This is a genomic window from Streptomyces plumbidurans (assembly GCF_019857225.1).
GTDB lineage: Bacteria > Actinomycetota > Actinomycetes > Streptomycetales > Streptomycetaceae > Streptomyces > Streptomyces plumbidurans.
In genome coordinates this window covers 1-112,758 of record NZ_JAFJSY010000009.1, presented here as the reverse complement: position 1 = coordinate 112,758, position 112,758 = coordinate 1, and the positions used below count along the sequence as shown (strand labels likewise).

The following is a 112,758-nucleotide window of genomic DNA, read 5'->3' as shown; positions in this document are numbered from 1 at the left end:
GCGGCGGCCCAAGGGGCGGCTCTAGACGGCGGGTTGGGCGTCCTCGCCGGCCAGTTGGCTCTCCTGAGCGGCCTGTTGGCTGTCCTGCCCGCCCGGTTCGCGCCCCTCGCGCGGCAGTTCGTAGGCCAGCCCCTCTTCCTCCTCGCCCACCTGCCGGAAGCCCGCGCGGGTGACCACCGCCTGGGAGGGGAGGTTGTCGCGCGCGATGGTCGCGAAGAGGGTGTGTACGTCGTCGCGGGCGAAGGCCCAGTCGGACAGGGCGCGCAGTGCCTCGGTGGCGTAGCCGTTGCCGCGGGCGCCCTCGGCGAGGTCGTAGCCGATCTCGACGCGGCCGTCCTCGTCCGGGACGCCGTGGAAGCCCATGCCGCCGACCGCGCGGCCGTCCTCGCGCCGCACCAGCGCGAACACCCCGAACTCCGGCCGGTGCACGCCCCCTTCGTACGCCTTCAGCATGAAGCCGGCGGCCTCGCGGGTGCCCTCGAAGGGGCCGCCCTCGATCCACTCGAAGCCGCCGTCGCCGCCCATGCCCAGGTCGTGCGCGGCCGCGGGCGTGATGCCCTGCAGGGTGAGGCGCTCGGCCGGGATGACGAGGTTGTTGTGCCAGCGCCACTCGGTGACCGGGGCGCGGCCGGGCAGGTCGCCGCGGCCGGTGGCCCACAGGAAGGTGCGCCAGTGGTCGGGGCCCGGCTGCACGTGCGGGAAGATGTGGGTGAGGACGAACTCGGGCAGTGCGGCGGGCGGTTCGTACGTGAGGCCCAGGCCCTCGGCGACGTCGTGCGTGTGGGCGAGGACCTCGGCGATGCCCATGGCGGCGAAGCCCTCGCGGTTCGCGCTGCGGAACGGGTACGGGTGGAAGGCCCGCACCTCGCGCGGAGTGGTGCGGATGGTGGCGGCGAGCAGGGCGCCGGTGCTCTCGATCACCTGCAGCAGGCCCGTGTTGTCGGTGCCCTCGTCGAGGGTGATCTCGAAGGGGACGTAGTCGTCCTGGGCGCGGCCCGCGAGGTTCGCGGCGTATGCGACGAGGTCCTCGGCGATGTGGAACGCCGTCGTGTGGCAGCTCCACTCCAGCCGGCCGGCCGGCACCTCCGTCCAGTCCCGGTCGACCGCCGTCCGCAGCACGGCCACGCAGCCCTCGACGGCTTCCTGCACCCTTGTTCCACCCCATGCACGCATACGCCGCAGACTAGGGCGCCGGGTCCTGGGGAAGCGACAGGATTTCCAGCTCCGAGGCGAGGTTCCAGCGCGCCGTCGCCTCCCACTCCGCCTGTCCGTACGGCGTCCTGAACAGCCGTGGAAGATCGAGGAGTTGACGCAGGATCGCGGCGCGACCCGCGCGGAAGGCGTCGCTCGGCACGAAGTGGTACTCCTCGCGGACGGCGGCCGTGTAGGCGGCGTAGGCCGACGGGGGCGCGGCGAGGATCGCGAGGTCGGCGTCGCACAGCACCTGGCCGTCGCGGTCGTCGTCGGCCGGGTCGTGGGTGACGGTGAGCCGGACCAGACGGGCCACCTCGGCCGTCTTCGCCTCCGGCACCCCCGCCTCGGGCAACGCGCGCTCGGCGAGACGGGCCGAGCGCTCCTCGTTCTCGGAGCGCTCGGGCAGATAGACCGCGTCGTGGAACCAGGCGGCGAGCCGTACGACGTCCGGGTCGGCCGCGTACTTCTCCAGTACGTCGACGTGGTCCAGGACCGCGGTGAGGTGCGCGAGCGTGTGGTAGCGCCGCTGCGGCTCCTGCCAACGGGCCAGCAGGTTGTCGGCGTACGGGACCGGATCGGGGGCGGTTTCGGGAGCGGCACCGTCGGCGCGGGCCCCTTCCAGCGCACGGGTCCAGCGCAGACGCAGGGCGTCGAGATCGGCCATGCGCCCATTCTCCCGCTGATCAACCGGGGCCTCTAGCGTGGTGGTCATGACTACTGCCGAGGTACGTGACCCCGAACTGCCCGGGCGGCTGCTGATCACCGAGCGGGATGCGCTGGTGCCCCTGCTGCGGGCGCGGCCGGACGACGACTTCGCGCTGGCGACCGCCGCGTGTCCCGGCTGGACGGTGCGGGACGTGCTCGCGCACTGCTCGTCCGCGCTGATGCGGGTGGTGGAGAGCCGGTACGAGAAGGGGGTGTTCTCACCAGAGGCGAACGACCGCGACATCGCCGAGCGCGCCGACTGGACGAACACGCAGGTCGTGGACGAGCTGGAGCGCGGGATGACCGAGGCCGGGCCGGTGATCGCCAAGGCGGGCGGGAAGCTGGACCTGGTCGCGCTGGGGGAGTGGGTGCACGCGGGCGACGTGCGCGACACCTTCGGGGAGCCCGGGGCGTACGCGGGCCCCGGCCTGCCCGACGCGCTCACCCTGCTGGTGCGGATCACCCAGGAGAAGGCGCATGTCCCGCTGCACGCGGACCTCGACGACGTGGACGAGCCGCAGCGCCTGGGCGACCCGGCCGCCGCACGGCCCCCGGCCCGCTACATCGGCGGCGCCGCCACCCTCGTACGGCTGTATTCCGGGCGGCCGGTGGAAGGGACGGACTTCGAGCTGGTGGGGGTCGAGCCGCGGGAGCTGAACCTCTTCCGATGACCTCGGTTCGGATGACTCGTGGACATCCGACGAGTGAGGGGCATCGTGGGCCGGCGGGGGTACGGGCTAGGCTGTGAATTGGACTAGACCTGTAACGCCCGCCGAGTCGACGAATGAGGTCCCATGAGCAAGCGTGCAGTCCTGGAGGTGATCGCCCTCGGGGCCGAGGACGCGGTCGCCGCCCAGGCCGGAGGCGCGGACCGCCTTGAGCTGGTCACCGACATGGCCGCCGACGGGCTGACCCCGCCGGTCGAGACCTTCGCCCGGATCCGCGCCGCCGTGGACATCTCGCTGCGGGTGATGCTGCGGTTGACGGACGGGTTCGCGGCCGGGGACCTCGGACGGCTGGTGGGGATCGCGGGGGAGATGCGGGCCGCCGGGGCCGAGGAGTTCGTGCTCGGGTTCCTTGACGCGGACGGCGGGGTGGACCTGGCGGCCGTGGAGCGGCTTGTGGGTGTGCTGGACGGGTGCGCGTGGACGTTCCATCGGGCCGTTGACCGGGCGGCTGACCGTGATGCTCTGCGCAAGCAGCTGGACGGGTTGCCGGGGCTGGATGCGTATCTCACCGCGGGGTCGGCTGCCGGGGTGGATGACGGGTTGCCCGTGCTGCTCGCGGAGGTCGCTCGGCAGGGTGAGCCCGGCTACGAGCCGGAGATCATGGTCGGTGGGGGGCTTCGCTTGGAGCATGTTCCGCGGCTGCGGGCTGCGGGGGTGCGGGCGTTCCATATCGGCGGGGCTGCGCGGCCGGGGGGATGGAGCGCGCCGGTTTCTGTGGGGGCGGTGCGGGAGTGGCGGGGGGTGCTGGACGGGCGCTGAGTCGGCGGGGCGGGCGCGGGTCCAAGCGGGGGTGCGCAACCCGGCGCTAGCGAGGTGCCGCCTGCGCCCACCCGTGCCGCCCTAGGCGGCACGATTGCCCGCAGGCTACGCCGGATCCAGCTGAGCCGGCAGGGGTGCCTGGTGCGTCACGATCAGGCCCGATACCGCTCGGGTCAGCGCAACGTACAGGCGGCGCAGACCCGTTCGTTCGTCTGGTTCCCCGTTCACCACCGCCCGGGGTTCGTCCAGGACCACGTAGTCGTACTCCAGGCCCTTGGCGAGGGAAGCCGGGACCAGGGTGAGGCGGGTTTCGGTCGTTGTCTCCTCGCCGGGGGAGAGGTAACCGATGCCGGCCGCCGTCAGGGCGGCCGCCAGCTCCGGGATGCGGGCGTCCGCCGCGATCAGGCCCGTCGAGCCCTCGTTGCGAAGCAACTCCTCGCAGGCGGCGACCACTTCGGCCGTGCCGGTGATCGCGCGGAGGTCGAAGAAGCCCGGGTTCTCGCGGACCGAGGCGACCGGGGCGAGGCCGGGCGCGATGTGGGGGAGCAGCCGGGAGGCGTAGGCGATGACGTCCGTCGGGACGCGGAACCCGGCGGTCAGCTCCTCGACCACACCGTCCGTCTTGCCCAGGTGCGTCAGCGCCTCGTCCCAACTCCTCGTCGCCCACGGCGTGGTCCCCTGCGCCAGGTCGCCGAGGACCGTCGCGGATCCGGTGGTGCAGCGGCGGCCGACCGCGCGGTACTGCATCGGTGAGAGGTCCTGCGCCTCGTCCAGGACCACATGGCCGAGCGAGTGCGTGCGCTGCACGAGGTCGGTCGCCTCGTCGATCAACACCGCGTCCGCGGACGACCACTTGGCGGACTTCACCGACCGCACCGGCTTCGCCCACAGGATCGTCCGCTGCTCCTCCTCGGAGAGAACCCCCTCCGCGTGCGCGGCGAGGAACTCCGCGTCCGTCAGCAGCCGCAGCACCAGCTTCGCCGGATCGACCGGCGGCCAGATCTGCTTGACGGCCGCCTTCACCGCCGCGTTGCGGGCCACCGCGTCCTGCACCCGGTCGTCGGGCGCCTCACCGGAGCGCTCCATCTGCACCAGCACGGCGTGCGCGATGCGCTGCGGAAGGGCCTCGCGGGCGGCGCCGTAGCGGATGCCGCGCTCCAGCAACTCCCGCACGATGTCCTCGAGTTCATAGGCGGGCACGCGCCAGCGGCGGGAGCCGCGCACCACCACGACCGGCTCGGTCGGCATCGTCACGTGCGACTGGACCGCCCTGCGCAGCACCTCCGCCATCCGTGCGTCGCCCTTGACGATCGCGGCGGGCGCGTCGTCGGCGCCCCGCACCTCGATCCCGGTCGACACCAGGTCGTCCACGGTGGCCTGCTGCACGGTCAACTCGCCCAGCGCGGGCAGCACTTGCTCGATGTAGTGCAGGAAGGAGCGGTTCGGTCCGATGACGAGGGTGCCGGTGCGGGCCAGCCGGTCCCGGTGGGCGTAGAGGAGGTAGGCGACCCGGTGCAGGCCCACGGCCGTCTTCCCGGTGCCGGGACCGCCCTGCACGCACACCGTTCCGCCGAGACCGCTGCGTACGATCTCGTCCTGCTCGGGCTGGATCGTCGCGACGATGTCGCGCATCGGGCCCACGCGCGGGCGCTCGATCTCCTGCTGGAGCAGCTTGCTGGTGCGGGCGGCCTCGGCCGGGTCGGAGAGGTGCTCGTCCTCGTACGCCGTGATCTCGCCGCGTGTGTAGCCGAAGCGGCGGCGCAGCGCGACATCCATCGGGTCCTTCTTCGAGGCCCGGTAGAACGGCTGCGAGACCGGTGCGCGCCAGTCGATGACCATGGGGTCGCCGTCGTGGTCGTGCACATGGCGGCGCCCGATGTAGAAGCGCTCGCCCTCGGCTCCCTCGGCCTGGTCGGCGCCAGGGGAGTGCAGATAGTCGAGGCGGCCGAAGAACAGCGGGGTGTCGCTGAGGTCGGCCAGCGCCTTGATGCGTTCGTCGATCTGGCGGGCCAGGACCTCGGCGTTGACCCAGTTCGCGGTGACGTCGCTGATGTCGAGGGACTCGACGTCCTCGCGCATGGCGCGCAGGGCGGCACGGGAGACGGCGAGATGGGAGCGCTCTCGTTCGAGCGGATCGAGGGCGTCGTCGACGGGCGTGGACAAGGCGGTGCCTCCGGGGCCTACGAGCAGGTGGCTTGAGAGAGCCGGCCGGTTTCCGTCCGGGCGGCAGCGCTCCACGGGGGAGGCGGGCAAGAGCGGAGATTCTAGACGGGCGGCCGAGGCGAGTGCCAACGGTTTTTTTGCCCCTGTGCCTCCCCCTATCTCCTCCCCCCATCTCCTCCCCCTGTTTCCTCCCCCTAGGGGACGCCCCTGTCGTACCCCGGAGGGAGAGACCTGCCCGGAGTCGTACGTCGGGGCGCGGCAGGTTGGGACCGAAGGCCGATGTCCTCCTTATGCCGGGAGGCAGACCATGGAGACATGAGTGCAGCAACCTTCACCCCAGCCCCCGGTCGTCCGCCCGGTGCGACACCCGTCGTCGGCAGCCACCGTCACCTCCTCGGTGACGCGTTGCGTGCGCTGAAGGTGTTCGCGGGCGCCGCGTTCGACGTCGTGATCCTCGGCGAGTACAGCGAGGAAGCGGGCGTACGCCGTAGGTGACGGCGGCCCCCGTTCCTCAGCTCTCGCTCTCGCCCGACAGGATCTCGTCCGCGTCCACGATCCGGTACGCATACCCCTGCTCCGCCAGGAAGCGCTGGCGGTGGGCGGCGAAGTCCTGGTCGAGGGTGTCGCGGGCGACCACCGAGTAGAAGTGGGCCTGATGGCCGTCGGCCTTCGGGCGCAGTACCCGGCCCAGTCGCTGGGCCTCCTCCTGACGTGAGCCGAAGGTGCCCGACACCTGGACGGCGACCGTGGCCTCCGGCAGGTCGATCGAGAAGTTCGCGACCTTGGACACCACCAGCACGCTGATCTCGCCCTCCCGGAAGGCGCCGAAGAGCTTCTCGCGCTGCGCGTTGGACGTCTCGCCCTTGATGACCGGAGCGTTCAAGTGCTCGCCCAGCTCGTCGAGTTGGTCGATGTACTGCCCGATGACGAGGATCTGCTGCCCGGCGAACTTGCGGACGATCGCCTCCGTGACCTTGCGCTTGGTCTCCGTCGTCGCGCAGTAGCGGTACTTCTCCTCGGTCTCGGCGGTGGCGTAGGCGAGCCGCTCGGCGTCGGTGAGGTTGACGCGGACCTCCACGCAGTCGGCGGGCGCGATGTACCCCTGCGCCTCGATCTCCTTCCACGGCGCGTCGAACCGCTTGGGGCCGATGAGGGAGAAGACGTCCGACTCGCGGCCGTCCTCGCGCACCAGCGTCGCCGTCAGCCCGAGCCGGCGCCGGGCCTGAAGGTCCGCGGTGAACTTGAAGACGGGCGCGGGCAGCAGATGCACCTCGTCGTAGACGATGAGTCCCCAGTCGCGGGAGTCGAAGAGCTCCAGGTGCGGGTAGACGCCCTTACGGCGGGTGGTCAGCACCTGATACGTGGCGATGGTGACCGGGCGGATCTCCTTGCGCGTCCCGCTGTACTCGCCGATCTCCTCCTCGGTGAGACTCGTGCGCTTGACCAGCTCGTGCTTCCACTGCCGCGCCGAGACGGTGTTCGTGACGAGGATCAGGGTCGTCGACTTGGCCTGGGCCATCGACCCGGCGCCCACGAGCGTCTTCCCGGCCCCGCAGGGCAGCACCACGACCCCGGAGCCGCCGTGCCAGAAGTTCTCCACGGCCTGCTTCTGGTACGGGCGCAGCGCCCACCCGTCCTCGTGCAGCTCGATCGGGTGCGCCTCGCCGTCGACGTAGCCCGCGAGGTCCTCGGCGGGCCAGCCCAGCTTCAGCAGCGTCTGCTTGATCTGGCCGCGCTCGGAGGGGTGCACGGCGACGGTGTCGGGGTCGATGCGGGCGCCCACCAGCGGGGCGACGCGCTTGGAGCGCAGGATCTCCTCCAGCACCGGCCGGTCGGTGGTGGTCAGGACCAGCCCGTGCGTGGGGTGCTTGGAGAGCGTGAGGCGGCCGTAGCGGTCCATCGTGTCGGCGATGTCGACCAGCAGGGCGTGCGGCACGGGGTAGCGGCTGTAGGTCACCAGCGCGTCCACGACCTGCTCGGCGTCATGGCCGGCCGCGCGCGCGTTCCACAGCCCCAGCGGGGTGACCCGGTAGGTGTGGATGTGCTCGGGGGCCCGCTCCAGCTCCGCGAAGACCGCGATGGCGCGACGGCACGCGCCGGCCTGCTCGTGGTCGACCTCGAGCAGCAGCGTCTTGTCGGACTGGACGATGAGTGGACCGTTCACGCGAAGGCACCCTTTCTTCCGGCCGGAGGTGAGGCCAAACGTCCAGTGTGCCCTATGCGCCGCCGATCCCCGGAGGCCGTGACCTGTCCGGGATCGGTCCGGGATCAGTCCTCCGCGAGTTCCGCCACGCCCGTCACCCGGTGCAGCGGATACGTCCGTACCTCGTCGGCCGTGTGGTCGTACGCCGTCACGAAGCCGCCCTCGACCCGGATGGGCGCGATGACGCGCTGGCTGGCGGAGCCCTCGGCGTTGACGTAGCCGATCCAGACGGCCTCGCCGGTGAGGGCGGCGGCGTGCAGGGGGCGAGGGGTCTCGGCCGATATGCCCTGTGCGCCGCCGATCCCCGGGGGCCGTGACCTGTCCGGGATCGGTCCGGGATCAGTCCTCCGCTAGTTCCGCCACGCCCGTCACCCGGTGCAGCGGATACGTCCGTACCTCGTCGGCCGTGTGGTCGTACGCCGTCACGAAGCCGCCCTCGACCCGGATGGGCGCGATGACGCGCTGGCTGGCGGAGCCCTCGGCGTTGACGTAGCCGATCCAGACGGCCTCGCCGGTCAGGGCGGCGGCCTGCATGGTGGCGAGGGTCTCGGCGGAGCTGGTGCGCGGGAGGTCGCCGCCCGCCGACGGGGGCTGCTTGCGCGGGGTCGTGGAGGCGCGGTCGCCGGCCCGGATCGCCCGGATCGCGGCGGCGAGCAGCGTGGCGTCGGGGGTCGGCGGGCCGTCCGGGACCGGTTCGGGGGCGGAGCGCGGCGGGGTGCGGTGGGCGTCGGCGCGGGTGATCAGGACGTCGCCCTCGGCGGACTCGGCGGCCGGGGCGTAGCCCATCGCGCGCAGCCCGTCGAGCAGGGTCGCCGGGTCGGCCTGGGTGGCCAGGACGGTGGGGGCGAGGCGGCGCAGGCGCAGGCCCGCCGAGCGCTTGTCGGCCATGATCTCGTTCAGCAGCGCGTCGTCGTCGCAGCGCACATACGCCGAGGCCGCCCCGACCCGCAGATGCCCGTGCCTGCGGGCCACGTCGTCGATCAGATACGTCAGCGGCTGCGGAACCGGGGTGCGGGAGTGCTCGGCCAGGAACGCGTGCAGGTCGGACGCCGCCCGCCCGGCGTCCAGGGCCCGGCGCACCGAACCCGGCGTGAAGCGGTAGACCGTCGCCCCACCCTTCGACTCCACGTCCGCCAGCACCCCCAGCATGTCCGCCAGCGGCCGCCGCAGCGGACCGGGCGCCACCGCCGTCAGGTCGGCCTGCAGCAGGACGTGGTCAAGGGGCTCGGGCAGCAGCGGGGCGAGGAGGCGGGCGGCCGCGGCGCAGGCCGTGGCCTGTTCGGCGGGGGTGAGGGGTTCCAGCGGGAGCGGTACGTGGTGATGGACCGGGAGCTTGTCGCCGGGACCCTGCCCGCCCGCACCGGACGCCTCCTCGGCGGACCGGGGCGAGGGCGCGGGCGCGGGTGCGCCCAGCAGCGCCCGCCCGTGCTCCGACAGCGCGCCCCGCCCGGTCACGCCCAGCATCTCGGCCTCCGACAGCGTCCAGGTGGCGAGCCGTCCGCGCAGGTCGTCGTCCTGCTGCGGACCGCGCAGCGGCCGCTCCCAGCGCAGCCGGGCCAGCACGGAGTCCGTGGACGGCACCGCCCCCTGCGGCAGCCCCGCCAGCAGGCTCAGCACCCGGTGCCGCACCTCCGGCGCGGCGCTGCGGTCGAGCCCCGGGCCGAGCGCCGACAACGTACGGTCCTTCGCGTCCCGCCCCCCGACGACCCCCGCCGTGCGGGTCGCCGTCAGCCAGGCCCTGGCCAGCTGCGCCCAGCGCTCGGCGGGCGGCAGCTCCAGCCACTCGTCGTGCGCGGGGGTGGCCGCGTACCGCTCGTCGGCCTCCCCGTCGGAGGCCAGCAGCCCGGCGGCGTAGGCGAGTTCGACCCAGAAGGCGGCGACGGGTTCGGAGACGTCCAGCGCCACGGCGGTGCGCTTGAGGTCGCGCACGCTCAGGCCCCCGGCCCGCAGCACCGCGGGCCCGCCCTCGTCCCAGTCCTTCAGCAGCTCCTCCACCGTCGCCAGCGCCGTGTACGCCTGCCCGGCCGCCGTCGCGTCCACAACCTGTGGACGGTGCGTGCCGGTCACCTCCAGGGCGGGCGGCAGCGGCTCGGTGCGGCGATGCGCCCGGCCGCCGCGCAGCCGCAGCGCCACCTCACGGGGGAGTACGACCGTGCCGGGCGCCGTCGGCAGCAGCAGCCCGCGGTCCAGCAGCCAGCGCAGCCGGGGCGCCGGATCGGCGGTGACCTGGCCGTACGGCGGTCCCCACACCAGCCGCTCCAGCACCTCCCGCGACTCGGCGGGCGCCCCGGCCAGCAGCGCCGCCATCCGGTCCCGGTCCCCGAACAGCGAGGTCAACGCGGCGATCGCGGAGACCGAGTCGTGCGTCGAGGGCAGCCCTGCGGCGGCGACGATCTCCTGGATCCGCCCCGGCGAGATGCCGGCCGCCGCCTCCTGCACGGTCGGCCCGAGCCCCGTCGGCGAGGGGTGCTGCGGCGACGGGGCGAGCAGCTCGCGGGCCGTGCGCACCAGCCGCAGCCGGTCGTCGTCGCCCCACACCAGAGCCTGCTCGCGCAGGGTGGCGACGGCGCGGGGCAGCGCCGCCTCGACCGCCGGATCGCCCTCGTCGCCGCTCATCAGCCCGAGCAGCACGTCGTATCCGGCCGGGTCCGGCGCCACCGCCAGCGCCTGCGCCGTCTGCAGCGCGAACTGGTCGAGCCGTTCCAGGGCCCGTACGACCGAGGCGCGCGTACCGGCCCGCGTGGCCAGTTGGGTCAGGTCGGTCGGAACGGGCGTGATGAGGTCGGGACGGGCGCGCAGCAGAGCGGCCAGGGACGCGTCGTCCCTGGCGCGGAGCGCCTCCGCGAGGGACCGGGGCGGTGTGGCCGGGGTGCTCATCCGCCCCACGGTAGCGGGTGCCCCGCCTCCCGAGCGGGCGGCCGACGGGAGAACGGGATGCCGCCCGCACCGACCGCGGGTCGTCGGCCCACTCCGTGCGCCGCGGCCTGCGCTACCGTCGTCACCACGGGACATCCAACCCAGCCGCCCCGGAGGGGACTTCGTGGGTATCGAGAGCGACAAGGTCGTCTACGAGTACCTGAGCCGCGTCGGCGACGTGGCGCAGCAGCGGCAGTTGCCGTCGTCGGTGCGTATGCGCCTGGTGTCGGAGCTGCGGGGCGAGATCGACCGGCGCCGTGCGAGGACCACCGTCGACTCCCCGGCCGCGGTGCGCCGCATCCTCTCCCGGCTCGGCAGCCCCGACGAGGTCGTCGCCGCCGCCGGAGCCACCGGTTCCGCGCCCGAGGCGACCCCCACCCATGTGCCCGTACAGCGGGACGACGAGGCGGAGCCGGAGGGCAGGCGGCTGCCGAAGAGCCTGCGCCGGGTGCCGCGGCCGCGCCCCGCCGAACCCGAGACGCCCGCCGCCTCCGAGCGGCCCACACCGCCGCACCTGGCGAGCGACCAGGAACTCGGCGGCAGCGCGACCCGGCCCGACTGGTGGCGGGTGGAGGCGACCCCGTTCGGCGAGTCCGTGCCCGGGTTCACCGGAGGCGTGGAGATCCCGGAACTGCTCAGGCCGCCACGGCCGCAGCAGCCGGAGAAGGAGCCCGAACCGGCCACCGCGAGGCCCGTGGAGGCCGAAGAGGTGGAGGTCGTACCGGAGACGACGGTGGGCCGTCGCCGTCGCTTCCTGCTGCCCGTCGGCGGCTGGAGCAACCCGCTGCTGCTGATCGCCGCCGGACTGCTGGTGGCCGGCGCGATCCTCGGCAACTGGATCGCCCTGCTGCTGGGCTGGCTGATCGCCTACGCCTCGCGCCGGCTGACCCCGAACGAGTCGAAGTGGGCCGTCGTCGGCATGCCGGGCCTCGCCCTCGCCGGCGGGCTGGTCTGGCTGTGGGGCAGGAACGACGGCCGCTGGGGCGACCCCATCGCCCAGGGCCACATGAACGACGCGATCTCCCAGACCTGGCCCTGGGTGGTGCGCGGCGCGGCGGTGCTGTCCGCGCTGTTCGTGGTGTGGCGCTCGCAGCGCAGGCTGTAACCCGGGCGCGGAGGTGGCGGCAGTCCGGCTGCGGAGGACGGTTGTGGTCTGGCCGCGGAGGTGGCGGCAGCGCGGCTGCGGAGGACGGTTGTGGTCTGGCCGCGGAGGTGGCGGCAGCGCGGCTGCGGAGGACGGTTGTGGTCTGGCCGCGGAGGTGGCGGCAGCGCGGCTGCGGAGGACGGTTGTGGTCTGGCCGCGGAGGTGGCGGCAGTCCGGCTGCGGAGGACGGTCGTGGTCTGGCCGCGGAGGCGGCGGCAGTCCGGCCACGGAAGACGGCCGTAGCCCTGGCAGGGAAGACGTAGGTCACACCGGCCGGACGCCTTTTGGCCAGGTCGCCTGGGCACAATGGCCCATATGGCCCTTACGACTGCTCCCGCCCCGACCGTCGGCTTCGACCTCGACATGACCCTGATCGACTCCCGCCCCGGCATCCGCGCCTGCTACCAGGCGCTGGCGGAGCGGACGGGGACCTACATCGACGCCGATCTGGCGGTCACCCGGCTCGGGCCGCCGCTCGCCGAGGAGCTGATCAACTGGTTCCCCGAGGACCGGGTGGCGGAGATGACCGAGCTGTACCGGTCGATGTACCCGGCGTTCGCCATCGACGCGACGCTGGAGATGCCCGGTGCGCGCGAGGCCGTGGACGCGGTCAGGGCGGCCGGGGGACGCGCGATCGTCGTGACCGCCAAGTACGAGCCCAACGCCAAGCTGCACCTGGAGCATCTGGGCATCCACCCGGACGAGGTGGTCGGCAACCTGTGGGCCGAGCAGAAGGCGGAGGCGCTGCGCGAGCACGGCGCGAGCATCTACGTCGGCGACCACATCGGCGACGTGCGCGGCGCGCGCAAGGCCGACGCGCTGGCCCTCGCGGTGGCCACCGGGCCGTGCAGCGCCGAGGAGTTGAGCGCGGCCGGGGCGGACGTCGTGCTCGACGACCTCACGCAGTTCCCCGGCTGGCTCGCCGACTACCGTCCGGCGCGGGCCTGACGGCGGCCGGCCGAAATCGACCGGAGCAGGCCGGCTGCCGTCATCAGGAAGCCGATCCCCATGAGCATGCTCAATCCATACATGTAGGTGGGAAATGGCGTCGTGTGCAGGAGGAGCGGAGCCACTGTGACGAGAGTGGCCACCGCACCGAGGAAGAACACGATGGCGCCGGCACGGATCAGTCGGTCACCGGGCTCGGCGGAATTCGTTTGGGTTTTGTCACGCACCGGACCAGGGTAGTTCCCTGCGCGAAGGAACAACCCGGCGACGTCTTGTCACCGGCCTGAAGAGCATTAGCCTTGGTACCGGCGGGTCCGAGACGGCCCGCCCGACCGCTATCCAGAGCAGTTTCCGAAGCAGTTTTCCGACGAGTACGAGGACGAGGACAGTCGTGCCGACTGGCAAGGTCAAGTGGTTCAACAGTGAGAAGGGCTTCGGCTTTCTCTCCCGTGACGACGGCGGTGACGTCTTCGTGCATTCCTCGGTCCTCCCCGCCGGAGTGGATGCGCTCAAGCCCGGCCAGCGCGTGGAGTTCGGTGTGGTCGCCGGCCAGCGCGGTGACCAGGCGCTCTCGGTCACCGTCCTGGATCCGACCCCCTCGGTCGCGGCCGCCACTCGCAAGAAGCCCGACGAACTCGCCTCAATCGTCCAGGATTTGACGACCCTTCTGGAGAACATCACCCCGATGCTCGAGAAGGGCCGCTACCCCGACAAGGCCTCAGGCAAGAAGATCGCGGGCCTGCTCCGCGCGGTCGCGGACCAACTCGACGTATAGGGCTCAGGGAATTCCAGCGCGTCGGGCCGGAGGGGAAGACCCGAGGGGAAGAACAGCCCCTCGGGCTGCCACTCACGGGAACGACAGGGCGTCCGGGCCGAGGGCCGGGACGAGTCCTTCGGCTGCTGCGCGGGTGAGCAGGCCGCGGATGGCTGCGTAGCCGTCGGTGCCGAGGTCGGCGGTGAACTCGTTGACGTACAGGCCGATGTGCTGGTCGGCGACGGACGGGTCCATTTCCTGGGCGTGTTCCATGACGTACGGGCGGGAGGCCTCGGGGTCGTCCCAGGCGGCCTGTACGGAGGTGCGGATCGCGTCGGCGAGGGCCGTCAGGGCGGGCGCGCCAAGGGAGCGCTTCGCGACGATCGCGCCCAGCGGGATCGGCAGCCCGGTGGTGTTCTCCCAGTGCTCGCCCATGTCGGCGAGCTTGTGCAGCCCGTAGTTCTGGTACGTGAAGCGCGCCTCGTGGATGACGAGTCCCGCGTCGACCTTCCCGTCCCGCACCGCCGGCATGATCTCGTGGAAGGGCATGACCACGATCTCGCCGACCCCGCCGGGCACCGTGTCCGCGGCCCACAACCGGAACAGCAGATACGCCGTCGACCGCTCGCTGGGCACGGCGACCGTACGGCCCGTCAGATCGGCCCCGGGCTCACGGGTGAGGACCAGCGGCCCGCAGCCCCGCCCCAGCGCACCTCCGCAGGGCAGCAGCGCGTACTCGTCGAGGACGTACGGCAGCACGGCGTACGACACCTTCAGCACGTCGAACTCGCCGCGTTCGGCCATGCCGTTGGTGATGTCGATGTCCGCGAAGGTCACGTCGAGCGCGGGCGCGCCCGGCACCCGGCCGTGCGCGAGGGCGTCGAAGACGAAGGTGTCGTTCGGGCAGGGCGAGTAGGCGATCTGCAGGGGCTGCTCACTGGTCATACGGGTTCCAACTCTCCAGGACGGGCACGATCTTCCCGAACGCCTCGGTCAGCGCGGCGAGGGCGTCACCGATGCGCCAGGCGGCCCGGTCGCGCGGGCCGACGGGGTTGGACACCGCGCGGATCTCCAGCACCGGCAGACCGTGCGCCACGGCCGCCTCGGCCACCCCGAAGCCCTCCATGGCCTCGGCGAGCGCGCGCGGATGGCGGGCGTGCAGGGCTGCGGCGCGCGAGGCGGTGCCGGTCACCGTGGAGACCGTGAGTACGGCCCCGGTGCGGGCACCGGTCGCCGCCGCGAGATCTCGTACGAGTGCTTTCGGCGGACGGTGGGTGACGGTGCCGAAGCCCAGTTCGGTGACCGGTACGAACCCCTCGGAGGTCTCGGCACCGAGATCGGCCGCGGTGATCTCGTCGGCGACGACGAGCGAGCCGACGGGGGCCTCGGGCGCGAATCCGCCGGCGATCCCCGCGGACACCACGAGGCCGTAGGGCGTACCGCGCAGGGCGGCGGTGGTCAGGGCGGTGGCGGTGGCCGCGGCGGCGAGGGCCGGGCCCACCCCGGCGGCGATCACGGTCCTGCCGTCCCCCGCGAACGCCCGGTCCACCGCGTCCCGTTCGGCGGGGACGGCGGTGGCCACGAGGACGCGTACGGGGGCCATGGGGGACGTGGTCAGTCGTCCTTCTTGAGCTTGAAGGACCACAGACCGGTGGCCGCGGTGGCGTTCTTCTTGCCGTTGCCCGCCTTGATGGTGACCAGCGTCGAGTTGCCGGTGGCGCCGTACTGCTGGTTGAAGAAGACGCTGCCCGGGACGGTGCGGTAGGTCTTGTTGCTGTCCTCGGTCAGCGGCTGACCGTTCATCAGGATCGTCCACCGCTTGTCGGCGATGTCGGGGTCCACGCCGAAGCGGACGGTCTCGTCGGGGTCGACCTTGATGGACTTGATGTCCTTGGCCTTCAGGCACTCGGACAGGTCGGCGGTCTGCAGGGTCTTGCCCTCGCCCCCGCAGGTGGCCTCCGAGCTGACGGAGGAGCGGCCGACGGTGATCGTGGACAGCGGGGTCGGCTTGTCGCACGCCGACAGCACGAGCAGTCCGGCGGAAACGGCGCCGACGGCGGCGACGGCGCGACGGCGTCGCGCGGCGGCGGTGACATCTGCGGCTCCGCCGCGTGGCATCGAGGTCATGACGGCAGGCTATAGGGCGCCTTCGGCGGCTCCTTTACCTGGGGTGCGGCGTGGCCCTGTGTTACGCCACGCGGGGTCGTGCGGCGCCGCCGCGCCGGGCCGAGCTGAGCAGCCCGCGCAGCGTGGTGAAAAGCCCCAGGGCGATCACCGCGGCGGCCAGGCACAGGCCCGCGGTGCCGTTGAGCGGCATCACGATTCCGATCGCGCCGCCCAGCACCCACGCCATCTGCAGCATGGTCTCCGAGCGGGCGAACGCCGAGGTGCGCACCAGCTCGGGCACGTCCCGCTGGATCAGCGCGTCCAGCGACAGCTTGGCCAGCGCCTGCGAGAACCCGGCGACCGCGGCCATACAGGCCACCAGGAGCGCGCCGAAGAAGATCGCCGCGACGATCGCCGCGCCCAGCACGATCGCGACGACGGTCACGATGATGATCTCCGGCGCCCGCTGTTTCAGCCAGGAGCCGACCGCCGTGCCCAGCGCGTTCCCGGCGCCCGCCGCGACGGCCACCATGCCCAGGGACACGGCCGCGCTGGAGCCGGTCAGCGGGTGCTCCCGCAGCAGGAAGGCGAGGAAGAAGGTCAGGAAGCCGGACAGCCAGCGCAGGGTGGCGTTGGCGCCGATCGCGTGGGTGACGGCGAGGCCGACCGTCCTCAGGCCCGGCCGCTTGAGGGGTCTGCGGTGCGGTCCGTGCAGATGCTGCTCGTCGGCGGCGAGCAGGGCGATGTCCTCGCCCTTGGCAGAGTCGACCTTCGGGGCCAGCGAGAAGGACAGGAACATGCCCCAGATGTAGATCACGAAGGCGCCGTAGAGCGGCCAGCGCGGTCCTATGGCGTGCAGCCCGGCGCCGATCGGGGCGGCGACACCGGTGGCGAGCAGCCCGCCGAGCGTGACCCGGGAGTTGGCCTTGACCAGGGAGAAGCGGGGCGGCAGCAGCCGCGGCACCACGGCGCTGCGCACCACGCCGTAGGCCTTGGAGGCGACCAGCACGCCGAGCGCGGCCGGATACAGCTGCAGACTTCCGCTGGAGACGGCGCTCGCGATGATCAGCGCGAGCAGGGCACGGGCCAGCATCGAGCCGGCCATCGCGGCCCGGCGGCCGTGCGGCAGCCGGTCCAGGAGCGGGCCGACCACCGGGGCCAGGACCGTGAACGGGGCCATGGTGATCGCGAGATAGAGCGCGACGCGCCCGCGTGCCTCGTCGGTCGGCACGGAGAAGAAGACGGTGGAGGCGAGAGCGACGGTGATCATGACGTCGCCGGCGCCGTTGACCGCGTGCAGCTCGATCAGTTTGCCGAGGCCCGACTCGCCCGCGCCGTGCGCGTGGGTCGCCTTCCTGATCCCGCGGGCGGTTCCGGTCACCGGGAAGTGCAGGGCACGGCCGATGGTGCGGACGGACCCGCCGAACCGGCCCGCACCGCCACGACGACTGCTGCCCTTGACCCCGCCGACTCCGGCGGTGCCCTGGGGCGTCCTTGCGGCTGCCACCCCGTCATAGTGCCCCGAGAAGGCTGTGTGTAGTGCGGTTACCGCGCGTATGGGCGCGTACTTGGCGAGTTGATCGGTCCGCGGGCGGAGCCCGACGGGGGGAAACGTCCCGTCGGTGTAGGCCGAGCGGTCGCGAGAAGGTAGCGTGCGTAGCGCGTCGTGGCGAACGTTCTCGGCCGCGCGCCTTACGGACATCCCGCAGAATGGATGTACGAGGTGCGCCCGAGTGCGATCGGGCGCGGGCGTCGACGCGGTCCTTCGGTCCGCTCCGTCCGCTCCCACCGCCTTCAGGCCGGCGCACCCGAGTGACGGCGTAGGAGAGAAGCGATACCTGTGAGCGCAGCGACAACGCGAAGCCGCACCCCCGACCGCTTGTGCGCCGAGGCCGTCGACCTCGCCCGCGCCGCAGCCGAGGAGGCCGCGGCGCCCGGGGTGGTGGGCGAGCACGCGGGCCTTGAGTCGGAGGGCGACCGCGTTGTCACGCACTTCTTCGAGTGCAAGGAGCTCGGGTACCGGGGCTGGCGCTGGGCGGTGACGGTGGCGCGCGCCTCCCGCGCCAAGTTCGTCACGTTGGACGAGGTCGTGCTGCTGCCCGGCCCGGACGCGCTGCTCGCCCCGGAGTGGGTGCCGTGGAGCGAGCGGCTGCGGCCCGGCGACATGGGCCCCGGCGACCTGCTGCCCACCGACGCGGAGGACCTGCGCCTGGAGCCCGGGTTCTCGGGCGAGGACGAGCCGGCCCCGGACTCCGCCGTGTCGACGCAGATGGCGGAGCTGGTGGAGGCGGAGGACGCGGAGGTCACCGCGGGCGCGCCCGCGACCCTGCCCGTCGCGCCGGCCCGTGGCTCGATCGCGGCGGTCGCCGCGGAGCTGGGCATGGGCCGGGCCCGGGTGCTCTCGCGCTACGGACTGCATGTGGCCGCGGACCGCTGGGAGGAGTCGTACGGCGCGAAGACGCCGATGGCCCAGGCGGCCCCCGCCTCCTGCGTCAGCTGCGGCTTCCTCCAGCCGATCGGCGGCACGCTCGGCCAGGCCTTCGGCGTCTGCGCCAACGAGTTCTCGCCCGCCGACGGCCGGGTGGTCTCCCTCGCGTACGGCTGCGGCGGGCACTCCGAGGCGGCCGTCATGCCCAAGCCGCCGCAGCCCGCCCCGCCGGTGATCGACGAGACGAGGGTGGATCCGTTCCCGCTGCGGCCCGCGGCGGATTCCGGTTCCGTATCGGTTGTCTCGGACGACTCCGCCGCGGAGTTGGGCCACTCGTAGGCCCGCGCCCGCGCCTGCCGGGACCGGCGCCCCGGGCGCCCGGGCAGCAGGTTGCGGACGCCGGATCAGCGCGGGCCCCTGTCGGCGGGCGTGCGGCGTGACTCGCGGTACCTTCGACCTCACGCCGACGAGGGCCGATGAGGAGAGTCACCGTGAGCAAGTTCGTGCGGCCGGCAGCCGAGGGTGCGGACGCCTTCGGGACCGCCCGGCTCAGGCGGGGGGTGCTCGACGCCTGGGCCACCAGCCCGGCCCGGTTCCGTGAGGACGCCAACGCCGAGGAGGACCTCGTCCTCGGCGGCTACCGCGACCGGCTCGTCGTCGAGCTCGCCCAGAACGCCGCCGACGCCGCGGCCCGCGCCCACAGGGAAGGCCGCCTGCGGCTCACCCTGCGCGACGGTGTCCTCGTCGCCGCCAACACCGGTGCCCCGCTGGACGCGACGGGCGTCGAGTCGCTGGCCACGCTGCGGGCCTCCGCCAAGCGGGACGCCGAGGAGAGCACCGTCGGCCGCTTCGGTGTCGGCTTCGCCGCCGTGCTCGCCGTCACCGACGAGCCCGCGGTCGTCGGCCGCCACGGCGGTGTGCGCTGGTCCCTGGCCGAGGCGCGGGAGCTGGCCGCCGAGACGGCCGGGCACAGCCCCGGGCTCGGCGACGAGATCCGCCGCCGCGACGGGCACGTACCGCTGCTGCGCCTGCCCTTCGCCGCCGAGGGCACCGCCCCCGACCCCTACGACACGGCCGTCATCCTCCCGCTGCGCGACACGGCCGCCGCCGACCTCGCCGAACGCCTGCTGGCCGCCGTCGACGACGCCCTCCTGCTCGCCCTGCCCGGCCTGGCGGAAGTCGTGATCGAGATCGGCGATCACGCTCCCCGCACGCTGCGCCGCAGCGCCGACGGGCCCTTCACCGTCGTCGAGGACTCCGCGCACGGCACCACCCGCTGGCGCACCGTCTCCGAACACGGCCGGCTCGCCCCTGACCTGCTGGTCGACCGGCCCGTCGAGGAGCGGCTGCGCCCGTACTGGTCGGTGACCTGGGCCGTGCCCGCCGACGCCGACGGCAGCCCCGGCCGCCCGCGCACCAGCCCCGTCGTGCACGCCCCGACGCCGAGCGACGAACCGCTGGGCGTGCCCGCCCTGCTCATCGCCTCCTTCCCGCTCGACACCACGCGCCGGCACGCGGCCCCCGGCCCCGTCACCGACTTCCTCGTGCAGCGCGCCGCCGACTCCTACGCCGAACTCCTCGCCGGCTGGCGCCCGGTGGGCGAGGGCATCATCGCCCTGGTGCCCGGCCCGCTGGGCAAGGGCGAGCTGGACGGGGCGCTGCGGCAGGCGATCCTGGAGCGGCTGCCGCGCCACGAGTTCCTCCCGCCCGCGCTCCCCGCCGCCTCCCCGTCCGCCGCCCCCGTCGCCGCCGGGCCCGCCGCGCAGGACCTGGACTCCGAGCTGCCCGAGGCGCTGCGCCCCCGGGACGCCGAGATCGTCGAGGGCGCGGGCGCCGAGACCGTGCGGGTCCTCGCCGAGGTGCTGCCGACCCTGCTGCCCGCCGGGCTCGAACGGCGCGTGGAGCTGCGGACCCTGGGCGTCGCCCGGATCCCGCTCACCGACGCCGTCGACCGGCTGGCCGGGCTGGAGAAGGAGCCCGGCTGGTGGCGGCGGCTCTACGACAGCCTCGCCGGGGTCGACCCCGACCGGCTCTCCGGGCTGCCCGTGCCGCTGGCCGACGGGCGGACCACCATCGGGCCCCGGCAGGTGCTGCTGCCCACCCCGGACGCCGCGCACGTCGACCCGGAACTGCTCGCCCGGCTCGGCCTGAAGGTCGCCCACCCGGACGCGACCCACCCCCTGCTGGAGAAGCTCGGCGCGCTGCCCGCCACCGCCCGCGCCGTGCTCACCACGCCGCAGGTGCGCGCCGCCGTCGCCGCCTCGCTCGACGACGACGGCGCACTGGACTGGGAGCAGGACACCCCGGACGCCGAGGAACTGGCCGACACCGTCCTCGCGCTGGTGCGGGACGCGGGCCTCGACCCCGGCGACGAGCCGTGGCTGGGCGCCCTCGCGCTGCCCGACGAGGACGGTGAACTGGCCCCCGCCGGTGAGCTGGTCTTCCCCGGCAGCCCCTTCCACCAGGTCATGCGGGAGGACGAACTCGCCACCGTAGACGCGGAGTTGGCTGACAAGTGGGGACAACAGCCGCTGGCCGCCTGCGGGGTGCTCGCGGGCTTCGCGCTCGTACGGGCCACCGATGTCGTCCTCGACCCGGACGAACTGGAGCCCCGCGAGGGCGACTTCGCCGAGCCCGACGACCCCGGGCTGCTGGACGCCGTCGACGTCTGGTGCGAGGACGTCCTGGACCGCTTCCCGGACACGCCGGTGCCGCCCGTCGCGACCGAGCTGATCGCCGTACGGGACCTGGATCTCGTCGATGACGACAAGTGGCCGCAGGCGCTGGCCCTGCTCGCGCGGCCGCCGCTGCGCGACGCCCTCACCCAGCAGGTGCGGATCCTGCTGCCGGACGGCACGCACGAGGCCGTACGCCCGTACACCGCCTGGTGGTTGCGCGGGCACCCGGTGATCGACGGACGGCGGCCCGGCGGGCTGCTCGCCGCCGGTGGCGACCCGCTGCTGCGCGGTCTCTACGACGAGGCCGACGCGACCGGGTTCGAGGACGAGCAGGTGCTGCGGGCGCTCGGCGTGCGCACCTCGGTGGCCTCGCTGCTGGACGAGCCGGGCGGCGCCGCCGAGCTGCTCGACCGCCTCGCCGACCCCGACCGCACCGTCACCGGGGCCCAACTGCACGCCCTGTACGGCGCCTTGGCCGACCTGGACCCCGAGCAGGTGACCCTGCCGGACGAGCTGCGCGCCGTTGTCGACGGCCGGGTCGAGGTGGTGGACGCGGCCCGTGCCGTGGTCGTCGACTCGCCCGACCTGCTGCCCTTCACCGAGGGCGTCCCGCTGCTGCCGGTACGGCCCGCGCGGGCCGCCGAGCTGGCCGAGCTGTTCCAGGTGCGGCGGCTGAGCGAGTCCGTCACCGGCGAGGTGAACTCCGAGGGCGCCGAGCACGACGTACCGGAGCCGGTGCGGGTGCTGCTCGGGGCGCGGACCCCCGCGACCTATGTCGAGCACGAGGAACTCGTCGTAGACGGGGTGGAGCTGGACTGGCGTCTGACCGCGGACGGGGTGCTGCACGCCGCGACCCTGGAGGGCGTCGCCGCGGGTCTGGCCTGGGCGGCGGGGCAGTGGCCGCGGCGCTTCGAGGTGGCGGCGCTGCTTGAAGACCCGTCACGTACCGAGGAGTTGGCGCGGGACCGCTGGTTCGACTGACGCCGTGCGGCTGACGTCCGGCCGGCGTTCGCCCGACGTCCGTCCGGACGGTTTCAAATCCCGCACAAATTTTTCACCGGCCGTACAACCATTCGTCTTTGGCGCGCATCTGATGGGTGAGCCAAGAGGCTCACCCATCACTTTCTCCACTTGAGGAAGCACATGCGCATTCGTGCCACTGTGGCCGCCGTCTCCGGCGCCCTGGCTCTCTCCGCCCTGGCCGTGCCGGCCGCGCAGGCCGCCGGTCCGGCGCCGTCGTTCCGGGCCGAGGCCGCGAAGATCCTCGCCGGGCACACCGGCAGGACCGCGTTCAGCACCGCCGACGCCGCGGACCTCGGCGTCACCTTCTCCAACCTCAAGATCGCCTCTGCGGTCAAGGTGGGTACCACCAACCACGTCACCAGCACGATCAGCTACACGCTGACCCACGGTGCGAACTACGACGTCAACTCCGACGACTTCGACAGCGGCCCGGTCATCTACAAGGGCTCGATCGACAACCCGGAAGTCCTGATCGGCGGCGAGGCCCCGGCGAGCTGCTCGGTCACCTCGGCCACCACCGCCAAGTGCACCGGCAAGATCGACATCTACCCGGCCGCGGGCGACCTGATCAACTCCGATGCCGGCAAGTGGTCGGCGGGCGCGATCGCGCTGCAGTACAGCTCCGACGACTTCTCGCTGCAGGGCGGCCTCGGCTCGACCCTCGTCCAGCGCTACTCGAAGCTGACGGTCAACGCCGCCCCGGAGCCGGTGAAGAAGGGCAAGACGGTCACCGTCACCGGCAAGCTCTCCCGGGCCAACTGGGAGGACAACGAGTACCACGGTTACGCCACCCAGTCGGTGAAGCTGCAGTTCCGCAAGAAGAGCTCCAGCACGTACACCACGCTGAAGACCATCAAGACCAGCTCGACCGGCACGCTGAAGACGACGACCACGGCGACGGTCGACGGCTACTTCCGCTACAGCTTCGCGGGGACGAGCACGACCCCGGCCGTGAGCGCGGCGGGCGACTACGTCGACGTTCAGTAAACCCCGCTCCCCGAAGGGGAGTCAGGCGGGAAAGCGGCGGTCGACCAGTCTCCACAGGACTTCCAGGACGGCCGCCGCCACCGCCGCGATGCCGACCGCGAGCCACGGCATCGTGACGCCGACCAGCTTCAGGGCGAAGAAGTGCTGGAGCCACGGCACGGCCAGCACGAACAGGAACGCCACGCCCATCGCGGCGACGAGGGCGAGCCGCCACCAGGTGTAGGGGCGGGCGACGATCGCCAGGACCCACATCGAGATCAGGAACAGCGTCAGGGTCGCCGCGCTGGTCTCCGCGTCCAGCTGGCCCGGTCCGCTGTAGTGGTGACGGGCGATCAGATACGTCACGAAGGTCGCCGTACCGGCCACCACTCCGCCCGGGATCGCGTACCGCATGACCTGCCGTACGAAGTGGGGCCTGGCCCGTTCGTTGTTGGGGGCCAGGGCGAGGAAGAAGGCCGGGACGCCGATCGTCAGGGTCGACAGCAGCGTCAGGTGGCGGGGCAGGAACGGGTACTCCACCTGCCAGCACACCACCAGCAGCGCCATCAGCACCGAGTAGACCGTCTTCACCAGGAACAGGGTGGCGACGCGGGTGATGTTGCCGATGACCCGCCGGCCCTCCGCGACCACCGAGGGCAGGGTCGCGAAGCTGTTGTCGAGCAGCACGATCTGCGCGACCGCCCGGGTGGCCTCCGAGCCCGAGCCCATGGACACGCCGATGTCGGCGTCCTTGAGGGCGAGGACGTCGTTGACCCCGTCACCGGTCATCGCGACCGTGTGCCCGCGCGACTGCAGCGCGCCCACCATGTCCCGCTTCTGCTGTGGGGTCACCCGCCCGAACACCGTGCCCTCCTCCAGCGCCCGCGCCATCGGGTCGGGCTCCTCGGGAAGCCGGCGGGCGTCGATGGTCGTGCCGGTCAGGCCCAGCTTCGCGGCCACCGCGCCCACGGACACCGCGTTGTCGCCGGAGATGACCTTGGCGCTCACGTCCTGCTCGGCGAAGTAGCGCAGGGTGTCGGCGGCGTCGGGCCGCAGCCGCTGTTCGAGGACGACGAGCGCCGTGGGCCGGGCGCCGCGGGTGGGCTCGGGGTCGTCGAGGTCGCGCTGGGCGCGGGCGAGCAGCAGCACGCGCAGGCCCTGTTCGTTCAGGCGCGCGGTCTCCGTGACGGCCGGGTCGTCCTCGGCCAGCAGCACATCGGGCGCCCCCAGCAGCCAGGTGCCGGACTCGCCGTCGCCCTCGCTGAGGGTGGCGCCGCTGTACTTGCGCGCCGAGGAGAAGGGCAGCGACTCGGTGCAGCGCCAGTCCTCGACGTCCGGGTAGGCGTCGATGATCGCCTGGAGCGAGGCGTTGGGCCGCGGGTCGGACTCGCCGAGGGCGCCGAGGACCTTGCGTACGTACGACTCGTCGGCGCCCTGCAGCGGCCTGAGCTCGGTGACGTCCATGCCGCCCTCGGTGAGGGTGCCGGTCTTGTCCAGGCAGACGGTGTCGATGCGGGCGAGGCCCTCGATGGCGGGGAGTTCCTGCACCAGGCACTGTTTGCGGCCGAGCCGGATCACGCCTATCGCGAAGGCGACCGACGTCAGCAGCACCAGCCCCTCGGGGACCATCGGCACGATCCCGCCGACCGTGCGCGCGACCGAGTCCTTGAACCCGTGCTCCTTGACGACCAGTTGGCTGATGACCAGGCCGATCGCGGTCGGGACCATCATCCAGGTCACGTACTTGAGGATGGTCGAGATGCCGGAGCGCAGCTCGGAGTGGACGAGGGTGAAGCGGGATGCCTCCTCGGCCAGTTGGGCGGCGTAGGCCTCGCGGCCCACCCGGGTGGCCTTGAAGGCGCCGCCGCCCGCGACGACGAAGCTGCCCGACATGACGGGGTCGCCGGGCCGTTTGACGACCGGATCGGCCTCGCCGGTGAGCAGCGACTCGTCGATCTCCAGCCCGTCGGTCTCGACGCACACGCCGTCGACCACGGCCTTGTCGCCGGGCCCGATCTCGATCAGATCGTCCAGCACGATCTGCGCGGTGCCGACCTCGGCGGCCACCCCGTCGCGCCGCACGGTGGGCCGCGCCTCCCCGATCACGGCAAGGGAGTCCAGGGTCTTCTTCGCCCGCCACTCCTGGATGATGCCGATGCCGGTGTTGGCGAGGATGACGTAGCCGAAGAGGCTGTCCTGGAACGGCGCGACGAAGAGCATGATCAGCCACAGCAGACCGATGATCGCGTTGAACCGGGTGAGGACGTTCGCCCGGACGATCTCGCCCATCGACCGGCTGCTGCGCACCGGAACGTCGTTGACCTGGCCGCGCGCGACCCGTTCGGCGACCTCGGCCGCGGTCAGTCCGCGCGCCGGGACCGGGAGGGGTACGGGGTGCACAGGGTCGAGCTCGGCGCCCGCGTCGATGTGCGTCATGCATTCGACGGTACGTGCGGATTTGCGGCTTCACCCGCCGAGTGCCCGGAAGATCCGACCTGCGGAGGAGCCCTGTCGTGCGGTGGTAGTACGGGCTACTCGGCCGACCCCGACGCTGCCCCCGACCTCAGTGCCGCGTCCCGCTTGATCGCCGCGTCCCGCTTCCTGACGAACCAGACGCCGTACAGCCCCAGCACGCCGCCGGCCAGGCAGGTCCACAGCCACCAGGTGTGCCCGTGGTCGTCGAACCAGCCGTAGAACGGCAGCTGCACCAGGAAGAGGACGAACCAGACGATCGTGCCGCCGGTGATGGTGGCGACGACGGGCCCTTCGAGGGGCTCCGGTGCCTCGTGCTTCGGTGTCCACTTCGCCATGGGGGACAGCTTACGAGGTGATCAGGTCTACGCGCGGAGATAGCGTCCATGAGACTCATATGTTCATACTGAAACCGTTTGCGTCTGACCCTGTCTGAATCTCCTCGTAGGAACATCCAATGCCCACCTCGGCTCCCGCCAAGGTCCCCGCTCCCGGACAGCCGGGGCAGGCGCCCGCACACGGCGTACTCGACCGCTACTTCAAGATCTCCGAGCGGGGCAGCACACTGTCCCGCGAGGTCCGCGGCGGTTTCGCCACCTTCTTCGCGATGGCCTACATCATCGTGCTGAACCCGATCATCCTGGGCAGCGCGAAGGACATGTACGGGCATCATCTGGACAACGGCCAGCTGGTGACCGCGACCGCGGTGACGGCCGCCTTCACCACGCTGCTCATGGGCGTCGTCGGCAATGTGCCGATCGCGCTGGCCGCCGGGCTCGGGGTGAACTCGGTGGTCGCGCTGCAGCTCGCGCCCCGGATGTCCTGGCCGGACGCGATGGGCATGGTCGTCCTGGCCGGCCTCGTCGTGATGCTGCTGGTGGCCACCGGACTGCGCGAGCGCGTGATGAACGCCGTGCCCTACGGCCTGCGCAAGGCGATCGCCATCGGGATCGGCCTGTTCATCATGCTGATCGGCCTGGTGGACTCCGGCTTCGTCTCCCGTATCCCGGACGCCGCCCAGACCACCGTGCCGCTCCAGCTGGGCGGCGACGGGCATCTCAACGGCTGGCCGGTCCTGGTCTTCATCCTGGGCGCCCTGCTCACCCTCGCGCTGATCGTCCGCAAGGTCCCCGGCGCGATCCTGATCTCGATCGTCGCCATGACGGTCCTCGCGATGATCATCGACGCCGTCGCCACGGTCCCGTCCTGGGGCCTGACCACGCCCAAGTGGCCCGGCAACCCCGTCGCCAACCCGGACTTCGGCCTGATCGGGAACGTCAGCCTCTTCGGCGGGTTCTCCCATGTCGGCGTACTGACCGGCATCCTGTTCGTCTTCACCGTGCTGCTGTCGTGCTTCTTCGACGCGATGGGCACGATCATGGGCGTCAGCGACGAGGCCAAGCTCACCGACGCACAGGGTCAGATGCCCGGCATCAACAGGGTCCTGTTCGTGGACGGCATCGCGGTCGCCGTGGGCGGCGCCAGTTCCTCCTCGGCCACCACCTGCTTCGTGGAGTCGACGGCCGGGGTCGGCGAAGGTGCGCGCACCGGCTTCGCGAACGTCGTCACCGGCGCGCTCTTCGCCGTGGCGCTGTTCCTGACCCCGGTCGCCACGATGGTCCCGTCCCAGGCGGCCACCCCGGCCCTGCTCGCGGTGGGCTTCCTGATCCTGGCCGGCTCGGTCAAGGAGATCGACTGGGCCGACCACACCATCGCGATCCCGGCCTTCGTGACGATGGTGATGATGCCGTTCACCTACTCGATCACCAACGGCATCGGCATGGGCTTCATCACCTTCGTGGTGCTGCGGCTCGTGGCCGGGCGGGCCCGGGAGATCCCGGTGGCGATGTACGTCGTCTCGGCGGTCTTCGCCTTCTACTACCTGATGCCGGCCCTCGGCCTCACGTGAGCCGGGCGCTCACGTGACCCCGTAGAACCGTTCCGTCTCCTCGACGGCGGACTGGAACCGCTCGTCGAAGTCGTCTCGAACGAGCGTCCGGATCACATAGTCCTGGACGCTCATTCCCCTTTTCGAGGCGTGGTCCCGGAGCCGGTCGAGCAGCTCCCCGTCTATCCGCAGGCTGAGCACGCTGGTCCCCATGCACACGAGGGTCGCTGGCGGACTCGGTTCGACGTTCGTTTTCCGTGCTCCACTCACTCGTACGGGTGAAGTCGCGGTTTCAGTGGCCGGAGTCACGGGAATCCACGTGCGCGCCAGCTTGTTTAGAGAGGGTAATGAGTTACTCTAAGTACATGTCGGACCTCACCCATGGCGACGACGCTGCCGCCGTGAACTCCCTACGCTCCGCCGTGATGCGGCTGTCCCGCCGGCTCAAGCACCAGCGGGTCGACGAGTCGCTGAGCCCCACCGAGATGTCGGTGCTGGGCACCCTGGCCCGCTTCGGCACGGCCACCCCGGGCGAACTCGCCCGCAAGGAGCATGTGCAGCCCCCGTCGATGACCCGCATCGTCGCGCTGCTGGAGGCGAAGGGACTGGTCCGGCTGGAGCCGCACCCCGAGGACCGGCGCCAGAAGGTGGTCACCCAGACCGAGCAGGCCGAGGCCATGCTCGCGGAGAGCCGCGCCAAGCGGAACGCCTTCCTGGCGCACCTGGTCGAGGGGCTGGACGAGGACGAGTGGGCGAAACTGCGCGCCGCCGCCCCCGTCCTGGAGAAGCTCGCACATCTGTAACCACACCAAGGAGGCGACCACTTTTGAGTACGGGACCCGGAGCAGACTCCGCCCCCGCACCGACACCTACTACCCCTGACCTTCCCGCCGTTCCCCGCAAGTCCTCGATGTTCTCCTCGCTGAGGATCCGCAACTACCGGCTCTTCTTCGTCGGCCAGGTCGTCTCCAACATCGGCACCTGGATGCAGCGCATCGCCCAGGACTGGCTGGTGCTCAGCCTCACCGGCTCCGCCACCGCCGTCGGCTTCACGACGGCACTGCAGTTCCTGCCGATGCTGCTCTTCGGTCTCTACGGCGGTGTCCTCGTAGACCGGCTGCCCAAGCGCCGGGCGCTGCTGTTCACGCAGGCCGCGATGGGCCTGACCGCGGTCGCGCTCGCGCTGCTGACGCTGACCGGACAGGTCCAGGTCTGGCATGTCTACCTCGCCGCCTTCGCCGTCGGCCTCGCCACGGTCGTGGACAACCCGGCCCGGCAGTCCTTCGTCTCCGAGATGGTCGGCCCGGACCAGCTGCAGAACGCGGTGAGCCTGAACTCCGCCAACTTCCAGTCCGCACGGCTGATCGGCCCCGCCGTCGCGGGCCTGATGATCACCGGTGTGGGCACGGGCTGGGCGTTCCTCTTCAACGGCCTGTCCTTCGTCGCCACCATCGGCGGACTGATGCTGATGCGCTCACGTGAGCTGCATGTCGTCGAGCGCAGGCCGCGCGGCAAGGGCCAGCTTCGGGAGGGCCTGCGGTATGTCGCCGGGCGCTCCGATCTGATCTGGACCATCGTGCTGGTCGGTTTCATCGGGACCTTCGGCTTCAACTTCCCGGTGTATCTCTCCGCCTTCGCCGACGACGTCTTCCATGCCGGCGCCGGGTCCTACAGCCTCTTCAACACGCTGATGGCGGTCGGCTCGCTGGCGGGCGCCCTGCTCGCGGCCCGCCGCGGCACGGCCCGGATGCGGGTGATGATCGCGGCGGCGGTGGCGTTCGGCGGCCTTGAGCTGGTCGCGGCCATGGCGCCGTCGCTGTGGCTGTTCGCCCTGATCATGACGCCGATCGGCATGTTCGGCATGACGGTCAACGTCACCGCCAACACCAGCGTCCAGATGAGCACCGACCCGGCCATGCGCGGCCGCGTGCTGTCCCTCTACATGATGGTGTTCATGGGCGGTACGCCGATCGGCGCGCCGATCGCCGGATGGATCACGGACGCGTACGGCGTCCGCGCGGGCCTTGCCGTGGGCGGCGCGATCTCCCTGGCCGCCGCGGTCGTGGTCGCCCTGGTCCTGGCCCGCGTCGGCAACCTGCGCCTCTCGGTCGGCTGGAACCACGGCCACCCCCACGTCCGCTTCGTCCCGCGGGAGACGCAGGAGCAGCTGGCACCGGCGGCGTGACCGACCGGGGCCGGCCGCGTCGCGCTCAGTCGCGGGGGAAGTCGTCGGTGTGGAGGACGAGGCCGACCGGGGTGCCGGTCAGGTCGATGTCCTCGCCGAAGGGGAAGCGGACCTCGCTGTGGTACTTGCCGTCCTTCGGGAGGGTGTGCAGGTGCCACTCGCCGGTGTACGGGTCCACGATCAAGTAGACCGGTACACCGGCCGCTGCGTAGACGTCCTTCTTCGGGCCGTAGTCGTTGTCCGCCGTGTCCCTTGAAATGACCTCGGTCACGAATTCGATGTCCTGATAGCGCCAGCGGCCCTTGCTGTCCTTGACCGACCTTTCGGCCATCGCCGCGAGGTCGCAGGCGAAGCCGTTCAGATGGCCGGGGAAGTCGATCCGGACGTCCGATGCCAGGCGCTTGCGGGAGTACTTGCCGAGCAACTGCTCGACGAAGGCGACGATGATCTCCCAGTGGCTCTGGCGCTGCGGCGACATGAAGATGTTCCCCCCGACGATCTCGATCTTCGTACCCTCGGGGATGGGCAATTTCTCGAGCCACTCGAACAGGACGTCCAGCGTCAGTTCGTCGCACTCCTCGGCCATCTCGATCCTGTCGTCAAGGACGGACATCGTGGCGCTCCTCCCCGGCCGCACCACGGACAGGTGCAGCCGCGCAGTACAACGATACGCACGGTGACCAGGGCACGGGCGGGCGAACATGCGTCCGGGGGCGAGACTGTGGAGCCATGAGACTTTTCGCGGCCGTGCTGCCGCCCGATGACGTGGTGCGTGAACTTGCCGGGGAAGTGGACCGGTTGCGCGGGCTGCCCGGGGCGGATCGGATGCGCTGGACCGGGCGGGCCGGGTGGCACTTCACGCTCGCGTTCTACGGGGAGGTCGACGACGACGTCGTACCGGAGCTGTCGGCGCGGCTGGAGCGGGCCGCGCGGCGTACCGAGCCGTTCGCGCTCGCCGTGCGCGGTGCGGGGCAGTTCGGGCGCGGGCGGGCGCTGTGGGCGGGGGCGCAGGGCGAGCTGCGGACGCTGCGGCTGCTCGCCGAGCGGGCGGAGGCGGCCGGGCGCAAGGCGGGCGTGCCGATGGGCGAGCACCGGCGCTTCAAGGCGCATCTCACGCTGGCCCGCAGCCGCGACGCGGTGGACGTGCGGCCGTACGTGTCCGCGCTGGAGGACTTCACCGGCCGCACCTGGACGGTGGCCGAGCTGGCGCTCGTACGCAGCAACCTGCCGACGTCGGGTGTCGCGGGGGAGCAGCCGCGCTACGAGGCGGTCGCCCGCTGGGCGCTCGGCGGGGCCGGTTAGGCTCGACCACGTGGACCCGAAGACCCGGAACCGGATCATGGCCGTAGTGCTGGTGCTGTTGTTCGCCGTGGTGGCGTACGCGGCGGCGACGGGAAAGTAGCCGGCCGCCGCCGCGCCGCGCGTCCGCCCGGTCTACCAGGCGAAGGCCTCCGGAGACGGGCCCGGGCCCGGAAAGATCTCCTCCAGACCGGACAGCAGCTCCTCGCTCAGCTCCAGCTCGACCGCGCGCAGGGCGGAGTCGAGCTGCTCGGCGGTGCGCGGGCCGACGATCGGGCCGGTCACCCCCGGCCGGGTCAGCAGCCAGGCCAGAGCGGCCTCACCGGGCTCGATCCCGTGCTTGTCGAGCAGGTCCTCGTACGCCTGGATCTGGGCGCGGATGGTGGTGTTGGCGAGGGCGTCCGCGGCCCGGCCGCTCGCCCGGCGCCCGCCCTCGACCTCCTTCTTGATCACACCGCCCAGCAGCCCGCCGTGCAGCGGCGACCAGGGGATGACCCCGAGCCCGTACTCCTGCGCGGCCGGGATGACCTCCATCTCGGCGCGGCGCTCGGCGAGGTTGTAGAGGCACTGCTCGCTGACGAGGCCGATGGTGCCGCCGCGGCGGGCGGCGATCTCGTTGGCCTGGGCGATCTTGTAGCCGGGGAAGTTGGACGACCCGACGTAGAGGATCTTGCCCTGCTGCACCAGTACGTCGATGGCCTGCCAGATCTCCTCGAAGGGAGTGCTGCGGTCGACGTGGTGGAACTGGTAGACGTCGATGTGGTCGGTCTGCAGCCGCTTGAGGCTGGCGTCGACCGCGCGCCGGATGTTCAGCGCGGAGAGCTTGTCGTGGTTGGGCCAGGCCGCGCCGTCGGCGCCCATGTTGCCGTAGACCTTGGTGGCGAGCACGACCTTGTCGCGCCGGTCACCGCCCTTGGCGAACCAGTTCCCGATGATTTCTTCGGTACGGCCCTTGTTCTCGCCCCAGCCGTACACGTTCGCGGTGTCGAAGAGGTTGATACCGGCGTCCAACGCCGCGTCCATGATCGCGTGGCTGTCGGTCTCGTTCGTCTGCGGCCCGAAGTTCATCGTGCCGAGAACCAGCCGGCCGACCTTGAGTCCCGTGCGTCCCAGTTGCGTGTACTCCATGGTGCACAAGCCAACGTCTTGGAGTGCGCTCTATGCAAGAGGGGTCAGGAGGGGTCAGTCGCGGGGGAAGCCGCTGGTGCTCACGGTCAGGTCGGCCACGGTGCCGGTCAGATCGATGTCGTCGCCGAAGTCCACCCTCGTCCGCGTGACGTAGTCGCCGTTCTTCGGGTCGGTGTAGACGAAGCAGTGGCCCTGGTAGGGGTCGACGATGACATAGAGGGGGAGCTCGGCGGTCGCGTAGGCGGCCTTCTTCGGGCCGTAGTCGTTGGCGGCCGTGCCCTCCGAGATGACCTCGAAGACGAACTGGACGTCCTCGTAGCGCCAGTGGCCCTCGTCGTCCTTCTCGGCGGAGGCGCGGAGTACGGCGACGTCCGGGCAGAGACCGTTCTCATGGCCAGGGAAGTCGATGCGGACGTCCGAGAACACCTTGACGTCCTCCCCGAACCGGGCTTCAACAGCCATTGCGAGCTTGAAGATGATGGCCCAGTGCGTGTCACGCTGCGGTGTCATGAAGACGTTGCCCCCGACGATCTCGACCCTGAATCCTTCGGGGACGGGCATCCGCTCCAGCCGCTCGAACCACTCGTCCAAGCGCTGCGTGTTGACGTCGGCCATGGCGATCCTGTCTTCAAGGACGGTCATCGTGGCGCTACTCCCCGGCCACCCCACGGACGAGTGCAGCCGCGCGGTACAACGATACGCACGGTGACCAGGAGACGCCGCAAATCGGTCAGCTCGATTCAGCCGCGTACGGCTGTCCGACCCCCCACGCCTCCCACATCGCCCCCGCGAACGCCTCCGCGATCTTGTGTTCCCCGCTCGCGTTCGGGTGGGTGCCGTCGTAGGTGTCGAGGTGGATGTCGTACGACGGCGGGGGAGAGGCGAGCAGCAGCGGGGAGCGGGGCTCGTCCAGGTCGGCGAGGGTCTTGGCGAGCAGGACGTTGAAGAGGTCCACCTGGGCGGAGAAGGCCGGGTCGGACGCGGCTCTGACGTTGGGGATCACCGGCAGCACGACCATGCGCACGCGCGGGCGGGCCGCCCTGGCCTCGGCCACGAACCGCCGCACGGTGTCCGCCGTCTGTTCCGCGTTGGTGTAGAAGCCGAGGTCGATCAGGCCCAGCGAGACCATCAGCACGTCGGCGCGGCAGGAGCGCACCGCGTCGCCGATCAGCGGCACCATGTGGTGCCAGCCCTCGCCCCAGCCGGCCAGGTGGCCGCGGGGGAAGTCGGGATCGGCGTACTCGTAGGAGGTCGGCGCGTCCGCCGCCGGGTCGTGCAGCGCCTCCCGCGGGCCGACCAGCGCGAACGGGCCCCCGTAGGTGTCCCGCAGATGGCGCCACATCCGGTAGCGCCAGGTGTGTTCGCCCGCGCTCCCGATCGTCATCGAGTCGCCGACCGGCATGAACCTGAGCATCCGCTCATGATGAACGATCCGCGGGGAATCAATGGGACGGGTGGGGTGTGAGGCCTGCCACGGTGCGGCGCGGCGGGAACCCGGCTCGGTCCGTCAACCGTTCGACGGGATGGCAGGCTTGGGGCATGCGCCGACCCCTCGCTCTTCTCGCCGGAGCCCTGCTCGTGGGCGTGTTCGCCCTGCCCGCCTCCGCCGACGACGGCGACGGCAAGGGGGACCAGGGGTTCAGCATCAAGGACCCCCGCATCACCGAGTCGAGCGGCCTCGCCGCCTCGCACCTGCACCCCGGGATCTACTGGACGCACAACGACAGCGACGACGGCCCGTATCTCTACGCCGTGGACAGCGCGACCGGCAAGACCGTCGCCCGCGTCACCCTCAGCGGCATCGGCTCGCCCCGCGACGTCGAGGCCATCTCCATCGGCCCCGACCACCAGATCTACGTAGGCGACATCGGCGACAACCTCGGCGGCAAGTGGCCGTACGTGTGGATCTACCGGCTGCCCGAGCCGAAGAAGCTCGTCGACCAGACCGTCCGGGCCACGCAGTACGTCGTGAAGTACACCGACGGGGCGCGCAACGCCGAGTCGCTGGTCGTCGACCCGAAGACGGGGCGCGCGTACATCATCGACAAGAACGAGGACGGCGGGCACCTCTACGAAGGCCCCGCCGAGCTCTCCTCCTCGGGCACGAACTACTTCAAGCCCGTCGCCGCCGTCGACCTGTGGGCCACCGACGCCGCGATCTCCCCGGACGGCCGACAGCTCGCCGTCCGGGGCTACTTCGGCGGGATCTACTACGACTGGAACGGCGGGAAGATCAAGCGCAAGGGCCGGCTGAACGTCCCGCTGCAGGGCCAGGGCGAGTCCGTCAGCTATTCCGCCGACGGGACACGCCTCATGTACGGCAGCGAGGGCGACGACAGCCCGGTGCAGGCGGAGGACACGCCGGGCGGCGGGGCCGGAGACGCCAAGTCGCCGTCCGCCGACGGGAGTTCGAGCGCCTCCGACCCCGGCGGCGGCAGCGGGATCGGCCATCTCAAGGTCGGAGCCGTCGCCGTCGCCGTGGCAGCCGCGGTCCTCCTCGGTCTCCGCCGCCTGGTGCGCCGCTCCTAACGTCCGCCGGGCAGCGAGGTGTTGGTGATCGGGAGCTTCTGCTCCGCACCCGCCACGTAGAGGTCCGTCGGGGCCGTGCGCAGGGTGAACGTGTCGTCGTAGCTCGAGACGCGCACGGACAGCACGAAGAAGCCGTCGTCCTCGACGGTCGTCTTCACGTGGGACTCCTGCTCCCAGTAGGTCTGCAGGAAGACCTCGGTGCCCTGCGGCTCGACGCCCTTGGGCAGGGTGACCTTGCCCTGGACGGTGAGGATGTCGCCCGCCTTCACCTTCTTCTTGTTGACCTTGTAACTGACGGAGCTGGACTTGGCGTTCGCGGCCACGGTGGTGTCCGCGAAGTAGCCGTCCTGCGGGGTGTTGAGGTCGCCGTCCTCGTCGTAGAGCGCGGTGATCTGTACGTCGTGCTCGACGTTGAGCAGGCTGCTGCCGGTCACGTGGTCGATGTCGACGTCGGGGATGGTGAACTTCCCGGTGGCGTCGGTGACGGGCTTGCCCAGGTCGCGCGGCTCGTAGTAGTTCGGGTCGATCGGGTCGCCCCACGGGTTCCAGGTGGTGAAGCGGACGACCTCCTGGACGGTGACGGGGATGTTGGGCGCCGGCGTGCCGTCGGCCTTGGTGACGGTGCCGGTGACGTCGACGTGGCGGTTGTCGTAGTCGGTGCTGGTCGGATTGGTGCTCACGGTCAGCACGTAGGCGTCGCCGGGCGCGGCGTCCGAGGACGCCGCCGAGGCGGCAGGCGCGGACAGCGCGCCCGCGGCGAGCAGCAGCGCGGCGGTGGCGGCAACTCGCGCCGACAGGGGCTTGCTGGACATGGGGCAACTCCAACTTCGGTCGGGAGCAAAGGAGTTGCGCCGGACGGCACCGGTTCCGCCACGACGCACCCCGTTCGACCGGCGGTGCGGGGCGGGAGTTGTCCCTTGTGCGTCCGCTGTTACGCGGCTGTGGCGCCCGACCGGTTTGTCCGGGTTGCGGGTTCACCTGGATGTCGGCCGCAGGCCTCCAGGGGGTCTTCTACGACGACAACCGATGGTCTCCTACGACGACGAAAGGGCGCCCAGCGGTTGATCCGCGGGGCGCCCTTTCGTCGTCGTAGCGAAGACTGCTACAGCTTCTCGATCACGTAGTCGACGCACTTCGTCAGGGCCTCGACGTCCGCCGGGTCCACCGCCGGGAACATGGCCACGCGCAGCTGGTTGCGGCCGAGCTTGCGGTAGGGCTCGGTGTCGACGACGCCGTTGGCGCGCAGCACCTTGGCGACGGCGGCCGCGTCCACCTCGTCGCTGAAGTCGATGGTGCCGATGACCTGGGAGCGCTTGGCCGGGTCGGTCACGAACGGCGTCGCGAACTTCACGTCCTCCGCCCAGCCGTACAGCGTGCGCGAGGAGGTCGCCGTGCGGCGCACCGACCAGTCCAGGCCGCCCTGGCCGTTGAGCCACTCCAGCTGCTCGTTGAGCAGGAAGAGGGTGGCGAGGGCAGGGGTGTTGTACGTCTGGTTCTTGCGGGAGTTGTCGATCGCCGTGGGCAGCGAGAAGAACTCCGGGACATGGCGGCCGGAGGCGTGGATCCGCTCGGCGCGCTCGATCGCGGCCGGGGAGAAGACGCCGATCCACAGGCCGCCGTCGGAGGCGAAGGACTTCTGCGGGGCGAAGTAGTAGACGTCCGTCTCGGCGATGTCGACCGGGAGGCCGCCGGCGCCGGAGGTGGCGTCCACGAGGACCAGGGCGCCCTCGTCCGCGCCGGCCACGCGCTTGATCGGCATGGCGACACCGGTCGAGGTCTCGTTGTGCGTGAAGGCGTAGACGTCGACGCCCGCCTCGGCGGCCGGCTCCGGGTGGGTGCCGGGGTCGCTGCTGATGACGGTGGGCTCGGCCAGCCACGGGGCCAGCTTGGATGCCTTGGCGAACTTCGAGCTGAACTCGCCGAAGCTCAGGTGCTGCGACTTGTTCTCGATCAGGCCATGGGTCGCGATGTCCCAGAACGCCGTCGAGCCGCCGTTGCCGAGGATCACCTCGTAGCCCTCGGGCAGCTGGAACAGCTCGGAGATGCCTTCGCGCACCTTGCCGACCAGGTTCTTGACCGGGGCCTGGCGGTGGGACGTGCCGAGGAGGCAGGTACCGGTCGCGGCGAGAGCGTCCAGCGCCTCCGTCCGCACCTTGGAGGGACCCGCGCCGAAACGTCCGTCCGCGGGCTTGATGTCAGCGGGAATCTGAATCTCAGCCACGAGCCGGAGCGTATCCCCTCGGTGAAACCGCACGGAAACGTGTCCGTCCGATGAGACGACTCCTCCGGCCCGTGGACCTGTGCGATCAGACCAGCGGCAACAGCCGCACCGGCAGCTCGAACAGGTCGTTCTGCGTCACCACGGGCTTGTGGCGCAGAGCGGCCGGCGGGACCGCCAGATCGAGCTCCGGGAAGCGGGCGTACAGGGCGGGGAGGGCCACCCCCGCCTCCAGCCGGGACAGCGCGGCGCCGGGGCACACGTGCGGGCCGTGACCGAAGGAGATGTGGCGGTTCTGCGAGGTCCGGGTGATGTCGAAGGCGCCCGCGGTGGGCCCGTGGGCCTGCTCGTCCCGGCCGATCGCGGCGTACGACACGATCAGCGCGTCGCCCGCGGGCAGCACCTTGTTCCCGACCGGGACGTCCTCGGTCGCGAAGCGGATCAGGACGTGCGAGGTGGGGGTGGAGTGGCGCAGGGTCTCCTCGATCACCGCCGACCAGTCCGCCGCGCCGGACAGCACCAGGGCTCGCTGATCCGGGTGACGGGACAGATTGACCACCGCGTTGACGATGAGGGAGATCGTCGTCTCGTGGCCCGCCGCGACCATCAGCTGGAGCGTGGAGACGATCTCCTGGTCGGTGAGGTGGTCGCCGTTCTCCGAGGCCAGGATCAGGGCGGAGGTGAGGTCGTCGCCCGGCTCGGCGCGCTTGGCGGCGACCGTGTCCGCCATGATGCCCGCCAGCTCCGTCAGCGTGGCCAGGACCTCCTCGGGCGGGGTCTGCGTCGAGAAGAACTTCTCGAACAGCTCCTTCAGCCGCGGCAGCCGCGCCTCGTCGATGCCCATCAGGTCGGCGACGACGTACATGGGCAGGGGGTGGGCGAAGGACGCCTTCAAATCCACGACGCCGTCCGCGTCCGCGTCCGCGGGCAGCCGGTCCAGCAGGCTCTCGGTGAACGTGCTGATCCGCTCCCGCATCCGCTCCACCCGGCGCGGGGTGAGCGCCTGCGCGACCAGCGCGCGCAGCCGGCGGTGGTCGGCGCCGTCCACGGTGAGCATGGAGCGGCCCGGGTTGGCGAGCCCGATCAGCGGCCAGTCGGGCGGTATCTCGCCGCGCTGCCAGGCACCCCAGACGTCGATGTCCTTCACCAGGCGCGGATCCGTGAGGAGCTGCTTCGCCTCCGCGTGGTGGGTGACGGCCCAGACGGGGACCCCGCCGGGCAGTTCCACGGCGGCCAGCGGACCCGCGGCGCGCAGCCTCGCGCTCTCGCCGTCCAGGTCGGTGACGAAGGGATCGAGGGCGATACGGGTCTCTTCGGTGCCGGTCGTCGTCATACGGGGATGCCTCCAGGGGGCGTCAGAGCGCGGGGACGGGCGCGAACCGGACGGGCAGCGCGGTCAGACCCCGCAGCCACGGCGAGGGCCGACGCGTCAGGGACTCGGCCGGGACGGCCAGGTCGATGTCGGGCAGGCGGTCCAGTACGACCTCGATGCCGGTGCGCGCGATCACCTCGGCGATCTCCTGCGCGGGGAAGGGACAGCGGTGCTCGCCGTGCCCGAAGGAGAAGTGCGCGCTGTTGCCGCCGGTGAGCGACCCGTCGGTACGCACCTGGGGGTCGGAGTTGGCGCCCTGCAGACCGAGCAGCAACAGATCGCCCGCGCGGATGCGGCGACCGCCGAGCTGGGTGTCGCGGGCGGCCCAGCGGCCGGCCACGTTCTGGGTGGGCGTGTCCTCCCACAGGACCTCGTTCATGGCGTCGGCGACGCTGCTGCGGCCGCCGAACAGGGAGGCCGCGAACCGGTCGTCGGTGAGCATCAGCCGCAGCGAGTTGCCGATCCAGTCGGCGGTGGGCTGGTGGCCCGCCGCCATCATCACCATCAGGTCCTGGGCGATCTCCTCGTCGCTGAAGCCGCCGCGGTCGGCCAGCATCCGCGAGACGACGTCGTCGGCGGGCTCGGCCCTGCGGTCGGCCAGCAACTCGGCCATGGACGTGGCCAGATGGCTCTGCCCGGCGATCGCCCGCTCCCGCCCGTCGATCATGTCGTTCAGGGCGGTCACCAGGCCCGGCCCCTGCTCGTCGGTGAAGCCGTAGAGCCGGGCCAGGACGCGCACGGGCAGCAGCATGGCGTAGTCGGCGATCACGTCCGCCTCGCCGCGGGTGCTGAAGGCGTCGATCAGCTCGTCGGCGAACTTCTCGGCGTGGGCGCGCAGTTCGAAGGGGTTGGCCGCCTCCAGCGCGTCGCTGATCATCGCGGCACGCTCGCGGTGGCGTTCGCCGACCGTGTAGAGGATCGAGGGCTGCTTGCGGCCGATCATCGGCAGCAGCGGCCAGTCGTCGGGGATGCGGTCCCACTGGTTCCACAGGTCGGAATCGCGGCTGAACAGCGCCGGATCGCCGGTGACCTGGTGCAGCTCGCGGTAGCCGAGCACCAGCCAGGCCGGTACGTCGCCGTCGAGCACGACCGGCGTCACGGCACCGTGCTCGCGCCGCATCTCCCGGTACAGCCGCGCCGGATCGGTCTGGAACCGGGGGCCGCCGAGCGGCACCGGCGTGGTGGTGGTCACAGTGCCAACTCCTGTTGTGGGGAAGGGGTCTTGGCCGCGTACTGGTTCCTGACGTGCTCCACCCGGCTGACGTCGTGGACGCCCTCGCCGTTGTCGGCCGAGGCACCCGGCGGGGTGCGCGCGTCAGAGGTTGCGGAGTCCAACGAGCACCTGTGCCAGGACGTCGGGATCGTGGACACCCGAAGCGGGCTTCTTCGGGTGGCGGGCGCTGATGCGACCCGCCGCGAGGAGGTCGGAGAGCAGGATCTTGGTGATGCTCACCGGCAGCCTCAGCTCGGCGGCCAGCTCGACGACCGCGGTGGGCCGCTGGGTCAGCCGGAGGATCGCGGCGTGCTCCGACTGCATGCCGGGCACGGGATCGCACTCGGCGACCACGAGGGTCACCAGGTCGAACGGGCTGTCCGGGGCCGAGCGGGCGCGGCCCCCGGTGAGGGTGTACAGGCGGTCGGGTGAGTCGTCCCTGCCGGGGCGGCTCATGAGGTCCGGGGCCGCGCGGTCAGATGGGCGCCGAGCTGTTCCACCAGCTCGCTCATGTTGTGCCCGACCAGCCCGGCGTCCGCGTCCTCGGTGGTCACCACGGCCAGGTGCGCGCCCTCGCCGGCCTCCACGATGAACAGCACCCCGCCGTAGAACTCGGTCATGGCGGAGCGCACTCCTCCGGTGCCGTCGCCGAACTCCATCGAGGCGCCCTGGGACAGCGACTGGATTCCGGCGGCGATCGCGGCGAGCTGGTCGGCCTGGTCGACGGTGAGCTCCGGCGTCCGGCACAGCTTCAGTCCGTCCCGGGACAGCACGAGCGCGTGCCGTGCGCCGGGCGTGCGCTCCAGGAGGCCCTGGATGAGCCAGGTGAGCTTCTCGTCGGCGGTGGTCGTGCCGGTCATGACGTGGAGTTGCCTTCCGGATCCGGGTGCGGGTGCGGGTGCGGGTGGGAGAGGACGGACGGTTCATCGGACGGTTCAGGGGTGAGCGGGGCGGGGTTCTCGGCCGGTGACGACTCGCCCAGGTCCGAGAGCGAACCGCGCACGGCCCGGCGGAAGCTGCTGAAGCGGGCGGCACGGGCGAGGGGGTCGTCCAGGGGGACGGCTGTGGAGTCGGCGCCGGGGCCGGGGATGGCGCCGTGGATGGGGGATTCGGCGGAGTCGGCGGCACGCGCGCGTGCCCGCTCCCGGTCCCGCTCGGCCTCCGCGAGCGCGCGGCCCCGGCGGCGCTTGGGGAGGACCGGCGAGAGGGCGTCGGGTTCGTGGTTGCCGGGCTCGTGGTGGGCGCGGTGCGGGTCGTGGGCGCGGACCTCGTCGGGACCGGCGCCGGGGGCCTGGTCAGGGGTGGAGTGCGGGGTCTCGTACGACCTCTGCGGGTGCTCGTCGACCGGCTCCGGACGGTGGTCGACGGGCTGCTCCGGACGGTCTGCGTCGGGCTGCTCCGGGCGGTCGTCTGCGGCGTGCTCCGGGCGGTCGCCCGAGCGGCTCGGAACTGTGGCAGCGGGCGCCGGACGCTCGGCCGCCGTCTCCGGGAGGGGAAGCGCGTCCTCGGGGCGCGCGGTGTGCTGCTCGGATACGAGGATGTCCTGCGGGACGAGCACCAGGACGCCGGTGCCGCCGCGTGCGGACGGCCGGAAGGAGATCTTGAGGCCGTACTTGCGGGCGAGCCGGCCGACCACCGTGAGGCCGAGACGCGTGCCGCCGAGGCCGCCCAGGCCGGTGTCGTCGCCGGTGACGGCCCGTTCGGCGCGGCGCAGCTGCACCTCGCCCATGACCAGGCCGCTGTCCTCGACGGACACGATGACGCCGGCCGGCACCTCCTCGACGTAGACATGCACCTCGGCGGTGGGCGGCGAGAAGTTCGCGGCGTTGTCGAGGAGTTCGGCGAGCGCGTGCATCACGCCCTCGGCGGCGTGTCCGGCGACGGCGGCCTCGCTGGCGGAGTGCACCCGCACGCGCTGGTAGCCGCTGATGCGGCCCATCGCGCCGCGCAGGATCGACTCCATGGAGATGGGGCGCGCCCAGCGGCGTCCGGAGCGCGCGCCCGCGAGGACGGCGATCGAGTCGGCGAGGCGGCCCGCCTGCGCGGTGCGGTGGTCGAGGTGGAGGAGGTCGGCGAGTACGTCCTCGTCCTCGTGCCGCTCCTCCATGGCCCGCAGGTCGGCGAGCATGCCGGTGGCCAGGGCCTGCATACGGCCCGCCGCGTTGGCGGTCGCCGAGACCGCGGCGGCACGCTCGTGGTCGGCCTTGCGGGCCCGCTCGGCGAGGCGGGCGTTCTCGGCGGTGAGCCGGGCGCGCTCCTGCTCGAACTCGGCGCTCAGCCGCGCGCGTTCCTGGGCGATCTCCGCGTCCGCCCGGGCCCGCTCGTGGGTCAGCTCCTCGGTCAGGCGGACCCGCTCCTGGTCGAACTGCGCGCTCTGGCGGACCCGGTCCTGCAGCAGCCGCCCCGCGTCCTGGCTGACCGCCTCCAGCCGGCGGCGGGCGATCCGGGCCGTACCGAACGCGTGGGCGGCCACGGCGACGGCGACGCACAGCAGCACGGCGCCCGCTCCCGCACCGAGGCCGAGCGGGACGCGGTCGGACGCGGGGGCCAGGGCGACCGCGCCGGCGACGGCGAGCGCGGCCAGGGCGGCCGTGATCAGGGGTGCGGGCGCGACGGTGCGGGCGGTGGGTCGTTCGCCGGACGCGTGGGGGGCGGTCATGAATCGGGTCCTCGGTCGGGGGGCCTCGGTCGTTCTTGATCGGTTCCGCTGTCGTTCCTGGGCGAGAAGCGACACAGGTTGCTCAACTGATCGTCACTATATGGGAGTTCGTCATCAATTTGGGAAGGTTCCGGATCCGTTCACAAGTTCCGCCGACGGCTCGGACCCGAGCGCGTGTACACGGACCCGGTGCCTGTAAAAACACGGATCCCGTGCCTGTGGACACGGACCCGGTGCCTGTGGACAGAGCTGCTGTGACTGTCGGTGCCCGGATGCATGCTGGGGTCATGACGGATCTCGAAGGCGAACTGCGCAGGGCCGTCCGGGGCGACGTCGGCTTCGACGTCACGTCCCGGGCGCTGACCACCATGGACGCGTCCAACTACCGGCGGGTCCCGCTCGGCGTGGTCGCCCCGCGGGACGCCGACGACGTGGCGGCCGTGCTGGCCGTGTGCCGCGAGCGCGGGGTCCCGGTCGTGGCGCGCGGCGGCGGCACCTCGATCGCCGGGCAGGCCACCGGCACCGGCGTGGTCCTGGACTTCACCCGCCACATGAACCGCCTGGTGTCGCTCGACCCCGGGGCGCGCGAGGCCGTCGTACAGCCCGGCCTCGTCCTCGACCGGCTCCAGGAGGCCGCCGCGCCGCACGGGCTCCGCTTCGGCCCCGACCCCTCCACGCACAGCCGGTGCACGCTCGGCGGGATGATCGGCAACAACTCCTGCGGCTCGCACTCGGTGGCCTGGGGCACCACCGCAGACAGCGTGCGCGAGCTGGACGTGGTCACCGCGCGCGGGGCGCGGCTCAGGCTCGGACAGCAGTGGGCGGGCGCGCCGGAGGGCCTGCGGGCCCTCGCCGAGGGGGAGTTGGCGCGGCTGCGGACGGGTTTTCCCGAGCTGCCGCGCCGTATCTCCGGCTACGCGCTGGACGCGCTGCTGCCGGAGAAGGGCGCCGACGTCGCCCGTTCCTTCTGCGGCAGCGAGGGCACCCTCGGAGTGCTCACGCAGGCCGTCGTACGGCTCGTCGAGGCCCCACGCGCTTGTGCCCTGGCCGTGCTGGCCTACGCCGACGAGGCGGCCGCCGCGCAGGCCGCGGCCGGACTGCTGCCCTACGGGCCGCTCACGGTGGAGGGCATGGCGGCCGACCTGGTGCCGTCCACGGCCGCGCTCCCGCGGGGCGGGGCCTGGCTGTTCGTGGAGACGGGAGGCAAGTCGGAGGGCGAGGCACGCGCGCGTGCGGAGGCGATCGTGCGGGCCGCCGACGTCCTCGACTCGCTGATCGTCACCGACCCCGCCGGACAGCGGACGCTGTGGCGCATCCGCGAGGACGCGAGCGGCACCGCGACCCGAATGCCGGACGGCAGCGAGGCGTGGCCGGGCTGGGAGGACTGCGCGGTGCCGCCCGCGCGGCTCGGCGCGTATCTGCGGGACTTCCGCGCCCTGCTGACCTCCCACGGCCTGAAAGGCACTCCGTACGGCCACTTCGGGGACGGCTGCATCCACGTCCGCATCGACTTCGACCTGCTGACCGAGCCGGGCATCGCCCGCTTCCGCCGCTTCTCCGAGGACCTGGCCGAACTGGTCGTCGCACACGGCGGCTCGCTGTCCGGGGAGCACGGGGACGGACAGGCGCGGGCCGAACTGCTGCCGAAGATGTACGGCACGGAGATGGTCGCCCTCTTCGAGCGCGCCAAGGGCGTCTGGGACCCCGACGACCTCCTCAACCCCGGGATCCTGGTGCGCCCTTCACCCCTCGACGCCGACCTCCGCTTCTCCGTCCTGCCCCGCGAACCGGTCGACGTGGTCTTCGGCTACCCCGCGGACGGCGGCGACTTCTCCGCCGCGGTCCGGCGCTGCGTGGGGGTCGCCAAGTGCCGTACGACCTCGGCGGCTGGCTCCTCCGTGATGTGCCCGTCCTTCCGGGCTACCGGCAAGGAGGAGCACTCCACGCGCGGGCGCGCCCGGCTGCTGCACGAGATGCTCGCCGGGGAGCTGGTGACCGACGGCTGGCGGTCGACCGAGGTGCGCGACGCGCTGGATCTGTGCCTGTCCTGCAAGGGGTGCCGCTCCGACTGCCCGGTCGAGGTCGACATGGCCACGTACAAGGCGGAGTTCCTGCACCACCACTACGAGGGCCGACGCCGCCCGGCCGCCCACTACAGCATGGGACGACTGCCGCTCTGGCTGCGCTGGGTGGAGCGCACGCGCACGGCGCCGCTGGTCAACGCCCTTGCTTCCGTACGGCCGTTGGCCGCGCTCGCCAAGCGACTCGGCGGGATCGCGCCCGAGCGGCGCATCCCTCGGGTGGCGACGCAGACGTTCGGCCGCTGGTGGTCCCGGCGGCCCGCCACGTCATCCTCCGGCGGTGACCTGGTGGTGCTGTGGCCGGACACGTTCACCGAGCACCTCTCCCCGGCCGTGGGGCAGGCGGCCGTACGAGTGCTGGAGGCGGCCGGGCTGCGGGTGGCGCTGCCGCCCACGGTGGTGCTCGCGAAGGCGCCCGTGGGCGACGGCCACACGGTCGCCCTGGACCCGCTGTCGCTGCTGCGGGGACGCGGACGGGTGTGCTGCGGCCTGACGTACGTCTCCACGGGCCAGCTGGACCGCGCCCGCACCGTCCTGCGCCGCACCCTGGACCTGATGGACCCGGTCCTGGACACGGGCGCCCCCGTCGTCGTCCTGGAACCGAGCTGCGCCGCCGCCCTGCGCAGCGACCTGCCCGAACTGCTGGCAGACGACCCGCGCGCGGCCCGCCTCGCCGCCGCGGTCGTGACCTTCGCGGAGGCCCTGGAGAAGTACGCCCCGCATTGGAAACCACCGGCCGTGCACCGCCCGGTGACCGGCCAGACCCACTGCCACCAGCACGCGGTCCTGGGAGACGGCTCCGACCGCAGACTGCGCGAAGCAGCCGGCCTCACCGGCGACCTCGCGGGCGGCTGCTGCGGCCTGGCGGGCAACTTCGGCTTCGAGAAGGGCCACTACGAGGTTTCGGCATCCTGCGCGGAGGACCAGCTGCTGCCGGCGGTGCGGGGGGCAGCGGACGGGGCGGTCGTCCTGGCCGACGGCTTCTCCTGCCGGACCCAGCTGGACCAACTGGCGGGGGTGCGGGGGCGGCATCTGGCGGAGGTGTTGGCGGGGGCGCTGGACGAGGAGGGTTCATGAAGTGAGGGGTTCGCGTCCAGCATCCGGGACAGTGGCAAAACTGGTTCACACGCCTGACCGAGTCCATTACCCTGGACTGGACAGTGCATCGTGATGAACGAACCTCGACCCGAGCACCTGGACCGCCCGTGACCACGCCCAGCAGCACCACCACCTCCTCGCCCACCGCGGTGAACGCTCCCGGTGGCCCGGACCGTCGGAACTCGCTCGGCCCGGTCGGGCTGGTGCTCGGGGCCGGGCTCTCGGTGCAGTTCGGTGCGGCGCTGGCCGTGAGCCTGATGCCGAGGGCCGGGGCGCTCGGCGTCGTCACCCTGCGGCTGATCGCCGCGGCCGTCGTCCTGCTGGTGGTCTGCCGCCCGCGGCTGCGCGGCCACTCGCGCGCCGACTGGGGCACCGTCATCGCCTTCGGCACCGTGATGGGCGCGATGAACGGCCTCTTCTACCAGGCGGTGGACCGCATTCCGCTCGGCGCCGCGGTCACCCTGGAGGTCCTCGGCCCGCTCGCCCTGTCCGTCTTCGCCTCCCGCCGCGCCCTCAACGCCGTATGGGCCGCGCTCGCGCTCGGGGGTGTCTTCCTGCTCAGCGGTGGGGTGGGGGGCTTCGGCGACCTCGACATGGTCGGCGTCGCCTTCGCGCTGGGCGCGGGTGCCATGTGGGCGGCGTACATCATCTTCAGCGCGCGTACGGGACGGCGGTTCCCGCAGGCCGACGGGCTCGCCCTGGCCATGGCGGTCGGGGCGCTGCTGATGCTGCCGCTCGGGATCGCGGAATCGGGCTCCAAGCTCGCCGATCCGACGACGATCGCGCTGGGCTCGTCGGTCGCGGTCCTCTCCTCCGTGCTGCCGTACACCTTCGAGCTCATCGCCCTGCGCCGCCTCCCCGCCTCCACCTTCGCGATCATGATGAGCCTGGAGCCCGCTCTCGCGGCGACAGCGGGCTTCCTGGTCCTGGACCAGGCCCTGTCCGCCGTGCAGGCCGCCGCGATCGTCATGGTCATCGCGGCGAGCATGGGGGCGGTGCGGACGCAGGTGGGGCGGGGGAAGGCTTCGCTGCCGCCAGAGGTGTGACCTGCGGTGCGTCGGCCGGGGTCGGTTGGGGTCAGTCGGCGGGCTTCTCCCAGACCGAGACGTGCTGCCGGCTCTCGCTCGTGAAGGGCTCCCGGGTCCAGCCGTCCCACCGGTTCACCAGCCGCATCCCGGCCAGCCGGGCCATGAGGTCCAGCTCCGAGGGCCATACGTAGCGGAAGGGGAAGGCGAGGTATTCGGCGCGGCCGTCCTTGATCCGTACGTGGTGGGAGGTCATCGACTGGGTCGCCACGTCGTACTCGTCGAAGCCGAGGTGTCCCTCGCTGACGTGGAACGGCACCGCTTTCTGCCCGGGCGGCAGCCTGCGCAGGTCGGGTACGCCGACCTCGACGACGAAGCGGCCGCCGGGCTCCAGGTGGGCGGCGACGTTACGGAAGCAGTCGACCTGGGCGTCCTGCGTGGTGAGGTTCGCGATGGTGTTGAACACCAGGTATGCGAGGGAGAACGTGCCCTGTGCCCTGGCCGTGGCGAAGTCCCCGATCGTCACGCCGACCGCGTCCCCGCCGGGCTTGGCCCGCAGCCGCTCCACCATCGCCCGGGACATGTCGATCCCGTGCACCTCGACTCCGCGAGCCGACAGCGGCAAGGCGACCCGCCCCGTACCGACGCCCAGTTCCAGGGCCCGCCCCCCAGCAGCCAGCTCCGCCAGCAGCTCTACGGCCGGTTCCAGTACGTCCGCCGCGAACATCTCCGCCGACGAGTCGTCGTACCCGGCGGCAACGGATTCTCCGAAGTAACCGTCTTCATCAGGCATCGGGCGACGGTACTGCCGGGCTGATGGATGGCGCACCGTAATATCCGTGAGTGTGCACCACACTGGCTCCTCGGCCGAACGGCCGCTGATCCCAACCCCGGAGCGCACTCCGGGTTCGCTGCGTGCCGCGTGCGCCGTAGTGGCCCCGCAGCTCTTGACCTCGTACGACCAGGCCAAGGACCAAGCACTCGCGAACGCCGTGGAACAAGGCTCACTCGGTCCTGTTCATGCCTACCTTGCCCACTGGGCCGCTCTCCTGGAGATCGAGCGGCATCCTGAGACTGCGCGGGCGTATCACCGGGCCGAGTATCTCGCCCAGGTTGCGTCCGCTCCCGACGAGGCACGGGAGTATCTGGTCGAGGCCGCAGCGATCTATCGAGACGCAGCCCAGGCGGTACGCGCGGCGTGACGTGGCACTGCAAGTACGTTCCCGGCTTCCTCGCCGGGGCCGAAGAAGGCTGACGAACCCGTGCGGGCTACCGCAGCGCTGCACCTGCACGGAGCGGCCTGGCAATCGGCGGATGAGGGTGCCAGGCACGCTTTCGTGGCGGGTGGCCTTTTCGTCTATATGGCCACGCCGGTTCCGCTGCCCTGAGCAATGGCTCGGACCCAGCTGGAAAAGGCACCGGCGGACACGGTGAGGGTGCCTCCGGCGGGGTGCTTGGAGTCACGGATGGCTATGTGCGCCGTGAGGTCGGCGACCTCGACGCAATCACCGCCGGTGCCGCCGCTGTAGGAGGCCTTGCGCCACGTTGCGGTGCCGAGGGGGGCGCACTCGACGCACTGGCCGCCGGTGTCGCCGCTGTACGAAGATTTACGCCATATCGCGCCCGACGGGCCGGGGTTCGTTCCCATAACGCTCCTCCATAACGCGGGCGATAAGAGCCGCGGAATCCTCCACGGAGAGCGCTGCGGCCTGGAGTTGATCGTAACGGACCGCCCCTTCCCGGACAGCGTCCGGATTGGCCGTCATGTGCCCCTGGACGAAGTCCTCGGTGTAGATGATGTCGGGGTCCCCGTCGAAGCGCAGGTGGGCGAACGAGCCCATCATCCCTGTGTGCGCGCCTGCCGCGAACGGCAGAACCTGAACCTTCACCCACGGCCGGTTGCGCATGGTCAACAGGTGGGCGAGTTGATTCCGCATGACTCCCCGACCGCCGACCTCTTGGTGCAGCACTGCCTCGCTGAGCACCACCCACGTCGTCGGGGGACGATCCCGGCCCAACACGCGCTGCCGGTCGATCCGCGCAGCCACCTTCGACTCGAGCTCCGTGTCGTCGCGGACACCCAGGACCGCACGGGCATACCCCTCCGTCTGGAGGAGGCCGTCCACCAACTGCGCCTGAAAGGTGGAGATATACCCCGCCCGCGCCTCCATCTCCGCATAAGGCTGAAACCAACTAGGCAACTGACTCCGCAGCACCAACCCCACCAACCGCGAAAACGTCCCACCCGTCCCCAGCGCAGCATCCACCCGCTCCGAGAACTCCCGCGTAGGCACCCGCCCCGTCGTCTCGATCTGCCCGATCAGGGACCCCGTGCAGAACACGATCGAACCGAGCGCCTGCTGGGTCAGCCCCGCTGCCTCCCGAGTACGCCGTAGCTCGTAGCCGTAGTAGTCCAAGGGCGACCCGCTGGGATCAAGTTCGCGCATGTGCACCGCCACCACCTCCTCTCACTGAGAGTAGCCAAGTGACCGCACACAGATATCCACCTGTGGAAAACAAATTAATACAAGCATGCTTGATTGTTTCTAGCCCCGCTGCCATGCTCGCCCCATGGCTGACCCGACGCCCGTGATCGATGATCTGTGTGCGGAGAGTGAGGAACTCGACCGCATGGTGGCCGAGTTGAGCCCGGAGCAGTGGGCGCTCATGACCCCCGCGCCCGGCTGGACCGTGGCGCACCAGATCGCGCACCTCGCTTGGACCGACCACCACTCCGTGCTGGCCGTGACGGATCGAACCGCCTTCTCCCGTGAGGTCGAGAAGGCGCTCGCCCAGCCCGGGGACTTTGTGGACAACGGGGCCGAGGAGGGCGCCGCCAAGCCGCCCGAGCGGCTGCTCGCGGACTGGCGGGCCGGGCGCAAGGCGTTGGCCGAGGCGCTGCGAGCGGCGCCCGAGGGGGCCCGTTTCCCCTGGTACGGCCCGCCCATGGCCACCGCCTCCATGGCCACCGCCCGCCTCATGGAGACCTGGGCCCACGGCGGGGACGTAGCGGCGGCCCTCGGCGTGGAACGCACCCCCACCGACCGCCTCCGCCACATCGCCCGCCTCGGTGTCCGCACCCGCGACTTCGCGTTCGGCGTGCATGGACTGCCCGTGCCGTTCGAGCAGTTCCGGGTCGAACTCACCGCACCCTCGGGCGAGTTGTGGACCTACGGCCCCGAGGACGCCGACGAGCGCGTCACCGGCCCCGCCCTCGACTTCTGCCTCCTGGTCACCCAGCGCGCCCACCGCGACGACCTCGCCGTCGAGGCCGTAGGCGAGAACGCCGACCGCTGGCTGGACATCGCCCAGGCCTTCGCCGGGCCCCCGGGCAAGGGCCGCCCGCCGAAGGGAGCCGCCCGGTGACGCCACGGCCGCCCCTGCGCATCGGCAACGCCTCCGGCTTCTACGGCGACCGTTTTGACGCCATGCGCGAGATGCTCACCGGCGGCGAACTCGACGTCCTCACCGGCGACTACCTCGCCGAACTCACCATGCTGATCCTCGGCCGGGACCGGCTGAAGGACCCCGCCGCCGGGTATGCCCGCACCTTCCTGCGCCAGTTGGAGGAGTGCCTCGGTATCGCGCACGAGCGCGGGGTCCGCGTCGTCACCAACGCCGGCGGCCTCAACCCGGCCGGACTCGCCGACGCCGTACGGAAGTTGGCCGACCGCCTCGGCATCCCCGTTCGTGTCGCCCACGTCGAGGGCGACGACCTCACCGCCGCCCACCCGGGCAGCCTCGCCGCCCACGCCTACCTCGGCGGCTTCGGGATCGCCGCGTGCCTGCGCGAGGGCGCGGACGTCGTCGTCACCGGCCGGGTCACGGACGCGGCACTGGTCACCGGGCCCGCCGCCGCGCACTTCGGCTGGCAGCCGGGGGAGTACGACCGGCTCGCGGGCGCCGTCGTCGCCGGACACGTCCTGGAGTGCGGGACTCAGGCCACCGGCGGCAACTACGCCTTTTTCAGCGAGGGCGACCACGACCTTCGCCACCCCGGCTTCCCGCTCGCCGAGGTCCACGAGGACGGCAGCTGCGTCATCACCAAGCACCCCGGTACCGGCGGCTTCGTCGACACCGGCACGGTCACCGCGCAGCTCCTGTACGAGACCGGTGGCGCCCGCTACGCCGGTCCCGACGTCACCGCCCGCCTCGACACGATCCGGCTCACCCAGGACGGCCCCGACCGCGTCCGTATCGACGGCGCACGGGGCGAGGCCCCGCCCCCGACCCTCAAGGTCGGCCTCAACCGCCTCGGCGGCTTCCGCAACGAGGTCGCCTTCGTCCTCACCGGCCTCGACATCGAGGCCAAGGCCGCGCTCGTGCGCGAGCAGATGACGGACGCGCTCGCCAAGTCACCGCCGAACGAAGTCCGTTGGGATCTCGTCCGCACCGACAAGGCCGACGCCGCTTCCGAGGAGACCGCGAGCGCCGTGCTCCGGCTGGTCGTGCGGGACCCCGACGAGGCGGTCGTCGGACGGCCGTTGAGCGGCGCCGCCATCGAGCTGGCGCTCGCCAGCTACCCCGGCTTCCATGTGCTCGCACCACCCGGAAAGGGCGCGCCCTACGGGGTCTTCGACGCCGTGTACGTCCCCCAGGGCGACGTCGAGCACATGGCGGTGCTCCACGACGGGCGCCGGATTTCCGTGCCACCGGCCGCCGACAGCCTCGTACTCGAAGACCTGCCGGAGCCCGAGGCTCCCGAGCCGCGGGCCGCATCCCGTGTCCGCCGCGCCCCTCTCGGTGTCGTCGCCGGGGCCCGTAGCGGGGACAAGGGCGGCAACGCCAACGTCGGGGTGTGGGTGCGGTCGGACGCCGCCTGGCGGTGGCTGGTGCACACGCTCACCGTCGAACGGTTCCGTGAACTGCTGCCGGAAACGGCCGACTTGGGCGTCGTACGGCACGTCCTGCCGAATCTGCGCGCGCTCAACTTCGTCGTCGAGGGCATCCTCGGCGCGGGCGTCGCAGCCCAGCACCGCTTCGACCCGCAGGCCAAGGCCCTCGGCGAATGGCTGCGCTCCCGCCACCTGGACATCCCGGAGGACCTGCTGTGACAGTGATCAACTCCGGTCTGGACACGGCCGGTTCCGACTACCGCGAGAACCGCGAGGCCATGCTCGCCAAGCTCGCCGACCTCGACGCCGAGCACGCGAAGGCGCTCGCGGGCGGTGGTGAGAAGTACGTGGAGCGGCACCGCAAGCGCGGCAAGCTGCTCGCCCGGGAGCGCATCGAGCTGCTGCTCGACCCGGACACACCCTTCCTGGAGCTGTCGCCGCTCGCCGCCTGGGGGAGCGACTACGCCGTGGGCGCCTCGCTGGTCACCGGCATCGGCGTCGTCGAGGGCGTGGAGTGCCTGATCACCGCCAACGACCCGACCGTGCGCGGTGGCGCCAGCAACCCCTGGTCGCTGAAGAAGGCCCTGCGCGCCAACGACATCGCGCTCGCCAACCGGCTGCCCTGCATCAGCCTGGTGGAGTCGGGCGGCGCCGATCTGCCGTCGCAGAAGGAGATCTTCATCCCCGGCGGCGCCATCTTCCGCGACCTGACCCGGCTCTCGGCCGCCGGCATCCCCACCGTCGCCGTCGTCTTCGGCAACTCCACCGCCGGAGGTGCGTACATCCCCGGCATGTCCGACCACGTGATCATGGTCAAGGAGCGCGCGAAGGTCTTCCTCGGCGGGCCGCCGCTGGTGAAGATGGCCACCGGTGAGGAGAGCGACGACGAGTCGCTGGGCGGCGCCGAGATGCACGCGCGCGTGTCGGGTCTCGCGGACTACTTCGCCGTCGACGAGCCCGACGCCCTGCGCCAGGCCCGGCGCGTGGTCGCCCGCCTCAACCACCGCAAGGCGTACGAGGATCCGGGACCCGCCGCACCTCCCAAGTACGACGAGGAGGAGCTGCTCGGCATCGTCCCCGGCGACCTCAAGATCCCCTTCGACCCGCGCGAGGTCATCGCCCGGATCGTCGACGCCTCCGACTTCGACGAGTTCAAGCCGCTGTACGGGACCAGCCTGACCACCGGCTGGGCCGCCCTGCACGGCTATCCGGTCGGCATCCTGGCGAACGCCCAGGGAGTGCTCTTCAGCGAGGAGTCGCAGAAGGCCGCCCAGTTCATCCAGCTCGCCAACCAGCGCGACATCCCGCTGCTGTTCCTGCACAACACCACCGGTTACATGGTCGGCAAGGAGTACGAGCAGGGCGGCATCATCAAGCACGGCGCCATGATGATCAACGCGGTCTCCAACTCGAAGGTCCCGCACCTGTCCGTCCTCATGGGCGCCTCCTACGGCGCCGGGCACTACGGCATGTGCGGACGCGCCTACGACCCGCGCTTCCTGTTCGCCTGGCCCAGCGCCAAGTCGGCCGTCATGGGCCCGCAGCAGCTCGCCGGCGTCCTGTCGATCGTCGCCCGCCAGTCGGCGGCCGCGAAGGGTCAGCCCTACGACGACGAGGCGGACGCCGGGCTGCGCGCCATGGTGGAGCAGCAGATCGAGTCCGAGTCGCTGCCGAAGTTCCTGTCCGGGCGGCTGTACGACGACGGCGTCATCGACCCGCGCGACACCCGCACCGTCCTCGGCCTGTGCCTGTCCGCCATCCACACGGCGCCCTACGAGGGCGCACGCGGCGGCTTCGGCGTCTTCCGGATGTGAGGGGTCACATGACGACAACAGGAGCCTCTGTGATCACATCTGCGATCCCTTCCACGATCACCTCGGTGCTCGTCGCCAACCGCGGCGAGATCGCCTGCCGCATCTTCCGGACCTGCCGCGATCTGGGCATTCGTACGGTCGCCGTGCACTCCGACGCCGACGAGAACGCGCTGCACGCGCGCGTGGCCGACACGGCCGTACGGCTGCCGGGCGCGGCGCCCGCCGAGACGTATCTGCGCGGCGACCTGATCGTGAAGGCGGCCGTCGCCTCCGGCGCGGACGCCGTCCACCCCGGCTACGGCTTCCTCTCCGAGAACGCCGACTTCGCGCGCGCCGTCCTCGACGCAGGACTGGTGTGGATCGGGCCGCCGCCCGAGGCGATCGAGGCGATGGCGTCCAAGACCCGGGCCAAGCAGCTGATGGGCATCGAATCCCTGGACCGCGACCGGGTCACCGAGTCCGACCTGCCGGTGCTGGTGAAGGCCGCCGCGGGCGGCGGCGGGCGCGGCATGCGGATCGTGCGCCGCCTGGACGACCTCGACGGTGCCCTGGAGGGCGCCCGCGCCGAGGCCGCGAGCGCCTTCGGCGGCGGCGAGGTCTTCGTCGAGCCGTACGTCGAGGGCGGCCGGCACGTCGAGGTGCAGATCCTCGCCGACACCCACGGCACGGTGTGGGCGCTGGGCACCCGCGACTGCTCCCTGCAACGCCGCCACCAGAAGGTCGTCGAGGAGGCGCCCGCCCCCGGCCTCTCCGAGCAGCTCACGGACGAACTGCACACACTGGCCGTACGCGCCGCACGCGCCGTCTCGTACGTGGGTGCGGGCACGGTCGAGTTCCTCGTCGCCGGCGACCGGGCCCACTTCCTGGAGATGAACACCCGCCTCCAGGTCGAACACCCCGTCACGGAAGCCGTGTTCGGCCTCGACCTGGTCGCCGAGCAGATCCGCGTCGCCGAGGGCCACCCCCTCGAGAACGACCCCCCACGCGCGCGTGGCCACGCCATCGAGGCCCGTCTGTACGCCGAGGACCCGGCGGCCGACTGGGCCCCGCAGACCGGCACCCTGCACCGCCTGGCCGTCCCCGACGGCGTCCGCCTCGACACGGGCTACGGCGACGGCGACGACATCGGCGTCCACTACGACCCCATGCTCGCCAAGGTGATCGCCCACGCCCCCACGCGCGCGGAGGCCGTCCGCAGACTCTCCGCCGTCCTGGAGCGCGCCACCATCCACGGCCCGGTCACCAACCGCGACCTCCTCGTCCGCTCCCTGCGCCACAAGGAGTTCACGAGCGCCGGCATGGACACCGGCTTCTACGACCGCCACCTCACCGACCTGACCACCCCGGCCCCCGACCCGTACGCCCCGCTCGCGGCCGCCCTCGCCGACGCCCGCACCCGCACCTCCCGCTTCGGCGGCTTCCGCAACCTCCCCTCCCAGCCGCAGACCAAGCGGTACGCCATGGCGGGCGAGGAGCACGAGGCCCGCTACCGCCACACCCGCACGGGCCTGGAGGCCGACGGCGTACGCGTCGTGACGGCCACGCCCGACCTCGTGGTCCTCGAAGTGGACGGCGTACAACGCAAGTTCGAGGTGTCCCGCTACGGCACCCGGATCTACGTCAACACCACCCCCCTCACCGCCCTCCCCCGCTTCCCCGACCCCACCGCCCAACACGCCCCCGGCTCCCTCCTCGCCCCCATGCCGGGCACGGTCGTGAAGGTTGCCGAGGGCCTGACCGAGGGGTCCCCCGTAACGGCCGGACAGCCCCTCCTGTGGCTGGAGGCGATGAAGATGCAGCACAAGATCACAGCTCCCACCGCAGGAACGCTGAGCGCTTTGCATGTCGTGTCCGGCCAACAGGTCACAGTCGGTTCACTGCTGGCGGTAGTGCAAGAGACCTAGGGGCGCGGGGCGGTATCGATTTGCGGCTACCGCCGCGCGAGCGCGACCAACCACGGACAACCCGCAGCCCGAAGGAGTCCTGATGACCCTCGTCGAATCCGAAGAACACAAGGCGCTCCGCGCATCAGTAGCCGCCCTGGGCAAACGCCACGGCCGCACCCACGACCGCGACCAACTCTGGTCCGAAGCAGCAAAACTCGGCTACCTGGGCGTCAACCTCCCCGAGGAGTACGGAGGCGGCGGCGGAGGCATCGCAGAACTCTCCATCGTCCTGGAAGAACTCGGCGCCGCCGGCAGCCCCCTGCTCATGATGATCGTCTCCCCGGCGATCTGCGGCACCGTCATCTCCCGCTTCGGCACCGACACCCAGAAACAGAAATGGCTCCCGGGCCTCGCCGACGGCACCCGCACCATGGCCTTCGGCATCACCGAACCCGACGCCGGCTCCAACTCCCACCGCATCACCACCACCGCCCGCCGTGACCCCGACACCGGCGACTGGCTGCTCACCGGCCGCAAGGTCTTCGTCTCCGGCGTCGACATCGCGGACGCGACCCTCATCGTCGGCCGCACCGAGGACGCCCGCACCGGCAACCTCAAGCCCTGCCTGTTCATCGTCCCGCGCGACGCGGAAGGTTTCGAGCGGCGCGCGATCGACATGGAACTCAGCGCGTTCGAGAAGCAGTTCGAGCTGACCCTCGACGACGTACGGCTGCCCGCCGACGCGCTCGTCGGCGACGAGGACGCCGGCCTGCTGCAACTCTTCGCCGGCCTCAACCCCGAGCGCGTCATGACCGCCGCCTTCGCGATCGGCATGGGCCGCTACGCGCTCGCCCGCGCCGTCGAGTACGCCCGCGACCGCCAGGTCTGGAAGACGCCCATCGGCGCCCACCAGGCCATCGCGCACCCCCTCGCCCAGGCGCACATCGACCTCGAACTCGCCCGTCTGATGATGCAGAAGGCCGCTCACCTCTACGACGCCGGGGACGACATCGGCGCAGGTGAGGCCGCCAACATGGCCAAGTACGCGGCGGGGGAGGCGTGCGTGCGGGCGGTCGACCAGTCCGTGCACACCCTCGGCGGCAACGGCCTCACCCGGGAATTCGGGCTCGCCTCATTGATAACCGCCTCGCGGGTGGCTCGTATTGCTCCGGTGAGCCGGGAGATGATTCTCAACTACGTCTCCCACCAGACCCTGGGTCTGCCCAAGTCGTATTAGGCCGTCGCCTTGGAGGAACCGTGTTCCGCAGCGAGTACGCCGACATCCCGCCTCTCGAAGTCCCCATCCACGAGGCCGTGTTGGGCCGGGCCACCGAGTTCGGGGACGCGCCCGCCCTGATCGACGGGACCGACGGCACCACCCTCTCGTACGACCAACTCGACCGCTTCCACCGGCGCGTCGCGGCCGCGCTCGCCGAGGCGGGCGTACGCAAGGGCGATGTGCTGGCCCTGCACAGCCCCAACACCATCGCCTTCCCGACCGCCTTCTACGCCGCCACGCGCGCGGGCGCCTCCGTCACCACCGTGCACCCGCTCGCCACCGCCGAGGAGTTCGGCAAGCAGCTCAAGGACTCGGCGGCCCGGTGGATCGTCACCGTCTCGCCGCTGCTGGAGACGGCACGCCGAGCGGCCGAACTCGCGGGCGGCGTCGAGGAGATCTTCGTCTGCGACAGCGCACCCGGACACCGGTCGCTGATCGACATGCTGGCCTCCACCGCCCCGGAACCGCAGGTCGACATCGACCCCGTCGAGGACATCGCCGTTCTGCCGTACTCCTCGGGGACCACCGGCATCCCCAAGGGCGTGATGCTCACCCACCGCCAGATCGGCACCAACCTCGCCCAGCTCGAACCGCTCATTCCGGCCACCCCCGGCGACCGCATCCTCGCCGTCCTGCCCTTCTTCCACATCTACGGCCTGACGGCCCTGATGAACGCCCCGCTCCGGCAGGGCTCCACGGTGGTCGTCCTGCCCCGCTTCGAGCTGGAGACCTTCCTCGCGGCCATCCAGAACCACCGCATCACCGGCCTGTTCGTGGCCCCGCCCATCGTGCTGGCCCTCGCCAAGCACCCCTTGGTGGCCCAGTACGACCTGTCGTCGCTGAAATACATCATCAGCGCCGCCGCCCCCCTGGACGCCTCACTGGCCGCCGCCTGCTCCCACCGGCTCGGCCTGCCGCCCGTCGGCCAGGCCTACGGCATGACGGAACTGTCGCCCGGAACCCACGTCGTACCGCTCGCCGCCATGCACGACGCACCGCCCGGAACCGTCGGCAAGCTCATCGCCGGCACCGAGATGCGCATCGTCTCCCTCGACGACCCCGACAAGGACCTCCCCGCCGACGAGTCCGGAGAGATCCTCATCCGCGGCCCCCAGGTCATGAAGGGCTACCTCGGCCGCCCCGACGCCACCGCCCAGATGATCGACCCCGACGGCTGGCTGCACACCGGAGACGTGGGCCATGTCGACGAGGACGGCTGGCTGTTCGTCGTCGACCGGGTCAAGGAACTCATCAAGTACAAGGGGTTCCAGGTGGCACCCGCCGAACTCGAGGCCCTCCTGCTGACCCACCCCGGCATCGCCGACGCCGCCGTCATCGGCGTCTACAACGAGGACAACAACGAAGTCCCGCACGCCTACGTGGTGCGCCAGCCGAACGCGTCCGGCCTCTCCGAGGGGGAGGTCATGATGTACGTCGCCGAAAACGTCGCCCCCTACAAGCGCGTCCGGCACGTCACCTTCATCGACGGCGTCCCCCGGGCCGCCTCCGGCAAGATCCTGCGCCGCGAACTGAGGGCGCTGAGGGAGCGCACGTGACCCTGATCGCCCGCACGCGCGCGCGTGGAGTCGAGACTCTCAGCCTCGACTCCACCGCCAACCGCAACGCCCTGTCGGCAGCCCTCGTAGGAGAACTGGCGGACGCGCTGACGGACTGCGCCAAGGACGGCGACGTACGCGCGATCGTCCTCACCCACACCGGCAACACCTTCAGCGCGGGCGCCGACCTGCGCGACCCGCCGCACCCCGATGCCCTGGTGGACCTGCTCCGGCAGATCGTCACCCTGCCCAAACCCGTTGTCGCCCGGGTCACCGGACACGTACGGGCGGGCGGCCTCGGCCTGCTCGCCGCCTGCGACATCACGGCGGCCTCCAGCACGGCGAGCTTCGCCTTCACGGAGGTCCGCATCGGGGTGGCCCCCGCGGTCATCTCCCTGCCCCTGCTGCCCCGCACCGACCCCCGCGCGCTGGCCCGCTACTACCTCACCGGCGAGCGCTTCGACGCCGCCGAAGCCGCCCGCATCGGCCTGCTGACGGTCGCGGGAGACGACGTCGACGAGGCGCTCGCCCCGATCCTCGACGGTCTGCGCAGGTCCGCTCCCCAAGGGCTGGCGGAGACGAAAGCGCTGCTCACGGCTAAGGTGCTCGAGACATTCGACCGTGACGCGGCCGATCTCACCGCACTCTCGGCCCGGCTGTTCGCCTCCCCAGAGGCCCGCGAGGGGATGACGGCCTTCCTCGAACGAAAAGATCCTCCATGGGTGCTGTGAGATGGCTGCCGTGACCTCGGTCGACCGCGACCGTGACCGTGACCGGGTGCCCAAGCAGGACCGCAGCCGGGCCACCCGGCAGCGGCTCCTGGAAGCCGCCGTGGCCTGCCTCGCCGAACACGGCTGGGCGGGCTCCACGGTCGCCGTCGTCGCCGAACGCGCCGGCGTCTCCCGCGGCGCCGCCCAGCACCACTTCCCCACCCGCGAGGACCTCTTCACGGCCGCCGTCGAATACGTCGCCGAGGAACGGTCCACGGCGATCCGCGTCCTGTTCCCCGACGGCACCGCCGGGGACCGCCGAGCCGTGGTGGCCGCACTCGTCGACCTCTTCACCGGCCCGCTGTTCCGGGCCGCCCTCCACCTGTGGGTCGCCGCCAGTGACGAGGAGCAGCTGCGCCCCCGGGTCACAGAACTGGAGGCCCGCGTCGGCCGCGAGACCCACCGTATCGCCGTGGAACTCCTCGGCGCCGACGAGTCCCGCCCCGGCGTACGCGAAACCGTCCAGGGCCTGCTGGACATGGCCCGCGGCCTCGGCCTCGCCAACCTCCTCACCGACGACCGGGCACGACGGGAGCGGGTGGTGGCACAGTGGGCGTTACTGCTGGACGCGGCGCTGGGCTGAGGTCACCGGGCAGCCTGGGCGCGCCGGAAGCTTGGGCACACCGGGAGCTTGAGCGCGCCGGGCAGCCTGAGCGCGCCGGGCAGCCTGAGCGCGCCGGGCGGTCTGGGGTCCGCGGGCGGCCTGGGCACCGCGGGCGGCCTGAATGCCCCGGGCGGCTTGGGCATGCCGGGCGGCCTGGGCAACGCGGGCGGCTTGAGTGCGCCGAGCGGCCTGGGCAGCCTGAGTGCGCGGCGGGGGCGCGGGCGCGCTCGGCGCCTGGGCACCGCGGGTGACCTGAGCGCGCCCGGGCAGCCACGTCACCGCGCCGCCCCGGGTCAGTGCGCGATGTCGCCGTAGCCCTCGATCTCCTGCGGCCCCCGCGCCCCCGGCCCCACGTAACGGGCCGACGGTCGTACCAGGCGGCCCGTTCGCTTCTGTTCCAGGATGTGGGCCGACCAGCCGGCCGTGCGGGCGCAGGTGAACATCGAGGTGAACATGTGTGCCGGGACCTCGGCGAAGTCGAGGACGATCGCCGCCCAGAACTCGACGTTGGTCGCGAGAACCCGGTCCGGGCGGCGCGCGTGCAGCTCCTCCAAGGCGGCCTTCTCCAGCGCCTCGGCCACCTCGAAGCGCGGAGCGCCCAGCTCACGGGCCGTACGGCGCAGCACACGCGCGCGTGGGTCCTCCGCGCGGTACACGCGGTGCCCGAAGCCCATCAGCCGCTCGCCCTTGTCCAGCGCCTGCTTCACATACGCCCCGGCGTCCCCGGTCCGCTCGATCTCCTCGATCATGCCGAGCACCCGCGAGGGCGCACCGCCGTGCAGCGGCCCCGACATCGCCCCTACGGCACCCGACAGCGCCGCCGCCACGTCCGCACCGGTCGACGCGATCACCCGCGCCGTGAACGTGGAGGCGTTCATGCCGTGCTCCGCGGCGGAGGTCCAGTACGCGTCGACGGCCGCCACATGCTTGGGGTCGGGCTCGCCCCGCCAGCGGATCATGAAGCGCTCGGTGATCGAGCGGGCCTTGTCGATCTCCCGCTGCGGCACCATCGGCCGCCCCTGCCCGCGGGCGGACTGGGCGACGTAGGACAGGGCCATCACGGCCGCCCGGGCGAGGTCCGCGCGGGCCTGCTCGGTGTCGATGTCCAGCAGCGGTTTCAGGCCCCACACCGGCGCCAGCATCGCCAGCGCCGACTGCACGTCCACGCGGATGTCACCGGAGTGCACGGGGATCGGGAACGGCTCGGCGGGCGGCAGGCCCGGGTTGAAGGCGCCGTCGACCAGCAGCCCCCAGACATTGCCGAACGAGACATGACCGACCAGGTCCTCGATGTCGACGCCCCGGTAGCGAAGGGCGCCGCCCTCCTTGTCCGGTTCGGCGATCTCCGTCTCGAACGCGACGACTCCCTCGAGTCCGGGTACGAAGTCGGACATCAGGCGGCTCCTCGTGATGTGTACGGCAGATATGTACGACAGATTTGTACGAAGACGTGCACGACATAGGTGGTGGCCCGCCGGCCGGCTCCCCGGTCGCTGCCGCGACTCGAGGTCCTGGGCGGCCCCCCAGGTGATGCCCCGTGCTTCCGGTGCCTCAACCAGAACGGAACCAGCACGATATATCCGAGTGCCAGTTTTGGGGAGCCTTCGCGGCACTCAGTGCCATCTCCCCTTCCTCCATGATGCGGGACACGGCACCGGAGGGCACGCGCGCATACGGCAGGATGACCGCGTGACCGACCGAGACGCCGTCCCCCTCGATCCCTCCGCCATGCGCAAGCAGTATCGGGCCGAAGGGCTCGCCGAGACCGACCTGGCCGCCACCCCGGTGGCACAGTTCGCCCGCTGGTTCGAGCAGGCCGCCACCGAGGCCCACCTCTTCGAGCCGAACGCCATGATCGTCTCCACGGCGAACGCCGAGGGCCACCCCTCCTCACGCACCGTGCTGCTCAAGCACTTCGACGAGCAGGGCTTCGTCTTCTACACCAACTACGGCTCCCGCAAGGCCGCCGACCTCGCGGAGAACCCGTACGTCACGCTGCTCTTCCCCTGGCACCCGATGGCCCGCCAGGTCATCGTCTCGGGCATCGCCCGCCGCACCGGCCGCGACGAGACCGCCGCCTACTTCCGCACCCGCCCACACGGCTCCCAACTCGGCGCCTGGGCCAGCGCCCAGTCCAGCGTGGTCGCCTCCCGCGCCGACCTCGACGCCTCGTACGCCACCCTCGCCGCCCGCTACCCCGAGGGCGAACAGGTCCCGGTCCCCCCGAACTGGGGCGGCTTCCGCGTCGCCCCCCGGACCGTCGAGTTCTGGCAGGGCCGCGAAAACAGGCTGCACGACCGCTTGCGATACGTGGCGGAGGCGGACGGAGGCTGGAGCGTGGAGCGGCTCAGCCCCTGAGGGGCAGAGATCATCCCTGAGGAGCGGGGGAATGCCCCTGAAACGCAGACGACCCGCGAGCTCGGGTCCCCCCGCCTCACGGCGGAGGAGCCGGCCGGACGTACCGGCGAGCTCGCGGGTCGGGTGACTGCTTGGGATTGGGCCGGCTGCACGTCTCTAGCACGCGCTGGTCCGGCACCGCACTTGATGTGGTGGCGAGCCGCTAGCCCGCAGCCACCTCGCGCGTCCGGGTGTCACTCATGTACCCGATCACCTCCTTTCGACGTAGGCCACACACTAGGAACCGGTCGGCCACCGATCAACCGGTTTTCCGGGATATTGACGGCGGGGGTTCCGGGCGGGTGCTGTAGTCGTAGCCGTCGCCCCTCTGCAGTAGCCGCAGATGCCGGTGGGAGACGTTGATGCGGCCTTTGGACGTGCTGAGGCTGTGCTGTCCTCTGGCCCGCACGCAGATGCGGCCGGTCCATGTGCCCGCCCACTTGCCCGTGGGCACGGTGGTCCGTACGAGGTCTCCGGTGACGTATCCGAAGTGCTGCTTGGTGCGGGCGCGCCGGAGCCGCGGAAACCCGAATCGGTCGGGAGTCGTGCGCGCGTAGGAGCCGCGTCCTGTTGCCTTGAGGACGAGAACCTGGGACGGGAAACGAACGATTGCGTCGCCGGACTCGTGGGCCAGGTGTCCGACGGACAGCGCGTCGAGAGTGTGCGACTTGTCCAGCCCCATGGCAGCGCGGTTCCGCTTGGTGAGGCCTCCTGGCCAGCCGAACACCGGTCTGCCGAGGCTCGAGAGCGCTTCCCTCAGTGGCCATCGGGTGGCATTCATTGCGGCGGCGTCATGAAGGGGCGTCTCGCCCTGCTGGAGGATCTTCGCGAGCCGGTCCGGGGACGCGGCGAGGAAGACCTCGACGGGCAGGGTTCCTTTCCGCATGTTGCAGGGGACGCAGGCGAGAACAAGGTTGGAAATGCGGCTCGAGCCGCCTCGGCTTCGGGGGCGGACGTGCTCGATGTTCAGTGGTACGCCGGTGATGCCGCAGTGGCTGCATGAACTGTTCCACCGGGCGTGGAGGTACGCACGGGCGTCAGTACCGGCGAGCGTTCCCTGGGTGTACCCGGCTCCGCGCAGAGGTCTGCCCGTGCTCATCGAGTGCGTGTCGAAGCCACCACTCTCCACGTGGATCTCGGCGACGGGTGCGTAGCGGCACAGGCGTGCGGCCTCGGAGAAGACGGTGTCGACGCGATGGCGCAGCGAAGGCGGCAACCAGCTCCCCGGGCGAGTCCGATTGTCGGAACGGGGCGCGCGGTAGCGGCAGTTGGCCGAGCGGCGCCTGCGCCGATATCCGGCGCGCTGCTGCATGCGTCCACGGATCTGATCGCCGCGGTGCTGGAGTTCGAAGGAGATTAGGCCACGTCGGACGGTGCCGGTGACGCCCTGCTCGTTGATTCCTTTCTTCTCGTCGGTCAGGTGCAGACCGGTGCCCTTGGAACCGGGATCGATGCGCAATTGAACCCCGTCGACTTCAGAGTCGGCGAGTGTCCGGTCCTTCAGCCGGATCGTGAAGGGAACGTACCGGGCGACGACAGCCCGTCCCTTGCCCAGCAGCTCACGGGCGCGAGCGGGGTGGCAGGGCATGAGGGGATCTCCCTCCTTCGAGAGAACAAAGACCCTGCCCGCGCCGACGCCACCCGTGTACACGTGCTCATGTGCAGGAGCGTCACCGCTCCCGGTCTCTGCCTCCTCCGCCGCCGTGGCAGCGTTCTCGACGTGACGCCGACGGGTGCAGGTGCCCAGCCCGTCGGTCTCCCCTCGCCCATGTTTCCCGACGGCGCCTCGTACGGCGACGAGGTGTCCGTGAGCCGTTTCGTCCCTGCTCCCAGGGGTGTCTGCTCCCACGGATTCCAGAGCAGGCTGCTGAGGAAGCACAGCCTGGTGAGTCTGCTCGCCTGCAGGCAACGTAGTCATCGGGACACCTCCCTGATCCTTGGATCGTGATGACTTGGGCTGGTCGCTCGACCGGCCGGGGGCCGGGGGAGCGAGCGACCTCCCTTCTCGTTCTCGATGTACGCGAGTCACGCTAGTGATCAGTCAGCCGAGTCCGAAGCGGAATCGGAGGATGGGGCTCAATCGTGCGCGTGGATTGATCTTCGGCTGGTGTGCGCCGGATCATGGAGGGCAGCGGTGTTGCAACGATTCCTTCAATCTTGGGGAACTCGATGTGTGCTGTGTCACGTTCAGGTTGGATGATTGCTAGTGAGCGAATCGCCGCGCCGTAGGTGCGGACGCAGCTTGGCAGGGGGTCCAGGTGAGTGCTTCCCGGCGTAGTGGGACCACCGACGAGCTGGGGCCGGACGAGCCCGAGCGGGTGGGGCCCGTGGGCCCTGACGGCTCGGATCTGCTGGCCGCCCTGTTGGACGGGATGGACGCGGCGCTGTGCGCCTTCGACGCCGGCGGCGTCGTGACCCACTGGAATCGTGAGGCCGAGCGGATTTTGGGGTGGACGGCCGCCGAGGCGGTCGGGCGGCACGGGTTCGCCGGCTGGGCCGTACGGGAGGCGGACGCCGAGGAGGTCGAGCGGCGGCTGATGTCCGCCATGGAGGCCCCCGGGCGTCAGGTGCACGAGTTCGCGCTGCTGACGAAGGACGGCGGGCGGGTGCTGGTGCGCACGCAGTCCGCCGCCGTACGCGGTCCCGACGGCAAGCCCGCCGGGGTGTACTGCGCCTTCAGCGAGGTGCACACCCAGATCGACCTGGAGCGGTCCATCGCGCTGAGCGAGGCGCTGTTCGAGGACGCGAGCTGGGGCGTCGTCCTGGTCGACGCGGATCTGCGGCCCGCCGTGGTGAACGCCCATGCGGCGCGCGCCCTCGGGATCGGGCGTACGTCCGCGCTGGGCCGCCCGCTCGGCGAGCTGCTCGCGCAGGGCGTGGAGGAGTTGGAGGGCGCGCTGACGCATGTGCTCGCGGAGGGCGCGCCGCCCGCACCGGCCGAGATCTGGGTGGCGGTGCGGACCGCGGAGGGCGAGGAGCGGCGCTGCTGGCGCTGCGGCTTCGTACGGCTGGCGTCGCCGCTCGCGGAGGAGCCGGTGCCGCTCGGGGTGGCCTGGCTGTTCCAGGACGTGACCGAGGGCAAGCACACCGAGCAGGAGGCGGCGCAGCTGCGGTTCCGGGCCAATCAGCTGCATCGTGCGGCTCGTGCGGCGGGGGAGTGCGAGGACCCGCGGGAGGCCGCGACCGTTCATCTCGACTTCGCGCTCGCAGGATTCGCCGACCACGCGCTGATCGACCGGGTGGCGGGCGGTGCCGTCGCCGACGGGGAGGCGGAGGGTCCGGTGCGGCTGGTGCGGGTGGCCACGACGCCCGCCGGGGCGCCCGGGCCGAGCCTGCACACCGGGAAGGCGGGTCTGCCGGTGCGGTACGGCCCGGGGCATCCGGCGCTGCAGTGCGTGGAGCGGACGGGGTCGGTGCGGGCGACGGTGGGCGCGGTGCCGCCGGCGCAGGCGCGGGAGTGGGCGCTGGCCCGGCAGTGGCCCGGTGACACGGTGCACGCGCTGTGCGCGGTGCTGCGCAGCCGGGGGCGGACGCTCGGTGTCGTGACGTTTCTGCGCGGGGGCGGGCGGAGTGCCTTCGAGCGGGTCGACACGGTGTACGCCGAGGACGTGGCCGTACGGATCGCGGCGGCGCTGGATCTGGCGAGCGTGGTGCGGCGCGACGGCTGAGGGCCCCCGGCCCCTCCCGCGCGCGTGTCGTAAGGGCCGCGTGCCGTAGGGGCCGGTACGCGCGTGCCGCTGCGACCCGTACGCGCGCGTGCCGCTACTGCCGTACGCGCGGGTGCCGCTCCTGCCCGCACGCGCGCGTACCCCTCCTGCCCATGCACGCGTGCGTGACGCTACTGCCCATACGCCCGCGTGCCGTTACTGCACGCACGCGTGCGTGGCCGCTCGTGCCCGTAGGCACGCGCGCGGCCGCTCCTGCCCGTGCACGCGTGCGTGGCCGCTCGTGCCCGTAGGCACGCGCGCGGCCGCTCCTGCCCGTGCACGCGTGCGTGGCCGCTCGTGCCCGTAGGCACGCGCGCGGCCGCTCCTGCCCGTGCACGCGTGCGTGCCGCTCCTGCCCGTGCACGCGTGCGTGCCGCTCCCGCCCGTGCACGCGTGCGTGCCGCTCCCGCCCATACACGCGCGCGTGCCGCCCCTGCCGTACGCGTACTGCTACCGCTGGTAGAAGATCCGGTCCCCGTACTGCTGCATCACCCGGCTGTTCCACTCGTGCCCGCCGTCCACGTTGCCCGAGCGCAGCAGCGGGGGTTCGATGCCGCGGTCGGCGAGGGTGCCTGCCGCTGTGGCCATGACGGCCTGCATGATCGCGCTGGTGACGACGGTGGACGCGGGGGCGAAGGGTGCCGGGACGGTGTCGACGGTGAGGGTCGCGTCGCCGATGGCGATCTTGGAGTCCAGGACGACGTCGCAGTGGTCGCGCAGATAGGTGCCCGAGCTGTGCCGGGAGCGGGTCTGTGTCGCGTACGCCACCGACGTCAGGCCGATGACCTTCACGCCGAGCGCGCGGGCCTTCATGGCCATCTCGACGGGGAGGGCGTTGCGGCCGGAGAGGGAGATGATCACCAGGGCGTCTCCGGAGCGCAGGGGCGAGCACTCCAGGACGGTGCTCGCAAGGCCGTCGACGCGTTCCAGGGCGGAGCCGAGCGTGGCGGGCATGACGTCGACGCCGACGACCCCCGGCACGGTGAGCAGGTTCATCAGCGCGAGGCCGCCCGCGCGGTAGACGACGTCCTGTGCGGGCAGGGAGGAGTGCCCGGCGCCGAAGGCGAAGAGCCGTCCGCCGTCCGCGACCGTGTCGGCGAGCAGGGTGCCGGCCGCCCTGATGGACTCCGCCTCCTCGTCACGGACCCGCTGCAGGAGTTCGATCGCGGCGTCGAAGAACTGGTCGGCCAGTTTGCCGTCGCTCATGCGGGTCCTTCCGGGGGCGGGCTCGGCGGTCTGTGTCGCGGATCACCGTGCGGTCTGGACCAGTGCCGTGTCAATACGGCAGTGCGGCCCACCCGGTGGCGGGGCGTGGCCCGCCCGGCCCCTTGCGCGAGGGCCCTGGTCGCAACGGCGCGGCACGGTTGTCAGTGGTATGCGTCAGAATTGGGTGCAGGGCCAGCGCACGCGCCGGGAAGTCGTCGTGCTTCCGGCAGATCTCACCTAGGGGCACGTATGTCCGGACTGATCGACACCACGGAGATGTATCTCCGCACCATCCTCGAACTGGAGGAGGAAGGTGTGGTGCCCATGCGTGCCCGGATCGCCGAGCGGCTGGACCAGAGCGGACCGACCGTCAGCCAGACCGTGGCGCGCATGGAGCGCGACGGCCTGGTGTCCGTCGCCACCGACCGCCACCTGGAGCTCACGGACGAGGGCCGTCGCCTCGCCACGCGCGTGATGCGCAAGCACCGGCTCGCCGAGTGTCTGCTGGTCGACGTGATCGGCCTGGAGTGGGAGCAGGTGCACGCCGAGGCGTGCCGCTGGGAGCACGTGATGAGCGAGGCCGTGGAGCGGCGGGTGCTGGATCTGCTGCGCCACCCGACCGAGTCGCCGTACGGCAACCCGATTCCGGGGCTTGAGGAGCTGGGCGAGAAGGACGGCGCGGACCCCTTCCTGGACGCGGGCATGGTCTCGCTGGCGGACCTCGACCCGGGCACCGACGGCAAGACGGTCGTGGTGCGCCGCATCGGCGAGCCGATCCAGACGGACGCGCAGCTGATGTACACGCTGCGCCGGGCGGGTGTGCAGCCCGGTTCGGTGGTGAGCGTGACGGAGTCGGCGGGTGGGGTGCTGGTGGGCAGCGGCGGCGAGGCGGCCGAGCTTCAGTCGGACGTCGCCTCCCATGTGTTCGTCGCCAAGCGCTGACCACGGGCGGCGGGCCGTGTCCCGCCCCGATGCTCCGACGAGTGTCAACTTCCGGTTCTGCAGGGGTGTTTGAGGCGCCGTTCGGGCCTGTGGGCCGGTTTCCTCGATGTGAAGGTTCGGTGGCCGAAATCGCAAGCGCTCGGACGTTTCGCGTGCGAGGCTGTCGCGAGAGGCATATGACCTGAGGGGGCGGGAGGATGCGCCGCAGATGTGGGGAGAGCCCCGGCGCCTTGCGGCGCCGGGGCCCGTCCTCCCCTGTGCTGACCCGGAGCCCCGAGCTCCCAGGGTCATCCCCCACGGACCGTTTTCCCCGAGCGGTCCGCTTCCCGCTGAAGATCTCCCCTCGGTGGCGGCGATCATTCCTTGCGCGAGGTCACTCGTACGAGGGGTGTTGCCCGCAAATACAGCATCTTCGAACGTGTTTTCGATAGCCTGCGGCTGACGGATCAGGGGGTTCGCGGGAGGAACGGCAAGCGGTACGGCACGGCAGGACGCGGTTCACGGAGCGAGTTCACGGAGCCAGGGGGGTGCCAGGACCATGGCGCGACGCATCGACGTGAGCGGGGCGGGCGGCGTACGCCTTGCGGCCTGGGAGTTCGGCGACCCGCCCAAGACCGACCCGGTGACCGGCTCGACGGGCGAGGACACCCCGGGCGTTCTGTTACTGCACGGTCTGATGGGCCGTGCCTCGCACTGGGCCTCCACCGCCCGCTGGCTCGCCGAACGCCACCGCGCCGTCGCGCTCGACCAACGCGGCCACGGACAGAGCGAGAAGTCCCCGCAGACCTCCTTCACCCGCGAGGCCTACGTCGAGGACGCCGCGGCCGCTCTCGAGCAGCTGGGCCTCGCCCCCGCCGTCCTCATCGGCCATGCCATGGGCGCCCTGACCGCGTGGCAGCTGGCCGCGGCCCGGCCCGATCTGGTGCGCGGCGTGATCATCTGCGACATGCGGGCGTCCGCGCTGGGGGCGGCGTCCCAGCGGGAGTGGGCGGCCTGGTTCAAGGCGTGGCCGGTGCCGTTCGCCACGCTGGCCGACGTACGGAAGTGGTTTGGCGAGGACGACCCCTGGGTGGAGCGGCCCAATCCGGCGCGGGGGGAGTTCTACGCCGAGGTGATGCACGAGTCGGCCGACGGGTGGCGGCCGGTGTTCGAACCCGAGCAGATGCTGCGGTCCCGGGAGACGTGGGTGTACGACGCGCACTGGGAGGAGTTGGCGCAGGTGCGGTGTCCGGCGCTGGTGGTGCGGGGGCTGGACGGGGAGTTGGGGCGGGCGGAGGCGCAGGAGATGGTGCGGGTGTTGCCTCTCGGCGAGTATGCGGAAGTTGCTGATGCCGGGCATCTTGTGCATTACGACCAGCCCGAGGGGTGGCGCGCCGCTATTGAGCCGTTTTTGGAGTCTGTTCGGGGCGTCTGAGTAGGTGCCTAGTGGGGTGGGGGGTTCGGTTCGGGGGCGGGTGCGGGTGCGTTGGGGTTGCTCGCGCAGTTCCCCGCGCCCCTGAAAACCTGCAGTCACCCCAGGTCCCCTGGAACCGGGAGCCGGTCAGCCCTTGCTCACCGCTGTGAGGATTTCCGGTAGGCGGGAGGCTGTGCGGGGGGCTGCCAGGTGGAGGCCGGACCAGGTGAGGGTGGTGCCGTAGGCGGCGCCGAAGGGGAGGAGGAGCCAGCCCCAGTCGTCGCCGTTCGTGGCGATGCCCGCCCAGATCGCCGCGGCGATGACGGGGGAGCAGAGCAGGGCCGCGGAGACCATGCCGCCGAAGATGGAGATCCAGGCCAGGCCGGCCTGGCCCGGGGCGACGTTCTTGTAGCCCTCCTGCGGGATGGAGTACGGGAAGCGGGCGGAGGTCCAGGCGCCGGTGGCCAGCATCGCTCCGAGCAGGGCGAAGGAGAGACCGAGCACCTGGGGCAGCCGGGGCCAGTCGCCGAGCATCGCGGTGGTCAGGACGGTGACGAGGGTGGCGTACGGCAGGGTGATCACCAGCAGGGCCAGCGCCCGCCCGCGCAGATCGACATAGGCGTCGTGCGGGGAGGAGATCGTCGTGGCGACCATCCAGAACGCGGAGGTGTCCTGCCCGAACTGGTTGTACATCTGGATGCCGAGCATCCCCGCCGCGAAGCACGCGAAGTAGATCGAGCCGGTGCCCTGCAGCGCGTTGAACACCGGCACGATGAGGCCGATCGCCAGTGACGTCACCCAGGCGGCCTTGGTCTTGGGGTCGCGCCAGATGTAGCGCAGGCTGCGCTCCATGACCGTGCCGGTGCGGCCGGCCGGCAGCAGCCGGGCGAGACCGCCGGAGGTGCGCTCACGGGCGGTGGGCCGGTCGGCGGCGGCCTGCAGGGTGGAGCCGTCGGGGGCGGTCATCAACTTGGTCAGATGGGCCGACCACACGGCGATCAGCGCGTACAACGCGGCCGCGCTCAGGGCGAGTTGCGCGACGGCGGCGCCGTAGGAGCCCTCGCTCACCGAGTCCACCGCACCGACCGCCGACGCGGGCGGCACCCACTTCAGCACGTCGGCCACCGGGTCCAGCTGCGAGAGACCGGACGAACCCAGGCGCTGCGCACCGAAGTTGACCAGCTGTGCCCCGACCGCGATGACCAGCCCGCTGAGCACCGCCAGGTCGCGGCCCTTGCGGCTGGTCAGCAGGCGGATGTTGGCGGCGGCGACCGCCCGCGCCAGCGCCACGCACACCAGCAGCGCGAGGAGAACGGCCACGACGCCGACCGCGTACGCAGCGCCGCCGTGCGCGACCGCGATCACCGAACCGATCAGCAGCAACAGCGTGAACAGCGGCCCGAAGCCCACCAGCGAGGCCGCGAGCAGCGCCCGCACCAGCGGCCGGGGCCGCAGCGGCAGCATCACCAGCCGCGTCGGGTCGAGCGTCTCGTCGCCGCTGGGGAAGAACAGCGGCATCACCGCCCAGCCCAGCGCCAGCACGGCCACCAGGATCGCGACCACGGACAGGGCGTGGTCGTTGCCGTGCAGCGCGATCAGGCCGAGCAGTTGCAGCGCCCCGAAGAGCACGACGACGACGGCCGACACGATGTAGGCAGCGCGCCGTCCGCCGGACTGCCTGAGCCCGTTGCGCAGCAGCGACAGTTTCAGCCGTACGAATACGGGGGTGAGGTTCGCTTCGGTCGTCATCGTGCGCCGCCGCCCAGCCAGTCGAGGTCGGAGCCCGCGTCGCGGCCGCCGGCGCCGACGAGTTCGAGGAACGCCTGCTGCAGCGAGGCCGCCTCCCCGCGGACCTCGGCCAGCGGGCCGTGGGCGCGGATGCGGCCGGCGGCCATGACGGCCACCCAGTCGCACAGGGACTCCACGAGCTCCATGACGTGGGAGGAGAAGACGACGGTGGCGCCCGAGGCGGTGTAGCGCTCCAGCACCCCGCGGATGGTCTGGGCGGACACCGGGTCGACGCCCTCGAACGGCTCGTCCAGGAAGAGCACTTCGGGGTTGTGCAGCAGCGCGGCGGCGAGCCCGATCTTCTTGCGCATGCCCGTCGAGTAGTCGACGACGAGCTTGTGCTGGGCGCCGGCCAGGTCGAGCACGTCGAGCAGCTGGGTGGCGCGCTTGTCGGTCTCGGCGCCGGGCAGCCCCCGCAACCGCCCGCTGTAGCCGAGCAGTTCGCGCCCCGAGAGGCGCTCGAAGAGCCTGAGCCCCTCCGGCAGCACCCCGATGCGGGCCTTCACCGACGCCGGGTCGCGCCACACGTCCTGCCCGACGACCTCGACGCTCCCCTGATCGGGCCGCAGCAGTCCCGTCACCATGGAGAGAGTGGTGGTCTTGCCCGCTCCGTTGGGCCCGACCAGCCCGATGAACTTGCCCGCGGGCAGGTCGAGATCGATCCCGGCGACGGCGATCTGCTGCCCGAAGCGCTTCCAGAGCCCTCGCACGCGTACGGCGGCAGTGACCTCGTTTCCCTCTGTCATGCGGGAAACCCTAGGGGGTCGCGCCCACCGGGGAGGTCAGCGGTCGCGTCCGCAGGCGTAGGCGAGGGGGGAGATCAGCTCCTCGGCGTCGGGCAGCCAGCGGTTGGCGGGGGTCGGACGGCAGGCCCACTGCACGGCGCCGCGCGAACCGTAACGGGTGGGCGGCGCGGCCACGTACGCCCCCTCGCCGAGCGCGACCAGGTCGAGCGAGGCCGGTGACCAGCCCAGGCCACGCACCAGCTCCGCCATCTTCGCCGTGGCGCCCGGCAGCACGAAGAAGTGCATCCGGCGGTCCGGCGTCAGCGTCACGGGACCGAGCGTCAGCTCCATGCGCTCCATGCGGGCCAGCGCCAGGAACCCGGCGCTCTCCGCCACCTCGATCGCGTCGAACGTACGGCCCGTCGGCAGCAGGATCGACGCCGTCGGCTGCTTCTGCCACATCCGGCGCGCGACGGTCGCACTGCCCGTGGCCTGCGTCGCCCAGTCCTCGCGGGCGGGGTGTGCGCCGGGGGCGGCGCACGCCGCGTCGCCGCAGGAGCAGTGCTGCACCCCGTCGACGGCGTCGAGCCAGGTGCCGGGAAAGACGTCCCAGTGGCGCTCCTCGGCGTAGCGTACGGCGGTCTCCAGCAGCGATTCCCCACGCTGCTTCGGGATCTGAGCGGCTTCCGTGCCCGCGATCGTCTCTTCCACGATGAACTCAACTCCCGCACCCACCTCGGGTTACGGGGGCGGCGCGCGCGGGGGAGGAGCATTGATCCCGTGTCCGGGGCGCATGGATGCATGTGTGGGGGCGCGCGGGAGGAACCCCGATGTGATCTGGGTAGCCACAAGCGGGGTTGGCTTCCGCCTTTACCCCGGCAATCCGCGCAAGCCTCGCATTTTGCGTACGAGATCGGGGCATTGATCTTCACGGCCGGATCTTTTCGCTTCAGGGGTTGTTCCCAGGGGGTACGCCATGGCCGCAAGGCCTCTCGTCGCGCGACAGCCGAACGAACGGCTGCAGGCGCTCATCCAGGAGGCGGGGTGCTCGAACGCCGGGCTCGCCCGCCGGGTCAACATGTGCGGCGCCGAGCACGGCCTCGACCTGCGCTACGACAAGACGTCCGTGGCCCGTTGGCTGCGCGGGCAGCAGCCGCGCGGACGCGCCCCGGCGATCATCGCGGAGGCGCTGGGCCGCAAACTGGGCCGTACGGTCACGATCGACGAGATCGGCATGGCCAACGGCAAGAACCTCGCCTCCGGCGTCGGCCTGCAGTTCTCGCCGACGGTGCTGGGCGCCATCGAGCAGGTCTGCGAGCTGTGGCGCAGCGACGTGGGGCGGCGGGACTTCCTGTCCGGCTCGTCCGTCGCCGCGTCCGCGCTCGTCGAGCCGAGCCGTGACTGGCTGATCTCCGCGCCCGATTCACAGGTCTCGCGCTCGGCGGGACCGCGCGTGGGGCAGTCCGACGTGGCGGCCGTGCGCGCGATGACGCAGGCGCTCACGGACCTGGACCACCAGTACGGCAGCGGGCATGTGCGCCCGGTCGTCGTGCACTACCTCAACAGCGTGGTCTCAGGGCTGCTGGCGGGCTCGTACCGCGAGGCGGTGGGCCGCGACCTGTTCGCGGCGGTGGCCCGACTGACCGAGCTGGCGGGGTACATGGCCGTCGACACCGGTCAACCCGGCCTCGCGCAGCGGTACTACATCCAGGCGCTGCGCCTGGCACAGGCCGCGGGCGACCGCGGATACGGCGGATACGTGCTGGCCGCCTCCATGAGCCATCTCGCCGCGCAGCTCGGAAACCCGCGCGAGATCGCGCAGTTGGCGCGGGCGGCGCAGGAGGGGGCGCGGGGGCGCGTGACCCCGCGCGTCGAGGCGATGTTCCACGCGGCGGAGGCGCGCGGACATGCCCTGATGGGCGATGCGCGGGCGGCGCAGACGGCGTCCGGGCGCGCGGTCACGGCACTGGAGGCGTCCGATGCCGCCTCAGGGGACGACCCGGCGTGGATCACGCACTTCGACGAGGCCTATCTCGCCGACGAGTTGGCGCACTGCCACCGGGACCTCGGCCAGGCCGAGCAGGCCGCACGGCGCGCCGAGGAGGCGCTGGACCGGCTCCCGGAGACCAAGGCGCGCAGGCGGGCCATCGGATATGTGCTGCTGGCCACGGCGCTGGTGCAGCAGCGCGAGATCGAGCAGGCCTGCCACACCGGTCTCAAGGCCGTCGGCCTGCTGGAGAACCTCCGCTCCAACCGGGGCGCCGAGTACCTGGAGGACTTCCAGCAGCGGCTGGAGCCGTACCAGGAGGAGCCGGTGGTAAGGGAGTTCGGGGCGCGCATGGGCCTGCAGGCGGCGGCCTGAGCCCGGACCGGGGCGCGAAAGCTGGACATTTGCAGCGCGGTGTCGACCGGTTTTGTTACTGCGGTCACAGGGAAGGAGGTTAGGTCCTGAGCTGCGTGGCACCCGGCTCGGGGGACCCGGTAGCGTGAGCCGACGGTTCCGAAGGTCCCCCATACGTAGGAGTCCCGGTGACGCAGAGTGGACAGGGCGAGGAGCCCTCGCCGCGCGAAGCGCGCGAAGGCATCGTGCTGCCCTCCGACGGCGGCGAGCCGCTGCTGCCGGGCATGCTGAACGCACAGGCCCCGGTGGGCCCGTACGGCGGTGCCCACAACGGCTCGTACAACGCCCCGCAGACCGGCGGACACAACGGCCCGCAGGCCGCGACCCCGACCGGTGGCCAGGCCTGGGGCACGCCGTGGGGTCCCGACCAGAGCCAGAGCCCGGCTCCGCAGCCGGGCGAGGGCTGGGGAGCGCAGCCCGCCCAGCCGTGGAACGAGCCCGAGCAGCACCAGCCGCCCGCCGACCAGTGGGGTGCGTCCGCCGGGCACGGACAGCCCGCGCCGCTGCCGCCCGCCTACGGCTCTCCGACCGCCCCCGGCCCCTACGGCGGCGCCCTGCCGCCCGCCGCGGACGAGGGCGCCACGCAGTACATCCCGCCGGTCGCCGCGGCGGTGGACGAGGGGGCGACGCAGTACATACCGCCCGTCGCACCCGGAGCCCTGCCGCCCGAGGTGGGCGGGGCCCACGCGGCCTCCTCGGAGGCGACGCAGTTCCTGGGCCGCGGGCAGCAGCCCGGCGCCGGACCGATGCCGCCCGCGGCCGGGCCCGACGCCGAGCCCACGCAGTACATCCCGCCCGTCACGGACCAGGCGCCGTACGGCATGCAGCAGGGCGGCGACCGGCAGCCGCCCGCCGAGTTCGACAACCTCTTCCGCAGCGGGCCGGGCGGCGAGAGCCCGGCCGGGGCCACCCAGCAGATGCCGCGCTTCGAGCAGCCGCCCGCGCAGGCCGGCTACGCCCAGCAGCAGACTTCCTACCCCCCGCCGGAGACCTTGTACAGCCCCACAGGCGGCGACGACGGCCGGGGCGGCCGTGGCGGCCGCAGCCGCTCCCGGACACCCCTGATCGCGGGCATAGGCATCGGCATCGTCGTGCTGGGTGTCGGCGCGGGCGCGCTGCTCGGCGGTGGCGGGGGCGACGACGGCACGGACAAGAACCAGCCCGTGTCCGCAACGGCCCCGGCGACCGACGGCTCGGCCTCGCCCGCGGCCGACCCGGCCAAGCAGCAGGCCGTCGCGCTGGACAAGCTGCTGTCCGACAGCGGCGACAGCCGGGCCTCGGTGATCCAGGCGGTGGCGAATGTGAAGGGGTGCAAGAACCTCTCCCAGGCCGCCTCCGACCTGCGCTCGGCGGCCCAGCAGCGCAACCAGCTGGTGACCCGGCTGGCCGGCCTGTCCGTGGACAAGCTCCCGAACAACGCCGCGCTGACCAGCGCGCTCAACCAGGCCTGGAAGGCGTCCGCGTCGGCCGACAACCACTACGCGGCCTGGGCCGACCAGGTGGGCGGCAAGAAGGGCTGCAAGAAGGGCCAGGCCCGCGCGACCGGGCAGACCGGGGCCGGCAACCGCGCGAGCGGCACCGCCAGCCAGCAGAAGGTGAAGGCGTCCCAGCTGTGGAACGCCATCGCGAAGCAGTACGGACTGACCCAGCGCCAGCCGACCCAGCTCTGAGAGGCGGGACGGCCGGGCGGGTGGGACGGCCGTACGGGCGCCGGGCGCGCGGGGCGTGAACCTCAGTTCACGTCCGCGCCCTCCAGCGTCCTCGTCACATTGACGAACCCCTTGTCCGCCGCGACCAGCCGGCCCTGGCGCACCATCTGAAGCGTCAGGTCGGCGTTGACCAGGCGGGGGAAGCCGATGGCGGCCAGCCGGCTCTCGGTGGCCCAGCTCAGCGTCGGCGTGAGCCCGCCCGTGCTGATCCTCAGCCCGTCGTCGAGGGCCTTGCGCACCGTCTCGGAGGTGACGTCCTGGTCGTCGAGGGACTCCACGGCGGCCTTGAAGACCGTGTACGCGATCCAGGTCGTCTGCACCCCGGCGTCCGCGGGATCGATGCGGTTGTCGCCGAAGGCCTGCTCCTGGATCACCTTCTTCATCGGGTCCCAGCGCGGATCGCCCGTCACCGGGTACCAGCCGCTGACGTACGACCCCTCGTACGGCCCCGACTGTCCGCCGGACTCGTTGATCACCGTCTGGTCGACGCTGTCGAGGGTGGCGGCGGTCTTCACCGCGGGGTAGTCCTCGCGGTCGCGCCGGAAGGAGTCCATGAAGGTGTCGGTGCGGTCCCCGAGCGCGGGGATCACGCACCCCTTCTTCGGCGGGCCCGCCGTCGAGGCCGTCAGCGCCTTGCGCGAGGGCCCCGAGTACTCGGTGGTGTCGTCCGCCGCCCGCTGGTCGACCGCTGGGGCGTGTCCGCCCGCCTTCAGGCCGGAGTCGAGCATGGCGGGCAGTTCGTCGCCCGCGATGCTGTCGGGCCTGATGAGCGCGACCGGGCCGCAGCCGGCGGCCAGTTCCCGGCCGAGCCCGGCCAGGAGGGAGGGCTGGCCGCCGTTGACGGGATACGACAGCGGGCTGGTGAACTCGGCGGTGGTGACGCCGTAGCCGCCTATGTAGGGGATGCCGGCGCTCTCCAGCGTGGGCAGATACGAGTCGCCGTACTGGCTGTAGGAGCCGACGACCGCGACGACGTCGTTCTTGACGGCGGTGGTCGCGCACTTCGCGGCGGCCACGCTGTCGTTGTGGTCGTTGCAGGTCAGGACCTTCAGCTTGTGGCCCTTGATGCCGCCGTGGGCGTTGACCCAGCGGGCGTAGGCCTTGGCGAAGGCGGGCATGCCGGGCTTGTTGGTCGAGCCCGTCTGCTCCGGCGCCCACGTCATGACCGTGATCGGGCCGTCCCCGGAGCCCCCCGTGGCACCGGGGATGGCCCCGCAACCGGCGGCCAGTGACGCGCACGCGGCCAGGGCCGCCGTCGGCAGGACGGTGGCTCTGCGCGGCCGGGTGCGCAGGGGGAGGAAGGTGCTGCGGGTGCGTCGCCAACCGGTCATGGGCACACACGCTTCCGCCACATCGCCAACCCGGGGGTGACCCTCGGTTATCGAACGGTGGCTACGAGGTGAATTACGGGGGTCGCCGAGGCGCCCGGGCGGAAGAACGTACGATCGGTGACCGTGCAAGCTCCGGAGAACTCTTCCCGCCGCGGCCGTCGCTCCCCCACCATGGGCGGCATGCCACTCAACGACATGCCGTGGTGGCGCTGGCGCAGCAATGTGCGCTCCGCGCTGCACATGCTCTCCGACCCCGTCTTCCAGCGAGACGTATGGCTGGCCGGTGTCGACGGGTACGGAGACGTGACCGATGCCGTCTACCGCCTCGTCGAGGACACCTGGCTGGACAACTGGTCCGCCGAGAAGTACGTCGGCACCATATTCCGGGACTCCCAGGAGGCGGCCCTCGTCGACACCGCCGTGCTGCGGGTGCTGCGGATCATGCACCAGGTCGGGCCCGACGCCCCGGTCTCCGCGTATCTGGAGAACGCGGGCTGGCCGGAGGCGGTACGGGCGGCCCGGGACGCGCATGTGCGGATGGCCGTGGCCGACGGCGAGGAGCCGGACTCCCCGCCGCGCACGCTCGAGGTGCTGCGGATCATGACCCGGTCCGCGTGACGGACGCCGACCCGCTCGGGGACGTTCGTGTGGGACCCTGTCCTGCATGAACGAGCAGTCCAGTCGAGCCGCCGCCCCCGGCGAGCAGTACGTCCTCACGCTCTCCTGCCCCGACAAGCAGGGCATCGTGCACGCCGTGTCGAGCTACCTGTTCATGACCGGCTGCAACATCGAGGACAGCCAGCAGTTCGGCGACCGCGACACCGGTCTGTTCTTCATGCGCGTCCACTTCTCGGCCGAGGCTCCGGTGTCGGTGGACAAGCTGCGGGCGAGCTTCGCGGCGATCGGTGACTCCTTCCAGATGGACTGGCAGATCAACCGGGCCGACGAGAAGATGCGCATCGTCCTCATGGTCAGCCGCTTCGGGCACTGCCTGAACGACCTGCTCTTCCGCGCCCGGATCGGTGCGCTGCCGGTGGAGATCGCGGCCGTGGTGTCCAACCACAACGACTTCGCCGAACTCGTCGGCTCGTACAACATCCCCTTCCACCACATCCCGGTGACCCGCGACACCAAGCCCCAGGCCGAGGCGCGGGTCCTGGAGATCGTCCGCGAGAACGACGTCGAACTGGTTGTGCTGGCCCGCTACATGCAGGTGCTCTCCGACGACCTGTGCAAGCAGCTCAGCGGGCGGATCATCAACATCCACCACTCGTTCCTGCCGAGCTTCAAGGGCGCGAAGCCCTATCACCAGGCCCACGACCGCGGGGTCAAGCTCATCGGCGCCACCGCGCACTACGTCACCGCCGACCTCGACGAGGGGCCGATCATCGAGCAGGAGGTCGAGCGCGTGGGGCACGATGTCACGCCGGACCAGCTGGTGGCGGTGGGGCGGGACGTGGAGTGCCAGGCGCTGGCGCGCGCCGTCAAGTGGCATGCGGAGCGGCGAATTCTGCTGAACGGGCGCCGTACGGTGGTGTTCGCCTAGTAGCTCGGGGGGTTCTGTTTCAGCGGCGGGTGCGGGTGAGTGGGGGTTGCTCGCGCAGTTCCCCGCGCCCCCAAGAAAAGCTCGCTTTTAGGGGCGCGGGGAACTGCGCGACCGGCCACAGACAACCCGCACCCCCCGACGAAACAGAACCCCACCCCTACAACCGGCTCAACGAAGCCGCAGCAAACAGCACATCCCTGATCGCCTCCTTGTCCCCCACCTGCCCCACCGCGGCCTCCGCCGGAGGCACATGCCCCGCGGCCAGTCGGCAGAACTCCACCCCGTCCAGGGCGACATGGGCCACCTCGTGCTCGACGGAACCCACCCCCGCGGCCGAGTCGAGGGGAATCACCCACTCACCGCCGCCCGACCCCTCGATCTCCAGGCGCAGACCGCGGCCGGGCCGGTCGGTGGGCGGCTGCTGTGCGGAGTGGCCCGTGCGGCGGCGCTGGTCCAGGGCGGTGGGCAGGACGCGGGCCGCGAGGTCGATCATGCGGTGCAGGTGGCGCGGGGCGGGCGGCTCGTAGGGGTAGTCGACGGCGTCGGCGATGTCCTCGGCGTGCACCCAGCATTCGAAGGCCCGGTCCACCATCGCGTCGTGCAGCGGCAGTTCGAAGTCGCCGTAGGAGACGGCGAGGCGCGCGGAGCCCGAGTCGCCGCCCGCGAAGGACACCGTGCGGACCAGGTCGTGGGTCTGCTCGCGCCAGGGGGTGCGCAGGGAGCGGGAGGGCGGGAGGTGTGCGGTACGCCAGTACGCCTCGGTGCGGGCGCCGGGCGTGGGGGACTCGGCGACGGTGTCGCCCAGCGGGTCGTCCAGGCCGAGCGCGAGCGCTACCAGCCCGTCCACCGACAGCAGATGCGCGATGACTCCGGCGACGGTCGTACGACGGGTCGCCGGGCTCTGGCCGTCGAACCAGCGCAGGTCGACGGGGGTGTGCCACTCGGTGGCGCCGATGTCCTGCAGCAGGGCGTCCAGGCGGGCCGTCTCGGCGTCGTACGGGGCCGCCCACTCGGGCACCGGGATGCGCGGCGGGCGCCGGTCGAGGCAACCGTCCAGGACGCGGGTGCGCAGGGCCGGATCCAGGTCGAGGCTCTCCGGCGGGTGCAGCAGGCCGACGGCGTCACGCAGCCGCAGCGCCTCGTCGGCGCAGCGTCCGCACTCGCCCAGATGCGCCTCCACGGCCTCGGTCTCCTCCGGCGAGCAGGCGGCCAGCGCCCATGCGCCGAGCAGTGACGTCAGGACGCGGTGTTCCAGGTCGAGCGGGGCGGGCGTCGGGCCGCCCAGGTCCGCCGGCGCGGGCAGCGGCCGTCCGCTGTCCTCGACGGAGGCGCGGGGCATGGGTATGCGGGGCGTGCGGTCGGGGTCCTGGACGGTGCCGCCGTTCGCGGGGCCGTCGGGGCCGCCCGGACCGCCGTGGCCCTCCTGTGGCTCGGGCCGGCCGTGTTCCTGCTCCCGCTTGTCGTCCTCGTCCTCGAACTCCCCGTGCTCGAAGCGGTCCGCGCTGCCTGCGTCGCTCACGCCGCACCCCCGTAGCCGGGCGGGGCGCCTGGCGCGCCGGCGTCGTGGGCGGTGGACAGCAGCTGCAGGCCGAGGCGGAGCCGGCGGCGCGCCTCGTCCTCGGTGACGCCCAGGTCGGCGGCGGTCTGGCGGTAGTCGCGGCGCTGGAAGTAGGCGAGCTCCAGGGCGGCGCGCAGCGGGGTGGGCATGGACTGGACGATGTAGTCGGCGCGGGCGGCGACCGAGGCGCGGCGGACCCTGCGCTCCAGCTCCTCGGTGGTGCCGCCGGCGTCCTGGGCCAGGGCCGCGGTCTCGGTGGCGCGCAGCCGCTGCACGGCGAGGCGGTGGGTCAGCGTGGCCACCCAGGAGCGCAGCGGGCCCTGCTTGGGGTCGTAGGACTCGGGGTGCTCCCAGACGTGCGCGAAGACCTCGCGGGTGATGCCGTCGGCGGCGCGCTCGTCGCCGAGGACGCGGTGGGCGAGGCCGTGGACGAGCGAGGCGAACCGGTCGTAGAGCTCGCCGAGGGCGGCCGCCTCACCGCGTGCGAGCCGCTGCTGCATCTTGCGGTCCCAGCGGGGCGGTGCGTCCTTCTTCGCCATACGGCCCCCTCGTGCCCGTGTCGTCCCCGGTCCAGCCTGCGTCCATCGTCTTCTCGAATGTAGTCGGCACGTCCGAGGCCGCACGCCCCTTTATGCCATTGGGCGCCCCCCGGGCGGCCGGAGGTGATAGTGAACCCTCTCCATCGTGGTTCACTCCTGATCGAACAGGATCGAAGGCGACCAAAACAAGCCGTTTCCGTCCCCTTTTCGTTTCTGGTGCCGTGTTTCGGGGAACGGCCGCTGGGCAGCCGCGCTGAAAGGAAGCGAACGAACGGCTTCCGTTTGCGGGGGGTCCGGCGAACGAAAGGCCTGGTGGTGGCGTTCTATGTGATCGGCGGCGAGCAGGGCGACTGGACCGTGCTCAGTGTGTCGGGCGAACTTGACCTGGTGACGTCACCGGTGCTGCGTCAGCGGGTGCACGACGTGGTGGCGGACGGCCGCCACAGCCTCGTCCTCGACCTCTCCGAGGTCTTCTTCTGCGACTCCAGCGGGGTCGGTGTGCTCATCGCCTCCCGCCGTCTGATTCGCTCCTGCCAGGGCAGCCTGCGGCTGATACTCCCGGCGCAGGGCGCGGAGGACGGCTCCCACGTGAACCGCGTACTCGGCGCGCTCGGCGTACGCCGCCTCTTCGACGTGTACGCCGACGTGGAGGACGCCGTCACCGAGCAGGCGGGCCCACTCTCCGCCTAGCGGACGACACGTAGCGGGCGCGCCCCTCGCGTGCGCCCCTAGCAAGCCCCGGGGCCTCTGCCACATCGTTGTCCCAAAATTCCCCCGGTCTTGGCACAAGGGCCGCTGTTGAGCGCCGGGAGGGGCCGCCGCGACGTACGCTCCCGTCGAGATGCACCCGACGTGACGTGAGGCGGCACGAAAAGACATGGTCAGCAGCGAGTACGAGCGCAGGATCGCGGCCCGGTTCGCGGGCTTCGACCAGGACGGCAACGGCTGGATCGACCGTGAGGACTTCAACAAAGCGGCCAAGGCGCTGCTCGCGGAGTTCGGTGTCAGGGCCCGCTCCGACAAGGGGCAGGCGATGTACGCCGGTGCGGAGGCGTTCTGGCAGGGCATGGCGGGCATCGCGGACCGCGACGGCGACCAGCGCATCAGCCGCGAGGAGTTCGTGAACGGCGCGGTCAAGCGGCTGCGCGACAACCCCGAGCGGTTCGCCGAGATCGCCCGGCCCTTCCTGCACGCGGCCCTGGACATCGTCGACACCGACGGTGACGGCGCGGCCACCGTCGAGGACACCGCACGCGTGCTGCGCATCCTGGGAGTCGACGAGGACCTCGCCCGCGCGAGCGCCGCCGCACTCGACACGGACGGCGACGGCAGGATCGGCGAGGCGGAACTCGTCCCGGCGTTCGCCCGCTACTTCACGGTCCCCGAGTGACCGGGACCGACCGACGAGCGCACGCGTGACGAAGGTCCGCCCGAATAACGCTCCCGCAGCTTGTACTTGAGCACCTTGCGCAGGGTCTCGTTGCGGGGAAGGGCGTCCACCACCTCCAGCTGCTCCGGCAGCTTGTGCACCGACAGCCCTTCCGCGCGCAGATACGAGGTCAGGGCGTCCAGGGTCGGGTCCCCGGCCCCCGGCCGCCGTTCCACGACCGCGCACACCCGCTCCCCGCGCTCCGCGTCCGGCAGCCCGATCACGGCGACGTCCCCGACCTCGGGGTGCGCGGCGAGCAGGTCCTCGATCTCCTTGGCGGAGATGTTCTCGCCCTTGCGGATGATCACGTCCTTGAGCCGCCCGGTGAGCACCAGATGCCCGCTCGCGGTCACGTGCCCCAGGTCGCCGGTGCGCAGGAAGCCGTCCGCGTCGAAGGCCTCCGCGGTCTGCGCCGGATCCAGATAGCCGTGGCACACGGCCTCCCCGCGCAGCCGCACCTCCCCGCCGACGACGCGTATCTCCATCCCCTCGGGCGGCCGCCCCTCCGTCGTGGCCAGGTTCTCCGCCGTGTCGTCCGGCGCCCCCATGGTGATCATCGGCACCTCGGTCATGCCGTACCCGTGCGTGAGCTGCACGCCCATCTCGCGTACGACGGCGTGGTACACCTCCGGCGGCTTGGGCGCCCCGCCGCCGGCGAGGAGCCGTAGCGAGGGAATGACCTTCCGGCCCGGCTGCTTGCGCTGCTCGGCGAGGAACATCGAGTAGAACGCCGTCGAGCCGCCCGCGACCGTCACGCCGTGCCTGCGGTAGCCCTCCAGCGCGTCCGGCAGCGCGAACTGCTCGAACATCACCGCGGGGAAGCCGTACAGCAGCAGCATCACCGTGTAGTCGGGCCCGGCGATGTGCGCGTACGGGAAGGCCATCGAGCCCACGTCGTCCTCGGACAGGTGCAGCGCGTGCGCGAGGCAGGAGCCGCCCGCGATCAGCGAACGGTCCGTGTGCAGCACGCCCTTGGGGTCGGAGGTGGTGCCCGAGGTCCAGTAGATCCAGCGCACGGAGGTGCCCTCGGCGGGCGGGGCGGGCAGGACGGACGGGTCCCCTTCGGGCAGTTCGTCGTACGCCTCGAAGATGCCCTTGGCGCCCAGCCGCCGTGCCATCGCGGTGTGGTCGAAGCCGCGCCACGCGCCGGGCACGGCGAAGTACTCGGCCTTCGACTCCCGCAGCGCGAAGGCGACTTCGCGGTCCCGGTAGAAGGGGATGACCGGCGTCTGCACGGCACCGAGGCGGGCCAGCGCGAAGGTCAGCAGCGCCGTCTCGATACGGGTGGGCAGCTGCCAGGCGACCACCGTGCCGGGGCGTACGCCCATGTCGTACAGGCCCGCCGCCACCCGCTCGGCGCGCGTGCGCAGGCCGCCGAAGGTGAGCGAGCGGTCGTCCTGGAGGAGCACGGGGCGGTCGGGGGTGAGCCGGGCACGGCGGTCGGCCAGTTCCCAAAGGGTCCGGGCCGAACTCATTGAGTGCGGGGTGTCGTTCATGTCTGCCCCCTGCCTTGGCTGACGACGCGTCAGGTGACATGCTATCTGACGGGCCATCAGATAAGCACCGTCCGGCGGAGGGGAACCATGACGACCGAACTGCCCCGCATCATCAGCGTCGACGACCATGTGATCGAGCCCGCCCACCTCTTCGACACCTGGCTGCCCGCGAAGTACCGCGACCGGGGCCCGCAGCCCCTGACCGCCGGCATCGGCGAACTCGCCTACGTCGCCGGCAAGTACCGGATCACCATGGACCCGGAGGGCCAGCCGACCGACTGGTGGATCTACGAGGACCTGAAGTTCCCGTACAAGCGCAACATCGCCGCCGTCGGCTTCGACCGCGACGAGATGACCCTGGAGGGCATCACCCGCGAGGAGATGCGCCGCGGCTGCTGGGACCCCAAGGCCCGCCTGGAGGACATGGACCTCAACCATGTCGAGGCCAGCCTCTGCTTCCCGTCCTTCCCGCGCTTCTGCGGCCAGACCTTCGCCGAGGCGCACGACAAGGAGGTCGCGCTGGCCTGTGTGCGCGCCTACAACGACTGGATGGTCGAGGAGTGGTGCGGCGACAGCGGCGGCCGGCTCATCCCGCTGTGCCTGATCCCGCTGTGGGACGTGGAGTTGGCGGTCGCGGAGATCCGGCGCAACGCCGCCCGCGGGGTGAAGGCGGTGACCTTCTCCGAGATCCCCACCTATCTCGGCCTGCCGTCCATCCACTCCGGCTACTGGGACCCCTTCTTCGCGGTCTGCCAGGAGACCGGCACGGTCGTCAACATGCACATCGGCAGCAGCTCCCAGATGCCGGCCGCCTCCCCGGACGCCCCGCCCGCCGTCCAGGCCTCGCTGAGCTTCAACAACGCCATGGCCTCGATGATGGACTACCTCTTCAGCGGGGTGCTGGTGCGGTTCCCGCGCCTCAAACTCGCCTACTCCGAAGGGCAGATGGGCTGGGTCCCGTACGCCCTGGAACGCGCCGACGACGTCTGGGCCGAGCACCGCGCCTGGGGCGGCGTCAGGGACCTGATCCCGGACCCGCCGTCGACGTACTACTACCGGCAGATCTACTGCTGCTTCTTCCGCGACAAGCACGGGGTCGCCTCGATCGACGTCGTCGGCCGGGACAACGCGACCTTCGAGACCGACTACCCGCACGTCGACTCGACCTTCCCGCACACCAAGGAGGTCGCCCTCGACCATGTGAAGGGCCTCGACGACGAGACCGTGTACAAACTCATGCGGGGCAACGCGATCCGCATGCTCGATCTCGACCTGGACCGCTAGTGGACCTGTCGTACACCCCCGAGGAGGAGGAGTTCCGGGCCCGGCTGCGCGAGTGGCTCGGCAAGGTGCTGCCGACGCTCCCGGCCAAGCCGTCCCCGCAGGACTGGCCCGCACGCAGGGCGTACGACCTCGGCTGGCAGCGGATGCTGTACGACGCCGGGTACGGCGACGTGCACTGGGGCGCCTCCCCGACCGTACGGCTGATCTTCCTGGAGGAGACCGAGAAGGCGGGCGCACCCTATGTGGGGGCGAACTTCGTCGGGCTGCTGCACGCCGGGCCCACCATCGCCGCCGAGGGCAGCGAGGAGCAGCGGGCGCGCTGGCTGCCGCCCGTCCTGCGCGGCGAGGAGGTCTGGTGCCAGGGCTTCAGCGAACCGGACGCCGGCAGCGACCTCGCGGCCCTGCGCACCCGCGCCCACCGCGACGGCGACCACTATGTGGTGAACGGCTCCAAGATCTGGACCTCGCACGCCGAAGTGGCCGACTGGTGCGAGCTGTTGGTGCGCACCGACCCGCGGGCGCCCAAGCACCGGGGCATCACCTGGCTCGCCATGCCCATGGACGCCCCGGGGATCACCGTACGGCCGCTGCGGACCCTGGCCGGGTCGGCGGAGTTCGCCGAGGTGTTCCTCGACGACGTGCGCGTGCCGGTCGCGAACCGGGTCGGCGAGGAGAACGACGGCTGGCGCGTGACGATGGTGACGCTGTCGTTCGAGCGCGGCACGGCGTTCGTGGGGGAGGTCGTCGCCTGTCGGCGAGTCCTTGGTGAACTCGCCGCGGAGGCGCGCCGGAACGGGCGGTGGGACGACGCCGTGCTGCGGCGGCGGCTCGGTCGGCTGAACGCGGAGTTCCGGGCGTTGTGGCGGTTGACGCAGTGGAACGTGAGCGAGGCGGAGGCCTCCGGCGGTGTGCCGGGGGTGGGGGGGTCTGTTTTCAAGCTGAGGTACTCGCATGCGCGGCAGGCGCTGTACGACGTCGCGGCAGAGGTTTTGGGGCCGGATTGCTTGGACTTGGAGCGGGGGTGGGTGGTTGATCGGTTGTCGTCGTTGTCGTACACGATCGCTGCCGGGACTTCGCAGATTCAGCGGAACATCGTGGGGGAGCGGGTGCTTGGGCTGCCCAAGGGGAGGTGAACGGTGCGGTTTCAGTTGACGGAGGTGCAGCGGGAGTTGCGCGGTGCGGTGCGGGGGGCTGTCGGTCGGTTGGCGGGTGGCGGTTCGTCGTGGCTTGTCGCGCAGTTTCCCGCGCCCCTGAGCGGTACTGCCGTACCCGGTGCTTTTCGGTTTCGGCTTGATCGGGCTGTGTGGCTGGCTCTTGGTGAGCTTGGGGTTTTTTCGCTGCGGTTGCCAGAGGGTGAGGGTGGGGCCGGGCTTGGGTTGGCTGAGGCTGTGGTGGTGTTCGAGGAGCTGGGGCGGGCGTTGGTGCCGGGGCCGCTCGTTGCTACGCACCTTGCTGCCGGGGAGGTGCCCGGTGCGGCCGGCGGGGAGGTGGTCGTGGCCGCGGCCGACGGGCGGCTCGTGGAGTGGCTGGAGGAGGCGGATGTGGTGCGGCGGGGCGCCGAGGGTGCCGTACCGATGACGTCGGTGGATCCGCTCACGCCGCTGCACCGGGTGCCGGCGCCGGCCCGCTCCGATCCCGTCGCGGAACTGCTGACGGCGGCCGAGCAGCTGGGCACGGCCGTGCGGGTGTGCGAGCTGGCCGCGCAACACGCCCGGACCCGCGAGCAGTTCGGGCAACCGATCGGGGCCTTCCAGGCGGTCAAGCATCTGTGCGCGCAGATGCTGGTGCGCGCCGAGGTGGCCCGCGCCGCCGTCTACGCCGCCGCCGTCACCGGCGACCGCGCCGACATCGCCGCGGCCCGGCTGCTCGCCGACGAGGCCGCCGAACGCGGCGCCCGCGACTGCCTCCAGGTGCACGGCGGCATGGGCTTCACCTGGGAGAGCGAGGTGCATCTGCATCTGAAGCGGGCCTGGGTGCGGGCCCAACGTGGCTGCCCGACTGCGGAGAGTGAGGAGTTGCTCGCGGCCGACCTGGTGGCGTGAGCGGTGTCTGCCTGGGGTGTCGCGGAATCCGGCCCCGCGATTGTCACGGACTGTGGCAGGCGCGAATTACGGAGCGTTGATATCGGGTTGTGTCCGATGCGTGACCCGTCACGTCCCGGAGTCGGCGTCCGGCTCCGGTAGCTTCTGTGTGATGCCAATGGTTCCGAGCGTGAGCCGTGTCGGTGTCGCCCCCGGGGTGATGCCGGAACAGGGCTGTTCGACTCAGCGGAACGTGCGTCGCACAGTATGCCGTACGGGTACTCCTTCGCGCTGGAATATGCCCGAAGCGCTTGTTGGCGTGACTGTACGTCAACCATGCTGTCTTCCAAGGGATTCACGTTCCGTGACCCTTGCTCTGGGCTCTGCACTGGCCTTTGTCCTGGTCATGCAGAAAATGGCTACGATCGTGGCCCTCGTCGCGGCGCGAGCGTGGTGCGAGGTCATGTGTCCGCCGGTTCGGATGGTGTGAGCGGTGCAGGTGCTTCAGGTGCAGCTGGAAGTCCGGCCCGACCCCGCGGAGGTGGGGCGAGCCCGTAAGTGGGCCCGTTCGCGCCTCGCCGGGTCCGGGATAGCGGCCGACGAGCCACTCGCGGAGACGCTGGTCCTGCTCGTCTCCGAGCTGGTCACCAACGCCGTGGTGCACACGGGCCGTCCGGCCGTCCTGCGCCTGTCCCTGCCCGGTACGGCCGGCGAGACGGCCACGGTCCGCCTCGAAGTGGCCGACACCAGCAACCGCGCGCCCGTGCCCCGTTGCGTCGACGGCGAGGCGACCGGCGGCCGCGGCCTCGCCCTCGTGGACGGTCTCGCCGACCGCTGGGGCTGGAGCCCCGAGGGGGCGGGCAAGCGCATCTGGTGCGAACTCGACCGCTGTACGACGTCGCGGGCCGCGCAGAGCTGTATCGGCGGGGCCTCGGCGTACGAGGGGCTGGCGTTCGAGGCGGTGTGACCGGCGCGCGGGTGCCGTGGATCGGTCAGGGTCGGTGCACGCTCGCAGAATCCGCCCTCGCGCCGGATCCGGTGCGGGGCGGTGCGCCGGGATGTGCTTCCGTGCGCGCCCATCGCAAATAGGGCTTAAGTAATAAATCTCCGTACGGCTGTTGACGCACCGTGTCCGTTTGATCACGCTTGTGGTCAGCGATTCGCCGTGAGGGGACGGCGAGGGCTTCGGTGACGGGGGCCCTCGGCGAGAGTGGGTCGTGATGCGGCGTCGGTCGGCGGCGCGAGGTGCCGTGCTCGGGGCGGGAGCACCACGTCGCCGGCCGAAGGCCCTACAGCAGGGCGACCGGAGCCACCGGGGTTCCCGTCGCGCCGACGAAGGGCTCGGGCATCGCCGACAGCAGGAACGCGTACCGGCCGCTTTCTCCACAGGCTGTGGACAACTCTTCGAGATTCCAGTTCTGACCCTGCAGCATCCCCATCTCCACCAGGTCCAGCGCATGCACGGGCAGCCACAGATCCTCGATCTCGGGCGGGAAGATCTCGAAGGTGAGGGTGTCGTTGGCGACGGCGGCGACATCGCGGGCGTGGAACCACTCCGGCGTACGGACCGAGAGACCCGGCGAAGGGTAGCCGTACGCCTCCCGGTTCCCGGCGAGATACACCTGCGCCTGCCCGGTGCGTACGAGCACGATGTCACCGGCACGCACCCGCGTGTCGCCGAACTCCTCGGCGGCCTCCAAATCCTCGGGCGTGACCGCGTGCCCGCCCTCCAGCCGGTCCACGCCACGCGCGCGTGCGACGTCGAGCAGCACCCCGCGCGAGACGATGTGCCGCGCCTTGTCGATGCCGCCGAACTCGGCGCCGCCGTGCGCGGTCACGGTGCCGGCCGGGCGGCCGTTGTAGAGCCTGCCCGAGTGCGAGACGTGCGGCAGCGCGTCCCAGTGGGTGGCCGCCTGCAGCCCCATGGTCACGACGTCGTCGCTGCACGCGACGGTGCCCGGGCCGAACAGCTCCTGGTTGATCTGCACCATCGCGTGCAGCGGATTGACCCGCCCCGGGATCATCCCGCTCTGCACGCCGTCCTGCTTCAGCGGCAGGGCGAGCGGGATACGCCGGCCGGTGCGCACGGTCGCGGCCGCCTCGCGTACGACCTCGTCGGTGATCAGGTTGAGGGTGCCGATCTCGTCGTCGGAGCCCCAACGACCCCAGTTGTTCACGCGCTTGGCGATCTCGTGGAACGCGTCCGGCAACGACATCGGTCCTCCCCGGGGGCTTGTCTCCAGGTATCTGACGGGTCATAAAATCTAACGGTCCGTCAGAAACCGCGGGAAGGGGCCGGGCGTGGGGAACTTCTTGGCAGGCAAGGTCGTCGCCGTGACGGGCGCCGGGCGGGGCATCGGGCGCGCGGTCGCGCTGGCCGCCGCGGCCGAGGGAGCACGGGTCGTGGTCAACGACTACGGCGTCTCCGTCGACGGCGCCTCCCCGACCAGTGAGGTCGCCGAGGCCGTGGTCAAGGAGATCGAGGCCGCCGGGGGTGAGGCCGTCGCCGTGGCCGACGACATCTCCACCATGGCCGGGGGACAGCGCGTCGTTGACGTCGCGGTCTCCTCGTACGGGCGGATCGACGGGGTTGTGTGCGTCGCCGGGATTCTGCGGGAGCGGATGCTGTTCAACATGACCGAGGAGGAGTGGGATCCGGTCGTCGCGACGCATCTGAAGGGGACGTTCACTGTGTTCCGGGCGGCCTCCGCCGTGATGCGGAAGCAGCGGGCGGGGACCTTGATCGGGTTCACCAGCGGCAATCACCAGGGGTCGGTGTCGCAGGCCAACTACAGCGCCGCGAAGGGCGGGATCATCTCGCTGGTGCGCAGCGCCGCGCTGGGGTTGAGCAAGTACGGGGTGACCGCCAACGCGGTGGCGCCGGTCGCGCGTACGCGGATGTCGGCGAACGTTCCGACGGAGCTGACGGAGATCGGGGAGCCGGAGGATGTGGCGGCCCTCGTCGTCTATCTGCTGTCCGACGCGGCCAAGGAGTTGGGGGTGACCGGGCAGGTGTACACGATCGCCGGGGCGAAGTTGGCGGTGTGGGCTCAGCCGCGGGAGTTGCGGTCCGCTTTTGCCTCTGGTCGGTGGACGCCCGAAATGATCGCGGAGTTCTTGCCCGGGTCTGTGGGGGTGGATCCGATGCCCTTGCTTGAGCGGGTGGCCGCTATGGAGAGGGCTGCGGGGAGGGGGGAGCGGCCCAACGCCTGAGGGGGTGGGGGTTTGTTGTTGGTTGGCGTGTGCGGGTTTGGTGTGGCTTGTCGCGCAGTTCCCCGCGCCCCTTTGGGGCGTTGCAGTGACCAGTGACCAGAGGAGTGCCGGTGGATTTCGCGTTTTCGGCTGAGGACGAGGTGTTTCGGGGGGAGGTGCGGGAGTGGCTCGGGGGGCATCTCTCGGGCCCTGGGGATCGGCGGGGGTGGGAGAAGACGCTGGGGCAGGGTGGGTGGATCGGGCTCGGGTGGGGGGAGGCGGGGTACGGGAATCGGACTGCCTCGCTCACTCAGCAGGTCGTGTGGGCGGAGGAGTATGCGCGGTCCGGGGCTCCGCCGCGGTCCGGGCACATCGGGGAGAACTTGCTGGCGCCGACGTTGATCGCGCATGGGTCGGACGAGCAGAAGGCGCGCTTTCTGCCGCCGGTCGCGGCCGGTGAGGAGCTGTGGTGCCAGGGGTACAGCGAGCCCGGAGCGGGGTCCGATCTCGCCGGGGTGCGTACGAAGGCCGAGCTTGCCGCCGATGGGTCGTACCGGATCAGCGGCCAGAAGATCTGGACCTCGCTGGCCCATGAGGCCGACTGGTGCTTCGTGCTGGCCAGGACCGAGCCGGGCTCGACCCGGCATCGCGGGCTGAGCTTTCTGCTCGTCCCGATGGATCAGCCGGGGCGCATCGAGGTGCGGCCGATCCGGCAGCTGACCGGCACCGGCGACTTCAACGAGGTGTTCTTCGACGGGGCCCGCGCGCGAGCCGAGCATGTCGTGGGCGGTGCGGGCAACGGGTGGACGGTCGCGATGAGCCTGCTGGGCTTCGAGCGCGGGGTGTCGACGCTCGCCCAACAGATCGGGTTCGCGGCCGAGTTGGGGCGGGTCGTGGAGGCGGCGGTGCGCTCGGGGGCGGTCGACGATCCCGTCCTGCGCGAGCAACTGGTGCGGCAGTGGGCCGAGCTGCGGGCCATGCGGTGGAACGCCCTGCGCACGCTGGGGCGTTCGGGCGACGCGGGTGCGCCCAGCGTGGCCAAGCTGCTGTGGGGTGGCTGGCATCAGCGGCTGGGGGAGCTGGCGATGCGGGTGCGGGGCGCGGTGGCCGGCGTGGGGCCGCGGGACTGGTCGCCCTCCTCGCCGTACGAACTCGACGCTTTCCAGCACCTGTTCCTCTTCTCCCGGGCCGACACCATCTACGGCGGCTCGGACCAGGTGCAGCGCACGATCCTCGCCGAGCGGGTGCTCGGTCTGCCCAGGGAGCCCAAGGGAGTTGTCTGATGCGCGCAGTGCTGTTCGACGGCAAGCGGGTCGAGGTCGTGGACGACCTGGACGTACGGGATCCGGGGCCGGGGGAGGTGCGGGTCGCGATCGCGGCGGCCGGGCTGTGCCACAGCGATCTGTCCGTGGTGGACGGGACCATCCCCTTCCCCGCACCCGTGGTGCTCGGGCACGAGGGCGCCGGAGTGGTGGAGGCCGTCGGCGCCGGGGTCACCCATGTCGCGCCCGGGGACCATGTCGCGCTGTCCACGCTCGCCAACTGCGGCACGTGCGCGCAGTGCGACCGGGGGCGGCCGACGATGTGCCGGCAGGCCATCGGGCGACCGGGACGGCCGTTCTCGCGGGACGGGCGGCCGGTGTACCAGTTCGCCTCCAACTCCGCGTTCGCCGAGCGGACGGTGGTGAAGGCGGTGCAGGCGGTCCGCATCCCCGACGACATACCGCTGCCCTCCGCCGCCCTGATCGGGTGCGGGGTGCTGACCGGGGTGGGCGCCGTGCTCAACCGGGCCAAGGTCGACCGCGGCGACTCCGTGCTCGTCATCGGCACCGGTGGCGTCGGGCTCAACGTCATCCAGGGCGCCCGTATCGCGGGCGCGCTGCGCATCGTCGCCGTGGACGCGAACCCGGCGAAGGAGGCCGCGGCCCGGCAGTTCGGCGCGACCCACTTCCTGACCTCGACCGAGGGCGTGAAGGAGATCCTGCCGACCGGGGCCGACCACGCCTTCGAGTGCGTGGGGCGCGTGGAGCTGATCCGGCAGGCCGTCGACCTGCTCGACCGGCACGGTCAGGCCGTGCTGCTGGGGGTACCTCCGGCGACCGCCGAGGCGTCCTTCCTCGTCTCCTCCATGTACCTGGACAAGTCGATCCTCGGCTGCCGCTACGGGTCCTCGCGGCCGCAGCGGGACATCGCCCTGTACGCCGAGATGTACCGGGCGGGGCGGCTGCTGCTGGACGAACTGGTGACGGCGACCTACCCGGTCGAGGACTTCGAGAAGGCGAAGGCGGACGCGGAGGCGGGGCGGGTGGCGCGGGGGGTGCTCACGTTCTGACGTCGGTGCGGGTCCGAGGTGTGTCGGTGCGGAAGGTGCGGCGGTAGGCGGTCGGGGTCACGCCGAGGGCCGTCTGCAGATGCTGCCGCATCGACTGCGCCGTACCGAACCCGGCCTGCTGTGCCACCTGGTCCACGGACAGGTCGCTGGACTCCAGCAGACACCGGGCCCGTTCCACCCGCTGTTGGGTCAGCCACTGGCCGGGGCTGACGCCCACCTCCTCGCGGAAACGGCGGGTGAAGGTGCGTACCGACATGGACTCCTGGGCGGCCATGTCGCGCAGCTGGATCGGTTCGTGCAGGCGGCCCAGGGCCCAGGCGCGGGCGCCGGTCGTCGTGGCCGTACCGGGCTCGGGCACCGGGCGTTCGATGTACTGCGCCTGTCCGCCGTCACGGTGCGGCGGCACGACCGTACGGCGGGCCACGTCGTTGGCGACCGTCGTGCCGTGGTCGCGGCGCACCATGTGCAGGCACAGGTCGATGCCGGCGGCGACGCCCGCGGAGGTCAGGACGTCGCCGTCGTCGACGAACAGGACGTCCGGGTCGACGTCGACCTTCGGGAAGAGCCGCTGCAACTGGTCCGTCTCCGCCCAGTGCGTGGTCGCGCGCCGGCCGTCGAGATAGCCCGCGGCGGCGAGCACGAAGACGCCGGTGCAGATCGAGGTGAGGCGGGTGCCGGGGCGGATGTGGGCGAGGGCGGCGGCGAGTTCGTCGGTGAGGACGCCCTCCTCGAAGACCGGGCCGAGTTCGTACGACGCCGGGACGACGACGGTGTCGGCGGTGGCCAGCAGCTCCGGGCCGTGCTCGACCGTGATCGAGAAGTCGGCGTCGGTGCGCACCGGGCCCGGCGGGCGCACCGAGCAGGTCATGACCTCGTAGAGCCGCCGCCCCTGGGCGTCCTTGGGGCGTCCGAAGATGCGGTGCGGGATGCCCAGCTCGAAGGGGAGCAGGCCGTCCATGGCGAGGACGACGACGCGGTGCGGACGGAACGCGGGCTCACCTGGCTGACCACTCATGGCCCGATCCTAACGAATGCTGTCCTTCGGGCCAGTGGATGCACAGGAATCCGGCCGGGATGCTCGATGTCGTGACCCAGACAACCGAACCCGCAGCAGTCGACGCGGCCCGCGAGCCCCGGCGACCCGCTCGTGTCCACCGCGCCTGGTTCGTCGCGGCCGTCACCTTCGTGACGATCATCGGCGCGGCCGCCTTCCGCTCGCTCCCCGGACTGCTCATCGACCCGCTCCACCAGGACTTCGGCTGGTCGCGCGGCACGATCGGCGCCGCGGTCTCCATCAACCTCGCGCTGTACGGGCTGACCGCCCCGTTCGCGGCGGCGCTCATGGACCGCTTCGGCATCCGCAAGGTCGTGGCCGTGGCGCTGACCGTGATCGCACTCGGCTCCGGGCTGACCGTGTGGATGACGGCGGCGTGGCAGCTGCTGCTGTGCTGGGGACTGCTGGTGGGGCTCGGCACCGGTTCCATGGCGCTGGCGTTCGCGGCGACGGTCACCAACCGCTGGTTCACCGCGCGCCGGGGCCTGGTGACGGGCATCCTCACGGCCGCGTCCGCCTCCGGCCAGCTGATCTTCCTGCCGGTGCTGTCCTGGATCGTGGAGAAGCACGACTGGCGGCCGGCCGCCGTCACGGTGGCCCTTGCCGCCCTCGCGGTCGTCCCCTTCGTATGGCTGCTGCTGCGCGACCACCCGGCCGACGTGGGCGTGAAGCCTTACGGCTCCCAGGAGTTCGTGGAGAAGCCGCCGCCCGCGCGCGGCGCCGCCCGCCGCACCCTCACCGTCCTCTCCACGGCCTCCCGCACCGGCACCTTCTGGCTGCTGGCCGGCACCTTCGCGATCTGCGGCGCCTCCACCAACGGCCTGATCCAGACCCACTTCGTGCCTGCGGCCCACGACCACGGCATGCCGGTCACAGCTGCTGCCTCCCTGCTCGCGGTCATCGGTGTCTTCGACGTGGCCGGCACGATCGCCTCCGGCTGGTTCACCGACCGCTTCGAGCCGCGCCGCCTCCTCGCCGTCTACTACGCCCTGCGCGGCATCAGCCTGCTGTTCCTGCCGATGCTCCTGGCCCCGACCGTCCACCCCCCGATGCTCTTCTTCATCGTCTTCTACGGCCTCGACTGGGTCGCCACCGTCCCGCCCACCGTCGCCCTGTGCCGCGAACAGTTCGGCGACGACAGCGCGATCGTCTTCGGCTGGGTCCTCGCCTCCCACCAGGTAGGCGCCGCCCTCGTGGCCTACCTCGGCGGCGTGGCCCGCGACACCTTCGGCTCCTACGACATGGTCTGGTACGCCTCGGGCGCGCTGTGCGCGGCGGCGGCACTGATGGCGTTGGTGATCCGCAGGAGGCCGGTGAGCGCCTTGCCGGCGGTGGCGTGAGTTCCCTCTGGCCGGAAAGAATCAAAGCGTTCTGGGTGCCGTGGCCGGACGCCGGGTGCTTGAACTGGGCTCGGGGAGCGGTAGCAATCTCGCGCACCTCGTGACGCTGGGCGCGACGGGCCTGGGGGTGGACCTGGCTCCCACTCGGGAGCCGGTCGCGCGGGAGCGCTGGGGTCATCTGCCGGGCCTTGAGTTCCGTACGGCGGAGGCGACGGCGTTTCTGAAGGGGACGGGCGAGACCTTCGATGTCGTGCTGTCGATCTTCGGCGCCGTGTGGTTCGTCGATCCGGACACCCTGCTCCCACTGATCCGCTCGCGCATGGCCCCGGGCGGCATCCTGGCATTCTCACATCTGCCCCCGGGCAGCGAGGAACCCAAGCCCGCCAAAGCCGGACTGCGGCACGACCGCACCCCGGACGAGTGGGAGCGCACGTTGATGTGTCACGGCTTCTCTGACGTAGGAGTGTCTCTGATCGATCCACCGGTGGGCCGGGCCGTGGGGACGATGCTGGTCCGGGCCCTGTTGGCCTGAGACTGTCGGGTGCCCAGGACTAGCCCTGGGCACCCGACAGCGTCGTACGACCTGCAGTGCGATGCCTCTACGTCGTCACGCCCGGTCCGCGGCCATCATGTCGACGCATTCGTCGAGTGCCGCGTGCAACGGCGGTACGAGGGTGGCGAGTTCGGCGTCCGATGCCTCGCCGGCCTGGAGTACGGCACCGACGACCGCGGCCAGGGCCGCGGCGCTCTCCAGGGCGTGCGCATCGGCCAACGCCTCGAGGAGACCACCGGGGCGCGCGATCGCGAACGCCTCCTTGCCGGTGGCCGGGTCGACGCCGAGGCTGCGAAGTCGCCGCGCGCTCATACGGCGACCTCCCAGGGGAAGTGGTCCGGGCGCAGGGGCGTCAGGGCAGCCAACCGACGCTGCTCCCGCTCCCGTTCGTCCCGCTCGCGTTCCCATACGACGACGTACGGCCGGACCAGGGGCTGGCCGTCGGCGAAGATGACATCGAGCGGGCGTGGCCTCGGTCGGTGCGCGGGGGCGGGTGGACGGGGGGTGAGGGATGGCGGCGCGTCAGTGCGGTGCGCTCCGCGAGGAGGCAGGAAAGGGCTCAGAATCGCGGCCAGTAGGCTGCGCATAGGTCGACTCCTGGTTAGTCGGCTGAGCCCCGGCACGGAAGCTCTCACCCTTCCCGCCGGGGCGTTTTCATGGCCTCTGCATGGTATCGCCTTGTATCGACTTGTCGCGAGACGTATCTCAAAGAGCGTGCATCAGTCCACTTGCTTAGCGTCGACTCCATGAATCCTGACGCTGAGATCGATCACGGCGCGCCGCTGACTCCGTACCGGCAACTCGCAGAGATTCTGCGTGCGCAGATTCGGCGCGGCGACTGGCAGCCGGGGCGGATGGTGCCGAGCGAAGCGCAGCTCGTGCAGCGGTACGGGATTGCACGGACGACCGTGCGACGGGCGCTCGGCCTACTGGCTGATGAAGGCTGGGTGTATGCCGTACCTCAGCGGGGGTGGTTCGTCTCCGACCCCTTGCCGCCGTCACTTGAAACCCCCGCGCCCTCCGCATAGGCCCGCCGGGCGGTGTCGCCCACCGTCGACTGCCTCAGCTTGCGAGGTCGAGGGGCTCGAATCCGACATGCAGACGCATACCGAGTGCGACGGCGAGCCGTTCCAGCAGAGGCAGGGTGGGCATGGCCCCACCCGCCTCGAACCGCGCCACGGCCGGTTGCCGCATCCCCGCGACCTCCGCGAGCTGATCCTGCGTCATCCCCAGCGCCTCACGTCGCTCGCGCACGGCATGCCCCAACTCGAATCGGATCCGCGCGGCGTCGTACGCCTCCTGGGCTTCTGGCGAGGCGAGAACATCGTCCCGCAGTTCGTCCCACCCTCGGCGCTCACTCATGTCCTACACCTCGTCCGCTGTGTGCTGTTCCTCGGCGCAGCGCACCATGGCCCGTCGGGCGCGGTCGACCTGCGTAGGTGATGCGCACAGCGTCGGTATCGAGGTGGAAGCGCAGCGCGGCATGTGCGGGAGCAGGGCTGGACGCAGGGCGGAGCCGAAACCCAACGGGCGTCGACAGCTCGTACAGTTCCTGTCCGAAATGTCTTAGGACTGTACTCCTAAGGAGTACAGTCCTAACCTCCGCTCCCTGAGGAAGCGCTTCTGATTGCCGGCTACAGAAAGCGCCCCTTGTGGAACAGCAAGGGAGCCTCGCCCCCGGCGCCCGTGCCCAGTGCGTTCACTCGGCCCACCACGATCAGGTGGTCGCCTCCCGTGTGCACCGCGTGGATCGTGCAGTCGATCCAGGCGAGGGTGCCTGTCAGGCGGGGGGAGCCCGAGGTCGGGGATGCGTCGTACGGCACCCCCGCGAACTTGTCCGCGCCGCTGACCGCGAAGGCGCGGCACAGGTCGCCCTGGTCGGTGGCGAGGATGTTGACGCAGAAGGCGCCTGCTCGGGCTATGCGGGGCCAGGTTGTCGAGGTGCGGCCGACCATGAAGGCGATCAGGGGTGGGTCGAGGGAAAGGGAGGAGAAGGACTGGCAGGCGAAGCCGGCGGGGGCTTCCTCGCCGGGGGTGCCCGGGGCCGTGATGACCGTGACGCCTGTGGCGAAACTTCCCAGCACACGGCGGAACTCCGTCTGGTCGACCGGTGCCCGTTCGTCCTCGCCCACGCATCGCAGCTCCGGGCGCGGGAGCGCCTCCACGGGGCTCGGGGTCCCGGTCGACCTGAGGTAGCGGACGGCGGCTGCTGCCGCTCCTGCGTGTCCCATCACGGCATCCATTGAAGCTGACGGCACGTCAGATGGGAAGGGAGGATCGACAGTCAACGGCCTCTGTACTTGGGCGTGGTGCGCCGTACGAAGCTGCGTACGCCCTCCTGTGCGTCCTCCGTCGTCATATTGATCTCCTGCGCTGCTGCCTCCGCGGCGAACGCGGTGGCGCGGTCGGCGTCGAGTGAGGCGTTGACAAGTTGCTTGGTGAGGGCCAGGGCGCGGGTGGGTCCGGCCGCCAGTCGCGCGGCCCATTCGCGGGCCGTCTTGTCCAACTCCCCGTCCGCGACGACCCGGTTGACCAGGCCGAGGCGTTCGGCGTCGACGGCCGGGAGCGCGTCGCCGAAGAACATCAGCTCCTTGGCCTTCTGCGGGCCGACCAAGCGGGGCAGGAGGTAGGCCCCGCCGCCGTCCGGCACCAGACCGCGCCGTACGAACACCTCGATGAAGCGCGCCGACTCCGCGGCCAGTACGAGGTCGCAGGCGAGCGCCAGATGGGCGCCCAGGCCCGCCGCCGTGCCGTTCACGGCGGCCAGTACCGGTTTCTCGCAGTCGAGGACCGCCGCGATCAGGCGTTGCGCGCCGAGGCGCAGGGTGCGGGCCACATCGCCCGCAACCCGCGCACCCTTACTCGAACCACCCCGCAGATCCGCCCCCGCACAGAACCCCCGGCCGGTCCCCGTGAGGACCACCGCCCGTACGTCCGGGTCGGCCGAGGCGGCCGCGAGCAGCTCGATGATGCGATCTCGCTGCCCCGGAGTGAGGGCGTTCAGGGCTTCCGGCCGGTTGAGCGTGATGTACGAGACCTGGCCGGACGTCTCGTGCAGTACCCAGTCGACCCCGTTCTCCTTCATCTCCCCCACCTCCCCCATCAGCGGCACACCGCCAACGCATCCAGCGCCACCGCCCCTTGCCCCTGGGGCAGCACCATCAGCGGGTTGATGTCCAGCTCCGCGAGGTCGTCCCCGAGTTCCACCGCCATCCGCTGCACCCGCAGTACGACCTCGACGAGGGCGTCGAGGTCGGCCGGTGGCCGTCCCCGTACCCCGTCCAGCAGGGCCCGCCCGCGCAGGTCGCCGAGCATGTCCCGGGCCTGTTCCTCGCCGAAGGGTGGTACGCGTACGGCGACGTCGTGCAGCACCTCCACCAGCACCCCGCCGAGTCCGACCGTGACCGTCGGCCCGAACAGGGCGTCGTGCGTCACGCCGACGACCATCTCCACGCCCCGCTCGACCATCTGGCAGACCAGGACGCCGTCCAACGACACCCCTTCGTAGCGGGCGATGTCCGTCAACTCGCGGTAGGCGTCGCGGACCTGGCTCGCGGAGGTGAGGCCGATCTTCACCAGCCCCAGTTCGGTCTTGTGGGCGATCTGCGCGCCGGACGCCTTCATCACCACGGGGTAGCCCACCAGGCTCGCCGCGCGTACGGCCGCGGCGGCGCTGGTGACCAGCTGCTCGCGCGGGACACGGATGCCGTAGGCCCGCAGCAGTTGTTTCGCCGCGTGCTCGCTGAGCTGGCGGCCCGGGCTCATCAGGGCCTGCGCCTTGCGGAAGGAGGGCGAGGTGGTGCGGGGGGCCTCGTCGAAGGGGGAGCGGTAGCCGCTGACGAAGCGGTGGTGGTCGAGGTAGGCGCGGACGGCGGTGATGCAGTTCGCGACCGTGCGGAAGGTGGCCACCCGCGAGGAGCCCAACAGGACGTCGCGGTACGCCGGTTCGGTGCCCACCGGCGATCCCCACACCACGCAGACCAGCTTGTCCGTACGCTCGGCCGCCTCCACCAGGTCCTTGACGAGACGGTCGCTGAGGGGCGGGAAGGGGCCGGTGATCGGGCAGATCAGGACCCCCACCTCGGGGTCGTCGAGGATAGCGTCGATGATCTTCCGGCCGCGCTCGTCGCCCACCGGGTGCCCGCCGTTGTCGACCGGGTTGGCCACGTTCAGGTACTCGGGGATCCACTGGTGCAGCTGAGCCTGCTTCGCCTCGGTCAGCGCGGGCAGCCGCAGCCCCGCCTCGGTCGCGAGGTCGGCGAAGTGCGCGCCCGTGCCGCCCGAGATGGAGTAGACGACGACGCCCTCGGCGCGCGGCGGGCGGGCGCGGGCCAACAGGGCGGCGGTGTCCTGGAGTTCGTCGAGCCCGTCCACCCGGATCACGCCGAACTGCCGCAGCGCCGCGTCCACCACCGTGTCCGCGCCGGTCAACTTCCCGGTGTGCGAGGCGGCCGTGCGGGCGCCGGCCTCGGTGCGGCCCACCTTGACGGCGACTACCGGCACGCCTCGGCGGGCGGCCCGGTCGGCGGCGAGCAGGAACGAGCGGCCGTCCTTGAGCCCCTCGACGTAGCAGGCGATCGCACCGACCTCGGGCTGCTCGGCGAAGTAGGAGATGAAGTCGGCGCTCTCCAGGTCGGCCTCGTTGCCGGTGGGCGCCCAGTGGGAGAGGCGGATGCCGAGTTCCTGGAGGGCGAAGACGGGACGGCCCTGGTGCCCGGACTGGGTGATGAGCGCGATGGCCGGTCCGTCGAGGTCGTCGCGGAAGTGCTCGAAGGCGTTGAGGTTGGTGTTGGGCCCGAGCAGCCGCATCCCGGAGCGGGCCACCGTGGCGGCGAGCCGCGTCTGCGCGACCGCTCCCTCGGCGCCGGTCTCGGCGAAGCCGGACGCGAAGACGACCGCGAACTTCACCTTGGCCTCGGCCAGTTCTTCGAGGACCGGCAGCGGGTCGGCGAGCAGCAGGACGGCGAGGTCGACCTGTTCGGGCAGGTCGGCGACCGTGGGGGAGCAGGGTATGCCGAAGACGGACGGGCGGCTGGGGTGGACCGGGTGCAGCCGCGCCCCGACCCGCTCGGCCCAGGCCACCAGCTGCCGGGTGATACCGGTGTGGGGCCGCCCCTCGGCGTCCGAGGCGCCGATCACGGCGACGGACTCGGGGCGGAAGAAACGGTCCAGGTCGGGTACGCCGGCATACAGCGGCCGGCCGCCGACGTCGAGGTCGTCGACGTCCGCCGGCCTGCCGTGGACGGCGGGCCCGGGTTGCTCGCCGCACGCGATGACCCGGGCCCGGCGGGAGTCGGTGGTGAGGGTGCCGTGGGTTGATCCAAGCATCGGTCCGCCCGCTCCTGTGTGACAGCGAATGACTGACGCGCCAGTAACTGACGCACTGTCAGATTACTGAACTGACGCGATGTCAGGAACTGCTCGGACCTCAAAGCTTGTGGACCGCCACGCCCTACAGCGCCGCCAGCACCTCCTTGGCCACCCGCTCGCCCGAGCGCACGGCTCCGTCCATGAAGCCGTTCCAGTGCGTGGAGGTCTCGGTGCCGGCCCAGTGGATGCCGCCGGCCGGCTCGCGCAGGGCGGCGCCGTACTCGGTCAGGACGCCGGGAGGGGCGTAGGCGACCGGGCCGCCGCGGGAGAAGCCCTCGTTGTCCCAGCGCTGCAGGACGAAGGAGGTGGGGGACTTGGCCTTGTCGCCGAAGTAGTTCGCGTAGTCCTTGAGGACCGCGGCCTTCACCTCGTCGATGCCCGCCGCGTCGTACTCCCGCATCTTGTCCGCCTCGATGAAGCCCATCAGGGCGCCGTAGGAGGCGTCCGGCGGCGAGTTGTCGAAGGTCGAGCGGACCACGCCGGAGTCGCTGACGACCTGGCCGTTGAGGCCGTCGGCGCGCCAGAAGGGGCTGTCGTAGACGGCGATCGCCTTGCCGATCGAGCCCATCGGCAGCCGCTGGCTCAACTGGTCGCGGGCGGCCGGGAGAAGGGGGTCGTAGGTGATCCGGGCCGCGAGCGGCGGCGGTACGGCGACGACGACCTTCCTCGCCTTCACCGTGATGCCGTCGGCCGTCACCACGTAGCCGCTCCCCGACCGCACGATCGACCGCACCGGCGCGCTCAGCACCACGCGGCTGCCGAGCGTGGCGGCCAGCTTGATCGGCACCTGCTGGGAGCCGCCGACGAAGCGGGACTCCTGGGCGCCGTTCGCGGTGTCGGTGAGGCGTTCCAGGGTGCCGACGTTGGACTCGTTGCCCGCGGCGGCGATGTAGAACAGGACGAAGAGCAGGGAGAGTTCGCGGGGCTGGGCCGAGAAGATCGACGTGCAGGCCACGTCCAGCAGGAACTTGGCCGAGGGCACGACCGCGTTGGCGTTCAGCCAGCTCTCGAAGGTCTGCTTGTCCCACTCGGCGGCCTTCGGCGCGGTCCAGGGCGCGTCCAGCGGGATCTGCTTGGCCATGTCGTCGAGGGATGCCTGCACGATCGCCGCGTTGGCGAGACCGGCCGCGTCGATCGGCGGCACCGAGCCGAGGACGCCGTCGGTGGCGTACGGGGTCCTCGTGCCGTCCTTGTAGAGGAGGTTCTTGCCGGTGTTGTACGTCGTGAAGGTGGCCACGCCCAGCGAGTCGGCGAGGGCCTTGATGCGGTCCTGGGTGGGGCCGATGAACTCGCCGCCGCCCTCGGTGACGCCGCCGTTCGCGAGGGGCAGGTTGACGACCCGGCCGCCGACCCGGTCGCGGGCCTCGAGGACGGCGACGGTCTTTCCGCCGGCCACCAGGTCGCGGGCCGCCGTCAGTCCGGCGAGCCCGCCGCCGACGATCGCGACGTCCACGGTCCGTGTGCTCGCCGCGGCGGACGCCGGGGCCGCCGCGGTGCCGGCGAGGGTGACGGCGCCCGCGGTCGCGGCGGCGCCGCCGAGCAGGGAACGCCGGGAGAGGCCAAGGGGGTTGTGCTGTCTTTCGCGTGCCACGTGCATCCTCCGTATGGAGAGAGTGTGGAGCCAGAAAGTGAGCAGTGTTCAGATTCTGGCCCCGAAGGCGGCACGCTTCAACGCTCCCGTCGCATCTGGCCCTTGAGCAACGGGAGTCCTGCTGTGCGGCGTTGAGGGTTTCTCCCTGCGAGCGCGAGGCGTCGAGAGGCTCTACGTCACCCGGGCAGCCGGGACAGAGTGTCGCGGCCGTTCTTCACGACGGACTTCGCGATCTTCTCGGCGTCGATCGCCATCTCGCGGAGATTGCCGCTGATGGGGTTGGTGTAGCCCTGGAAGTACAGGCCGGGGGCGTCCGCCGGGGTGTGGGCGCCCTGGACGACGGGTCTGCCGCGGTCGTCCAGTACGCCGAGATGGCCGACGAGGCCTTCGAGCCCGCGGACGTATCCGGTGGCGGCGATGACGGCGTCCGGCGAGATACGGCTGCTGTCGGCGAGGATCACCTTGCCGTCCTCGAAGCCGTCGACGGCGGCCACGATCTCGATGCGGCCCTCGCGCACGGCGTCGATGAGGCCGACGTCGAGTACCGGGATCGACCCTTGCTTGACCCGGCTGTACAGGCCGGTGTCGGGGCGCGGCAACCCATGGGCCGACAGGTCCGGCACGCTGAGCTTCGCCACGGGCCGGGCGAGCCGGTCGACCAGGTGCACCGGCAGCCGCCGCACCAGGATGCTGGTGCGCTGCGCGGGCCATCCCGCGGTGGACCTGCGCACGATGTGCGGCACCGTCCGCACCGCCAGCCGGACCCGCGAGGCGCCGCCCTCCACCAGGTCGACGGCGATCTCCGCACCGGTGTTGCCGGCGCCGACGACGAGGATGTCGCGACCGGCGTAGGGGGTCGCGTTGCGGTACTGGCCGGCGTGCAGGAACTCGCCGCCGTAGGTGCCCAGGCCGGGCCAGTCCGGGATGTACGGGGTGTGGTTGTGGCCGGTGGCCACGACGACGGCTGCGCCGGTCAGCTCCCGGCCCCCGGTGGCGTGCAGCAGCCAGCCGGGGCCGTCGGGGGTCGGCTCGACGCGCGAGACCTCGACGCCGGTGACGATCTCCAGCTCGTGCACCTCGGCGTACTTCTCCAGGTACCGCACCACGTCGTCCCGGGCCACCCAGCGCCCGAAACGACGCGGCATCGGCAGACCGGGGAGAGCGGACAGGCGGCGGGTCGTGTGCAGGTGAAGGCGGTCGTAGTGCCCCCGCCAGGCCGATCCGACCCGGTCGGCCTTCTCCAGGACGACGGCACGTATGCGCCGGGCCCGCAGCGCCTGCGCGACAGCGAGCCCACCGGGGCCGCCGCCGATGACGTAGACGGGGCGCCCCGAGGGTCTTGCGGACGGTGTGGAGTCGGCCATGTTCGCGAGCGTAATCACGCACCAGGTTGATGGGTCTCGGTCAAGCCCGGAATTGGTTTCGGATTGATCACGTGTGTAGGAGGAGTGGGTGGGGCTTGTGACGTAGGCCACTTGGTTGTGGGGGTCTGGGGGTGGGTGGGTTGTGCGCGGGGGGTGCGGGGGGCCGCGTCCCGGTCATGCCTGGGATTCGCGGTGGGTCGTGCCGTGGGTCGTGGTGGGTTGCGTCCCGGGGGGCGTCGCCTGCACCGCGGGATCGTGGCGCGTCGCGCCTGGGATTTACGGTGAGCCGCGCCCGGGGGCGTGGGGGGCGTGTGTCCGGGCTTCCCGGCGGCCTGCGCCCGGGCTTCCCGGCGGGCCGCACCCGGGTGATCGCGGCGGGCCGCGCCCGGCGGTCACGGTGAGCCGCGCTCGGCGATCGCGGTAGGGCCCGCCGGGGAACCGCTGCAGGCCCCGCGTCCGGGGGCCGGCGTGGATGCCGCGTGGCTCAGCGGCCAGCGAGTCCGTGGGGTTCCGGGATTGTTGGATCTGACGTACCGTCAGATTTATGGACTCGATCTGGCTCAGTGGTGCCGAGTGGGTGGCCGTGCTGCGTATCGGGCTTGGGTTGTGGTGGCTGGAGAGCTGGCGGCACAAGGATCGCAAGGCGTGGTTCGAGCGGGGGACCGGGATCGTGTGGGCGGCGTCGGTCGCGGCGAAGCACCGGTGGAACGCCGTGCGGTCCGGCTTCGAGGTCGTGGTGGCGCCGCGGCCGCGCACGATGGCGTATGTCGTGGTCTACGCGGAGCTGGCGATCGGGCTCGGGCTGGTCGCCGGGTTCCTGACGCCGGTCGCGCTGGTGGGCGGACTGCTGCTGAACGTCCTGTACTTCACGCTCATGATCCACGAGGTGGCCGAGCAGGGGCAGAACTCGATGATGGCGCTGATGTCGCTGGTCGGGCTGTTCGGGATGTCGTGGCAGAGCTGGTCGCTGGACGGTGCGCTGGGGTGGTTCGGATGAGCGCTCCCCGGTTCGACCTGCCGGAGGCGGACGACTTCACGCGGACGTACTGGGACGCGGCGGCCGGGGGCCGACTGCTGATCCGCCGGTGCGGGGCGTGCGGGCGGGCCCATCACTACCCGCGGGAGTTCTGCCCGTACTGCTGGAGCGAGGACGTCGCGTGGGAGCCGGCGAGCGGCCGGGCCGTGCTCTACACCTGGTCCGTGGTCCACCGCAACGATCTGCCGCCCTTCGGGGAGCGGACGCCGTACGTCGCCGCCGTGGTCGACCTCGCGGAGGGGCCGCGGATGATGACGGAGATCGTGCAGACAAAGGGAAGCGGCCTGCAGGGCGGGATGGAGCTGGAGGTCGCGTTCCGGGACGGGGTGCCGGTGTTCCGGCCCCGTGAGTGACGCGCGCGGACGTACGGGCTTGAATGGGGCGATGGCCTCCACCGACGAACAGCACCTCACCACCCCCGTTCCCGAACTGCACGGCGACGGCATCCGCCTGCGCCTGTGGGAACCGGACTCGGACGCCGACGTCGCGGCCTGGCTGCGCGGGGTCACGGACCCGGAGTTCCAGCGCTGGAACACCCCGCTCAAACCGGTCACCGACCTCGACAGCGCCCGGGAGTCCCTGCGCAGGAAGGGGCGGGAGGCCGTGGAGGGGACCTCGGTCACGTACTGCGTCGTCGACGCCACGAGCGGGGCGGTGCTGGGCAGCGTCGGCCTGCAGGCCGTCGAACCGGTGCTGAGCGTCGCCCGCGTCGGGTACTGGGTGCTGCCCGAGGCCCGCGGCCGCCGCATCGCCGCTCGCGCCCTGAACCTGGCTTCCCGCTGGGCCCTGACCGAACTGGGCCTGCACCGCCTGGAACTCGGCCACGCCATCGGCCACGAGGCCTCGTGCCGCGTCGCCGAACGGTGCGGATACCGCTACGAAGGCACCCTGCGCGGCGCGATGTTCGAGGCGGGACGTCGCGACGCCTTCCGCGACGTCCACCTGCACGGCCGCCTGGCCACGGATCCGGAGCCGTCGTAGCGGAGGCGTCCAGGGCGAGTTGACCCGTTACTACGGCCACAGCAGCTCGCGCGTCCAACCACCCTCCGTACGCCGGTAGTTCAGCCGTACGTGCCGTCGGCTCCCGTCGCCCTGGAAGAACTCCACGGCGTCCGGGCGCAGGTGGTACAGGGTCCAGCTCGGCACCGGGGCGTCCGGTTCCGCGCGGGCGCGGTCCCAGGCCGCCCGGGACTCCCGTTCCAACTCCTCGACCGAGCCGAGGACTTGGCTCTGGCGGCCGGTCAGCGCGGCGGCCAGCGCGCCGGTGGAGCGGGCGTGCAGATCGCCCTGGGACTCCTCCGCCGGCGCGGCGGCGACCGGGCCGCGCACCCGGACCTGGCGGCCCAGCACCGGCCAGTAGAAGGCGAGCGCGGCATACGGGCGGGCCGCCAGCTGCTCGCCCTTGCGGCTGTTGGCATGGGTGGCGAACGACCAGCCGTCCGCGTCCGCGCCGTGCAGCATCACGATCCGCACGTCCGGCAGCCCCGCCTCGTCCGACGTCGCCAGCGACATGGTGTGCGGCTCGCTCTGCCCGGCCGCCACCGCCTCGGCGAACCAGGTGGTGAAGAGGTCGAGAGGTTCGGCGGGGGCGGTCGCCGGGTCGAACGGCGGCAACGCCGTCACCTCCGGGTCCCACACCCGCAGTGACCTCAGCAGCTCGTGCAGATCCGTTCCCATGCCCCGATTGTCCCGTGTGCCGCGGCTCAGACCGTGCCGAGGTCGGACGACAGCCACCGCTCGGGCCGCATCCGCACCACGACCTGCTCGCCGTGGTTCTTCCAGGCGAAGTCCACATAGCCGTCGACCTTGTCGGCCGGGAGGTAGCGCGCCGAGATCTCCCGCAGCTGCTCGATCGTGGCGGGCTCGGTCCCGGTCACCGGGCCCTCCACGGACACGTAGCGAATGGTGGGTTCGAGCCGCTCCACCATGAGGGAGAACCGGCCCGCCGCGCCGATCAGCACGTTCTTGCGGGAGTTCTTGCCCGTCAGGATCCACACGGTGCCGTCGGACTCGTACTGGTACCAGATCGGCACGGTGAGCGGCGCGCGTCCCTCCTCCGCGGCCACCGCCAGTGCGGCGATGTGCGGCTCGGCGAGAAACGCCGCGCGTTCTTCGCGGTTCAGGGCCATGTCGGTTCCTCCATACGCCGAAGGTGTGTTCGCAGTACGTTGACCCCCGGATCACCTGGATACGTCGACGGAGAGGCGGGGGGCAACTGGTGCGGCGCCGACGGCATGTCACGCGCGTGGCCCTCGCCGGAGCGCTGCTGCTCGCTGCCCTCACCGCGTGCACCGGCGACGAGAAGGCGTACTCCCTCTCCGCGCCTGAGATCTTCTACGTTCCGGCGAACGGCGGCAAGAAGGTCTTCCCCCTGCGTGTCGACGGCCCCGGCCCCTACACGCCGCGCGCCCGGCGGCTGACCGTGGACGTCGAGGCGGGCTCGGAGGGCGCCGTGCGGCTGCGCGACGACAGTACGAACTGCCGGGGCAGCGCCACCCATGTCGTCTGCGAGGGCCCGGCCGCGAGCCTTCTCGGCCTCACCACGGACGCGTTCGCCCCGCTCGCGGCGAAGGGCAGCAGGCCCGGTGACAGCGGGTACCTGCGCCTGACGTACGCCATGACGGACGGCGGGAAGCTCACCGCGCGCACCCGGGTGGTCGTCGGCGAGCCGGTGCTGGAGCTGCTGACACCCGCGCCCGGCCAGGGAGTTCACCCCGGCGCCGAAGTGACGTATCCGACGGTCGTCCGCAACGCCGGCGACGTGCCCGTGCGCGGGCTGGCGCTCGTCGTCAACGCCGGAGATCTTCAGTTCGTGCAGCGCTACGCCAACTGCCGGTATCCGGATCTGCAGCACGGCAGCCAGGCGGTGTGCAGTTTCCCCGGCGTGCGGATCGCGCCGGGAAAGAGCGTCACCGTCCGGCCCGCGCTGCGCCTGCGCGCCTCCCGGACGACGATGTACGGCTCCTTCGGGCGCATGGTCTGGCCGCTCAAGGCGGGACCGGGTCCGAACCAGACCGTCTCCGAGGGCGGCGCGCACGGCGACGGGCCCGTCCTGCGCGCCGAGGCCGTGCGCACGCCCCACGGCAGGTTCACCAAGGCGGGCGACCACGTCGACGTCCTGCTCGCCACCGGCGCCGACTACGCGGTCTCCGGCGCCGACCTGCGCGGCGACCCCGGCGACACCCGCAAGGTCCGCCTCACCGTCCGCAACAACGGCCCCGGCAACCCCGGCTACTCCACCCGGCTCGTCTTCACCCCGCCGCCCGGCACCGACGTCCTCAAGGAGCCCATGACGGAGATCGACGAGGACGAGTACGAGCCCTACTGCGACAACGACGGCTCCACGTACACCTGCGACGTCGAGGGCCTGGAACCGGGCAAGGCACGCACCTTCGAGTTCACCCTGCGGCTCGGGGAACCCGCCACCGGCAGTGTGCGCCTGGAGGGCCAGGGGTCCGGCCCCTCCGGTTCGCCCGCCCCGGACGACAGGTCGGGGCGCCATGATCCCGACCCGGGCAACGACGAGGCGGCCGTCGACGTCACCGGCTGACCGCAGAGCACATCACCGGAGGATCGCAGAGCACAGCACCGGATGACCGCAGCGCGGCGCCTCACCGCCCCAGCACCACCGTCCCCGAGGAGCAGAACCAACCGCCCGTGCCGGACGCCACGCCCAGCCGCGGCAACTCACTGTCGGCCGCGCGCACTTGACGCGCCCCCGCCTCCCCGCGCAGCTGCCGTACCGCCTCCACCAGCAGGAACAGTCCCCGCATCCCGGGGTGCTGGGCGGACAGGCCGCCCCCGTCCGTGTTCACCGGCAGCTCGCCGCCCTCGACCCTGAGCCGCCCCTTCTCCACGAACGCCCCGCCCTCGCCCTTCGCGCAGAACCCCAGGTCCTCCAGGGTCACCAGGGTCATATAGGTGAAGGCGTCGTAGATCTGCGCGAAGTCCATCTCCTCGGGGCGTACGCCCGCCCGCTCGAACGCCAGCCGTCCGCTCACCGCCGCCGGGGAGACCGTGAAGTCCTCCCACTCCGACATGGCGGCGTGCGAGACGTGCTCGCCGGTGCCGAGCACCCAGACGGGGGCGGTACGGCAGTCCCGTACGAACTCCTCGGCCGCGAGCAGCACCGCCGCACCGCCGTCGGAGCGGATGCAGCAGTGCAGCTTGGTGAAGGGGTCCGCGATCATCGGCCCGGACAGGACGTCGTCGACCGTGACCGGGTCGCGGAACATCGCGTCGGGGTTGAGGGCCGCGTTCGCCCGCGCCTGCACCGCCACCTGCGCCAACTGCTCGATGGTCGTGCCGTGTTCGATCATGTGGCGGCGGGCGGCCATGGCGTACTTGGCGATCAGCGTGTGGCCGTACGGCACCTCGAACTGCAGCGGGCCGCGGGTGCCGAAGGACAGGTTCCCGGTGCGCCGGCCCGCCTTGATGTCGGCGCGGGCCGTGGAGCCGTACACCAGGAGCACGGCGTTCGCGTGCCCGGCCGCTATCGCGTCCGCCGCGTGCGCTGCCATGACCTCCCAGGTGGAGCCACCGACGGAGGTGGAGTCGACCCAGGTGGGCCGCAGGCCCAGATACTCGGCCACCTCGACGGGCGCCAGCGTGCCGAGCCCGGCGGAGGCGAAGCCGTCGACCACCTCGCGGCCGAGCCCCGCGTCGGCCAGCGCACGGCGGGCGGCCTGGGCGTGCAGGGCGTACGGCGTCGCCCCGTCCACCCGTCCGCACTCCGACAGGGCGACTCCGACCACGGCGACTTTCCGGCTCCCGCGACTCATGAGCGGCCTCCTGCCCCTGTGCATATCGCTTCGGCCCTCCTAATATGACGGACCGTCAGATCCGTAGGGAAGAGGGGGAGGGCCATGGACGCCGGCTTCACCGCGGAGCAGGAGGAGATCCGCCGCACCCTGCGCGAACTGCTGCACAAACGCTGCGGGCCCGAGGAGCTGCGCGCCGCCCTCGACACCCCCGCCGGACACGACCCGGCGCTGTGGACCGCCCTCGCCGACCGGCTCGGCCTGCCCGGACTCGCGCTTCCGGAGGAGTACGGCGGCGCCGGCTGCTCGGTGACCGAACTCGCCCTGGCCGCCGAGGAGACGGGCCGCGCGCTCGCACCCTCCCCCTTCCTCGCCACCGCCGCCCTCGCCACCCCGCTGGTCCGCGCCCTCGGCACCGCAGCCCAGCGGGCCGATCTGCTGCCCCGCATCGCCAACGGCACCCTCACCGCCACGCTCGCGGTCCCCGGCACCGCGCTCGCCACCGCCCTCGCCCTGACCGGCGACAACGGCGGGGAGTGGGCGGGCGGCGGACGCGCCGGGGGCGTGCAGGCCCGGCGCGCGGGGGAGGGGTGGCGGCTGTACGGACAGGCCGAGCAGGTGCTCGACGGGCACAGCGCCGGCCTGCTGCTGGTCGCCGCGCACACCGGGGGCTACGCCCGCTCGCGGACCCTGCTCTTCCTCGTTCCCGGCGACGCGGACGGGGTCGTACGGACACGGCAGACCGCGCTGGACGCCACCCGTCCTCAGGCGCGAGTACAACTGCGGGATGTGCGGGCCGAGTTGCTGGGCGAGGACGGCGCCGAGGTGCTCGGGGCGCTCGCCCGGACCGGGGACACGGCCGCCGCCGTCCTCGCCTGCGAGGCCGTAGGAGCGGCCGACCGCACGCTGGAGCGGACCGTGGAGTACGTGCTGCAGCGCGAGCAGTTCGGGCGGGCGATCGGGTCCTTCCAGGCGGTCAAGCACCGGCTGGCCGACGTGTACGTACGGGTGCAGGCGGCCCGCTCGGCCGCCTACTACGCCGCCTGGGCCGCCGCCCACGGCGAGCGAGTGGGCGCCCTCGCCCTCGCGCAGGCGCTGGAGGCGCTGCGGACCGCGGCCGCCGAGGGGATCCAGTTGCACGGCGGCATCGGGTTCACCTGGGAACACGAGGCCCACCTCTACTTCAAGCGGGCCGCGGGCGACGACCTCCTTTTCGGCCCCGTGCACCGGCTGCGCGCGCACGCTGCGGACGCGGCACGGCTCTTCGAGGGCCGGGAGGTGACGGTGTGACCGGCGTGGGCGTGGTGCAGAACAGGCGGTGATCCACGGGAAAGTCCGTGAATCACCGCCTGTCAGACAGGACTTGGGGGCCTGGATACCGGTAAGTGGGAGGCCTGCTACTTCGTGGGCTTCTTGCCCGTCACGCCGAGGTGGACCAACAGCGCCAGGTTGGGCTTGAGTTCGGCCTGCTTGACGCCCCAGGACTGGAAGCCCTTCTGGTGCGAGGCGACGGCCGCGAGCATCGCGACCAGGGAACCGGCCACCGCCGCCGGGTTCACGTCCTTGTCGACGCGGCCCTTGGACTGCAGTTCGGCGACCGAATCCGCGAGGGAGTTGTTCACGGAGTTCAGGATCTTCATGCGGATCTTGTAGAACCGCTTGTCGCCCTCGGCCGCACCGAGGTCGACCACGCGCAGGATCGCGTCGTTCTTTCGCCAGAACTCCAGGAACCCGTCCACGAGTTCCTGCGCGGTCTGCCAGCCGGCCTTGCCGACCCAGGACCGGCCCTCGAGCAGCTCGGTCAACCCGGCGCCCTCGGTGGCCATTTGCTCGGCGATCTCCAGGACGGCGCCCTCGACGTCCGGGAAGTACTGGTAGAAGGTGGCGGGCGAAGTTCCCGCTTTCCGGGCGACATCGATGACTTTGACGTCCCGGTAAGGGGAGGAGCTGAGCATCTCGCTGAGGCAGTCGAGCAGCTTCTGCCGGGTCGCCTGCCCACGCCGGCCGGCCACGCGGCCGTCGACGGTACGCACTTGTCCTGTCATGTCGTCAGCTTACCGAGGGGTGATCGGAGCGCGATTCGGCCGACTGCAAATGGGGTGCATGAGCCGGTGGAGGCGGGTGCGCCAGGTCTGCGGACCGCGTGAGACGCCGTTAGTTTGGCGCCATGGCCGAAAACAGGGCATCCGCGTACGGAGAGGGCGTCCCCTGCTGGGTGGACGCGCAGCTCGCCGACGTGGAGGCGGGCAAGCGGTTCTACGGTGAGCTCTTCGGGTGGACCTTCCAGGACCGGCCGGAGACGGGCGGCGTATGGGCCTGCCGGGAGGGCGAGGCCGTGGCGGGCCTGGCGCGCAAGACGGACGGGCGGCTGCCCACGGTGTGGACCGTGTACTTCGCGACCCCGGACGCCGAGGCGCTGGCCGACCGGATCCACGCCGAGGGCGGACAGGTCGTGACGGCGCCCGTCCCGGTGGCGGACCTGGGCACCACCGCGCTGGTGACCGACACCGAGGGCGCCGTCTTCGCCCTCTGGGAGCCCGACGGACACCCCGGCTTCGGCAGACGGCACGAGACCGGCACCTTCGCCTGGGTCGAGCTGTACGCCCGCGACACCGAGGCCGCCAACGTCTTCTACGGCGAGCTGTTCCACGAGGCCCTGTTCGGGCCGGACGCCAGGCCGGACTTCGGCCGGGCGCCCGTCTCGGACGTCTTCCCGGCCGAGATGCCGCCGCACTTCCTGGTCCACTTCGCGGTGGAGGACTGCGAGGTGGCACTCGGTACGGTGAGCCGTCTCGGCGGCCGGATCCAGGCGCCACCATTCGAGACGTCGTACGGAAGGGTGGCTGTCGTCACCGACAATCAGGGGGCGTCGTTCGCGGTACTGGAGCGACCGCTTGAAACAGACCGAGCGGTGAAACGTACCGTTTTGCGGTGAGGCATCCCGACTCGACCCCGGGTTCGCAACCAGGGGCCGGGACAGGAAGAATCGGGGTGCGTGCCGCCAGGGCGGTGCGGTGGTGAGACGCTGCACGGGGTCGCGTGCAAAGGTGGGCGGCGCGGCCCGGACGGGGAGGTGGCAGGCAAGTGGTGGATCAGCTGACGCAGCACGATCCGCGGCGTATCGGTCCGTTCGAGGTGCTGGGACGGCTCGGTGCCGGCGGCATGGGGCTGGTCTATCTCGCGCGCTCGGCGTCCGGCCGGCGCGTGGCGATCAAGACGGTCCGGACGGAGCTCGCCGAGGACCAGCTGTTCCGCGTCCGCTTCTCGCGTGAGGTCGAGGCCGCACGCGCGGTCTCCGGTTTCTACACGGCGGCCGTGGTCGACGCCGACGCCCGCGCCGCCGTGCCGTGGCTGGCCACCGCGTACGTACCCGCGCCCTCCCTCGAGGAGATAGTGAACGAGTGCGGGCCGCTGCCGGCCCAGGCGGTGCGCTGGCTGGCGGCCGGTGTGGCCGAGGCGCTGCAGTCGATCCACGGCGCCGGCCTGGTCCACCGCGACCTCAAGCCGTCGAACGTCCTGGTCGTCGAGGACGGCCCCCGGGTCATCGACTTCGGCATCGCCTCCGGCGTCTCGAACACGCGTCTGACGATGACGAACGTGGCGGTGGGCACGCCCGCCTACATGTCCCCGGAGCAGGCCAAGGACTCGCGCAGCGTGACCGGCGCGAGCGACGTCTTCTCGCTCGGCTCGATGCTCGTCTTCGCCGCCACCGGACACCCGCCCTTCCATGGCGCCAACCCGGTCGAGACGGTCTTCATGCTGCTCAGGGAGGGCCCGGACCTGGAGGGCCTGCCAGACGAGCTGCGGCCCCTGATCGAGTCCTGCATGCAGATGGAGGCCACCGCCCGCCCCAACCCGGCCGACCTCCAGGCCCAGCTCGCCCCGCATCTGTTCGGCTCCGGCTCCGACGACAGCGGTACGGCCTCGGCCTGGCTGCCCGAGCGCGCGGTGAGCCTGATCGAGGGGCGGCGCAACGGCCGCCCGTCGGTGAAGCCCGGCCAGAGCGGCCGCAGCGGCGGCGGGCGCGCGCCCGTGCCGCCCCCGCCCTCGCACGACCCCGTGGTCCCG

104 protein-coding genes and 1 pseudogene (1 of these 105 only partly in view) are annotated in these 112,758 nt (G+C 71.7%); 53 read left to right on the top strand and 52 right to left on the bottom strand.

The features are described from left to right. On the top strand, positions 1-25 hold the 3' end of the coding sequence (locus JYK17_RS07730; RefSeq protein ID WP_108008784.1) for a DUF4031 domain-containing protein. 239 nt of this gene lie to the left of the window's left edge; 25 of the gene's 264 nt are visible here — the last part of the coding sequence; its start codon lies off the left edge, out of view; its stop codon occupies positions 23-25. On the opposite strand, the gene JYK17_RS07725 is transcribed toward JYK17_RS07730, so the two are convergent. Beyond that, a complete protein-coding gene (locus tag JYK17_RS07725) occupies positions 22-1,173 on the bottom strand; it encodes a GNAT family N-acetyltransferase (RefSeq protein ID WP_234548058.1) in 1,152 nt (383 codons plus the stop codon). The two genes, JYK17_RS07730 and JYK17_RS07725, sit on opposite strands and share 4 nt — an antisense overlap. Before the next feature lie 10 nt (positions 1,174-1,183). Continuing rightward, the gene (locus JYK17_RS07720) at positions 1,184-1,858 is read right to left on the bottom strand and encodes an HD domain-containing protein (protein WP_128802250.1); all 675 of its coding nucleotides are present in this window, start codon (positions 1,856-1,858) and stop codon (positions 1,184-1,186) included. A gap of 46 nt (positions 1,859-1,904) precedes the next feature. Between JYK17_RS07720 and JYK17_RS07715 the strand changes: the two genes are divergently transcribed. Together JYK17_RS07715 and JYK17_RS07710 are read left to right on the top strand one after the other, a co-directional pair. Continuing rightward, positions 1,905-2,570 (top strand): maleylpyruvate isomerase family mycothiol-dependent enzyme, encoded by a 666-nt coding sequence (locus tag JYK17_RS07715; protein ID WP_222810083.1) that lies wholly within the window; start codon positions 1,905-1,907, stop codon positions 2,568-2,570. Between the two features lie 123 nt (positions 2,571-2,693). Continuing rightward, a complete protein-coding gene (locus JYK17_RS07710) occupies positions 2,694-3,386 on the top strand; it encodes a copper homeostasis protein CutC (protein WP_222810082.1) in 693 nt (230 codons plus the stop codon). A gap of 105 nt (positions 3,387-3,491) precedes the next feature. Here the strand turns inward: JYK17_RS07710 and JYK17_RS07705 are convergent, their stop codons facing one another. Continuing rightward, a complete protein-coding gene (locus JYK17_RS07705) occupies positions 3,492-5,549 on the bottom strand; it encodes a HelD family protein (RefSeq protein WP_108008776.1) in 2,058 nt (685 codons plus the stop codon). A 315-nt stretch (positions 5,550-5,864) separates the two neighbouring features. Here JYK17_RS07705 and JYK17_RS07700 point away from each other — a divergent pair, with 315 nt between their 5' ends. After that, entirely contained in the window at positions 5,865-6,044 is a 180-nt protein-coding gene (locus tag JYK17_RS07700; protein WP_164932188.1) for a hypothetical protein, read from the top strand. Positions 6,045-6,060: 16 nt separating this feature from the next. Here the strand turns inward: JYK17_RS07700 and JYK17_RS07695 are convergent, their stop codons facing one another. The 3 genes and pseudogenes from JYK17_RS07695 to JYK17_RS07690 form a co-directional block, all read right to left on the bottom strand. Then, positions 6,061-7,713 (bottom strand): DNA repair helicase XPB, encoded by a 1,653-nt coding sequence (locus tag JYK17_RS07695; protein ID WP_108008772.1) that lies wholly within the window; start codon positions 7,711-7,713, stop codon positions 6,061-6,063. A 104-nt stretch (positions 7,714-7,817) separates the two neighbouring features. Next, a pseudogene (locus JYK17_RS41145) lies at positions 7,818-8,006 on the bottom strand (WYL domain-containing protein); the annotation flags it as partial. Positions 8,007-8,091: 85 nt separating this feature from the next. Beyond that, positions 8,092-10,629 carry a helicase C-terminal domain-containing protein gene (locus tag JYK17_RS07690; protein ID WP_222810081.1) on the bottom strand — a complete coding sequence of 846 codons (2,538 nt, stop codon included), beginning with the start codon at positions 10,627-10,629 and terminating at the stop codon, positions 8,092-8,094. A 163-nt stretch (positions 10,630-10,792) separates the two neighbouring features. Here JYK17_RS07690 and JYK17_RS07685 point away from each other — a divergent pair, with 163 nt between their 5' ends. After that, the gene (locus JYK17_RS07685; RefSeq protein ID WP_108008767.1) at positions 10,793-11,773 is read left to right on the top strand and encodes a hypothetical protein; all 981 of its coding nucleotides are present in this window, start codon (positions 10,793-10,795) and stop codon (positions 11,771-11,773) included. Positions 11,774-12,118: 345 nt separating this feature from the next. Then, the gene (locus tag JYK17_RS07680; RefSeq protein WP_372464976.1) at positions 12,119-12,760 is read left to right on the top strand and encodes an HAD family hydrolase; all 642 of its coding nucleotides are present in this window, start codon (positions 12,119-12,121) and stop codon (positions 12,758-12,760) included. On the opposite strand, the gene JYK17_RS07675 is transcribed toward JYK17_RS07680, so the two are convergent. Continuing rightward, positions 12,739-12,987 (bottom strand): hypothetical protein, encoded by a 249-nt coding sequence (locus JYK17_RS07675; RefSeq protein WP_222810079.1) that lies wholly within the window; start codon positions 12,985-12,987, stop codon positions 12,739-12,741. The genes JYK17_RS07680 and JYK17_RS07675 overlap by 22 nt on opposite strands. A gap of 164 nt (positions 12,988-13,151) precedes the next feature. Between JYK17_RS07675 and JYK17_RS40970 the strand changes: the two genes are divergently transcribed. Then, positions 13,152-13,535, top strand: coding sequence for a cold-shock protein (locus JYK17_RS40970; protein ID WP_108008761.1), 384 nt, complete (start codon positions 13,152-13,154; stop codon positions 13,533-13,535). 72 nt (positions 13,536-13,607) lie between these two features. Here the strand turns inward: JYK17_RS40970 and JYK17_RS07665 are convergent, their stop codons facing one another. From JYK17_RS07665 to JYK17_RS07650, 4 genes are all read right to left on the bottom strand, one after another. Beyond that, positions 13,608-14,459, bottom strand: a complete 852-nt coding sequence (locus JYK17_RS07665) for a 1,4-dihydroxy-6-naphtoate synthase (protein WP_108008759.1) — start codon at positions 14,457-14,459, stop codon at positions 13,608-13,610. Then, complete coding sequence (locus JYK17_RS07660) at positions 14,449-15,117, bottom strand: futalosine hydrolase (RefSeq protein WP_108008757.1); 669 nt, start codon at positions 15,115-15,117, stop codon at positions 14,449-14,451. Before JYK17_RS07660 ends, JYK17_RS07665 begins: the two co-directional genes overlap by 11 nt. Before the next feature lie 11 nt (positions 15,118-15,128). Further along, entirely contained in the window at positions 15,129-15,641 is a 513-nt protein-coding gene (locus JYK17_RS07655) for a DUF2771 domain-containing protein (protein ID WP_108008755.1), read from the bottom strand. 61 nt (positions 15,642-15,702) lie between these two features. After that, complete coding sequence (locus tag JYK17_RS07650) at positions 15,703-17,127, bottom strand: MFS transporter (protein ID WP_108008753.1); 1,425 nt, start codon at positions 17,125-17,127, stop codon at positions 15,703-15,705. 333 nt (positions 17,128-17,460) lie between these two features. Between JYK17_RS07650 and JYK17_RS07645 the strand changes: the two genes are divergently transcribed. The 3 genes from JYK17_RS07645 (at position 17,461) to JYK17_RS07635 (ending at position 22,736) form a co-directional block, all read left to right on the top strand. Next, positions 17,461-18,387: a DUF3027 domain-containing protein gene (locus JYK17_RS07645; RefSeq protein WP_108008751.1), complete on the top strand. Its 927-nt coding sequence runs from the start codon at positions 17,461-17,463 to the stop codon at positions 18,385-18,387. 152 nt (positions 18,388-18,539) lie between these two features. Then, positions 18,540-21,707 carry a sacsin N-terminal ATP-binding-like domain-containing protein gene (locus JYK17_RS07640; protein ID WP_222810078.1) on the top strand — a complete coding sequence of 1,056 codons (3,168 nt, stop codon included), beginning with the start codon at positions 18,540-18,542 and terminating at the stop codon, positions 21,705-21,707. A 162-nt stretch (positions 21,708-21,869) separates the two neighbouring features. Then, complete coding sequence (locus JYK17_RS07635) at positions 21,870-22,736, top strand: hypothetical protein (RefSeq protein ID WP_108008747.1); 867 nt, start codon at positions 21,870-21,872, stop codon at positions 22,734-22,736. Between the two features lie 21 nt (positions 22,737-22,757). Here JYK17_RS07635 and JYK17_RS07630 read toward each other — a convergent pair whose 3' ends face one another. Together JYK17_RS07630 and JYK17_RS07625 are read right to left on the bottom strand one after the other, a co-directional pair. After that, the gene (locus JYK17_RS07630; protein WP_108008745.1) at positions 22,758-25,151 is read right to left on the bottom strand and encodes an HAD-IC family P-type ATPase; all 2,394 of its coding nucleotides are present in this window, start codon (positions 25,149-25,151) and stop codon (positions 22,758-22,760) included. 95 nt (positions 25,152-25,246) lie between these two features. Further along, a complete protein-coding gene (locus JYK17_RS07625; RefSeq protein WP_222810077.1) occupies positions 25,247-25,525 on the bottom strand; it encodes a DUF2530 domain-containing protein in 279 nt (92 codons plus the stop codon). Positions 25,526-25,644: 119 nt separating this feature from the next. Between JYK17_RS07625 and JYK17_RS07620 the strand changes: the two genes are divergently transcribed. Next, the gene (locus JYK17_RS07620) at positions 25,645-27,096 is read left to right on the top strand and encodes an NCS2 family permease (RefSeq protein WP_108008741.1); all 1,452 of its coding nucleotides are present in this window, start codon (positions 25,645-25,647) and stop codon (positions 27,094-27,096) included. Between the two features lie 9 nt (positions 27,097-27,105). Here the strand turns inward: JYK17_RS07620 and JYK17_RS07615 are convergent, their stop codons facing one another. After that, positions 27,106-27,294: a ribbon-helix-helix protein, CopG family gene (locus JYK17_RS07615; RefSeq protein WP_108008739.1), complete on the bottom strand. Its 189-nt coding sequence runs from the start codon at positions 27,292-27,294 to the stop codon at positions 27,106-27,108. A gap of 146 nt (positions 27,295-27,440) precedes the next feature. Between JYK17_RS07615 and JYK17_RS07610 the strand changes: the two genes are divergently transcribed. Next, positions 27,441-27,878 carry a MarR family winged helix-turn-helix transcriptional regulator gene (locus tag JYK17_RS07610; protein WP_108008737.1) on the top strand — a complete coding sequence of 146 codons (438 nt, stop codon included), beginning with the start codon at positions 27,441-27,443 and terminating at the stop codon, positions 27,876-27,878. Positions 27,879-27,901: 23 nt separating this feature from the next. Further along, positions 27,902-29,260: an MFS transporter gene (locus JYK17_RS07605; RefSeq protein WP_108008735.1), complete on the top strand. Its 1,359-nt coding sequence runs from the start codon at positions 27,902-27,904 to the stop codon at positions 29,258-29,260. Positions 29,261-29,285: 25 nt separating this feature from the next. Here JYK17_RS07605 and JYK17_RS07600 read toward each other — a convergent pair whose 3' ends face one another. Next, positions 29,286-29,873 (bottom strand): Uma2 family endonuclease, encoded by a 588-nt coding sequence (locus JYK17_RS07600; RefSeq protein WP_222810076.1) that lies wholly within the window; start codon positions 29,871-29,873, stop codon positions 29,286-29,288. Positions 29,874-29,989: 116 nt separating this feature from the next. Between JYK17_RS07600 and thpR the strand changes: the two genes are divergently transcribed. Further along, positions 29,990-30,562 carry an RNA 2',3'-cyclic phosphodiesterase gene (thpR, locus tag JYK17_RS07595; RefSeq protein ID WP_108008731.1) on the top strand — a complete coding sequence of 191 codons (573 nt, stop codon included), beginning with the start codon at positions 29,990-29,992 and terminating at the stop codon, positions 30,560-30,562. A gap of 132 nt (positions 30,563-30,694) precedes the next feature. On the opposite strand, the gene JYK17_RS07590 is transcribed toward thpR, so the two are convergent. The 3 genes from JYK17_RS07590 to JYK17_RS07580 all read right to left on the bottom strand — a co-directional run bounded on the left by JYK17_RS07590 (position 30,695) and on the right by JYK17_RS07580 (position 33,101). After that, a complete protein-coding gene (locus JYK17_RS07590; protein WP_108008729.1) occupies positions 30,695-31,687 on the bottom strand; it encodes an aldo/keto reductase in 993 nt (330 codons plus the stop codon). 54 nt (positions 31,688-31,741) lie between these two features. Beyond that, positions 31,742-32,329 carry a Uma2 family endonuclease gene (locus JYK17_RS07585; RefSeq protein WP_108008727.1) on the bottom strand — a complete coding sequence of 196 codons (588 nt, stop codon included), beginning with the start codon at positions 32,327-32,329 and terminating at the stop codon, positions 31,742-31,744. 88 nt (positions 32,330-32,417) lie between these two features. Then, a complete protein-coding gene (locus JYK17_RS07580) occupies positions 32,418-33,101 on the bottom strand; it encodes a GDSL-type esterase/lipase family protein (RefSeq protein ID WP_108008725.1) in 684 nt (227 codons plus the stop codon). Positions 33,102-33,226: 125 nt separating this feature from the next. Here JYK17_RS07580 and JYK17_RS07575 point away from each other — a divergent pair, with 125 nt between their 5' ends. Then, entirely contained in the window at positions 33,227-34,216 is a 990-nt protein-coding gene (locus JYK17_RS07575) for a WD40 repeat domain-containing protein (protein WP_222810075.1), read from the top strand. Here the strand turns inward: JYK17_RS07575 and JYK17_RS07570 are convergent. The 8 genes from JYK17_RS07570 to JYK17_RS07535 form a co-directional block, all read right to left on the bottom strand. Next, the gene (locus tag JYK17_RS07570; protein ID WP_108008721.1) at positions 34,213-35,028 is read right to left on the bottom strand and encodes an acyl carrier protein; all 816 of its coding nucleotides are present in this window, start codon (positions 35,026-35,028) and stop codon (positions 34,213-34,215) included. The two genes, JYK17_RS07575 and JYK17_RS07570, sit on opposite strands and share 4 nt — an antisense overlap. 290 nt (positions 35,029-35,318) lie before the next feature. After that, positions 35,319-36,437 (bottom strand): phosphoserine transaminase, encoded by a 1,119-nt coding sequence (serC, locus tag JYK17_RS07565; protein WP_108008719.1) that lies wholly within the window; start codon positions 36,435-36,437, stop codon positions 35,319-35,321. Positions 36,438-36,522: 85 nt separating this feature from the next. Next, on the bottom strand, positions 36,523-37,767 hold the full coding sequence (locus JYK17_RS07560; RefSeq protein WP_108008717.1) for a cytochrome P450 family protein: 1,245 nt from the start codon (positions 37,765-37,767) through the stop codon (positions 36,523-36,525). 22 nt (positions 37,768-37,789) lie between these two features. Further along, entirely contained in the window at positions 37,790-38,998 is a 1,209-nt protein-coding gene (locus JYK17_RS07555; protein WP_108008715.1) for a cytochrome P450, read from the bottom strand. After that, complete coding sequence (locus tag JYK17_RS07550; protein WP_181362381.1) at positions 38,995-39,141, bottom strand: hypothetical protein; 147 nt, start codon at positions 39,139-39,141, stop codon at positions 38,995-38,997. Before JYK17_RS07550 ends, JYK17_RS07555 begins: the two co-directional genes overlap by 4 nt. Next, positions 39,122-39,475: a DUF742 domain-containing protein gene (locus JYK17_RS07545; protein WP_108008713.1), complete on the bottom strand. Its 354-nt coding sequence runs from the start codon at positions 39,473-39,475 to the stop codon at positions 39,122-39,124. Before JYK17_RS07545 ends, JYK17_RS07550 begins: the two co-directional genes overlap by 20 nt. Then, positions 39,472-39,879, bottom strand: a complete 408-nt coding sequence (locus JYK17_RS07540) for a roadblock/LC7 domain-containing protein (RefSeq protein ID WP_108008711.1) — start codon at positions 39,877-39,879, stop codon at positions 39,472-39,474. The genes JYK17_RS07545 and JYK17_RS07540 overlap by 4 nt, the downstream gene beginning before the upstream one ends. After that, positions 39,876-41,678 (bottom strand): ATP-binding protein, encoded by a 1,803-nt coding sequence (locus JYK17_RS07535; protein WP_222810074.1) that lies wholly within the window; start codon positions 41,676-41,678, stop codon positions 39,876-39,878. The genes JYK17_RS07540 and JYK17_RS07535 overlap by 4 nt, the downstream gene beginning before the upstream one ends. A gap of 287 nt (positions 41,679-41,965) precedes the next feature. Between JYK17_RS07535 and JYK17_RS07530 the strand changes: the two genes are divergently transcribed. Beyond that, a complete protein-coding gene (locus tag JYK17_RS07530; protein ID WP_222810073.1) occupies positions 41,966-44,836 on the top strand; it encodes an FAD-binding and (Fe-S)-binding domain-containing protein in 2,871 nt (956 codons plus the stop codon). A 128-nt stretch (positions 44,837-44,964) separates the two neighbouring features. Then, complete coding sequence (locus JYK17_RS07525; RefSeq protein ID WP_108008705.1) at positions 44,965-45,903, top strand: EamA family transporter; 939 nt, start codon at positions 44,965-44,967, stop codon at positions 45,901-45,903. Between the two features lie 31 nt (positions 45,904-45,934). Here the strand turns inward: JYK17_RS07525 and JYK17_RS07520 are convergent, their stop codons facing one another. After that, a complete protein-coding gene (locus tag JYK17_RS07520) occupies positions 45,935-46,675 on the bottom strand; it encodes a class I SAM-dependent DNA methyltransferase (RefSeq protein ID WP_222810072.1) in 741 nt (246 codons plus the stop codon). A gap of 46 nt (positions 46,676-46,721) precedes the next feature. Here JYK17_RS07520 and JYK17_RS07515 point away from each other — a divergent pair, with 46 nt between their 5' ends. Further along, positions 46,722-47,084 (top strand): DUF6247 family protein, encoded by a 363-nt coding sequence (locus tag JYK17_RS07515; protein ID WP_108008701.1) that lies wholly within the window; start codon positions 46,722-46,724, stop codon positions 47,082-47,084. A gap of 155 nt (positions 47,085-47,239) precedes the next feature. Here the strand turns inward: JYK17_RS07515 and JYK17_RS07510 are convergent, their stop codons facing one another. Next, positions 47,240-47,530 carry a DUF397 domain-containing protein gene (locus tag JYK17_RS07510; protein WP_108008699.1) on the bottom strand — a complete coding sequence of 97 codons (291 nt, stop codon included), beginning with the start codon at positions 47,528-47,530 and terminating at the stop codon, positions 47,240-47,242. Continuing rightward, positions 47,490-48,329 carry a helix-turn-helix domain-containing protein gene (locus tag JYK17_RS07505; protein WP_128802239.1) on the bottom strand — a complete coding sequence of 280 codons (840 nt, stop codon included), beginning with the start codon at positions 48,327-48,329 and terminating at the stop codon, positions 47,490-47,492. Before JYK17_RS07505 ends, JYK17_RS07510 begins: the two co-directional genes overlap by 41 nt. Before the next feature lie 124 nt (positions 48,330-48,453). Between JYK17_RS07505 and JYK17_RS07500 the strand changes: the two genes are divergently transcribed. The 8 genes from JYK17_RS07500 to JYK17_RS07465 all read left to right on the top strand — a co-directional run bounded on the left by JYK17_RS07500 (position 48,454) and on the right by JYK17_RS07465 (position 58,605). Continuing rightward, a complete protein-coding gene (locus JYK17_RS07500; RefSeq protein WP_222810071.1) occupies positions 48,454-49,248 on the top strand; it encodes a TIGR03084 family metal-binding protein in 795 nt (264 codons plus the stop codon). A 62-nt stretch (positions 49,249-49,310) separates the two neighbouring features. After that, entirely contained in the window at positions 49,311-50,936 is a 1,626-nt protein-coding gene (locus JYK17_RS07495) for an acyclic terpene utilization AtuA family protein (protein ID WP_234548484.1), read from the top strand. After that, positions 50,891-52,531: an acyl-CoA carboxylase subunit beta gene (locus JYK17_RS07490; RefSeq protein WP_372464970.1), complete on the top strand. Its 1,641-nt coding sequence runs from the start codon at positions 50,891-50,893 to the stop codon at positions 52,529-52,531. Before JYK17_RS07495 ends, JYK17_RS07490 begins: the two co-directional genes overlap by 46 nt. A gap of 8 nt (positions 52,532-52,539) precedes the next feature. After that, entirely contained in the window at positions 52,540-54,435 is a 1,896-nt protein-coding gene (locus JYK17_RS07485; protein WP_222810070.1) for an acetyl/propionyl/methylcrotonyl-CoA carboxylase subunit alpha, read from the top strand. Between the two features lie 82 nt (positions 54,436-54,517). After that, positions 54,518-55,654 carry an acyl-CoA dehydrogenase family protein gene (locus tag JYK17_RS07480; protein WP_108008689.1) on the top strand — a complete coding sequence of 379 codons (1,137 nt, stop codon included), beginning with the start codon at positions 54,518-54,520 and terminating at the stop codon, positions 55,652-55,654. A 20-nt stretch (positions 55,655-55,674) separates the two neighbouring features. Next, positions 55,675-57,252 carry a 4-coumarate--CoA ligase family protein gene (locus JYK17_RS07475; protein WP_222810069.1) on the top strand — a complete coding sequence of 526 codons (1,578 nt, stop codon included), beginning with the start codon at positions 55,675-55,677 and terminating at the stop codon, positions 57,250-57,252. After that, a complete protein-coding gene (locus tag JYK17_RS07470) occupies positions 57,249-57,983 on the top strand; it encodes an enoyl-CoA hydratase family protein (protein ID WP_222810068.1) in 735 nt (244 codons plus the stop codon). The genes JYK17_RS07475 and JYK17_RS07470 overlap by 4 nt, the downstream gene beginning before the upstream one ends. 1 nt (position 57,984) lies before the next feature. Then, positions 57,985-58,605: a TetR/AcrR family transcriptional regulator gene (locus JYK17_RS07465; RefSeq protein WP_222810067.1), complete on the top strand. Its 621-nt coding sequence runs from the start codon at positions 57,985-57,987 to the stop codon at positions 58,603-58,605. Positions 58,606-58,919: 314 nt separating this feature from the next. Here the strand turns inward: JYK17_RS07465 and JYK17_RS07460 are convergent, their stop codons facing one another. Next, complete coding sequence (locus JYK17_RS07460) at positions 58,920-60,020, bottom strand: citrate synthase 2 (RefSeq protein WP_108008679.1); 1,101 nt, start codon at positions 60,018-60,020, stop codon at positions 58,920-58,922. Positions 60,021-60,315: 295 nt separating this feature from the next. On the opposite strand from JYK17_RS07460, the gene pdxH reads away from it, so the two are divergent. Beyond that, entirely contained in the window at positions 60,316-60,984 is a 669-nt protein-coding gene (gene pdxH, locus JYK17_RS07455) for a pyridoxamine 5'-phosphate oxidase (protein ID WP_222810066.1), read from the top strand. 298 nt (positions 60,985-61,282) lie between these two features. Here pdxH and iscB read toward each other — a convergent pair whose 3' ends face one another. Beyond that, positions 61,283-62,674, bottom strand: coding sequence for an RNA-guided endonuclease IscB (gene iscB / locus JYK17_RS07450; RefSeq protein ID WP_267974128.1), 1,392 nt, complete (start codon positions 62,672-62,674; stop codon positions 61,283-61,285). A 607-nt stretch (positions 62,675-63,281) separates the two neighbouring features. Between iscB and JYK17_RS07445 the strand changes: the two genes are divergently transcribed. Continuing rightward, the gene (locus tag JYK17_RS07445; protein ID WP_222810064.1) at positions 63,282-64,691 is read left to right on the top strand and encodes a PAS domain-containing protein; all 1,410 of its coding nucleotides are present in this window, start codon (positions 63,282-63,284) and stop codon (positions 64,689-64,691) included. 489 nt (positions 64,692-65,180) lie between these two features. Here JYK17_RS07445 and JYK17_RS07440 read toward each other — a convergent pair whose 3' ends face one another. Then, positions 65,181-65,936: an SIS domain-containing protein gene (locus JYK17_RS07440; RefSeq protein WP_108008671.1), complete on the bottom strand. Its 756-nt coding sequence runs from the start codon at positions 65,934-65,936 to the stop codon at positions 65,181-65,183. A gap of 249 nt (positions 65,937-66,185) precedes the next feature. Here JYK17_RS07440 and JYK17_RS07435 point away from each other — a divergent pair, with 249 nt between their 5' ends. Further along, positions 66,186-66,878, top strand: coding sequence for an iron-dependent transcriptional repressor DtxR (locus JYK17_RS07435; RefSeq protein WP_108008669.1), 693 nt, complete (start codon positions 66,186-66,188; stop codon positions 66,876-66,878). 538 nt (positions 66,879-67,416) lie between these two features. Further along, positions 67,417-68,292, top strand: a complete 876-nt coding sequence (locus JYK17_RS07430) for an alpha/beta fold hydrolase (RefSeq protein WP_108008667.1) — start codon at positions 67,417-67,419, stop codon at positions 68,290-68,292. A gap of 126 nt (positions 68,293-68,418) precedes the next feature. On the opposite strand, the gene JYK17_RS07425 is transcribed toward JYK17_RS07430, so the two are convergent. From JYK17_RS07425 to JYK17_RS07415, 3 genes are read right to left on the bottom strand one after another with little or no spacing between them, the layout of a single operon-like run. After that, complete coding sequence (locus tag JYK17_RS07425) at positions 68,419-70,020, bottom strand: transporter (RefSeq protein WP_222810063.1); 1,602 nt, start codon at positions 70,018-70,020, stop codon at positions 68,419-68,421. Continuing rightward, positions 70,017-70,805 (bottom strand): ABC transporter ATP-binding protein, encoded by a 789-nt coding sequence (locus JYK17_RS07420; protein ID WP_108008663.1) that lies wholly within the window; start codon positions 70,803-70,805, stop codon positions 70,017-70,019. The genes JYK17_RS07425 and JYK17_RS07420 overlap by 4 nt, the downstream gene beginning before the upstream one ends. 36 nt (positions 70,806-70,841) lie before the next feature. Next, a complete protein-coding gene (locus JYK17_RS07415; protein WP_108008661.1) occupies positions 70,842-71,495 on the bottom strand; it encodes a bifunctional DNA primase/polymerase in 654 nt (217 codons plus the stop codon). A 265-nt stretch (positions 71,496-71,760) separates the two neighbouring features. Here JYK17_RS07415 and JYK17_RS07410 point away from each other — a divergent pair, with 265 nt between their 5' ends. Continuing rightward, the gene (locus JYK17_RS07410; RefSeq protein WP_108008659.1) at positions 71,761-73,146 is read left to right on the top strand and encodes an NsdA family TPR-like regulatory protein; all 1,386 of its coding nucleotides are present in this window, start codon (positions 71,761-71,763) and stop codon (positions 73,144-73,146) included. 167 nt (positions 73,147-73,313) lie between these two features. After that, positions 73,314-74,855, top strand: a complete 1,542-nt coding sequence (locus tag JYK17_RS07405; RefSeq protein WP_108008657.1) for a hypothetical protein — start codon at positions 73,314-73,316, stop codon at positions 74,853-74,855. A gap of 62 nt (positions 74,856-74,917) precedes the next feature. On the opposite strand, the gene JYK17_RS07400 is transcribed toward JYK17_RS07405, so the two are convergent. Beyond that, positions 74,918-76,225: an ABC transporter substrate-binding protein gene (locus JYK17_RS07400; protein WP_108008655.1), complete on the bottom strand. Its 1,308-nt coding sequence runs from the start codon at positions 76,223-76,225 to the stop codon at positions 74,918-74,920. Positions 76,226-76,342: 117 nt separating this feature from the next. On the opposite strand from JYK17_RS07400, the gene JYK17_RS07395 reads away from it, so the two are divergent. Both JYK17_RS07395 and purU read left to right on the top strand, forming a co-directional pair. Continuing rightward, positions 76,343-76,843 (top strand): SCO4402 family protein, encoded by a 501-nt coding sequence (locus JYK17_RS07395; RefSeq protein ID WP_108008653.1) that lies wholly within the window; start codon positions 76,343-76,345, stop codon positions 76,841-76,843. A 46-nt stretch (positions 76,844-76,889) separates the two neighbouring features. Further along, entirely contained in the window at positions 76,890-77,771 is an 882-nt protein-coding gene (gene purU, locus JYK17_RS07390; RefSeq protein ID WP_128802231.1) for a formyltetrahydrofolate deformylase, read from the top strand. A gap of 157 nt (positions 77,772-77,928) precedes the next feature. On the opposite strand, the gene JYK17_RS07385 is transcribed toward purU, so the two are convergent. Next, positions 77,929-79,290, bottom strand: a complete 1,362-nt coding sequence (locus JYK17_RS07385; RefSeq protein ID WP_108008649.1) for a zf-HC2 domain-containing protein — start codon at positions 79,288-79,290, stop codon at positions 77,929-77,931. Then, positions 79,287-79,868, bottom strand: coding sequence for a sigma-70 family RNA polymerase sigma factor (locus tag JYK17_RS07380; RefSeq protein ID WP_108008647.1), 582 nt, complete (start codon positions 79,866-79,868; stop codon positions 79,287-79,289). The genes JYK17_RS07385 and JYK17_RS07380 overlap by 4 nt, the downstream gene beginning before the upstream one ends. 309 nt (positions 79,869-80,177) lie before the next feature. Here JYK17_RS07380 and JYK17_RS07375 point away from each other — a divergent pair, with 309 nt between their 5' ends. Then, positions 80,178-80,558, top strand: coding sequence for an STAS domain-containing protein (locus tag JYK17_RS07375; RefSeq protein ID WP_108009165.1), 381 nt, complete (start codon positions 80,178-80,180; stop codon positions 80,556-80,558). A 187-nt stretch (positions 80,559-80,745) separates the two neighbouring features. Beyond that, on the top strand, positions 80,746-81,258 hold the full coding sequence (locus JYK17_RS07370) for an EF-hand domain-containing protein (RefSeq protein ID WP_108008645.1): 513 nt from the start codon (positions 80,746-80,748) through the stop codon (positions 81,256-81,258). Here the strand turns inward: JYK17_RS07370 and JYK17_RS07365 are convergent. Continuing rightward, on the bottom strand, positions 81,237-82,793 hold the full coding sequence (locus tag JYK17_RS07365; protein ID WP_222810062.1) for a class I adenylate-forming enzyme family protein: 1,557 nt from the start codon (positions 82,791-82,793) through the stop codon (positions 81,237-81,239). The two genes, JYK17_RS07370 and JYK17_RS07365, sit on opposite strands and share 22 nt — an antisense overlap. 87 nt (positions 82,794-82,880) lie before the next feature. Between JYK17_RS07365 and JYK17_RS07360 the strand changes: the two genes are divergently transcribed. The 4 genes from JYK17_RS07360 to JYK17_RS07345 all read left to right on the top strand — a co-directional run bounded on the left by JYK17_RS07360 (position 82,881) and on the right by JYK17_RS07345 (position 87,065). Then, positions 82,881-84,077 carry an amidohydrolase family protein gene (locus tag JYK17_RS07360; protein ID WP_108008641.1) on the top strand — a complete coding sequence of 399 codons (1,197 nt, stop codon included), beginning with the start codon at positions 82,881-82,883 and terminating at the stop codon, positions 84,075-84,077. Continuing rightward, positions 84,077-85,210: an acyl-CoA dehydrogenase family protein gene (locus JYK17_RS07355; protein WP_222810061.1), complete on the top strand. Its 1,134-nt coding sequence runs from the start codon at positions 84,077-84,079 to the stop codon at positions 85,208-85,210. The genes JYK17_RS07360 and JYK17_RS07355 overlap by 1 nt, the downstream gene beginning before the upstream one ends. A gap of 3 nt (positions 85,211-85,213) precedes the next feature. Then, complete coding sequence (locus JYK17_RS07350; RefSeq protein WP_222810060.1) at positions 85,214-86,119, top strand: acyl-CoA dehydrogenase family protein; 906 nt, start codon at positions 85,214-85,216, stop codon at positions 86,117-86,119. 472 nt (positions 86,120-86,591) lie between these two features. Further along, complete coding sequence (locus JYK17_RS07345) at positions 86,592-87,065, top strand: ATP-binding protein (RefSeq protein ID WP_128802229.1); 474 nt, start codon at positions 86,592-86,594, stop codon at positions 87,063-87,065. A gap of 322 nt (positions 87,066-87,387) precedes the next feature. On the opposite strand, the gene JYK17_RS07340 is transcribed toward JYK17_RS07345, so the two are convergent. Continuing rightward, positions 87,388-88,314, bottom strand: a complete 927-nt coding sequence (locus JYK17_RS07340; RefSeq protein ID WP_108008632.1) for a cyclase family protein — start codon at positions 88,312-88,314, stop codon at positions 87,388-87,390. An 85-nt stretch (positions 88,315-88,399) separates the two neighbouring features. Here JYK17_RS07340 and JYK17_RS07335 point away from each other — a divergent pair, with 85 nt between their 5' ends. The 3 genes from JYK17_RS07335 to JYK17_RS07325 all read left to right on the top strand — a co-directional run bounded on the left by JYK17_RS07335 (position 88,400) and on the right by JYK17_RS07325 (position 91,622). Beyond that, positions 88,400-89,311 carry an SDR family NAD(P)-dependent oxidoreductase gene (locus tag JYK17_RS07335; protein ID WP_128802228.1) on the top strand — a complete coding sequence of 304 codons (912 nt, stop codon included), beginning with the start codon at positions 88,400-88,402 and terminating at the stop codon, positions 89,309-89,311. 110 nt (positions 89,312-89,421) lie between these two features. Further along, positions 89,422-90,573 carry an acyl-CoA dehydrogenase family protein gene (locus JYK17_RS07330; protein WP_222810059.1) on the top strand — a complete coding sequence of 384 codons (1,152 nt, stop codon included), beginning with the start codon at positions 89,422-89,424 and terminating at the stop codon, positions 90,571-90,573. Beyond that, positions 90,573-91,622, top strand: coding sequence for a Zn-dependent alcohol dehydrogenase (locus JYK17_RS07325; RefSeq protein WP_108008626.1), 1,050 nt, complete (start codon positions 90,573-90,575; stop codon positions 91,620-91,622). The genes JYK17_RS07330 and JYK17_RS07325 overlap by 1 nt, the downstream gene beginning before the upstream one ends. Here JYK17_RS07325 and JYK17_RS07320 read toward each other — a convergent pair. Next, a complete protein-coding gene (locus JYK17_RS07320) occupies positions 91,612-92,637 on the bottom strand; it encodes a GlxA family transcriptional regulator (RefSeq protein WP_108008624.1) in 1,026 nt (341 codons plus the stop codon). The genes JYK17_RS07325 and JYK17_RS07320 overlap by 11 nt on opposite strands. Before the next feature lie 71 nt (positions 92,638-92,708). Between JYK17_RS07320 and JYK17_RS07315 the strand changes: the two genes are divergently transcribed. Together JYK17_RS07315 and JYK17_RS07310 are read left to right on the top strand one after the other, a co-directional pair. After that, positions 92,709-94,016 carry an MFS transporter gene (locus JYK17_RS07315; protein WP_108009163.1) on the top strand — a complete coding sequence of 436 codons (1,308 nt, stop codon included), beginning with the start codon at positions 92,709-92,711 and terminating at the stop codon, positions 94,014-94,016. A gap of 40 nt (positions 94,017-94,056) precedes the next feature. Continuing rightward, on the top strand, positions 94,057-94,548 hold the full coding sequence (locus tag JYK17_RS07310) for a class I SAM-dependent methyltransferase (RefSeq protein WP_234548062.1): 492 nt from the start codon (positions 94,057-94,059) through the stop codon (positions 94,546-94,548). Between the two features lie 75 nt (positions 94,549-94,623). On the opposite strand, the gene JYK17_RS07305 is transcribed toward JYK17_RS07310, so the two are convergent. Further along, a complete protein-coding gene (locus JYK17_RS07305; RefSeq protein ID WP_108008620.1) occupies positions 94,624-94,881 on the bottom strand; it encodes a hypothetical protein in 258 nt (85 codons plus the stop codon). A 434-nt stretch (positions 94,882-95,315) separates the two neighbouring features. Between JYK17_RS07305 and JYK17_RS07300 the strand changes: the two genes are divergently transcribed. After that, entirely contained in the window at positions 95,316-95,597 is a 282-nt protein-coding gene (locus tag JYK17_RS07300; RefSeq protein ID WP_108008616.1) for a GntR family transcriptional regulator, read from the top strand. Positions 95,598-95,631: 34 nt separating this feature from the next. Here JYK17_RS07300 and JYK17_RS07295 read toward each other — a convergent pair whose 3' ends face one another. The 6 genes from JYK17_RS07295 to JYK17_RS07270 all read right to left on the bottom strand — a co-directional run bounded on the left by JYK17_RS07295 (position 95,632) and on the right by JYK17_RS07270 (position 102,894). Continuing rightward, positions 95,632-95,931, bottom strand: coding sequence for a helix-turn-helix domain-containing protein (locus JYK17_RS07295; RefSeq protein WP_128802223.1), 300 nt, complete (start codon positions 95,929-95,931; stop codon positions 95,632-95,634). A gap of 272 nt (positions 95,932-96,203) precedes the next feature. After that, positions 96,204-96,800 (bottom strand): flavin reductase family protein, encoded by a 597-nt coding sequence (locus tag JYK17_RS07290; protein WP_222810058.1) that lies wholly within the window; start codon positions 96,798-96,800, stop codon positions 96,204-96,206. A 53-nt stretch (positions 96,801-96,853) separates the two neighbouring features. Next, complete coding sequence (locus tag JYK17_RS07285; RefSeq protein WP_108009161.1) at positions 96,854-97,654, bottom strand: enoyl-CoA hydratase/isomerase family protein; 801 nt, start codon at positions 97,652-97,654, stop codon at positions 96,854-96,856. Between the two features lie 17 nt (positions 97,655-97,671). Continuing rightward, positions 97,672-99,897, bottom strand: a complete 2,226-nt coding sequence (locus JYK17_RS07280; protein ID WP_222810057.1) for an acetate--CoA ligase family protein — start codon at positions 99,895-99,897, stop codon at positions 97,672-97,674. A 124-nt stretch (positions 99,898-100,021) separates the two neighbouring features. Beyond that, positions 100,022-101,536 (bottom strand): flavin monoamine oxidase family protein, encoded by a 1,515-nt coding sequence (locus tag JYK17_RS07275; protein ID WP_222810056.1) that lies wholly within the window; start codon positions 101,534-101,536, stop codon positions 100,022-100,024. A gap of 170 nt (positions 101,537-101,706) precedes the next feature. Further along, entirely contained in the window at positions 101,707-102,894 is a 1,188-nt protein-coding gene (locus JYK17_RS07270; RefSeq protein ID WP_222810055.1) for a flavin-containing monooxygenase, read from the bottom strand. A 544-nt stretch (positions 102,895-103,438) separates the two neighbouring features. Here JYK17_RS07270 and JYK17_RS07265 point away from each other — a divergent pair. Genes JYK17_RS07265 through JYK17_RS07255 form a run of 3 tightly spaced genes read left to right on the top strand, consistent with a single transcriptional unit; the run spans position 103,439 to position 104,911 of the window. After that, a complete protein-coding gene (locus JYK17_RS07265; protein ID WP_222810054.1) occupies positions 103,439-103,891 on the top strand; it encodes a DoxX family protein in 453 nt (150 codons plus the stop codon). After that, entirely contained in the window at positions 103,888-104,283 is a 396-nt protein-coding gene (locus JYK17_RS07260; RefSeq protein WP_108008602.1) for a Zn-ribbon domain-containing OB-fold protein, read from the top strand. The genes JYK17_RS07265 and JYK17_RS07260 overlap by 4 nt, the downstream gene beginning before the upstream one ends. Before the next feature lie 31 nt (positions 104,284-104,314). Continuing rightward, positions 104,315-104,911 (top strand): GNAT family N-acetyltransferase, encoded by a 597-nt coding sequence (locus JYK17_RS07255; protein WP_222810053.1) that lies wholly within the window; start codon positions 104,315-104,317, stop codon positions 104,909-104,911. 30 nt (positions 104,912-104,941) lie between these two features. Here JYK17_RS07255 and JYK17_RS07250 read toward each other — a convergent pair whose 3' ends face one another. Then, positions 104,942-105,607, bottom strand: a complete 666-nt coding sequence (locus tag JYK17_RS07250; protein ID WP_108008598.1) for a pyridoxine/pyridoxamine 5'-phosphate oxidase — start codon at positions 105,605-105,607, stop codon at positions 104,942-104,944. A gap of 26 nt (positions 105,608-105,633) precedes the next feature. After that, complete coding sequence (locus tag JYK17_RS07245) at positions 105,634-106,059, bottom strand: pyridoxamine 5'-phosphate oxidase family protein (RefSeq protein WP_108008596.1); 426 nt, start codon at positions 106,057-106,059, stop codon at positions 105,634-105,636. A 116-nt stretch (positions 106,060-106,175) separates the two neighbouring features. Between JYK17_RS07245 and JYK17_RS07240 the strand changes: the two genes are divergently transcribed. Further along, positions 106,176-107,480 carry a COG1361 family protein gene (locus tag JYK17_RS07240; protein WP_222810052.1) on the top strand — a complete coding sequence of 435 codons (1,305 nt, stop codon included), beginning with the start codon at positions 106,176-106,178 and terminating at the stop codon, positions 107,478-107,480. Positions 107,481-107,541: 61 nt separating this feature from the next. On the opposite strand, the gene JYK17_RS07235 is transcribed toward JYK17_RS07240, so the two are convergent. Further along, complete coding sequence (locus tag JYK17_RS07235; RefSeq protein WP_222810051.1) at positions 107,542-108,711, bottom strand: thiolase C-terminal domain-containing protein; 1,170 nt, start codon at positions 108,709-108,711, stop codon at positions 107,542-107,544. A gap of 84 nt (positions 108,712-108,795) precedes the next feature. Between JYK17_RS07235 and JYK17_RS07230 the strand changes: the two genes are divergently transcribed. Continuing rightward, positions 108,796-109,980, top strand: coding sequence for an acyl-CoA dehydrogenase family protein (locus JYK17_RS07230; protein ID WP_108008592.1), 1,185 nt, complete (start codon positions 108,796-108,798; stop codon positions 109,978-109,980). Positions 109,981-110,087: 107 nt separating this feature from the next. On the opposite strand, the gene JYK17_RS07225 is transcribed toward JYK17_RS07230, so the two are convergent. Then, positions 110,088-110,723, bottom strand: coding sequence for a TetR family transcriptional regulator (locus JYK17_RS07225; protein WP_108008589.1), 636 nt, complete (start codon positions 110,721-110,723; stop codon positions 110,088-110,090). A gap of 134 nt (positions 110,724-110,857) precedes the next feature. Here JYK17_RS07225 and kbpA point away from each other — a divergent pair, with 134 nt between their 5' ends. Both kbpA and JYK17_RS07215 read left to right on the top strand, forming a co-directional pair. Further along, positions 110,858-111,625, top strand: coding sequence for an AfsK-binding protein KbpA (gene kbpA, locus JYK17_RS07220; RefSeq protein WP_108008587.1), 768 nt, complete (start codon positions 110,858-110,860; stop codon positions 111,623-111,625). Positions 111,626-111,774: 149 nt separating this feature from the next. After that, positions 111,775-112,758: serine/threonine-protein kinase (locus JYK17_RS07215; protein ID WP_222810050.1), on the top strand; the 984-nt coding region annotated here is incomplete at its 3' end.

Bases quoted from the DNA above. Each gene is read 5' to 3' on its own strand.
- JYK17_RS07295 (WP_128802223.1), bottom strand. From the start codon at position 95,931: ATGAGTGAGCGCCGAGGGTGGGACGAACTGCGGGACGATGTTCTCGCC.
- JYK17_RS07370 (WP_108008645.1), top strand. From the start codon at position 80,746: ATGGTCAGCAGCGAGTACGAGCGCAGGATCGCGGCCCGGTTCGCGGGC.
- JYK17_RS07575 (WP_222810075.1), top strand. From the start codon at position 33,227: ATGCGCCGACCCCTCGCTCTTCTCGCCGGAGCCCTGCTCGTGGGCGTG.
- JYK17_RS07425 (WP_222810063.1), bottom strand. From the start codon at position 70,020: ATGACGACCGAAGCGAACCTCACCCCCGTATTCGTACGGCTGAAACTG.
- JYK17_RS07680 (WP_372464976.1), top strand. From the start codon at position 12,119: ATGGCCCATATGGCCCTTACGACTGCTCCCGCCCCGACCGTCGGCTTC.
- JYK17_RS07625 (WP_222810077.1), bottom strand. From the start codon at position 25,525: ATGGCGAAGTGGACACCGAAGCACGAGGCACCGGAGCCCCTCGAAGGG.
- JYK17_RS07545 (WP_108008713.1), bottom strand. From the start codon at position 39,475: ATGAGCCGCCCCGGCAGGGACGACTCACCCGACCGCCTGTACACCCTC.
- JYK17_RS07620 (WP_108008741.1), top strand. From the start codon at position 25,645: ATGCCCACCTCGGCTCCCGCCAAGGTCCCCGCTCCCGGACAGCCGGGG.
- JYK17_RS07380 (WP_108008647.1), bottom strand. From the start codon at position 79,868: ATGGCGAAGAAGGACGCACCGCCCCGCTGGGACCGCAAGATGCAGCAG.
- JYK17_RS07505 (WP_128802239.1), bottom strand. From the start codon at position 48,329: ATGCGCGAACTTGATCCCAGCGGGTCGCCCTTGGACTACTACGGCTAC.
- JYK17_RS07255 (WP_222810053.1), top strand. From the start codon at position 104,315: ATGGCCTCCACCGACGAACAGCACCTCACCACCCCCGTTCCCGAACTG.
- JYK17_RS07480 (WP_108008689.1), top strand. From the start codon at position 54,518: ATGACCCTCGTCGAATCCGAAGAACACAAGGCGCTCCGCGCATCAGTA.
- JYK17_RS07600 (WP_222810076.1), bottom strand. From the start codon at position 29,873: ATGTCCGTCCTTGACGACAGGATCGAGATGGCCGAGGAGTGCGACGAA.
- kbpA (WP_108008587.1), top strand. From the start codon at position 110,858: ATGGCCGAAAACAGGGCATCCGCGTACGGAGAGGGCGTCCCCTGCTGG.
- JYK17_RS07715 (WP_222810083.1), top strand. From the start codon at position 1,905: ATGACTACTGCCGAGGTACGTGACCCCGAACTGCCCGGGCGGCTGCTG.
- JYK17_RS07400 (WP_108008655.1), bottom strand. From the start codon at position 76,225: ATGACCGGTTGGCGACGCACCCGCAGCACCTTCCTCCCCCTGCGCACC.
- JYK17_RS07280 (WP_222810057.1), bottom strand. From the start codon at position 99,897: ATGCTTGGATCAACCCACGGCACCCTCACCACCGACTCCCGCCGGGCC.
- JYK17_RS07485 (WP_222810070.1), top strand. From the start codon at position 52,540: ATGACGACAACAGGAGCCTCTGTGATCACATCTGCGATCCCTTCCACG.
- JYK17_RS07235 (WP_222810051.1), bottom strand. From the start codon at position 108,711: ATGAGTCGCGGGAGCCGGAAAGTCGCCGTGGTCGGAGTCGCCCTGTCG.
- JYK17_RS07585 (WP_108008727.1), bottom strand. From the start codon at position 32,329: ATGACCGTCCTTGAAGACAGGATCGCCATGGCCGACGTCAACACGCAG.
- JYK17_RS07660 (WP_108008757.1), bottom strand. From the start codon at position 15,117: ATGGCCCCCGTACGCGTCCTCGTGGCCACCGCCGTCCCCGCCGAACGG.
- JYK17_RS07535 (WP_222810074.1), bottom strand. From the start codon at position 41,678: ATGACCGCCCCCCACGCGTCCGGCGAACGACCCACCGCCCGCACCGTC.
- thpR (WP_108008731.1), top strand. From the start codon at position 29,990: ATGAGACTTTTCGCGGCCGTGCTGCCGCCCGATGACGTGGTGCGTGAA.
- JYK17_RS07325 (WP_108008626.1), top strand. From the start codon at position 90,573: ATGCGCGCAGTGCTGTTCGACGGCAAGCGGGTCGAGGTCGTGGACGAC.
- JYK17_RS07700 (WP_164932188.1), top strand. From the start codon at position 5,865: ATGAGTGCAGCAACCTTCACCCCAGCCCCCGGTCGTCCGCCCGGTGCG.
- JYK17_RS07440 (WP_108008671.1), bottom strand. From the start codon at position 65,936: ATGAGCGACGGCAAACTGGCCGACCAGTTCTTCGACGCCGCGATCGAA.
- JYK17_RS07460 (WP_108008679.1), bottom strand. From the start codon at position 60,020: ATGTCCGACTTCGTACCCGGACTCGAGGGAGTCGTCGCGTTCGAGACG.
- JYK17_RS07570 (WP_108008721.1), bottom strand. From the start codon at position 35,028: ATGTCCAGCAAGCCCCTGTCGGCGCGAGTTGCCGCCACCGCCGCGCTG.
- JYK17_RS07540 (WP_108008711.1), bottom strand. From the start codon at position 39,879: ATGACCGGCACGACCACCGCCGACGAGAAGCTCACCTGGCTCATCCAG.
- JYK17_RS07665 (WP_108008759.1), bottom strand. From the start codon at position 14,459: ATGACCAGTGAGCAGCCCCTGCAGATCGCCTACTCGCCCTGCCCGAAC.
- JYK17_RS07290 (WP_222810058.1), bottom strand. From the start codon at position 96,800: ATGGGACACGCAGGAGCGGCAGCAGCCGCCGTCCGCTACCTCAGGTCG.
- JYK17_RS07590 (WP_108008729.1), bottom strand. From the start codon at position 31,687: ATGGAGTACACGCAACTGGGACGCACGGGACTCAAGGTCGGCCGGCTG.
- JYK17_RS07465 (WP_222810067.1), top strand. From the start codon at position 57,985: ATGGCTGCCGTGACCTCGGTCGACCGCGACCGTGACCGTGACCGGGTG.
- JYK17_RS07260 (WP_108008602.1), top strand. From the start codon at position 103,888: ATGAGCGCTCCCCGGTTCGACCTGCCGGAGGCGGACGACTTCACGCGG.
- JYK17_RS07510 (WP_108008699.1), bottom strand. From the start codon at position 47,530: ATGGGAACGAACCCCGGCCCGTCGGGCGCGATATGGCGTAAATCTTCG.
- JYK17_RS07635 (WP_108008747.1), top strand. From the start codon at position 21,870: ATGCGCATTCGTGCCACTGTGGCCGCCGTCTCCGGCGCCCTGGCTCTC.
- JYK17_RS07610 (WP_108008737.1), top strand. From the start codon at position 27,441: ATGTCGGACCTCACCCATGGCGACGACGCTGCCGCCGTGAACTCCCTA.
- JYK17_RS07245 (WP_108008596.1), bottom strand. From the start codon at position 106,059: ATGGCCCTGAACCGCGAAGAACGCGCGGCGTTTCTCGCCGAGCCGCAC.
- JYK17_RS07300 (WP_108008616.1), top strand. From the start codon at position 95,316: ATGAATCCTGACGCTGAGATCGATCACGGCGCGCCGCTGACTCCGTAC.
- JYK17_RS07230 (WP_108008592.1), top strand. From the start codon at position 108,796: ATGGACGCCGGCTTCACCGCGGAGCAGGAGGAGATCCGCCGCACCCTG.
- JYK17_RS07360 (WP_108008641.1), top strand. From the start codon at position 82,881: ATGACGACCGAACTGCCCCGCATCATCAGCGTCGACGACCATGTGATC.
- JYK17_RS07270 (WP_222810055.1), bottom strand. From the start codon at position 102,894: ATGGCCGACTCCACACCGTCCGCAAGACCCTCGGGGCGCCCCGTCTAC.
- purU (WP_128802231.1), top strand. From the start codon at position 76,890: ATGAACGAGCAGTCCAGTCGAGCCGCCGCCCCCGGCGAGCAGTACGTC.
- JYK17_RS07275 (WP_222810056.1), bottom strand. From the start codon at position 101,536: ATGCACGTGGCACGCGAAAGACAGCACAACCCCCTTGGCCTCTCCCGG.
- JYK17_RS07250 (WP_108008598.1), bottom strand. From the start codon at position 105,607: ATGGGAACGGATCTGCACGAGCTGCTGAGGTCACTGCGGGTGTGGGAC.
- JYK17_RS07630 (WP_108008745.1), bottom strand. From the start codon at position 25,151: ATGACGCACATCGACGCGGGCGCCGAGCTCGACCCTGTGCACCCCGTA.
- JYK17_RS07560 (WP_108008717.1), bottom strand. From the start codon at position 37,767: ATGACGACGACCGGCACCGAAGAGACCCGTATCGCCCTCGATCCCTTC.
- JYK17_RS07430 (WP_108008667.1), top strand. From the start codon at position 67,417: ATGGCGCGACGCATCGACGTGAGCGGGGCGGGCGGCGTACGCCTTGCG.
- JYK17_RS07320 (WP_108008624.1), bottom strand. From the start codon at position 92,637: ATGAGTGGTCAGCCAGGTGAGCCCGCGTTCCGTCCGCACCGCGTCGTC.
- JYK17_RS07530 (WP_222810073.1), top strand. From the start codon at position 41,966: ATGACGGATCTCGAAGGCGAACTGCGCAGGGCCGTCCGGGGCGACGTC.
- JYK17_RS07495 (WP_234548484.1), top strand. From the start codon at position 49,311: ATGCGCGAGATGCTCACCGGCGGCGAACTCGACGTCCTCACCGGCGAC.
- JYK17_RS07520 (WP_222810072.1), bottom strand. From the start codon at position 46,675: ATGCCTGATGAAGACGGTTACTTCGGAGAATCCGTTGCCGCCGGGTAC.
- JYK17_RS07690 (WP_222810081.1), bottom strand. From the start codon at position 10,629: ATGAGCACCCCGGCCACACCGCCCCGGTCCCTCGCGGAGGCGCTCCGC.
- JYK17_RS07710 (WP_222810082.1), top strand. From the start codon at position 2,694: ATGAGCAAGCGTGCAGTCCTGGAGGTGATCGCCCTCGGGGCCGAGGAC.
- JYK17_RS07725 (WP_234548058.1), bottom strand. From the start codon at position 1,173: ATGCGTGCATGGGGTGGAACAAGGGTGCAGGAAGCCGTCGAGGGCTGC.
- JYK17_RS07435 (WP_108008669.1), top strand. From the start codon at position 66,186: ATGTCCGGACTGATCGACACCACGGAGATGTATCTCCGCACCATCCTC.
- JYK17_RS07305 (WP_108008620.1), bottom strand. From the start codon at position 94,881: ATGAGCGCGCGGCGACTTCGCAGCCTCGGCGTCGACCCGGCCACCGGC.
- JYK17_RS07655 (WP_108008755.1), bottom strand. From the start codon at position 15,641: ATGACCTCGATGCCACGCGGCGGAGCCGCAGATGTCACCGCCGCCGCG.
- JYK17_RS07490 (WP_372464970.1), top strand. From the start codon at position 50,891: ATGGCTGCGCTCCCGCCACCTGGACATCCCGGAGGACCTGCTGTGACA.
- JYK17_RS07580 (WP_108008725.1), bottom strand. From the start codon at position 33,101: ATGCTCAGGTTCATGCCGGTCGGCGACTCGATGACGATCGGGAGCGCG.
- JYK17_RS07500 (WP_222810071.1), top strand. From the start codon at position 48,454: ATGGCTGACCCGACGCCCGTGATCGATGATCTGTGTGCGGAGAGTGAG.
- JYK17_RS07720 (WP_128802250.1), bottom strand. From the start codon at position 1,858: ATGGCCGATCTCGACGCCCTGCGTCTGCGCTGGACCCGTGCGCTGGAA.
- JYK17_RS07340 (WP_108008632.1), bottom strand. From the start codon at position 88,314: ATGTCGTTGCCGGACGCGTTCCACGAGATCGCCAAGCGCGTGAACAAC.
- JYK17_RS07410 (WP_108008659.1), top strand. From the start codon at position 71,761: ATGGCCGCAAGGCCTCTCGTCGCGCGACAGCCGAACGAACGGCTGCAG.
- JYK17_RS07365 (WP_222810062.1), bottom strand. From the start codon at position 82,793: ATGAACGACACCCCGCACTCAATGAGTTCGGCCCGGACCCTTTGGGAA.
- JYK17_RS07265 (WP_222810054.1), top strand. From the start codon at position 103,439: ATGGACTCGATCTGGCTCAGTGGTGCCGAGTGGGTGGCCGTGCTGCGT.
- JYK17_RS07285 (WP_108009161.1), bottom strand. From the start codon at position 97,654: ATGAAGGAGAACGGGGTCGACTGGGTACTGCACGAGACGTCCGGCCAG.
- JYK17_RS07420 (WP_108008663.1), bottom strand. From the start codon at position 70,805: ATGACAGAGGGAAACGAGGTCACTGCCGCCGTACGCGTGCGAGGGCTC.